At 32.7% G+C, this 115343-nt stretch carries 125 protein-coding genes, 2 tRNA genes and 3 pseudogenes (1 of these 130 running past the window's edge); 29 read left to right on the forward strand and 101 right to left on the reverse strand.

Annotation, left to right across the window (positions count from 1 at the left end; translation table 11 throughout):
- Positions 1-3088: GW dipeptide domain-containing protein (locus D9V42_RS04140; RefSeq protein WP_244204774.1), on the forward strand; the 3088-nt coding region annotated here is incomplete at its 5' end.
- A gap of 91 nt (positions 3089-3179) precedes the next feature.
- Here the strand turns inward: D9V42_RS04140 and D9V42_RS04145 are convergent.
- The gene (locus tag D9V42_RS04145) at positions 3180-3602 is read right to left on the reverse strand and encodes a MarR family transcriptional regulator (protein ID WP_107531539.1); all 423 of its coding nucleotides are present in this window, start codon (positions 3600-3602) and stop codon (positions 3180-3182) included.
- A 207-nt stretch (positions 3603-3809) separates the two neighbouring features.
- Between D9V42_RS04145 and D9V42_RS04150 the strand changes: the two genes are divergently transcribed.
- Both D9V42_RS04150 and D9V42_RS04155 read left to right on the forward strand, forming a co-directional pair.
- Entirely contained in the window at positions 3810-4814 is a 1005-nt protein-coding gene (locus D9V42_RS04150; RefSeq protein ID WP_107556135.1) for an acyltransferase family protein, read from the forward strand.
- A gap of 122 nt (positions 4815-4936) precedes the next feature.
- Complete coding sequence (locus D9V42_RS04155) at positions 4937-6100, forward strand: aminotransferase class I/II-fold pyridoxal phosphate-dependent enzyme (protein ID WP_107556136.1); 1164 nt, start codon at positions 4937-4939, stop codon at positions 6098-6100.
- A 168-nt stretch (positions 6101-6268) separates the two neighbouring features.
- On the opposite strand, the gene D9V42_RS04160 is transcribed toward D9V42_RS04155, so the two are convergent.
- The 5 genes from D9V42_RS04160 to D9V42_RS04180 form a co-directional block, all read right to left on the reverse strand.
- Positions 6269-6727: a MarR family winged helix-turn-helix transcriptional regulator gene (locus D9V42_RS04160; RefSeq protein WP_122063299.1), complete on the reverse strand. Its 459-nt coding sequence runs from the start codon at positions 6725-6727 to the stop codon at positions 6269-6271.
- 341 nt (positions 6728-7068) lie between these two features.
- Positions 7069-7887, reverse strand: a complete 819-nt coding sequence (gene menB / locus D9V42_RS04165) for a 1,4-dihydroxy-2-naphthoyl-CoA synthase (RefSeq protein ID WP_029379114.1) — start codon at positions 7885-7887, stop codon at positions 7069-7071.
- Positions 7880-8686, reverse strand: coding sequence for a 2-succinyl-6-hydroxy-2,4-cyclohexadiene-1-carboxylate synthase (gene menH / locus D9V42_RS04170; RefSeq protein ID WP_122063301.1), 807 nt, complete (start codon positions 8684-8686; stop codon positions 7880-7882). Before menH ends, menB begins: the two co-directional genes overlap by 8 nt.
- Positions 8673-10355 (reverse strand): 2-succinyl-5-enolpyruvyl-6-hydroxy-3-cyclohexene-1-carboxylic-acid synthase, encoded by a 1683-nt coding sequence (menD, locus tag D9V42_RS04175; protein WP_122063303.1) that lies wholly within the window; start codon positions 10353-10355, stop codon positions 8673-8675. Before menD ends, menH begins: the two co-directional genes overlap by 14 nt.
- On the reverse strand, positions 10348-11700 hold the full coding sequence (locus tag D9V42_RS04180) for an isochorismate synthase (RefSeq protein WP_122063305.1): 1353 nt from the start codon (positions 11698-11700) through the stop codon (positions 10348-10350). Before D9V42_RS04180 ends, menD begins: the two co-directional genes overlap by 8 nt.
- Positions 11701-11886: 186 nt before the next feature.
- Here D9V42_RS04180 and D9V42_RS04185 point away from each other — a divergent pair, with 186 nt between their 5' ends.
- Positions 11887-12825, forward strand: coding sequence for a 1,4-dihydroxy-2-naphthoate polyprenyltransferase (locus tag D9V42_RS04185; protein WP_107556141.1), 939 nt, complete (start codon positions 11887-11889; stop codon positions 12823-12825).
- A gap of 76 nt (positions 12826-12901) precedes the next feature.
- Here D9V42_RS04185 and D9V42_RS04190 read toward each other — a convergent pair whose 3' ends face one another.
- A complete protein-coding gene (locus D9V42_RS04190; protein ID WP_122063583.1) occupies positions 12902-13471 on the reverse strand; it encodes a GNAT family N-acetyltransferase in 570 nt (189 codons plus the stop codon).
- 181 nt (positions 13472-13652) lie between these two features.
- Between D9V42_RS04190 and D9V42_RS04195 the strand changes: the two genes are divergently transcribed.
- Positions 13653-13865 (forward strand): TM2 domain-containing protein, encoded by a 213-nt coding sequence (locus D9V42_RS04195; protein WP_107531531.1) that lies wholly within the window; start codon positions 13653-13655, stop codon positions 13863-13865.
- Between the two features lie 834 nt (positions 13866-14699).
- Here D9V42_RS04195 and isaB read toward each other — a convergent pair.
- The 5 genes from isaB to D9V42_RS04225 all read right to left on the reverse strand — a co-directional run bounded on the left by isaB (position 14700) and on the right by D9V42_RS04225 (position 20926).
- Positions 14700-15191: an immunodominant staphylococcal antigen IsaB family protein gene (gene isaB / locus D9V42_RS04200; protein ID WP_122063306.1), complete on the reverse strand. Its 492-nt coding sequence runs from the start codon at positions 15189-15191 to the stop codon at positions 14700-14702.
- A 1152-nt stretch (positions 15192-16343) separates the two neighbouring features.
- Positions 16344-17267, reverse strand: coding sequence for a terpene synthase family protein (locus tag D9V42_RS04205; RefSeq protein WP_158593175.1), 924 nt, complete (start codon positions 17265-17267; stop codon positions 16344-16346).
- 206 nt (positions 17268-17473) lie between these two features.
- Complete coding sequence (locus D9V42_RS04210; RefSeq protein ID WP_122063309.1) at positions 17474-17884, reverse strand: YolD-like family protein; 411 nt, start codon at positions 17882-17884, stop codon at positions 17474-17476.
- Positions 17885-18363: 479 nt separating this feature from the next.
- Positions 18364-18861 carry a helix-turn-helix domain-containing protein gene (locus D9V42_RS04220; RefSeq protein WP_122063312.1) on the reverse strand — a complete coding sequence of 166 codons (498 nt, stop codon included), beginning with the start codon at positions 18859-18861 and terminating at the stop codon, positions 18364-18366.
- Between the two features lie 1363 nt (positions 18862-20224).
- Positions 20225-20926, reverse strand: coding sequence for a hypothetical protein (locus D9V42_RS04225; RefSeq protein ID WP_107558888.1), 702 nt, complete (start codon positions 20924-20926; stop codon positions 20225-20227).
- A gap of 107 nt (positions 20927-21033) precedes the next feature.
- On the opposite strand from D9V42_RS04225, the gene D9V42_RS04230 reads away from it, so the two are divergent.
- The gene (locus D9V42_RS04230) at positions 21034-21405 is read left to right on the forward strand and encodes a DUF3139 domain-containing protein (RefSeq protein ID WP_122063314.1); all 372 of its coding nucleotides are present in this window, start codon (positions 21034-21036) and stop codon (positions 21403-21405) included.
- A gap of 285 nt (positions 21406-21690) precedes the next feature.
- Here D9V42_RS04230 and D9V42_RS04235 read toward each other — a convergent pair.
- The 27 genes and pseudogenes from D9V42_RS04235 to D9V42_RS04355 all read right to left on the reverse strand — a co-directional run.
- A pseudogene (locus D9V42_RS04235) lies at positions 21691-22434 on the reverse strand (CHAP domain-containing protein); the annotation flags it as partial.
- Between the two features lie 72 nt (positions 22435-22506).
- Positions 22507-22821 (reverse strand): annotated as a pseudogene (locus tag D9V42_RS15410) (N-acetylmuramoyl-L-alanine amidase); the annotation flags it as partial.
- Positions 22822-22911: 90 nt separating this feature from the next.
- Positions 22912-23385, reverse strand: a pseudogene (locus D9V42_RS15415) (peptidoglycan recognition protein family protein); the annotation flags it as partial.
- A gap of 64 nt (positions 23386-23449) precedes the next feature.
- Complete coding sequence (locus D9V42_RS04245) at positions 23450-23905, reverse strand: phage holin family protein (RefSeq protein ID WP_122063320.1); 456 nt, start codon at positions 23903-23905, stop codon at positions 23450-23452.
- Positions 23906-23943: 38 nt separating this feature from the next.
- On the reverse strand, positions 23944-24087 hold the full coding sequence (locus D9V42_RS04250) for an XkdX family protein (RefSeq protein ID WP_122063322.1): 144 nt from the start codon (positions 24085-24087) through the stop codon (positions 23944-23946).
- Positions 24071-24427, reverse strand: a complete 357-nt coding sequence (locus D9V42_RS04255; protein WP_107549540.1) for a hypothetical protein — start codon at positions 24425-24427, stop codon at positions 24071-24073. Before D9V42_RS04255 ends, D9V42_RS04250 begins: the two co-directional genes overlap by 17 nt.
- A gap of 13 nt (positions 24428-24440) precedes the next feature.
- Positions 24441-25949 carry a BppU family phage baseplate upper protein gene (locus D9V42_RS04260; RefSeq protein ID WP_158593176.1) on the reverse strand — a complete coding sequence of 503 codons (1509 nt, stop codon included), beginning with the start codon at positions 25947-25949 and terminating at the stop codon, positions 24441-24443.
- Positions 25950-25960: 11 nt separating this feature from the next.
- Positions 25961-28573, reverse strand: coding sequence for a peptidase G2 autoproteolytic cleavage domain-containing protein (locus D9V42_RS04265; RefSeq protein WP_122063326.1), 2613 nt, complete (start codon positions 28571-28573; stop codon positions 25961-25963).
- Positions 28574-28589: 16 nt separating this feature from the next.
- Positions 28590-29117, reverse strand: a complete 528-nt coding sequence (locus tag D9V42_RS04270) for a hypothetical protein (RefSeq protein ID WP_122063328.1) — start codon at positions 29115-29117, stop codon at positions 28590-28592.
- Positions 29110-30699, reverse strand: coding sequence for a prophage endopeptidase tail family protein (locus tag D9V42_RS04275; RefSeq protein ID WP_122063330.1), 1590 nt, complete (start codon positions 30697-30699; stop codon positions 29110-29112). The genes D9V42_RS04270 and D9V42_RS04275 overlap by 8 nt, the downstream gene beginning before the upstream one ends.
- 9 nt (positions 30700-30708) lie before the next feature.
- Positions 30709-31572, reverse strand: coding sequence for a phage tail domain-containing protein (locus tag D9V42_RS04280; protein ID WP_122063332.1), 864 nt, complete (start codon positions 31570-31572; stop codon positions 30709-30711).
- A 2-nt stretch (positions 31573-31574) separates the two neighbouring features.
- A complete protein-coding gene (locus D9V42_RS04285; RefSeq protein WP_122063334.1) occupies positions 31575-37448 on the reverse strand; it encodes a phage tail tape measure protein in 5874 nt (1957 codons plus the stop codon).
- Between the two features lie 14 nt (positions 37449-37462).
- A complete protein-coding gene (locus D9V42_RS15245; RefSeq protein ID WP_039067732.1) occupies positions 37463-37615 on the reverse strand; it encodes a hypothetical protein in 153 nt (50 codons plus the stop codon).
- A 50-nt stretch (positions 37616-37665) separates the two neighbouring features.
- Positions 37666-37995: a phage tail assembly chaperone G gene (gpG, locus tag D9V42_RS04290; RefSeq protein ID WP_122063336.1), complete on the reverse strand. Its 330-nt coding sequence runs from the start codon at positions 37993-37995 to the stop codon at positions 37666-37668.
- Positions 37996-38058: 63 nt separating this feature from the next.
- A complete protein-coding gene (locus D9V42_RS04295; RefSeq protein WP_122063338.1) occupies positions 38059-38526 on the reverse strand; it encodes an Ig-like domain-containing protein in 468 nt (155 codons plus the stop codon).
- 94 nt (positions 38527-38620) lie between these two features.
- The gene (locus tag D9V42_RS04300) at positions 38621-39208 is read right to left on the reverse strand and encodes a major tail protein (RefSeq protein WP_122063340.1); all 588 of its coding nucleotides are present in this window, start codon (positions 39206-39208) and stop codon (positions 38621-38623) included.
- 39 nt (positions 39209-39247) lie between these two features.
- Positions 39248-39643 (reverse strand): hypothetical protein, encoded by a 396-nt coding sequence (locus tag D9V42_RS04305; protein WP_122063342.1) that lies wholly within the window; start codon positions 39641-39643, stop codon positions 39248-39250.
- Positions 39640-40047: a hypothetical protein gene (locus D9V42_RS04310; RefSeq protein WP_122063344.1), complete on the reverse strand. Its 408-nt coding sequence runs from the start codon at positions 40045-40047 to the stop codon at positions 39640-39642. The genes D9V42_RS04305 and D9V42_RS04310 overlap by 4 nt, the downstream gene beginning before the upstream one ends.
- Entirely contained in the window at positions 40047-40400 is a 354-nt protein-coding gene (locus tag D9V42_RS04315) for a hypothetical protein (protein ID WP_233665569.1), read from the reverse strand. Before D9V42_RS04315 ends, D9V42_RS04310 begins: the two co-directional genes overlap by 1 nt.
- A complete protein-coding gene (locus D9V42_RS04320; protein WP_122063348.1) occupies positions 40384-40680 on the reverse strand; it encodes a head-tail connector protein in 297 nt (98 codons plus the stop codon). The genes D9V42_RS04315 and D9V42_RS04320 overlap by 17 nt, the downstream gene beginning before the upstream one ends.
- A 72-nt stretch (positions 40681-40752) precedes the next feature.
- Positions 40753-41877: a phage major capsid protein gene (locus D9V42_RS04325; RefSeq protein WP_122063350.1), complete on the reverse strand. Its 1125-nt coding sequence runs from the start codon at positions 41875-41877 to the stop codon at positions 40753-40755.
- Positions 41878-41902: 25 nt separating this feature from the next.
- A complete protein-coding gene (locus D9V42_RS04330; RefSeq protein WP_122063585.1) occupies positions 41903-42640 on the reverse strand; it encodes a head maturation protease, ClpP-related in 738 nt (245 codons plus the stop codon).
- Positions 42640-43827, reverse strand: coding sequence for a phage portal protein (locus tag D9V42_RS04335; RefSeq protein WP_122063352.1), 1188 nt, complete (start codon positions 43825-43827; stop codon positions 42640-42642). The genes D9V42_RS04330 and D9V42_RS04335 overlap by 1 nt, the downstream gene beginning before the upstream one ends.
- Before the next feature lie 14 nt (positions 43828-43841).
- Positions 43842-45482, reverse strand: coding sequence for a terminase large subunit domain-containing protein (locus tag D9V42_RS04340; protein ID WP_122063354.1), 1641 nt, complete (start codon positions 45480-45482; stop codon positions 43842-43844).
- A complete protein-coding gene (locus D9V42_RS04345; protein ID WP_039067668.1) occupies positions 45479-45781 on the reverse strand; it encodes a P27 family phage terminase small subunit in 303 nt (100 codons plus the stop codon). The genes D9V42_RS04340 and D9V42_RS04345 overlap by 4 nt, the downstream gene beginning before the upstream one ends.
- Before the next feature lie 151 nt (positions 45782-45932).
- Complete coding sequence (locus D9V42_RS04350) at positions 45933-46271, reverse strand: HNH endonuclease (protein WP_107549523.1); 339 nt, start codon at positions 46269-46271, stop codon at positions 45933-45935.
- Positions 46272-46604: 333 nt separating this feature from the next.
- Positions 46605-46955 carry a hypothetical protein gene (locus D9V42_RS04355; protein ID WP_267921060.1) on the reverse strand — a complete coding sequence of 117 codons (351 nt, stop codon included), beginning with the start codon at positions 46953-46955 and terminating at the stop codon, positions 46605-46607.
- Positions 46956-47100: 145 nt separating this feature from the next.
- On the opposite strand from D9V42_RS04355, the gene D9V42_RS04360 reads away from it, so the two are divergent.
- On the forward strand, positions 47101-47325 hold the full coding sequence (locus tag D9V42_RS04360) for a hypothetical protein (RefSeq protein ID WP_122063358.1): 225 nt from the start codon (positions 47101-47103) through the stop codon (positions 47323-47325).
- A gap of 31 nt (positions 47326-47356) precedes the next feature.
- On the opposite strand, the gene D9V42_RS04365 is transcribed toward D9V42_RS04360, so the two are convergent.
- From D9V42_RS04365 to D9V42_RS04375, 3 genes are read right to left on the reverse strand one after another with little or no spacing between them, the layout of a single operon-like run.
- Complete coding sequence (locus D9V42_RS04365; RefSeq protein ID WP_122063360.1) at positions 47357-47524, reverse strand: DUF1514 family protein; 168 nt, start codon at positions 47522-47524, stop codon at positions 47357-47359.
- Positions 47524-47667, reverse strand: a complete 144-nt coding sequence (gene rinB, locus D9V42_RS04370) for a transcriptional activator RinB (protein WP_404830461.1) — start codon at positions 47665-47667, stop codon at positions 47524-47526. Before rinB ends, D9V42_RS04365 begins: the two co-directional genes overlap by 1 nt.
- 9 nt (positions 47668-47676) lie before the next feature.
- Positions 47677-47874, reverse strand: coding sequence for a DUF1381 domain-containing protein (locus tag D9V42_RS04375; RefSeq protein WP_122063364.1), 198 nt, complete (start codon positions 47872-47874; stop codon positions 47677-47679).
- Between the two features lie 103 nt (positions 47875-47977).
- Between D9V42_RS04375 and D9V42_RS04380 the strand changes: the two genes are divergently transcribed.
- Positions 47978-48313 carry a magnetosome magnetite crystal formation protein family gene (locus tag D9V42_RS04380; protein WP_119603811.1) on the forward strand — a complete coding sequence of 112 codons (336 nt, stop codon included), beginning with the start codon at positions 47978-47980 and terminating at the stop codon, positions 48311-48313.
- Between the two features lie 66 nt (positions 48314-48379).
- Here the strand turns inward: D9V42_RS04380 and D9V42_RS04385 are convergent, their stop codons facing one another.
- Positions 48380-48679 carry a MazG-like family protein gene (locus D9V42_RS04385; protein WP_122063366.1) on the reverse strand — a complete coding sequence of 100 codons (300 nt, stop codon included), beginning with the start codon at positions 48677-48679 and terminating at the stop codon, positions 48380-48382.
- Between the two features lie 58 nt (positions 48680-48737).
- Here D9V42_RS04385 and D9V42_RS04390 point away from each other — a divergent pair, with 58 nt between their 5' ends.
- Positions 48738-49100, forward strand: a complete 363-nt coding sequence (locus tag D9V42_RS04390; RefSeq protein WP_122063369.1) for a hypothetical protein — start codon at positions 48738-48740, stop codon at positions 49098-49100.
- Here the strand turns inward: D9V42_RS04390 and D9V42_RS04395 are convergent.
- From D9V42_RS04395 to D9V42_RS15420, 23 genes are all read right to left on the reverse strand, one after another.
- Positions 49092-49307 carry a Thoeris anti-defense Tad2 family protein gene (locus D9V42_RS04395; protein WP_122063371.1) on the reverse strand — a complete coding sequence of 72 codons (216 nt, stop codon included), beginning with the start codon at positions 49305-49307 and terminating at the stop codon, positions 49092-49094. The two genes, D9V42_RS04390 and D9V42_RS04395, sit on opposite strands and share 9 nt — an antisense overlap.
- Positions 49308-49553: a hypothetical protein gene (locus tag D9V42_RS04400; protein WP_122063373.1), complete on the reverse strand. Its 246-nt coding sequence runs from the start codon at positions 49551-49553 to the stop codon at positions 49308-49310.
- Positions 49543-49947: a hypothetical protein gene (locus tag D9V42_RS04405; protein ID WP_122063375.1), complete on the reverse strand. Its 405-nt coding sequence runs from the start codon at positions 49945-49947 to the stop codon at positions 49543-49545. Before D9V42_RS04405 ends, D9V42_RS04400 begins: the two co-directional genes overlap by 11 nt.
- 6 nt (positions 49948-49953) lie before the next feature.
- On the reverse strand, positions 49954-50328 hold the full coding sequence (locus tag D9V42_RS04410; protein ID WP_122063587.1) for a YopX family protein: 375 nt from the start codon (positions 50326-50328) through the stop codon (positions 49954-49956).
- A gap of 3 nt (positions 50329-50331) precedes the next feature.
- Positions 50332-50538 carry a hypothetical protein gene (locus D9V42_RS04415; RefSeq protein ID WP_122063377.1) on the reverse strand — a complete coding sequence of 69 codons (207 nt, stop codon included), beginning with the start codon at positions 50536-50538 and terminating at the stop codon, positions 50332-50334.
- Positions 50535-51128: an HNH endonuclease signature motif containing protein gene (locus tag D9V42_RS04420; protein WP_122063379.1), complete on the reverse strand. Its 594-nt coding sequence runs from the start codon at positions 51126-51128 to the stop codon at positions 50535-50537. The genes D9V42_RS04415 and D9V42_RS04420 overlap by 4 nt, the downstream gene beginning before the upstream one ends.
- A 1-nt stretch (position 51129) precedes the next feature.
- A complete protein-coding gene (locus tag D9V42_RS04425) occupies positions 51130-51366 on the reverse strand; it encodes a hypothetical protein (RefSeq protein WP_029376933.1) in 237 nt (78 codons plus the stop codon).
- The gene (locus D9V42_RS04430; RefSeq protein WP_029376932.1) at positions 51347-51553 is read right to left on the reverse strand and encodes a hypothetical protein; all 207 of its coding nucleotides are present in this window, start codon (positions 51551-51553) and stop codon (positions 51347-51349) included. Before D9V42_RS04430 ends, D9V42_RS04425 begins: the two co-directional genes overlap by 20 nt.
- Positions 51554-51907, reverse strand: coding sequence for an SA1788 family PVL leukocidin-associated protein (locus tag D9V42_RS04435; RefSeq protein WP_122063381.1), 354 nt, complete (start codon positions 51905-51907; stop codon positions 51554-51556).
- A 13-nt stretch (positions 51908-51920) separates the two neighbouring features.
- The gene (locus D9V42_RS04440; protein WP_122063383.1) at positions 51921-52130 is read right to left on the reverse strand and encodes a hypothetical protein; all 210 of its coding nucleotides are present in this window, start codon (positions 52128-52130) and stop codon (positions 51921-51923) included.
- A complete protein-coding gene (locus tag D9V42_RS04445; protein ID WP_122063385.1) occupies positions 52123-52533 on the reverse strand; it encodes a RusA family crossover junction endodeoxyribonuclease in 411 nt (136 codons plus the stop codon). Before D9V42_RS04445 ends, D9V42_RS04440 begins: the two co-directional genes overlap by 8 nt.
- A gap of 10 nt (positions 52534-52543) precedes the next feature.
- A complete protein-coding gene (locus tag D9V42_RS04450; RefSeq protein WP_142760500.1) occupies positions 52544-52750 on the reverse strand; it encodes a hypothetical protein in 207 nt (68 codons plus the stop codon).
- A 6-nt stretch (positions 52751-52756) separates the two neighbouring features.
- Positions 52757-52918 (reverse strand): hypothetical protein, encoded by a 162-nt coding sequence (locus D9V42_RS15250; RefSeq protein ID WP_047172545.1) that lies wholly within the window; start codon positions 52916-52918, stop codon positions 52757-52759.
- Entirely contained in the window at positions 52912-53685 is a 774-nt protein-coding gene (locus D9V42_RS04455) for an ATP-binding protein (RefSeq protein WP_107540769.1), read from the reverse strand. The genes D9V42_RS15250 and D9V42_RS04455 overlap by 7 nt, the downstream gene beginning before the upstream one ends.
- 10 nt (positions 53686-53695) lie before the next feature.
- Complete coding sequence (locus D9V42_RS04460) at positions 53696-54415, reverse strand: helix-turn-helix domain-containing protein (RefSeq protein WP_233665196.1); 720 nt, start codon at positions 54413-54415, stop codon at positions 53696-53698.
- Positions 54412-55080 carry a putative HNHc nuclease gene (locus D9V42_RS04465; protein ID WP_122063387.1) on the reverse strand — a complete coding sequence of 223 codons (669 nt, stop codon included), beginning with the start codon at positions 55078-55080 and terminating at the stop codon, positions 54412-54414. Before D9V42_RS04465 ends, D9V42_RS04460 begins: the two co-directional genes overlap by 4 nt.
- A gap of 13 nt (positions 55081-55093) precedes the next feature.
- On the reverse strand, positions 55094-55516 hold the full coding sequence (locus tag D9V42_RS04470; RefSeq protein WP_122063389.1) for a single-stranded DNA-binding protein: 423 nt from the start codon (positions 55514-55516) through the stop codon (positions 55094-55096).
- Positions 55513-56175 carry an ERF family protein gene (locus D9V42_RS04475; RefSeq protein WP_122063391.1) on the reverse strand — a complete coding sequence of 221 codons (663 nt, stop codon included), beginning with the start codon at positions 56173-56175 and terminating at the stop codon, positions 55513-55515. Before D9V42_RS04475 ends, D9V42_RS04470 begins: the two co-directional genes overlap by 4 nt.
- Positions 56168-56422: a DUF2483 family protein gene (locus D9V42_RS04480; protein WP_122063393.1), complete on the reverse strand. Its 255-nt coding sequence runs from the start codon at positions 56420-56422 to the stop codon at positions 56168-56170. The genes D9V42_RS04475 and D9V42_RS04480 overlap by 8 nt, the downstream gene beginning before the upstream one ends.
- A gap of 64 nt (positions 56423-56486) precedes the next feature.
- Positions 56487-56666, reverse strand: coding sequence for a hypothetical protein (locus D9V42_RS04485; protein ID WP_122063395.1), 180 nt, complete (start codon positions 56664-56666; stop codon positions 56487-56489).
- 11 nt (positions 56667-56677) lie between these two features.
- Positions 56678-56962 carry a DUF771 domain-containing protein gene (locus D9V42_RS04490; RefSeq protein WP_122063396.1) on the reverse strand — a complete coding sequence of 95 codons (285 nt, stop codon included), beginning with the start codon at positions 56960-56962 and terminating at the stop codon, positions 56678-56680.
- A gap of 11 nt (positions 56963-56973) precedes the next feature.
- Positions 56974-57714 carry a phage antirepressor KilAC domain-containing protein gene (locus tag D9V42_RS04495; protein WP_122063397.1) on the reverse strand — a complete coding sequence of 247 codons (741 nt, stop codon included), beginning with the start codon at positions 57712-57714 and terminating at the stop codon, positions 56974-56976.
- Positions 57715-57884: 170 nt separating this feature from the next.
- Complete coding sequence (locus D9V42_RS15420; protein WP_232164227.1) at positions 57885-58100, reverse strand: helix-turn-helix domain-containing protein; 216 nt, start codon at positions 58098-58100, stop codon at positions 57885-57887.
- A gap of 215 nt (positions 58101-58315) precedes the next feature.
- Between D9V42_RS15420 and D9V42_RS04505 the strand changes: the two genes are divergently transcribed.
- The 6 genes from D9V42_RS04505 to D9V42_RS04525 all read left to right on the forward strand — a co-directional run bounded on the left by D9V42_RS04505 (position 58316) and on the right by D9V42_RS04525 (position 61672).
- On the forward strand, positions 58316-58645 hold the full coding sequence (locus D9V42_RS04505; RefSeq protein ID WP_029376916.1) for a helix-turn-helix domain-containing protein: 330 nt from the start codon (positions 58316-58318) through the stop codon (positions 58643-58645).
- 11 nt (positions 58646-58656) lie between these two features.
- Positions 58657-59121 (forward strand): ImmA/IrrE family metallo-endopeptidase, encoded by a 465-nt coding sequence (locus D9V42_RS04510; protein WP_122063399.1) that lies wholly within the window; start codon positions 58657-58659, stop codon positions 59119-59121.
- 85 nt (positions 59122-59206) lie between these two features.
- A complete protein-coding gene (locus tag D9V42_RS04515; RefSeq protein WP_122063401.1) occupies positions 59207-59758 on the forward strand; it encodes an Ltp family lipoprotein in 552 nt (183 codons plus the stop codon).
- A gap of 64 nt (positions 59759-59822) precedes the next feature.
- A complete protein-coding gene (locus D9V42_RS04520; RefSeq protein WP_122063403.1) occupies positions 59823-60365 on the forward strand; it encodes a hypothetical protein in 543 nt (180 codons plus the stop codon).
- A gap of 57 nt (positions 60366-60422) precedes the next feature.
- Positions 60423-60581 carry a hypothetical protein gene (locus D9V42_RS15100; protein ID WP_158593177.1) on the forward strand — a complete coding sequence of 53 codons (159 nt, stop codon included), beginning with the start codon at positions 60423-60425 and terminating at the stop codon, positions 60579-60581.
- A gap of 59 nt (positions 60582-60640) precedes the next feature.
- Positions 60641-61672: a tyrosine-type recombinase/integrase gene (locus tag D9V42_RS04525; RefSeq protein ID WP_233665194.1), complete on the forward strand. Its 1032-nt coding sequence runs from the start codon at positions 60641-60643 to the stop codon at positions 61670-61672.
- Positions 61673-61844: 172 nt separating this feature from the next.
- On the opposite strand, the gene D9V42_RS04530 is transcribed toward D9V42_RS04525, so the two are convergent.
- From D9V42_RS04530 to D9V42_RS04540, 3 genes are all read right to left on the reverse strand, one after another.
- A tRNA-Ser gene (locus tag D9V42_RS04530) sits at positions 61845-61933 on the reverse strand.
- 2 nt (positions 61934-61935) lie between these two features.
- A tRNA-Asn gene (locus D9V42_RS04535) sits at positions 61936-62010 on the reverse strand.
- 153 nt (positions 62011-62163) lie between these two features.
- A complete protein-coding gene (locus tag D9V42_RS04540) occupies positions 62164-62727 on the reverse strand; it encodes a competence protein ComK (RefSeq protein WP_107556364.1) in 564 nt (187 codons plus the stop codon).
- A gap of 253 nt (positions 62728-62980) precedes the next feature.
- Between D9V42_RS04540 and D9V42_RS04545 the strand changes: the two genes are divergently transcribed.
- On the forward strand, positions 62981-63199 hold the full coding sequence (locus D9V42_RS04545) for an IDEAL domain-containing protein (protein WP_017722274.1): 219 nt from the start codon (positions 62981-62983) through the stop codon (positions 63197-63199).
- Between the two features lie 99 nt (positions 63200-63298).
- On the opposite strand, the gene lplA is transcribed toward D9V42_RS04545, so the two are convergent.
- Positions 63299-64285 carry a lipoate--protein ligase gene (gene lplA, locus D9V42_RS04550; protein WP_122063407.1) on the reverse strand — a complete coding sequence of 329 codons (987 nt, stop codon included), beginning with the start codon at positions 64283-64285 and terminating at the stop codon, positions 63299-63301.
- Positions 64286-64484: 199 nt separating this feature from the next.
- On the opposite strand from lplA, the gene D9V42_RS04555 reads away from it, so the two are divergent.
- Positions 64485-64670: a YkvS family protein gene (locus tag D9V42_RS04555; RefSeq protein WP_002483735.1), complete on the forward strand. Its 186-nt coding sequence runs from the start codon at positions 64485-64487 to the stop codon at positions 64668-64670.
- Positions 64671-64675: 5 nt separating this feature from the next.
- The gene (locus tag D9V42_RS04560) at positions 64676-65278 is read left to right on the forward strand and encodes a CPBP family glutamic-type intramembrane protease (RefSeq protein ID WP_122063409.1); all 603 of its coding nucleotides are present in this window, start codon (positions 64676-64678) and stop codon (positions 65276-65278) included.
- Positions 65279-65325: 47 nt separating this feature from the next.
- Here D9V42_RS04560 and D9V42_RS04565 read toward each other — a convergent pair whose 3' ends face one another.
- From D9V42_RS04565 to D9V42_RS04595, 7 genes are all read right to left on the reverse strand, one after another.
- Positions 65326-66834, reverse strand: coding sequence for a bifunctional metallophosphatase/5'-nucleotidase (locus D9V42_RS04565; protein ID WP_107556349.1), 1509 nt, complete (start codon positions 66832-66834; stop codon positions 65326-65328).
- 412 nt (positions 66835-67246) lie between these two features.
- Positions 67247-68605 carry a TrkH family potassium uptake protein gene (locus D9V42_RS04570; RefSeq protein ID WP_042362970.1) on the reverse strand — a complete coding sequence of 453 codons (1359 nt, stop codon included), beginning with the start codon at positions 68603-68605 and terminating at the stop codon, positions 67247-67249.
- Between the two features lie 18 nt (positions 68606-68623).
- Positions 68624-70408, reverse strand: a complete 1785-nt coding sequence (locus D9V42_RS04575; protein WP_122063593.1) for a S1C family serine protease — start codon at positions 70406-70408, stop codon at positions 68624-68626.
- A 251-nt stretch (positions 70409-70659) separates the two neighbouring features.
- Complete coding sequence (locus D9V42_RS04580; RefSeq protein WP_122063411.1) at positions 70660-71457, reverse strand: TerC family protein; 798 nt, start codon at positions 71455-71457, stop codon at positions 70660-70662.
- Positions 71458-71819: 362 nt separating this feature from the next.
- Positions 71820-73382 (reverse strand): peptide chain release factor 3, encoded by a 1563-nt coding sequence (locus D9V42_RS04585; protein ID WP_122063413.1) that lies wholly within the window; start codon positions 73380-73382, stop codon positions 71820-71822.
- Between the two features lie 12 nt (positions 73383-73394).
- The gene (locus D9V42_RS04590) at positions 73395-73634 is read right to left on the reverse strand and encodes a YueH family protein (protein WP_107556227.1); all 240 of its coding nucleotides are present in this window, start codon (positions 73632-73634) and stop codon (positions 73395-73397) included.
- Positions 73624-75108, reverse strand: a complete 1485-nt coding sequence (locus tag D9V42_RS04595; RefSeq protein WP_122063596.1) for a UDP-N-acetylmuramoyl-L-alanyl-D-glutamate--L-lysine ligase — start codon at positions 75106-75108, stop codon at positions 73624-73626. Before D9V42_RS04595 ends, D9V42_RS04590 begins: the two co-directional genes overlap by 11 nt.
- A 440-nt stretch (positions 75109-75548) precedes the next feature.
- Between D9V42_RS04595 and D9V42_RS04600 the strand changes: the two genes are divergently transcribed.
- Together D9V42_RS04600 and ltaA are read left to right on the forward strand one after the other, a co-directional pair.
- Entirely contained in the window at positions 75549-76724 is a 1176-nt protein-coding gene (locus D9V42_RS04600; protein WP_107555917.1) for a diglucosyl diacylglycerol synthase, read from the forward strand.
- Positions 76702-77889 carry a lipoteichoic acid biosynthesis MFS flippase LtaA gene (gene ltaA / locus D9V42_RS04605; RefSeq protein ID WP_107555918.1) on the forward strand — a complete coding sequence of 396 codons (1188 nt, stop codon included), beginning with the start codon at positions 76702-76704 and terminating at the stop codon, positions 77887-77889. The genes D9V42_RS04600 and ltaA overlap by 23 nt, the downstream gene beginning before the upstream one ends.
- Positions 77890-78288: 399 nt before the next feature.
- Here the strand turns inward: ltaA and D9V42_RS04610 are convergent, their stop codons facing one another.
- The 3 genes from D9V42_RS04610 to D9V42_RS04620 all read right to left on the reverse strand — a co-directional run bounded on the left by D9V42_RS04610 (position 78289) and on the right by D9V42_RS04620 (position 81297).
- Positions 78289-78798 carry a YjcG family protein gene (locus D9V42_RS04610; protein ID WP_017722290.1) on the reverse strand — a complete coding sequence of 170 codons (510 nt, stop codon included), beginning with the start codon at positions 78796-78798 and terminating at the stop codon, positions 78289-78291.
- Positions 78799-78883: 85 nt separating this feature from the next.
- Complete coding sequence (locus D9V42_RS04615) at positions 78884-79630, reverse strand: esterase family protein (RefSeq protein WP_107555919.1); 747 nt, start codon at positions 79628-79630, stop codon at positions 78884-78886.
- Positions 79631-79725: 95 nt separating this feature from the next.
- Entirely contained in the window at positions 79726-81297 is a 1572-nt protein-coding gene (locus tag D9V42_RS04620) for an alanine/glycine:cation symporter family protein (RefSeq protein ID WP_122063415.1), read from the reverse strand.
- A gap of 335 nt (positions 81298-81632) precedes the next feature.
- Between D9V42_RS04620 and cozEa the strand changes: the two genes are divergently transcribed.
- Positions 81633-82718 (forward strand): lipoteichoic acid biosynthesis protein CozEa, encoded by a 1086-nt coding sequence (gene cozEa, locus D9V42_RS04625; protein WP_107555921.1) that lies wholly within the window; start codon positions 81633-81635, stop codon positions 82716-82718.
- Positions 82719-83068: 350 nt separating this feature from the next.
- Here the strand turns inward: cozEa and fabI are convergent, their stop codons facing one another.
- The 7 genes from fabI to D9V42_RS04660 form a co-directional block, all read right to left on the reverse strand.
- Positions 83069-83839 carry an enoyl-ACP reductase FabI gene (gene fabI, locus D9V42_RS04630; protein WP_107555926.1) on the reverse strand — a complete coding sequence of 257 codons (771 nt, stop codon included), beginning with the start codon at positions 83837-83839 and terminating at the stop codon, positions 83069-83071.
- A 396-nt stretch (positions 83840-84235) separates the two neighbouring features.
- Positions 84236-86080, reverse strand: coding sequence for a monovalent cation:proton antiporter family protein (locus D9V42_RS04635; RefSeq protein WP_107555922.1), 1845 nt, complete (start codon positions 86078-86080; stop codon positions 84236-84238).
- Between the two features lie 9 nt (positions 86081-86089).
- Positions 86090-87475 (reverse strand): magnesium transporter, encoded by a 1386-nt coding sequence (gene mgtE / locus D9V42_RS04640; RefSeq protein WP_107531292.1) that lies wholly within the window; start codon positions 87473-87475, stop codon positions 86090-86092.
- Between the two features lie 27 nt (positions 87476-87502).
- Positions 87503-88357: an RluA family pseudouridine synthase gene (locus D9V42_RS04645; RefSeq protein WP_122063416.1), complete on the reverse strand. Its 855-nt coding sequence runs from the start codon at positions 88355-88357 to the stop codon at positions 87503-87505.
- Positions 88357-89166, reverse strand: a complete 810-nt coding sequence (locus D9V42_RS04650; protein ID WP_017722298.1) for an NAD kinase — start codon at positions 89164-89166, stop codon at positions 88357-88359. Before D9V42_RS04650 ends, D9V42_RS04645 begins: the two co-directional genes overlap by 1 nt.
- An 11-nt stretch (positions 89167-89177) precedes the next feature.
- Positions 89178-89813: a GTP diphosphokinase gene (gene yjbM / locus D9V42_RS04655; RefSeq protein ID WP_017722299.1), complete on the reverse strand. Its 636-nt coding sequence runs from the start codon at positions 89811-89813 to the stop codon at positions 89178-89180.
- A gap of 16 nt (positions 89814-89829) precedes the next feature.
- Complete coding sequence (locus D9V42_RS04660; protein WP_107555924.1) at positions 89830-90177, reverse strand: UPF0738 family protein; 348 nt, start codon at positions 90175-90177, stop codon at positions 89830-89832.
- 188 nt (positions 90178-90365) lie between these two features.
- Here D9V42_RS04660 and D9V42_RS04665 point away from each other — a divergent pair, with 188 nt between their 5' ends.
- The 3 genes from D9V42_RS04665 to yjbH all read left to right on the forward strand — a co-directional run bounded on the left by D9V42_RS04665 (position 90366) and on the right by yjbH (position 92215).
- Positions 90366-90950, forward strand: a complete 585-nt coding sequence (locus D9V42_RS04665) for a CYTH domain-containing protein (protein ID WP_122063418.1) — start codon at positions 90366-90368, stop codon at positions 90948-90950.
- An 87-nt stretch (positions 90951-91037) separates the two neighbouring features.
- Complete coding sequence (locus D9V42_RS04670) at positions 91038-91409, forward strand: truncated hemoglobin YjbI (protein ID WP_017722302.1); 372 nt, start codon at positions 91038-91040, stop codon at positions 91407-91409.
- A gap of 17 nt (positions 91410-91426) precedes the next feature.
- Entirely contained in the window at positions 91427-92215 is a 789-nt protein-coding gene (yjbH, locus tag D9V42_RS04675) for a protease adaptor protein YjbH (RefSeq protein WP_017722303.1), read from the forward strand.
- Between the two features lie 404 nt (positions 92216-92619).
- On the opposite strand, the gene pepF is transcribed toward yjbH, so the two are convergent.
- The 4 genes from pepF to spxA all read right to left on the reverse strand — a co-directional run bounded on the left by pepF (position 92620) and on the right by spxA (position 97427).
- A complete protein-coding gene (pepF, locus tag D9V42_RS04680) occupies positions 92620-94428 on the reverse strand; it encodes an oligoendopeptidase F (RefSeq protein ID WP_122063420.1) in 1809 nt (602 codons plus the stop codon).
- Between the two features lie 53 nt (positions 94429-94481).
- On the reverse strand, positions 94482-95480 hold the full coding sequence (locus tag D9V42_RS04685) for a competence protein CoiA (RefSeq protein WP_122063422.1): 999 nt from the start codon (positions 95478-95480) through the stop codon (positions 94482-94484).
- 496 nt (positions 95481-95976) lie between these two features.
- A complete protein-coding gene (mecA, locus tag D9V42_RS04690; protein WP_017722306.1) occupies positions 95977-96693 on the reverse strand; it encodes an adaptor protein MecA in 717 nt (238 codons plus the stop codon).
- A gap of 338 nt (positions 96694-97031) precedes the next feature.
- Complete coding sequence (spxA, locus tag D9V42_RS04695; protein ID WP_002483765.1) at positions 97032-97427, reverse strand: transcriptional regulator SpxA; 396 nt, start codon at positions 97425-97427, stop codon at positions 97032-97034.
- Positions 97428-97731: 304 nt separating this feature from the next.
- On the opposite strand from spxA, the gene trpS reads away from it, so the two are divergent.
- Positions 97732-98721: a tryptophan--tRNA ligase gene (gene trpS, locus D9V42_RS04700; protein ID WP_122063424.1), complete on the forward strand. Its 990-nt coding sequence runs from the start codon at positions 97732-97734 to the stop codon at positions 98719-98721.
- A gap of 70 nt (positions 98722-98791) precedes the next feature.
- Here trpS and D9V42_RS04705 read toward each other — a convergent pair whose 3' ends face one another.
- From D9V42_RS04705 to opp3b, 5 genes are read right to left on the reverse strand one after another with little or no spacing between them, the layout of a single operon-like run.
- On the reverse strand, positions 98792-100447 hold the full coding sequence (locus tag D9V42_RS04705; protein ID WP_122063426.1) for a peptide ABC transporter substrate-binding protein: 1656 nt from the start codon (positions 100445-100447) through the stop codon (positions 98792-98794).
- A gap of 20 nt (positions 100448-100467) precedes the next feature.
- Positions 100468-101412 carry an ABC transporter ATP-binding protein gene (locus D9V42_RS04710; protein WP_122063428.1) on the reverse strand — a complete coding sequence of 315 codons (945 nt, stop codon included), beginning with the start codon at positions 101410-101412 and terminating at the stop codon, positions 100468-100470.
- A complete protein-coding gene (locus D9V42_RS04715; protein WP_122063430.1) occupies positions 101402-102484 on the reverse strand; it encodes an ABC transporter ATP-binding protein in 1083 nt (360 codons plus the stop codon). The genes D9V42_RS04710 and D9V42_RS04715 overlap by 11 nt, the downstream gene beginning before the upstream one ends.
- 18 nt (positions 102485-102502) lie before the next feature.
- Entirely contained in the window at positions 102503-103570 is a 1068-nt protein-coding gene (gene opp3C, locus D9V42_RS04720; protein WP_107555440.1) for an oligopeptide ABC transporter permease, read from the reverse strand.
- The gene (opp3b, locus tag D9V42_RS04725; RefSeq protein WP_017722312.1) at positions 103570-104496 is read right to left on the reverse strand and encodes an oligopeptide ABC transporter permease; all 927 of its coding nucleotides are present in this window, start codon (positions 104494-104496) and stop codon (positions 103570-103572) included. The genes opp3C and opp3b overlap by 1 nt, the downstream gene beginning before the upstream one ends.
- Positions 104497-104740: 244 nt before the next feature.
- Here opp3b and D9V42_RS04730 point away from each other — a divergent pair, with 244 nt between their 5' ends.
- On the forward strand, positions 104741-105115 hold the full coding sequence (locus D9V42_RS04730) for a DUF3899 domain-containing protein (RefSeq protein WP_122063432.1): 375 nt from the start codon (positions 104741-104743) through the stop codon (positions 105113-105115).
- 214 nt (positions 105116-105329) lie between these two features.
- On the opposite strand, the gene D9V42_RS04735 is transcribed toward D9V42_RS04730, so the two are convergent.
- The 3 genes from D9V42_RS04735 to D9V42_RS04745 form a co-directional block, all read right to left on the reverse strand.
- Entirely contained in the window at positions 105330-106562 is a 1233-nt protein-coding gene (locus D9V42_RS04735) for an MFS transporter (protein WP_122063434.1), read from the reverse strand.
- 372 nt (positions 106563-106934) lie between these two features.
- The gene (gene fabF, locus D9V42_RS04740; protein ID WP_122063436.1) at positions 106935-108179 is read right to left on the reverse strand and encodes a beta-ketoacyl-ACP synthase II; all 1245 of its coding nucleotides are present in this window, start codon (positions 108177-108179) and stop codon (positions 106935-106937) included.
- Between the two features lie 11 nt (positions 108180-108190).
- Complete coding sequence (locus D9V42_RS04745; protein ID WP_107555436.1) at positions 108191-109132, reverse strand: beta-ketoacyl-ACP synthase III; 942 nt, start codon at positions 109130-109132, stop codon at positions 108191-108193.
- 194 nt (positions 109133-109326) lie between these two features.
- Here D9V42_RS04745 and D9V42_RS04750 point away from each other — a divergent pair, with 194 nt between their 5' ends.
- Positions 109327-109521, forward strand: a complete 195-nt coding sequence (locus tag D9V42_RS04750; protein WP_107555435.1) for a YjzD family protein — start codon at positions 109327-109329, stop codon at positions 109519-109521.
- 216 nt (positions 109522-109737) lie between these two features.
- Here D9V42_RS04750 and clpB read toward each other — a convergent pair whose 3' ends face one another.
- Complete coding sequence (gene clpB, locus D9V42_RS04755; RefSeq protein ID WP_122063438.1) at positions 109738-112347, reverse strand: ATP-dependent chaperone ClpB; 2610 nt, start codon at positions 112345-112347, stop codon at positions 109738-109740.
- A gap of 322 nt (positions 112348-112669) precedes the next feature.
- Between clpB and D9V42_RS04760 the strand changes: the two genes are divergently transcribed.
- Positions 112670-113089 (forward strand): nuclear transport factor 2 family protein, encoded by a 420-nt coding sequence (locus D9V42_RS04760; protein ID WP_107555433.1) that lies wholly within the window; start codon positions 112670-112672, stop codon positions 113087-113089.
- Between the two features lie 521 nt (positions 113090-113610).
- The gene (locus D9V42_RS15690) at positions 113611-113781 is read left to right on the forward strand and encodes an SDR family NAD(P)-dependent oxidoreductase (RefSeq protein ID WP_425275807.1); all 171 of its coding nucleotides are present in this window, start codon (positions 113611-113613) and stop codon (positions 113779-113781) included.
- Positions 113782-114178: 397 nt separating this feature from the next.
- On the opposite strand, the gene D9V42_RS04770 is transcribed toward D9V42_RS15690, so the two are convergent.
- Positions 114179-115343 carry the 3' portion of an acyltransferase family protein gene (locus tag D9V42_RS04770; RefSeq protein ID WP_107555432.1) on the reverse strand. It continues 662 nt past the right edge of the window, so 1165 of the gene's 1827 nt are visible here — the last part of the coding sequence; its start codon lies off the right edge, out of view — the gene reads right to left on this strand; the stop codon is at positions 114179-114181.

Raw genomic sequence — 115343 nt, forward strand, 5'->3', positions numbered from 1 at the left:
TAGCGTGAATTCGGATGCTTCTTCTACTGAACAAGATACTGACGCTGTTCAAGATGATAGCGTAGACACTACTAAAGCACCCAATGCTACTTTATATAGTACACAAGCGACACCTAAACTTAGAGTAGCTAGAAGTGCCAATTCAACAGTCGCAACACGTTCTGCACTTACAAATGAAGCGACAACGCGTTCAACATTGCCAAAATATTCGCCAAAAGTCAGTTCATCAATTAACAATTATATTCGTAAAAACAACTTTAAAGCACCTAACTACGAACAAGATATAGCATCTTATTTACCAAAATATGATTATCGCTACGGTAAACCTGAAGGTATTGTTATGCATGATACTGCAAATGATAATTCAACAATTACTGGCGAAATCAATTATATGAAGAACAATTATGAGAATGCTTTCGTACATGCTTACGTAGATGGAAATCGTATTATTGAAACAGCAAATACTGATTACTTAGCTTGGGGTGGCGGTGCTGTGGCCAACCAACGTTTCATACACGTTGAATTAGTTCATACTCATGACTATGATTCATTTGCTCGTTCAATAAATAACTATGCTGATTATGCAGCAACAAACTTACAGTATTATGGTTTAGTCCCTGATAGTGCTGAATATGATGGAGCTGGTACTGTTTGGACTCATAAAGCAGTAAGTAATTACTTAGGCGGTACTGACCATACTGATCCTCATGGTTATTTAGCTGCACATAATTATAGTTATGATGAATTATATGACCTTATTTATGAAAAATATTTAATTAAAACAGGCCAAGCTGCTGCTTGGGGTACATCCTCTTCAGGTAGTACGAGTGGAAATAGCTCAAATAATACAGGATCAAGTAATACTGGTGTAACTACTCCACCTAAAACAGGTAGCGTAAAAGTAACAGCTAACAATGGCGTTGGAAGAATTAATACTACTAACGATGGTTTATATACTACTGTATACGACCAAAATGGTAAGAAAACGGACCGCACGAACCAAACACTTAAAGTTACAAAATCTGCTACTTTAGGTAATGAAAATTTCTATTTGGTTTCTGATTTTAATAAAGGTACATTAATTGGTTGGGTACACCAAGGCGACGTTAATTATAATACTGCTAAAGCAGCAACTAACATTAATAAAACTTATCAAATCAAACCTGGAGAAACGATATATACTGTTCCTTGGGGTACAAGTTCTCAAAAAGCAGGTACTGTTTCAGGAAAATCTACACAAACGTTCAAAGCAACAAAACAACAACAAATTGGACAGTCTAACTATATTTATGGAACTGTAAATAATTTATCTGGTTGGGTCAGCCTAAGTAAGTTATCTTCAACAAGTAATACAGCTACATCCCCTACTACAAATTCAGGGAAATTAACTGTAAATACACTTACAAATCAACAAGGTACTGTTTCCAAAAACAATCACGGTGTATATACGACCGTATATGATAAACAAGGTGTGCAAAAGCCATATGTTAATGGCCAAACATATAAACTAAGCAAAAAAGCAACACTAGGTAAAAATGCATTTTACTTAATTACTGATAACAAAACCAATACTAATATAGGTTGGATGCAAACTGGTGACATTACAGTTAAAGAAGTAGCGAAAAAAGCAACTACTAACCAAACACAAAATGTAAGTGAAATTGGTCAGTTAAATACCAAAAATTCTGGTATTAAAGCGACTGTTTACGAACAGCAAGGTAAAGACGCAACAAAACTAGCTGGAAAAACTTATAATGTTACAAAACAGCGCACTGAAGGCAACAATACTTATGTATTAATACAAAATGTAAATCAAAATACGCCAATTGGCTGGATTAATACAAAAGATATTAATACTCGTAATTTAAGCCAAACAAATGCTAAAAATGGCCAGTATACTGTTAAAGCGACTAATAATGGTCTTTACGCAGTACCATGGGGTACAAAATCACAACAACTAGATACACTCAATAATCTTAAAAATAATCAATTCAATGCATCTAAATCTGTCTACGTCGATAAAGACGAATACGTTTATGGTATTGTAAACAACAAAACTGGTTGGATAGCTGCTAATGATTTAAATAAGGTACAACCATCTAATCGTACGGATGTTTCAAATCCGCAAAGCGTTACTAAATCAGCGGTAACTCCGTATAAATATGATTATGTGATCTTCAATAAAAATGGTAACTATTATTTAGATCCAACATCTACTACGCCATCAGGTTCACTTAAAGATTTTTATGAAAGTATTTTTACAGTTTATGAAACTCAAGTGATTAATGGTACTACTTGGTATCATGGCAAACTGTCTAATGGTAAAGTCGTTTGGATTAAAGAAGCTGATTTACGTAAAGAATTAGTAAAATACTATGATTCAGGCATTACTTTAGATCAAGCTGTTGCTATCCAAAAAGGATTAACTGCTAAACCACAAATCCAACACACACCTGGAAAATGGGAAGATGCTACAGCAAACGAAATCAAAAATGCTATGGATTCAAGTAAGCTAATAAAAGATGAAACTCAAAAATATCAATTTTTACGTTTAGATAAAACTCAAAATATTGGTGCAACTGATTTAGATAAATTACTTGTTGGTAAAGGTATTTTAGAAGGTCAAGGCGCAGCGTTTAGCGAAGCAGCTCAGACTTACGATATCAATGAAGTGTATTTAATATCTCATGCATTACTTGAAACTGGCAATGGTACATCTAAACTTGCAAATGGTGGCGATGTTGTAGACAATAAAGTTGTTACTGATGGTCCAAACAAATATTATAATATGTTTGGCATCGGCGCAGTTGATAGTGACGCTGTAAAACAAGGGTTTATAACAGCAAAAAATAATGGCTGGAACACAGTTAAAAAAGCTATCGTTGGCGGCGCTAAATTTATATCTGAATCATATATTGATAAAGGTCAAAATACACTTTATAAAATGCGTTGGAACCCTGAAAACCCAGGTGTTCACCAATATGCAACAGACGTAGCATGGGCCTCTCATAATGCTACTCGCATTAAAGGTTTCTATGATTCTATGGATAAACTTGGTAAATATTTCGACGTAGATACGTATAAATAATATTAATTTAAAACATTAAACCAATTAAAAGAAGCGTACTAATGACAATGCTTATCGCAAGTTATTGTCATTATGTACGCTTCTTTTTTAACTAATGCATATATACTTGATGTACATTTAGCTTATATAATAATTGGTTTAAATTTTCTATGTCTTTAGATGTAAGGTTTTGGCAACGTGCTTCAATCAAAGCTACCCTAACCTCATTAATTTGTTGTACCAATTCTTTCGCCTTTTCTGTAACCATCAAATCTTTACATCTCATGTCTTTATTGGATTGCTTGCTCGTTATATACCCCATCTGGCATAACTTTTTTATCCAACGTGAAACAATTGATTGTTCTTTATTAATTTTCATAGTCAAATCATACTGAGATAACACTTCATAATTATATAATATTCTTAACATTTCTAATTGCTCAGAAGTCAAATCAGTTCTCTGACCAAATCTTCTACTTACCAGATTTAAATCATTACCTGTAAGTGTAATTAACTGTTCTAGTTGTTTGTACATGTTGCTCATCTCCACTATTATTAATTTAGCTTTGTTAAAATCATAAGTTTTTTACACTATTTTATTTCTTAATATTATAATCGTATCCTTCATGATATACAATAATAAAAGACAAATTGTACTATTTTGTTGCATTTCTCATAGGTTTTATAATAGATTAGAACTAGTGTATATAAAATTTATCGTACTACTTAAAGGAGAAAACGAATGTCACAGTTGAAAGAAAGAGATTACTTTTTCGATAATGCAAGAGCTGCGCTGATTTTTCTTGTAGTCTTTGGCCATCTATTACAGCCATATACAGAAACCAGTCCTCATTTATCTTCATTGTATTTAACAATATATAGCTTTCATATGCCAGGCTTTTTATTTATTTCAGGCTATTTTGCCAAAAAAGCTGGTGAAGTTGGTTATTTAGAAAAAGTATCAAAAAAACTATTAGTTCCATATGTTATATTCTTTGGCTTTTTCTCTTTTTACTATTACTTAACTGGCAAAGAAGATAGTGTTCAGTTTGATCCTTTCGATCCAGTATTTGCATTATGGTTTTTACTCACATTATTCTTTTTCCACGTAATATTAGTAATAGTTAAGGATTATAAACCATATTATGTATTACCTATAGCAGTGATTATTTCACTATTCGCTGGGTATTCTGAGAATATAGATAATTACTTAAGCTTTTCTAGGACGATTATGTTCTTCCCAATATTCTATTTAGGCTATTTATTTACTAATAAACATACACAGCTTTTAAGAAATAAAAAGTTTCTACCAATAGCTATTATCACGTTACTAGCCTTTTATGTTATATACACATATCATCCGATTAACTCTAATTGGTTGTTAGGCGATTCGCCCTATATGTCACTTGAAGGAAAGCTAGATTTCTATAGCCCAATCAAAAGATTGTTATTATATTTTATCGTTTTAATTACGATGTTTGCTTTCTTTAATTTAATACCTGAAAAAGAAAAATTTTATACTTATATAGGTCGTAGAACAATGCATGTGTATTTACTACATGGTTTATTTATTGGTATTATCCGTGGCTTTGGAATATATCCATTTAAAGATCATATTAGTATCTTAACTTATCTTTATTTAGTTATTGTTACGTCTATAATCGTGTATATACTATCAACACGATTTGTATCTAAATGGACAAATCCAATTATAAATTTACAATCTCCTTTTAAATTCAAAGGATAAATAAGTATTAAACCGAATTGTATTGATTTTAAATATGTTATGATAAATATTGAAGTACTTCCAATCAATCTATACATATTTAAATACAATTCGGTATTTTTAATTTTGAGGTGAAAAATATAATGCAACTGTCATTAAATAACAATTCAAAACATTTATCAGCACCTAGCATCCGCCAATTTTCAAATCGCATTAAAGGGATTGAAGATTGCATTAACTTAACGATAGGTCAGCCAGACTTTCCTATGCCTAAAGAAGTAAAAGATGCGTACATAAATGCGATTAAAGAAGATCAAACGAGTTATTCACATAACAAAGGATTAATTGAAACAAGGAATGCTGTGAGCCAATATTTTGAACAACGCTATGGCTTTACATATAGTTCAGAAGAAATCATTATCACTAATGGTGCTAGCGAAGCCTTAGATACTGCTTTAAGAAGTATCATAGATGAAGGAGATGAAATATTAGTACCTGGACCAGTATATGCTGGCTACATACCACTTATCAAGACACTTGGCGGTATTCCAGTTTATATTGATACGACAATATCTGAATACAAAGTAACACCTGAAGCACTGGAAAAACATATAACCCAAAATACCAAAGCAATACTATTAAATTACCCTACTAATCCAACCGGTGTGATATTGTCTTATAATGAAGTACAAGCTATTGCTAATAAATTAAAAGATAAAGAGATTTTTATTATTAGTGATGAAATTTATGCTGAAAATACTTTTACTGGCAAGCATACTTCTTTTGCCGAATTTGAAGTAATTCGCGATCAATTATTACTTGTTGGAGGGTTAAGCAAATCACATTCTGCAACTGGCATACGTATAGGATTTTTGATTGGGCCAGAATATTTAATTGAAAAATTAACTTTTATGCATGCTTATAATTGTATCTGTGCCAACGTTCCTGCTCAAATTGCATGTATTGCAGCTTTAAATGAGGGTTTAGAAGCACCGCAATACATGAATGAAGCATATATTGAACGACGTGACTTTTTAATAAACAAATTAGAATCAATGGGATTCGAACTAGATGCTAAACCTGAGGGTGCATTTTATATTTTTCCTAGTATTAAGCATTTTACAGACGATGACTTTGACTTTTGTGTAGATGTTTTAGAAAATGCACATGTTGCCATTGTTCCTGGTTCCGCGTTTACTGATATTGGTAAAGGACACGTACGTATTTCTTATGCATATGAACTTGATGCATTAAAAGAAGCTATGAGAAGACTAGAACAATATCTTACTTTAAATTATAAATCATAATAAAAATCACCAACTAAATGTGAGTTTGAAATATGCCCCTTTGACGTTTCTATTAATAAATATACGCATGTGGTATAGCGTAACTTCAACATTGATGTTGGTGTTTTAATTTTTAATCGATATAACGATTAGCTTACTTTATTGTGCTTATTAAATATAATTTTTATTTTAAGATTTCTTATTCTCACTTTTAGCATAAATATTTTTCTCGGCAAACGTTTTCAATATCTGATAATATGCTAATGAATCTTCCTTTTCCATGTCAAATTGCTGAATCACTTCTTCTGAAATTTTCGAAAATTCTTCTTTTAATTTTATCCCCTTTGTGGTTAACATAACTTTCACTCTTCTTTCATCATCTTCTGTTCTAAGACGACGAATCAATTCTTTTTTCTCTAGCCTTTTAATGATTGGACTGATTGTCCCTGAATCTAAGTATAATTCATCACATAATGTTTTTATGTATATTGGCGTTTCATTTTCAATATACAACAAAACAATATAATTAGGGAAACTTATATCATATCGTTTTAAATACTTATTAAACCTGTTTGCAACTTCTTTACTTGTAATATAAAACAAATAACACATTTCTTTTCTCATTTGATCATATATATCAGTTGTCATGTTTTCTTCTCATCCCTGCTCAATTATAATATTAATCCACGTTTTAATTTTAGTCAAATACAATAATTAAGTGTAAAAAAGTTTTCACATTAAAAGTTTCTCACTATATATTAGCACGAAATTAAATTTATATTACTTGAATTATAATTATTTGTATGTCTCAACATATTACGTTGATAATCTAAATAGTAAATAATTTTTTAACCCAAATCACAATATATAATACTATTTATCATTTTATGTATTCATCCTAATAGCCATAAAAAAACTAGGTGAGACATAGCTCCACCTAGTTAATCGATAATGCTTATTTATTTTTAGTATTGCTTTTCATTCAAATTCTATGGGAATTTAGGGAATTGATCAAAATCTGGATCACGTTTTTCTTTAAATGCATCTCTGCCTTCTTTTGCTTCATCTGTTGTATAGTAAAGTAAAGTAGCGTCACCAGCCATTTGTTGTAATCCAGCTAAACCATCAGTATCTGCATTCATAGCTGCTTTCAAGAATCTTAAAGCCGTTGGTGAATGTTGTTTCATTTCTTGGCACCATTGAACTGTTTCATCTTCGACTTGGTCTAATGGAACGACTGTATTTACTAAGCCCATGTCTAAAGCTTGTTGAGCGTCATATTGGCGACATAAGTACCAAATTTCACGAGCTTTTTTGTGTCCTACGATACGAGCTAAATAACCTGAACCGTACCCAGCATCAAATGATCCAACTTTAGGTCCAGTTTGACCAAAGATTGCATTATCTGCTGCGATTGTTAAGTCACAAACGACACTAAGCACGTGCCCACCGCCGATTGAATAACCTCTCACCATTGCAACGACAGGTTTCGGAATCACACGAATAAGTCTTTGTAAGTCTAATACATTTAAACGAGGAATTTGATCGTCACCTACGTAACCACCGTGGCCACGTACTTTTTGATCTCCTCCTGAACAAAATGCTTTATCCCCTTCACCAGTTAGGATAATAACAGAAACGCGTTGGTCATCACGTGCTCTTGTGAATGCATCTATCATTTCTTGTACTGTATTTGGTGTAAATGCGTTACGAACCTCAGGACGATTAATCGTCACTTTTGCAATACCATCATATATTTCATATTTAATTTCTTTATATTCTTTAATTGTTTCCCACTGTCTAGTCATTTTGCTCCTCCTTATGAATAAAACCTAATACTATTCTATCAAATTCTGCAAATTCTTCCACATGTACTGTATGACCACTTTGTTCTATTTCATTTAACTCCGTGTTGTGAATCATCGTTTCCATTTGTTTAGCAATCTTACAGAATTTACCATCTAAAGCGCCTACGATTATGCAAGTCGGCACTTTAATTTGCTTTAGCTTTGGCCATAAATTAGGCATTTGTCCAGTACCGTAATCACGCAATGCCTTCGCTAAACGCAATGAATTTTGACGTAATCGCATATCACGTATTTCTTTTTTAATGGATTTATCTAATTCATGCTGTGTATAGAAAAGCGGTAACTTTTCCCAATCATTAACAAAAATTTCTAAACCTGCAATTTCTAGCACTTTCGCTCTAGCTTGATCAACCAGTTGCCTTTCATTACGGTCTTCCAACACTTCAATTCCTGGAGATGTGCTTTCTAAAATCAATCCTGCTAAGGTAATTTTTCCTTCAATGCCATAGTATAACGCTATTCTACCACCCATTGAATAACCGTGTAAAAACAATTGATAACTTTGGAATGACTTTAATAACTCATCTAACTGGTTGGTAATAAATGGAAAATCCCAAGTTTGATTTGTATCTGAGTCATCTTGTCCATGTCCAGGTAAATCTACAGTTAAAATATTCATTTTTTCTTGTAAGACACACACATGTTTACTAAATGCTTGTTGATCGCTTATGAATCCATGTAACATAACCAATAATTCATCTGTATCACATTTCGCTTGATAAAATTTATAGTTTAACATTAACAATATCACTCAACTTTTTATAGAGTTTTAGATGCTGTTGCTTATTTTCTTCACGTTGCGTGATTATTTCATATATATGAGCGCCAAATTTAGATAAATCAGCATATTTAAACGCTTCGATTGATTCATATCTATCAAATGCAAAATCATATAGCAAAGCTGTATGTTCAAAATTAAGTCCTGTTGGTGTACCAAACAGACGCTCAAAATAATCTTCTGCCGATTCCTTTTGAGGTAAATATGAAAAAATCCCGCCACCATCATTATTGAGTAGAATAATATTTAAATTAATATCATTTAATTTAGACATTAATAAACCATTCATGTCATGATAAAACGCTAAATCGCCTATTAATAGGGTCACTTTCTTATGAACTGCCATACCTAAAGCTGTAGATATTACACCGTCAATACCGTTCGTACCACGGTTTGCAAATACTTCTGCATCACAATCGATAAACAGATTATCAACATCACGGATTGGCATACTATTACTCACAAACAGGGCATCTGAAGTTGTTAATTTATCTAAAACATTCGCGACATATGCAGCTTCATCTGTTGCCGTTCTTACATAATCTTTAATCTCAACAATCGCATGTTTCTCTAATGTCTGCCACTTCTCTAACCAACGCTTACGCTCAACAATTGGTGTCTCTGACAATTGTCTAAAGAAATCATTGGCTGACATCTCATAGGATACATGTGGTGTAATTGGAAATGCATCTGGTCTATCATTATTTTGAATTAAAATTTGAAATGCTTCTGTCTCTTTTAACCATTGATTTAATTTTTTCGAAACAACTGGTTTACCAACCCTAATAATAAAATCAATATCTAACTGTAAGCCTGCCCTAAACAGTAAGTCATAGCTCGTCACAACATTAGGATGATGTTCACGTCTTAGTTGACTCAATGGATCAGCTAGTATTGGCATATCATGTATCGTTGAAAAAGTTAGTACTTGATCAATATCTTGATGTTGCATATCTCCAACAATAATCAAACCTTTACTCTTTTTAATAATCGAGCTGATTTCATTCAAACTAGTTGTTTTTTGATAATGCGGTAATATTTTCATATCTGATGTTAACCATTCAACCTTTTCAATGTTTGGAGTTAATGGCTCTCTAAATGGTAAGTTTAAATGGATTGGGCCACGATGCGGTCCATATAAAAATTGACTTGCTTTTTGAAGCTGGAATTTAACAGTATTCATCATGAAATCTTCCGCTTCATTTGTATCAACTATTGGAAAATCAAATTGATATTGCACATAATTTTGAAACATATTCGTTTGGTTGATTGCTTGAGGCGCACCAATATTTCTAAGTTCATGCGGGCGATCACTTGTAAGTACTACTAAAGGTAAATGGCTCAAACTACTCTCTGAAACAGCAGGCGTATAGTTTGCAGCAGCACTACCTGAAGTACACAAAATGGCAACTGGCCGCTCGCTTCCTTTCATTAAACCCATAGCAAAAAACGCAGCACTTCTTTCATCTGGATGAATCCAAGATTTTAATTTAGGGTGTGCCTCAACTGCAATTGCTAACGGTGTTGAACGTGATCCCGGGCTTATTACTACTTCTCTTATGCCATAAGCATATAATTCTGAAACAAAAGTAAATACTTGTTTCGTTAACGCATCTGTATGATTATTCATATTCCTCGACTCCTAAAGCTTTCATCATAGGGTTAAATTTAACTGCAGTTTCTTCTACTTCACTATCTGCATCAGAATCACTTACAATACCACAGCCTGCAAATAATGTGGCTTGATTTTTCTTAATCAACATCGAACGAATAGCCACGATAAACTCACAGTTGTCATACATATCAATATAGCCTACAGGTGCGCCATAAAGTCCGCGTGTGCCAAATTCATTTTGTTCAATATATTCTAATGCTTCAAATTTAGGATAACCACCTAGTGCTGGTGTCGGGTGCAGATTATCTAATAAGCCTATATAAGATTCATATTTTAATTGACCTTTAATTTTTGTATACAAATGATATAGATGGTCATTAGTTAATATCTGAGGTTCTTGATTATAAGCTACGTCTTCTACATAAGGTGATATATCATTCAATATACTTTCAACAACGAATCGATGCTCATTTAAGTTCTTTTCATCATTTAAAAAAGCTTGAATATTTTCATTGTCTACTTCAGCTTCATGTGTTCGCTTTATCGTACCTGCCACGGCTTTTGTAGATAGTATTTCATTATTTATTTCCATTAATTGTTCTGGTGTTTGCGAAAAGAAAATACTATCTTGTGATTCTAAAATAAATAAATAACTATTATGTTCTCCTTGAGAAGCTTTATTCAAAATATAAGGTATTTTAATCTGTTTATCAAAGATTATTAAACGTTTTCTCGCTAACACAATTTTTTTATTTTCATCTAATATGTCAATCGTGTCTTTGACTAAATCACGCCATTCATCTTTATATATGTCTTCGATGCGCTTAATATCCCCAATCTCAAAGTCAGGATACACATTAGTTTGCGTTAATTTATCTATAATCGATAAAAACGTACTCATTTCAAATTGATCTGATTTCACTGTATAAGTTATATAGGTACATCCTTGCTCCATTGTTACTAATACTTCAGGCAAGATAAAATGATTAATACCAAATTCACGCCATTCATCACCAGATTTATGTGTTGAGAATTGGAAGCCTCCACATATTTTCAAATGATGTTTGTCAGAATTTGGATGAATTAATTCAATGTCATTTTTATATTTTTCCCATTCACGGAAAATAGATTGTTTATTTTCAAAATCATTTTTAAATCTTGTAATAGCATGATAGCCAAAGAATGAAGTTTCGTTGTCATTTTTCTTAAAATAAAAACGGTCTCCCGCACAATCTTCCGTTATATGAAATAATAATGTAGGATCTAATTCATAATTCAATTTTGCTTCTACAGAGACCCAAGTATGATTACTTTCGTATACCGCTTCGACAATTTCACTTTCCTTGACGTCAAAAGTCATCTATTTCACTTCTTTCATTTATCAGTTTGTACTCATTATGATATTGTACCACTTTTCACAATGTGTGTATGGTTTCTAGCTTATTTCATTTATACATTTTTACGTTATTTGACCTTTCTAAGTTCTTCCATTAAAATATATTTGATAAAAAATATTATAAATTAAAAGAATACGAGGTAAATCATTATGGCATCTCAATATCAACAATATTCTACTGTCAAAAAATACTGGCAGTTAATGCGACCACATACTTTAACTGCTGCAGTGGTGCCTGTACTTGTCGGTACTGCTACTTCAAAAATCTTTATCCTTGGTAGTGAAAACAAACTAAATCTTAGTCTTTTTCTAGCAATGTTAATCGCATGTTTGTTAATTCAAGCAGCAACAAATATGTTTAATGAATATTATGATTTTAAGAAAGGACTCGACGATCACACTTCTGTAGGTATTGGTGGCGCAATCGTTAGAAATGGTATGAGTCCTAAGTTAGTCTTGAACTTAGCCATTGTATTTTATATCATAGCTGCAATATTAGGTATATTTATTGCCATCCAAAGTTCATTTTGGTTATTACCTATTGGTCTTATATGTATGGCTGTTGGATATTTATATACTGGCGGTCCATTCCCAATTTCGTGGACGCCTTTTGGTGAATTATTTTCAGGCGTATTCATGGGTATGATCATCATTTTAATTTCTTTTTTCATTCAAACTGGAAATTTACAAAGTTTAGCTGTTTGGGTAAGCATTCCAATCGTTATTACTATCGGGTTAATTAATATGGCGAACAATATCCGTGACCGCGTTAAAGATAAAGAAAGTGGCCGTAAAACGCTACCTATCTTACTTGGTAAAAATAATTCTATTCGTTTCTTAGCATTAATGTATATTGTCGCTTATGTATTAGTTATATATATCACTTTCTTCCAACCTGGTGGTTCAATCTTTTTCTTACTAGCATTGTTATCATTCCCTATGCCTATTAAAGCAGTACGTAGGTTCAAGAAAAATGACACACCACAAACAATGATGCCTGCCATGGCAGCAACTGGTAAAACTAATACGTTCTTCGGTTTATTATATGCGCTAGGTATTTATATCAGTGCAATATTAGGTGGAATTTAATAAAGTACGTTTTATGTTAACATCACCTATCACTACAAAGCTTATTATCGGCCTTCATTAAATGAAGGTCGATTTTTTATTCATTACCATCACCAATTGGTAAAATCATGTGATAATGCATATGTCCATATAAGTCAAATTCACTCGCAATTTGAAAGCCTAGTTTTTGATAAACGTAAAGCGCCCCATCATTATGAACATCACAATTTAAACTCCACTTTTCATCACTGTGTGTCCCTATAACATGCTGTACTAACTGTGTTGCTACACCCCGGCCACGATATTGAGGAAAGGTCGCAACAGTTTCAATATACCATTCATCATCATTTGCTTCTTTCATAGGCATAGGTGTGCCGTATGAGCGGATATCATCATCCAGATCTAAATCTAACCAAGCCTGTTCAAGTGCAATTTCTTTATCACCAGGATATGCGATTAAGCAACCAGCTACCTCACCTTCTATTTCATAGACCCACGTATTACTATAATGACCTCTATAAGGTACATCAATCATACTTTGCTCCATAATTTTAAGCAGTCGTGACTTATCTATATCTTCAACCATTTGTATATCAAGTTCACTCCAAATGATATAACATAGTTCAGCAATTTTCGGTGTATCACTTGGCTTTGCTTTTCTAATCATCATTAATGCTCCCCTTATCCATAATTTCTTTAATTCTATTATATATGAATCAACTGAAAAATTCGAAGTAATCACGATACTAAACACCAATTTTTATGGAATCAATAGTTTTTTATTGTTGTAAAACTCGATTTAAGAGATAATTATACTAATCACTTTAATACGAAAGGATATAAGAGACATGAAAGTAAACAAAGTAATCTATGTTGTACTCGCATTCATATTAGGCTGGTGCGGAATTCATAAGTTTTACTCTAACCAACTTTTACAAGGTATTATCCATCTCATTTTCTTCTGGACGGGCATCCCATATATTATTGCAATAATAAGTGGGGTAATTACTATTTTCTTTCATAAGGCAGACGAAGATGGTTTAATTACTTTTGAAAAATAATGCGCATTGTCGAAAATAATTTATAAATTTCCAAAAACATCTATATTTCATTAAGAAAAGGGTAAAGAAAGTATAATCCAAATTAAAATTTGAATTGTAACTTAGGAGGTTTAAAATGAAAAACATAATTCAACGCGTATTTAGAGCATTAGCTGTAGGCTATATTGTCAGAGCAATTAGAAATCTAATTAGTAAAAAATAAAAATTATACCACTATAAAATGAACCATTAAATAAAAAAACATGATATAGCCTTTATCAAAAGACATTATAGTGCATTATACTAACTTAATTGAGATCATATTAATCAAGATCCAATCTAGATAATCAAATCATAATAGTCGAACAAAAGATATTATTAGGCTAACTTAAGGGAGTGAGACGTTCAATGATGTCTCACTCCCTTATTTAACGTGCTCATAAAAAGTCTTTCATCAACTAATTCTAAAACCTCTGTAATAAATCATTACCTCTTGCACAAAAAAACGCTTCTAAAGTTAATGACAGAACATAGACAAAGCTAAAGTGATTCTAGCCGATTCCTACGGGAAGCACATTAAACCTAAGAACACAAGCTAAGGCAGTGCCCGTGGAAAGTGTGCACAAAAAAACTGCCAACAAAGTCAATGACTTGGTCGACAGTCTAAAACTCCTCTAAAGGGAGCTTACTTTTATGTTTGAAGTCACTACCTTTAGAGGAGCTTAATATTTATATAAATGTTTTAAGACATACACTAAAATATATTTTCATTAGTTAAAACAAATACCTATTTGTACATCTTTTTACTTAATGTAGAAGCTTATTCTATTAAGTAAAGTACTAAATGGGTAGTTTTTAGCTATTAATTTGCGCTCTATACACATGCCCTTTATCTACAAAAAATTGAATAGTTTTATTCCCTATTTTATATTTATAAACTTTCCCTACAGCTGTTTCAACAGGTTTTTCCGCTGGTTGACCATAAACGTTCATTAGTTTTTGTGGTGTCACAGTACGTCCATCTAAATTAAATGCAACTTGATCCGCTTTATGATTACTCACCTTATAAAATATTTGATCCTTTACAACAACTTCATTTGTTGATGCTGACTTGTTGCTAGTAAGTTTATAACCATTAATTTTTACATTATCGTATTTCAATGCAGTTTTAAAATTCTTATCTAATACAAAATTACTACTTGCTGAAGTATAACCATTGTAGTTATACCATGGCGTTTGTGCCGCCTCAGCTTGTTTCTCCATGCCTTCTCCATTAATAACATTAGCTCCTAAAACAGTCCCAAAAACAATGCTACTTGCTAAAACAATTTTTGATAATTTCTTCATTTCAATGTTACCTCCTCAATTTTTATTTTAAGACTCTAACTTACGATCAATATATTACATTAACATTACAAATATTACAACTATTTTTATAAAATTTACCACAATATTCCATTATATTGAATATAAAATTATTATAAAAAAGTTTACAATACCCTTTATTTTAATTCGTTAAAATTTTAGTCCGTTTAAATTCATAATTCTGTAACTTTTAAATTCATAAAAGCGTAGTACAATATATATTAACAAATCATAAAGGAGGGATTATCATGATTACAGATATCGTAAATGCTATTATCGCTATCATTGATGCTATCTCTAAGTAATGATTTTATTTAATTCAATTCGTTTTAAAAAGGCTAAATCAGAATAATTTCTGATTTAGCCTTTTTAAATTCATATAATAAGAACTACAATAAAAACTTTTTAGATAACCACCTCATGTTATCATACTATCTAATACAACTTTCAAAATCATAAAAAGAAACAAACCAAAGGCTACATTTCTAGCTTATGGTTTGTTTCTTTTTGTAATATTACAGTAATAATACCGTAATATAATATCTCACTTAACGGATATATGTAGATGTCTGAAGTCCACTTGCTACAGATTATCACATTAATTATACAAACCAAATTAGGGAATTTCCTTATTTTCAAATAAAAAGCACCCTACTAATAGCAAAATTTAATGACCATGTAATACTATCACACTAACTATCAATCTTAATTATAATTAAGTTCAGCAGTTAAATCACACGCACCACTCAATATATTAATAGGCTTGATAATATCTTTGAAATAAAAAACCATCCCGTAGGATGGCTGTGAAAAGATACTTTGAGGTGGTTAAGGGGGACCACCATATATACCATATCACTAATACGATAACACTCATATTAGTATATTCCCTTAACTTTTAACAAATAATGCAGTCACTTCATCAAAAAAAAAACTCCCATTAAACCAACGCTTCATTTACGCTAATTTAACAGGAGTTCTTTTCTTACGGAAACGGAGGGATTCTCTAACCCCCCATAAAACAGCATGATTAAAGTGTTTGTTGACCAACCAATGACCAAACTTTTATATTCACCCACCTATTCATTAAGGTGGGCTTTTGCATATTTCTTATTATTTTACAAACCTTTTTATTTAATTTTTAAATCTTTTTGTAGTTAAACTCCATTCATAATTTGCTCGTACCGCATTTTCAACTCTAGAAACATATTTTATTATCTTGCTATTAAAAGGTTCGTTATCTGCGTATAATTTATTTTTAAGTTCACTATATTTTTTTATTTCTTCAACAGTTAACTCTTTTACATTTAATAATGCTTCTTCTATAGTACAATCATTCTCTTTTTGCACGCTTATTATTAAATTATGTATCTCGCCGTTATCTATCTCTTTTTTTAATGACAAAATATCATTTGTCCAATTAGCGATTTTATTTGCTGAGGTCATTAACTCATTAAAGTTCTTATCACGCACGTTAGTAGAAACGAACGTCGCGTCCCCTCTTTCAACTAAATCAAAACAAATATAAACGCTACCACTATGTTGACGTTTTTCAATATAAGTTTCTATATCGGGCACATAATTTTCAATTTCATTTTCAAGTTCCCAAACAATCGATTCAAAACATTTGTCTATGCTGTGAATTATTCTAGTTTGCCATTCTATTGGCGCCCCTTTTCGTGCGCGTTCCCACCAATTTCGCCAACCATTTATAAATGGATCTTCTTTATAATTATCTATATTTTTAAGCGCATTAATTATTTTACGAGAATATTCTTCAAATTCTTTTGGATTTTTTATTTTATCACTATAATCATCAAGCATACATGTCAGTAAAAGGAAGTCCGAGGTTATTCTTACATCTTGAAAGGTATCGTATGGCTGAACGCGAGATGCTAAATATCCTATATTCTGTTTTTCATATTTTTTTGAATTGTTTTTACTTAAAATATTGAATTCTTTAGCCCACTCTATAGTTGATTTTTGAATTTCTTTGGCATAAGGACTAATATCTCCACTAAATTTATTTTCAAGTTCTGGTATTGCATTAATTTTCAATATTCATCACTCCAATTTTTAAAATAATCAATAAATATATACCCTATTAAATTTATTTTAAAACTTAAAATCAATTTAAATTTTATAAACAGTATATAAGAAGTCAAAAATATATTTTATATAAATGAAGTTATCGTAAAATAACGTTAAACTCTTTCGAGGATTCTTTGTACTAATTTCATAATTACTTATTATTTTAAATAGTGTTATTTTATCTCTACAATATCTTTCAAATTAACCTTACTTAACCCACTTTCTTCATATAAATGCAATGTTTGTGTGTGAACATCTACTTTGTGAATATAACCCTCTTTAGTTTTAATATATCCATCGACAAAATAACGTAATACAATTGTAGGGTCATGATACATTTTGAATATCAACTTATCGTTTAAATCATTCAATTGGTGGTCACTTAATGATGGTCTATCAATCTTATTCTGATCTTGTATGTATTGTTCTAGTTGCTCGTATTGTTCGGGCAATGTCTTAAAAGCTTGCCATTTAACCATGCCACGTCCTTGTGGTATACGTGAGTTAAGATATTCTCTTGGTATTTTTCGATAATCTGTTTCATATTTATATTCATCTGGTGCGTTTGGATTTACTACTTTCATATAATCACCTCATGAATATAATAGAACTCTTGTTCGTATATGTAAATAAAAAAATAGCCCTTTTGAGGCTAATGCATTTTAATCTGTCTGTTTACCAGCATCAGTTCCAAATTTTAAATACAAACTGATCGCTATTATTGGTAGTAAGTAAAACCCTTTGAATATCATATAGCTAAATACTAAAATAAGAACTAGTGATAAAAAAGTAAGAACTAAAGTACTTACCAAAGCTATAAATTGATTTCCATCCTCTGACCTCGAGATATTATTTGAATATACGAATTCACCTACATAATTACTTAAAATTATAAATAAGTTTTTAAAAATATAAAAACTACAAACTAAAACTATAATAGTTGCAATAAAGCCCAATTTTCTCTTTCCCCTTTACTTTATATATGTATATAAAAGTATATCTTATTTTTTATATTTATCAACGCTTTTAAAAAATAGTCAACTATTCAAGATATCTTTAAACATTAAATCATTTTAATTTCTTTCGACACTACAACGCCTATCAATTCCACTTCATTTGATTTATATAAATTTTGTTCTCCTTTTTCTTCTGTCAAAAGAATATTTCCATCAAATAGCTGTCCTTTTCTAATCACTGCGTTTTCTGTATCAGGAATTTTAAATAGTCCCGTATTACCACTTTTAAATTCTATATCTTTGTTAATAAGATAAGTAGTTTTCCCTAATTCTAAATAAATCATGTTTTTAGGTATAGAAGATTCGTTTTCATCAATATCTCCAGCGGATAAATAGTCCAATGGGATATTGAAATATTTACTAAGTTTTATCATAGAGCTGAAAGCAGGATCAACTCTATTATTTTCCCACTTTGAAATTGTTCCTTTACCAAAAGATTTCGAACCATCTTCATTAGGGAACATATTGTTTAATACGTCTGCCAATTGTTCCATTGTTAATTTATTAGTTTTTCTTAACTCTTTTATTCTTTGTCCTATCTCCATTTTAATATCTCTCCCAATTAGTTATAACCTAAGTATATACTTAAATTCCATAAATGCAACTGTTGTTTTTAATTTGTTGCAAATATGCAACGATTATTGTAAAAAATTAGGGAAAGCACATAAGTGCCTACCCTTATATTATGATCACGTGGTATTTTCATTATAACATAAAAAGACAGCCGAATTAACGACTGCCCAAATACTAAAGGAAGTTTCTATATTCCAAGAAACAATGTAATTGTATTATATAAATGTAAAAAACAACCACCCAATGAAATGTGTAGTAATTAGATAGGTAATAATAGTTATTTCTTATTTTCACATGTATATTTAGTTCAACGCAAAAGTAAATACAACACTTGAAAATGAAAAATGCCCCTCTTAATATAATAAGGGGAACATTTCTTTTATAGTAAAAACGCACGTTTGATAAACTTATCAAACTTGTTGGTTAAAACAGTAGATACTTATTCGCTTTCTAAAGCGAATTTAAAAATAGCTAACTAAAGGATTAGTAGATAGTAGAAATAGGTAAGTGCCTATCTCTTATTCAACAGTAACACTTGCACTTACTTTTTACAACGAATTGTAATGAAGGATTTAAAACATCGTTCATTTGCATGACGATTTTTGTATTCACATTATAACATAAAAAATGAGCACCCTTTGAAAGGAAGGATGCCCAATGTATAGTAAAAAATAGTACGTTTGATAAACTTATCAAACATATAGATTAATCAAAATAGAATTCCACTTCCCAAAGCGGATTGAAAAAATAGAGATTCAGGGTCTCTTGTAAACAGAAGAAGTAGATTGGGTTTCTACCTCTTATTCAAGAGTAACACTAATCTCATTTAAAGCAAGCTAATGTATTTGTTAATTTAAAAACCACCCCCAGAGGGTGGCTAAAAAATAATTGAAAATTTAATTGGAAAGATAATAAGAAATTATCTATTTAGAATGTAACATAATAAGGCTATTTCAAAAAGTGATTATTTGTAAATAAGAACTTTTAACATAAAAAAACAGACACATAAGTGCCTGTCCGAGATATAATATAAAGATTTAAATTGAAAAGTATATTTGTAAGGCTATGTTTATATTATCAGAATATTCTATACTTTTCAAGAATAAATAAAAACGCCCCTGCAAAGAGGCGTTTTAATGGAATTATTATAACTACAATACAGTGGAGGGATATCCAACTTGCTATACTCTTAACTGTCTAATTAAAGATGTAATATCGACAGCTATTAATTGATAACAGTTCTCAATTAAAATTTCAATAAAAAAATAAAAGAGCAGACACGGGAAATGGTGTCTACTATATGCCTATAAGTGTTGTAACTGATATTATAATATACTAAAATGTTTTAACCTTTTTCAATTTATAAGCATTAGAAGAAATATTAGGCAATGCGTACGGTGAGATTATATGAGAACCAGGATCATAAATAGATTTTTTACTCGCTCCATATTTATAAGCTTGATAGATTATTTTAGAACAATATGTTGGATTTTTCTTAGATAATTTTGTGTTTATTCCATATTTGTATTTTTTTCCCTTATAGTTTTTGATAGCCCAATTTCCAGCTTTTGTTCCTGCCCCTGCTTTTTTAGACCGATAAACTTTCACCCATTTTTTGCCTTTCCCGTAATCTTTTTTGAAAGAGGCGAAAGACTTAGTGCTAGGATGTGCACCGGAACCAGATATATGTAAAACTGTCTTACTGCTAATAGCAATAGCAGCATGACCTGTTAAACCTTTAGAACTCGTACCATTTGTTATTAATACATCTCCTTTTTTTAATTTAAATGATGACTTAGCATAAGATGTTATTTCTTTTTCACTTTCAATGTTCTCTTTTTCAGTTTTGTCCTCTTTTAAATATTCATTCCATTCTTCTTCAGAAACAGAATCATCGATAATATTCTCGCTCTTTAATTGGTTATAATTTTGTTCGTTTTCTTGTTCTTCTTCTGCTTTAGCTATATCTACGAATGTACTAGAAAGCGTCGAAATAAAAAACAATAATACGACAAATGAATATAAAAACTTCTTCAAAATATGTACCACCTTTAATTTTTTAGAAATATATTATTATAGGGTTAATATATCACTTTATATATACTATAATAAAATACGAGTAAATAAAAGGAGCTATATAAATTATGAAAAAGAAATATGTAATTACAATATTAATTATTTTAATATTAATTTTATTGATTTTTGGTTTTTACAAAGGATTTAAGCACTATCAAAAAAAGGTAACTTTTGAAGTAATCAATCTTCAATTAGAAAAAAAGAACTTTGATGAGGATATAGTAAAGAAAAAAGAACAATATGATTCTAAAAGAGGAGTATATTACTATTCCATAGTATATAAAAAGGAAAACAATATTACCTACATAACAGAATTAGATGAAGATCCTACCGTAATGAATATAATAAGTTTCAAAAATAAAAGCCATGAAATCTATTCGTATCCTGTTGATAAACACGGTAATGAAATACAAAGAAATACTAAATATCAAATAGATTAGCACTCAATAATCCACCTTTTTATCATATAGGTGGATTTAATTGTTATATAATTACTTTGTGATTACGTAAAAAGAGCAGACACGGGACAACGTGTCTACTTCTTTTAGTAAGGTATACTTGGTTGGTTAGCAATAATACATTGCTAAAATTACTTATATCATAAAAAAGACACCTCGTAAAGAGGCGTCAAAAGAGTGTGAGTTAAATTTTGGGATTTAACTACACTTGTAATATATCATCATTTAAATATTAATCAAATTATTTGATTGTTCTTATATTTTATTCTATTTCCAATCAATACTACCCCAATACTTTTCGTTTTTGATTTTTTCTTTCTTGTCTTTAATCTTACAAACTGCTAAATAGAAATACCCAGCGCTTGGATTCGTTGGATATTTGAATTTAATCCACCAGTATCCATCTTTCTTAGTCACACTTACAAAGTCTACCCATTCATTCGCATAAATCCATGAGCCACTATCGACAATTTCACCTTTTAATCCAGCGCTACGTCTTACTTTAATCGTTGTGTTAGCTGTAAAACGTCCTGACCAATTCCATGTAATCTTTTCTGCTGCTTTAAAGTTAGGACGCACAAAATACATATTAGGGTCATATGGATGTGTACGTTGAGTTACTGTTTCCCAACCTGTTCCCCCTTGTTCTGGACCACTGGTCCAACCGCCACCTAACCAATTTTGTTCGACAATCGTTAGTTGATTTAAGTCTGCTGATACTACAAATCCTACATGACCAGCACTATCTCCATACGTGTAAGGGAAAATAACCATGTCACCAGGTAAAGCTAAGAAATCTAATGTGTTTTTATAAACTTTCGCTCTATCCTTTAGTAACGCTTGATTATCTGTATGAATATCTTTAGCGTAATTGCCCTGTAAAGATGTGCCAGGGAATAATTGAGCCCACCCTGCGTTAGCATAATCATAACATTGAAAACCATACCAACCATCAAAGTCGTATTGTTTACCAATTGAATTACTTAGCCATTTTACAAATTCATTTTTTGTCATTACTGCATTTATCATAATATTACCTCCAATTAATAATAAAAAGCCGACACAATGTGCCGACTTAGTCTTTTATTTCCAAGTGATTGTTCCCCAATACTTTTCATTTTTAATTTTCTCTTGTGGATTAGTAATGCGACATACCGCACAATAGAAATCATCTTTACTTGAACCAGGTTGGACATATTTAAAGCGAATCCACCAATAGCCATCGGCTTTGATAATTTGGTCAAAATTAACCCAATCGTCTTTACTGTATAACCATGAATTTTTATCTACTAAAGTACCACTGGTACTTGGTGATTTTCTTACTTTAATTCCTTTATCATTCGTAGGTTGTGGGTAATAAGTACCTGCCCAATCCCACTTCGTTTTCTCTGTTGGTTTTTCATCTTTTTTATAATATTTAGCTACGATGTTATCTAAGTTTGACGTTGCACGACCATATCCTGAAGCTTGTAATGCATTACCAGGGTCTGATTTATCATATTGAATATCTTGATGCCCTGGCATTTTTGTTTTGTAGTCAATAGACCAGTATTCAGCCAAATAAGCTAGTACGCGAGCACCATTATCTAATGATTTTTGTGAACGTGTTTTATTTGTGAAATAACAAATCTCAACGCCTGCTGCACCATCATTTGCATCTACGCCATACCAAGCGTTATCTATTGTAGTGCTAGGTAATACGTGATAGGCAACTTCTGTAACTGGAATACAAATAATTGCTTCTTTGTCATCCACAAAGATGTGTGCTGACGCAATACCCTGTTGAATATTATGTGTATTTTCATAATAATCCACATTATTTTGTGCTGTTGAATTTGGGTTACCTGTATCATGGGCAACTAAAAATTCTGGTTTTCCTTTTCTTAATTTCTTGCCTGGTCTTCTTGTACCAATTGTTAGTAATTGATATCTAACTGGTACGCCTTTCCATGTCTCTGCCATACTAAATTCCTCCTAATATAATTTATGGCCATGACTGCTCTGTCATGACCACATGAAAAAGCCGTTACTTAGGTAACGACTTGCCTTTTTCTTGAGAATCATTTGTGAATTCATTTTTTAAATTATCTTTAGTATCTTGTTTTGTTTCTTTAATAACATTTAATTTCTCTGCAATTTCTTTTGGTATCAATACGCCCATTTCTGAACAGTTCTCAATAATACTTAAACCTTCATTAGCGATATAGAAAAATATTGTCAATACCACTAAGCCTCCATTTAAGGCAAGTATTTGATCAATGATGTTTGACAAAATAACAATAATAAAAATAAATATCTTCCTTGAGAAACCAAACAAAGACTTTCTGCTCCATAAATTTTTATTTTTTATTGCTTTACTAATACCTGTCGCAATATCAAGCCCCATCAATATCATTAAAAAATAGAGCAATTTTAAATCTCCTGCATAAATAAATGTATGGAACGCTTCTGTCTCTGTAAATCTCACTGTAACTTCCTCCATTTTCTTCACCCACTTTCTATAAAATTAAAACCACAAGCCTAGTCCTGTGGTTGTTTTGGATAATCCTCGCCAGTAATTTCTTTGTATTGTTCTTTAGTTATCCAATTGCATTTAACACTCTCAAAAATCTTTTGTTTATCAAATAGTTTTAAATCATACAAACGTTTAAGAGTTGTGAACATCAGACATACCTCCCTGTACTTTTAATAACTCTGCTGTTAAATTTGCAATATCTTGTTCTAAACCTTTAATTTTAGAATTGTGTTCTAAATCATTAGCTAAAAGCTGCGCATTTAAAAAATCATTTGAACTAGGGGTATCTGGTTCACTTTCTGGCAAACTACTTTCCCATTCTTCTTTGGTAGATCCAACCCATTCATTACCATTAAAATAGAAAGGGCTATAAATCCCTTCTGGAGGGGGTGTTTCAGTCCATTCGTCTTTTGGATAGTCGTATTCACCTTCACTGTTTTGAAATGCTAAATAGGGTGTTCCACCATATAAAAATACTTGTTTGAACATTTAAATTAACCTCCTATTCTACCCAACTAATTGTGCCGTAAATATATTTGTCATTACTAACTGACCATTCAGGTTCATTAGCTATATAAACTCTAACTTCCCCATTGTTATCAATGATAATGCTTGTACCATTATGAGCTAAAGGAGCTCTAACAAATCCAACTTGTGGGCTTTTTGCAAAGTTAGCAGGCAATTGAGCAATAACTTGACTGTGAGAAATACTGTCAGCATTTATTCTTAAAAACTTCTGTGTCACAGAGCCATTTGTAATAGTTCTATATGAACAACCATAACCATTACGAGCTTTACCATAGTCATAAGCTGTATTAGTTCTACCACCATTAATAATAGTGAATGGAATCCAACCAGTATCAGTAGGTACTCCTGTTTCCATCCAATTAGACCAAGTTTTGTTAAAATATTTTATAAACCTTCTAGGAGAGTTATATGGTCTATATTCAATCATTTTTGATGATGCATTATCTCTATGAAAAACTGTAATAAATCCGTTATAACTAACTCCTTCAGGTGAATTTGTTGATACGGTTATATAGTACTGACCAGGCATTAAAGAATCTAAGAATTCAGTATTAGCCCAATCTTTACCAGTCATGTAGAAAGTCCTTCCATCATCATTAACAAATTTATATTTTTGCCAATTTAACTTCCCTAACTCTTCATCTAATATTTGAGGTGATAAAAATCCATTATCTTCAACTGTTTGATTGAATTCGTTAACTTTGGCGTCTACATGTTCAGTAGCTTCTGTAGAAATCGTGTTAATATTATTCACTGCACTTGAAGCTGTATCTTGAACGCTCGTTTTAGCATTGTTAGATACCGTTGTTATATCTTCTGTAGCCTCATCTTTAACTTTAGTTAAATCACTCTTAGCTTGAGCAATGTAAGCTTGAATATCTGATTTACCACTAGCAACGATAGCGTTAAGTGTTTCAATGCCTTGTTGTAATACTGATTTCATTTCTGCCACGTAATCCGCACCGTTTGCTATAGCTTCTTCAATGTCTCTAACTTGTTTTTCAATTTTCATTTTTAATTGACTAAACATGCGAATGTATTCAATCTTAGTGAATGAAGAAATTTTATTAATGAGTGCGTCCGCGACTTCAAATGTGAACTCTCTAAACACCGCAACCTCATTATATTCAGTTTTACCATCAACATTGTTAACTCCAATATAAACTTGACCCTTAACACTCGTTGATGTACTAGCGTGTAAGAATTCGCTATCTAACGTAATTGTTACAATGCCTTTATTAGAATCTTCTATTTCTAACTCAATCACATCTGACACACTACCATTACTCGATTCAAAGTAAGCATAAGCTGTTAAATTATTTTCATGAATCAATAACGGTCCTTTTGAGTTACTTAACTGAAATCTTAAGATTGCTGTATTTTCATCTAAATTATAAAAACCAACCCCTAAATCAGAGATTGGTTTTAAATACGGTTCAGATTTTAATTTAAATAGTGCTTTTTTATCTATTCCGTTACTCACATAATCACTCCTTATTTTACTAATACAACTGCAACTCCATAACCTTTTTCAGATTCATATGGCATAGTTATTTCTAAAACTCTATAGAAACCATTGTTGTTATCTTTAGTTCCAATGCCTTTATTAGGTTTGATATAGTCGTTAACAGACACCGTGGAATCAACTCGTGTGAATATTTGACCCATTAATCCAACTACATTCCATTCTGGACGTTTAGAACGATCTTCGTACCCTTCGTTTTCAATAAAATCTGGATTAGGTATTGGTACTTCTACTTCTTCCGAATAAGTATTACCTTCATCGTCTTGCCATTCTTTAGTAGCCCATTCCGTTTGTGTAACACCAAATTCATCTTTTAAAAATTTATCTTTATGATGAAACATTTGGTCACCTAAAATGACACCAGCTGTGCCAGAAATAATGCCTATAGGGTTATCATTTGAATTAGCTTTGCGAATGTATCTACCGTCTAAAGTAACAATATAACCATTAGGGATTTCTTGACCTGATTGGGATTCAAAATATTCGGCATAGTCACCAAAGTTTTGTCCAGATGATACAGTACCTTTTGTATTAATGTTGCCACTAATACTACGCATTTCAATACTTGTGTTTTCTCTGTGTGGTCCATTTGTTCCATAACCCATTACAAAGTAATAATTACCTTCTGTTTTTACTCCTCGAGAATTGAGTATTGTCTGAGTATGATTACCATTAGATGTTTCAGATTCCAACGAGTTAAGCACAGCGCTTCTTGAACCATAAGCTTTAGATCCTGCACCAACTCCAGCTAGCCAACTTCTATCACTGTACGCATATGAATTACCTGTAGAAGCAATCACCGCTGAGCGTTCCGCAATTGCACCTGAACCAGTTGAACCACCACTGAAACCGCCTTTAACTACAGTAGGAACTATTTTGTATGCTTTTTCTGTAATATATGCGGCGTTTTTATAATTTTCTGCATTTACACCGATAATCTCTGCAGTGTTGTTATACAATTCAATACCATTGCCTGTCCCTTGACCTTGCAAGTTGGCGTTCACAATACGGAAATCATAAATCTTCCCACCACCAGCGATACCAATATTTTGAGAAGAGTTCCAAATATTGACATTACTTAAAGTAATTTTCTTACCTCTGTTACCTCCGCCAAATATTTTTATATCTGCCTGTGAGTTCTTAAATCCAGTAACATTAATACCATTTAACATGATGTTTTCACTCATGAATTGTACTGCAATAGCTGGTTGACCCGATGTGAATTTACCATCACCAACTGCACTAAAGTTGTTAACTTGTACATTTCTATACGCTGAGATAATTAAAGCTCGTGGCGTAGTGTTTGGATAAACTTTATTGTCGTACGGTTCTACAGCTGTACAGTTACTTAACAGTAAACTATGCGCTGTTTTAGATTTAGGGTCTCCCGCTCTGTGATGTCCGATATGCCTTAAATTATAAGCACGTGAATCGTGAATACTCATATGATTACTAATTAGTACATTATTAGGTGCTGATGTAGGGGCGTGCGCTTTAACCTCTATACCACCATAGTTCATTTCAGTCATATTATTATCTAAAATGACATGTTGTGAACCGTCATCAATTTCAATACCGTTATTATTACCTCCACCAGTTGCATGATGACAATAATTGTTGGTAATAACTAAATATCTTGAATGGTGGGTTGTAATACCATCATCACCAAAACCACTTGCTTCACAGTTATCAATGTGAATATATCTACTTTCTAAATCCTCATTTACTCTTACGCCATCACCTTCATAGAAATAACTATCACTAGCATAAGTAACATCAAAGCCATGCAGTAATGCATCCACTGATTTTACGTTACTTGCAAAACCATGTTTAACCCCTGCGAATCTTACGTTAGAGGATAACGAACCGCCAGCAGCTTTAAACGCTTTATCTTGTCTCCACTTATTACCGTTAACTGTAAAGTCTTTGATTCCGATATTATGAGCATTACCTGTCATATCTTCGTTAGTAATTACAATATTTTCGGCGGGTGTTTCATCTGCAAATTTAATTGTCGTAATGTCTTTACCTTCACCTGACAATACTGTATTGTTTGGTAATTTAATGCCAGTAACTTTATATGTCCCAGCAGTCATATGAACATGGACATTACCACCTCTTAAAGCATCTTTGAATGCTTGAGTTGAGTCTTGTTCTCCTGTTGGATCCGCACCGTAATCATTGACGTTTACAATACGTTCAATTTTCTTGTTAAGATAATTAAAGTTTTCTTCCATCTTGTTTTTAATGATTTCAAAGTCATACTTCAAACGCTTAGACAGTAAAGGTTGATTAGTGCCATCTAAAGCTGTTCTACTGTCTTTAATTTCTTCAATGCCATCACCATTATGACCAACAACTAAGCCCTCAATACGTCCATCTTGATAAGTTAATTCATCATGAACATTTGAGAGCTTATAATCAATCTGTTTAGCATTGTGAGCATGTTTTTCATCTGATTTATGATGCTCGAAATTCTTTTCAAACGTGTAAAAACTATCTAGTATGTTTTTGAAATTATAAATCGTTTTATATCTCCACTGTTGACCTATTTCAATAGGAAAATCTAAAAGTAATTTCATATGTTTAGCTCCTTTTTTATTCTAACCAAGTAAATTCCTGATATACCCAATTTGCTTTAGCTTGGTCGTCTGGATGTACAAATGCCATAACTTTACCATCCTTTAAACACTCAATAGTTATCGGGTTTCTATAACCATTTTGTCTAGCTGGAAATGATTGATTATCAGTCACAAAACCAGTCGGTAATTGTGCTATTTGCATCGATGAACCAGTAATATTCCCTACGTTCAATCTTATTGAACGAACAACAAAACTTTTACCAATTAACGAGTTCCCAGCCCTTACCTCTCTTATGCCGCTTTTAAATCCTGTTGCAACGGCGGTGTTTTTATTATCGGGTGGAATTGATATGTCTACCCACCCTGTGTCGCCCACCATGTCTGAAACCTTTGTATTGATAGTATCAATTAATGCATTCATTTCCTTAATTTTTTCATTTATATCTGCTATTGAAATATCACCTTGAAGTGCATCTATATGGGCAACTGGGTAATAAATTTCACCTTCATTATCTTTCAAATATCTATGATTAATTTCAGCCATCTGTTAACGTCACCCCCACAATATCCGAATAGTTTTCAGGCATAGTAAAAGACGACCCACCAAGTGAACCGCCTTTGACTAAACTATTTACTTTTTTAATGTTTCTACTTATACCCTGTTGTATTTTTATAATATCGGTTGGTGAGTTACTAAAATCGACTTCTACTGGTTCGTACACTAATGGATGTGAAGCAGTGAGTTTAACAACTTTTAAATCTAAGTTATAACCTAGTGGTTGATGTATAAACCTTATTGTGTTGTTTTCTTTGATATCATCATGACCGATATAATGTTTTTCTTCAACAGAACCTAAGTAGTTAGTTGATACTTCAACAGTTGGTTGATCGTTGAGTTCACCTTTTATTTTCTTAAGTAGTTCATCTTTGTCTAACGCATTATCATCAAACACTGTTGGCGCTTCTGCAAAACCAAAAGCGTCTGAATTAGGTGATTTATATTCAGCGTAAGCATGATATATATCAGTACCTTTCAATACTGCAGTAATGTTTAACACTGTAGATTTCTCTGTACCAACATACATACAAGGTTTTGATTTTTTATAATCAATGCCTGGTTTAGCACCTCTGAATACTGCTTTGAATGTGTGTTTACCTTTCGACAAATTCCTTGCGATAACTATTTTCTCACTCGTAGCTGTTTTACTATAGCATTCATATCGTCCAACCAATTCATCGTCTAAATAAACATCGAGCAAACCACCTTTAGCCATTTTCTTCAATGTCCATTCGAGAATTTCATTGCCCCACTTACAATTAATTTCTTTTGAATAACTAGCGCCAACTACTTCTGTTCTCCAAGTGCCATCTTTGATGAAAGTGCCTGAATAACTTATATCCTTAGGTTTAACAGGACTATAGTTCTTCGTTTCAGCTTTTGTTTTCTTTTTACCATAACCTTGAATATAAGTTTTAACATCCGTAGTAGTAACTGTTGCTTGTACTTCGCTTGAATTATATTTGTAGATCAATGGTATATCTGCCATTTGATAAAATGTTTCTTCATCATAGATGTAAATTTTCTTATTGTCGGCAAAATAAATATAATTAAATAATTCTGCGCCTTCCGTTAGAAATTCCATACCATTTTTATTACCTAATTCATCAATCGCAACACGATTAGTGAATTCACCTCTTATTTCATAAGTAAATCCAAGTTTGTTACCTTTAAAACCGAATTCAAGGTATTGTTCAAGTGTCATCGTGGGTTTGTTGTCCTCATCTGTAGTTTCATCACCATTCATTTCCTCATTTTCTAAATCTTTTTGAATATAATGATTTTGAAACTCCATAAAAATATGTTTAGCAGTCACATCGTTAGATACAACTGCGCCATCATATTTAATAGACGTTGATTTGATAACATATTCTTGACCTTTCCAAACTACTAGCATTTCATTAAGTAAAGCATCGAATAAATCGGAATTCATATAGGTTTTATAAATAGTGAAATCAATTGAGCGTTCATTATTCTTTTCATAATTAAGTTTCCAAGAACCGAAATCATAATCTACTAGTATTTCTCCAAATGTACCCTTTTTATTTTTTAAAACCATGTCTCTCAATTCATTCACCTACCTATATATGAAAGGGAACACCCAATGTGTTTGAACATTACTGATATTCTCACCTGTTATTTCAATTTCGTTAAAGCCTTTATCTAGTGTGAGCCACTGCCAATTAGTATCAATCCCGACACGTTTGTTATTAATAAAAGGATGTACACCATTTATAACCAATTGTTGATTTTTCTTGATAGCCTTTTTGTATTCAAATACATCTGTTTCAGTGCCATCATTCAATTTTTTACTGGTTGTTTTATTCTTGATTTTAAAACCTTTAGGCGCATCTATATTAATTAACAATTTGAACTTATGTCTTAGCAATGGATTGATTACATCAGAGGAACCATTGTAAATATCGAAACTTGTCGTATCATGCTTGTACTTAATATCTTCATAAGCTAACACGCCACCTTCCAACTGCCAATCTCCACTAGATAAACTAAACTGATCAGTTTCTTTAAGTGATTCTGAATAACCTTTTTTAACAGTAAAAGTCATATCGAATCGTGTTGCTGAAAAATCCGCATAATCTGGATTCATATCAGGGTTGTTAACTAAAAATTTTTTACCTGGATTATCTGAAGTTACTACATAATAAGGTTTTCTTCGATAAAACAAATTTCTAAGCATCTGTTCCATTAGGTTAATATCTTTTTCATCCATACAATCAAGACCAAATTTAACAACCAAAGAAAAAGGCGAGAATGAAGCTACACTTGGTAGCTCACCATCTACGCCCTTAATCGTTATACTGTCCTCAACTGATGTTGGATATGACGATTTTGCTTCTAAAAATATAAAGTTACTAATGTAGTCGTTCACATTTGTCGTTCCATTATCATCTATAATTTTTAACCATCTATCTCCCGCCATTTCTAACCTCCTTGACTATAACTAGCCATGCGCATATTCTCTCCTAAAATTTGCGAAATAACATTTGCTGCATCTTTAGGATACCCTTGTTTTTGGTTACCTAATAAACTAATAATCGTTTGTGTAAGTTTATTATTTTGGTCATTCACTCTAACAAGTTGTTTTAATAATTTTTCAACAGTTGAATTATCATTATTAACTGTAACATTAGTGTTGCTAGTATCCATGCCAACATATTTCATTGCTTGTTCAATAAGTTGAACTGCTCTATTACGTTTCGTTAAAGGTATGACCATTTCTGCTTTGTTGCCTTCACCGATTTCAGCTATTTGGTGTTTAGTAATCATACCACCATTAGCGTAAGACCCACCTACACCAATTTGTCTTAGCATTCTTCCACCATATGTTGCTTTAGCATATCGCATACCAGCAATTAAGTTATCAAGTCCATTGAATATATTGCCATGACCACTTAACTTAAATGCATTAAATGTACCAGGTTTAACTTGTACTAATCCTTTAGGGTTACCTTCTGAACTGCCAGGTCCTACTGCTTTTGGATTACCAGTTGATTCTGTATTGATTTGTCTTAACCAAGCGTTAGCATAGGCTGCTGTTTGTGGTAAACCTGCTAAGCCCAATGCTTTCATTACTTCTGGCCTCCAAGCTTGAACTGCTTTTGGTCCTGAATTAGCACCGCCTTTACCTTCTAGTGAATGTAACCATTTTTCAGGATTAACTGCAGTGTCATTACCTGGATGGCCACCACGCATTAATTGGAAGTGTAGATGCGCGCCGCGTACAAAATTACCTGTAGCGCCTGATTTACCAATTAATTGTCCCGCTTTAATTCTTTGACCCTGTCTAGCAATCTGTTTAGACAAATGCATATACCAATTCCATTCGTTTGCAGCTGTCTTGATTTGTACAGAGTTGCCACCGCCAAAGTCAGTCCACACTTTATCAGCAATACCACCTTTTACAGCATAAACATTTGTGCCAGTTGGCATACCGAAGTCCATACCGTAGTGTTTACCACCATTAAAAGTTAAGCCGCCGGTATAGTTACCAAACTTTTGCCATATATCATGCTTGAATAACCACGATGCATCACCTTCTCCACCAAATTTCTCAAACATAGATTTAACTTTATCTGCTAAAGAAGTTTTTAGTTTTGAATAAGCACCTTTAGCCATACCAACAGTGGCATTTGCACCTTTTCCGAAATCTATACCCATGCTTTCCATAACTTTGTTAACTAATTTTTTAGGATTTGAAACATAATCCCAAACATCGCCAATTTTATCTCCTAGCCATGCTGCACCTTTTTTGGCCATTTCTGATGTTTTTTCTAAGCCATCTTCGGTTTTCTTCTTGATTCCGTGTGCAGTTTTAGAAGCACCTTCTTTAAATCCTCCTGCGACATCACTGAATTTATCAGCTATCATATTACCAAGTGGGTCATCTTTTTTCTTTTTCTTAGTCCCGCCATGGAATCTTGGAAGTAACCCCATGTCTTGATAACGTTTAGTGTCAGTAGCACTATGAACTTTATCGCCAGGGTCTAATGAAACAACTACATTTCTGCCTTGTGGAGCATGTAAAGAGCCATCAGCTTTTTCAATAACTTCTTGTACTCCACCACCTGGTGCGTTACCTGAACCTTTATCATTAACTACTGCAAGTGTTGATTGTTTTAAACCGCCTTCACTGTCAGTAGCAACGGATGCGCCATTATAAGTACCAGTTGATAGTGGTGTGATGGGTTTGATTAAAGTCTTATCAGTTATTGCTTTGGAAATTTTGTTAATACCGCCAATCATTCCATTCAGTCCATCAATCGCTTTGTTCGCAACTGATTTACCTAAGTCTGAGGCAGCTTTTCCAAAATCTTTCTTGATATTCTTAATCCAATCTAGCGTTTTCCCTAACCAGCCTTTCCAACTTCCATGTGTTTTCTTAGATTTGTCTTCGCCTTCGCCAGAGATTTTACCAAAAATATCTTTAGCTTTACCCCACATGTCAGATAGTCTATCACCAGTCGAGTCCTTCATTTTGCCAAACCATTTTTTAGCACTGTTGAAACTACTTTTAGATTTACTTGAAATCTTATCTCCTATTTTATTCCACCATTTACTTGTGCCACCGTGTGAATCTTTGGAATTGTTAATTGTGTTAGATTTTGTTTTACTCCACCATTTTTTTACGCTTCCAAAAACATCTTTTGATTTACCAGAAACCTTAGAACCTATTTTATTCCACCATTTGCTAGTACCCTTATGGCTATCTTTGGAATTATTTACTGTATTAGCCTTGGTTTTACCCCACCATTTTTTAGCACTATCATACGCATCTCTTGATTTATCTCCCACTTTTTTACCAATTTTATTCCAAAATTTATTGGCACTTTGATGTGTTTCTTTAAACCATTTTCCAACGTTCTTAGCGATTTTTTTGGCTCCGCCAATAGAAGAATCTTTCATAATTTCCCATTGAGATTTCACATGTCCTGTCTGAGAATCAATGTTTTTCTTAACACCTTTATTTTGTTTCTGTGCTTGATCTACAACATCTTTATGTTGTTTCTTAGCTTTGCCTTTTGATTCATCATATTGCTTTTTAGCATCTTTGATAACCTTATCAGCTTGTGATTTAGATAAAGTATCAGTTTCATCACGTTGTTTAACCGCTTCTGCTACTGTATCTTTGTATTTCTTTTTAGCATCTTTAATTGTAGTGTCACGTTCTTTAGCACTTTCTTTAATGACATTAGAAGCAGCTTGCATTGATAGCTTACCTTTGTTCTGTTTCATTCTTTCAAGGATAGCTTTTTGTTCAACTTCTCCTTTAGATAAAGATTTAACCACTGTCTTATCTAAGTTTCTTTGTAGCTCGGCTACTTTAGCATTCTCTTTTTTATTTAAAGAACGTTTTTCTTTATGCGCTACTCTATAAATACCTAAAATTTGATTATTAATTCTTTGAGCTTCTTTTGATTCTTTTTTGTTACTACTTTTAGTGGTTTCAAGTATTTTGGCTTCTTCTGATTTAGTTAAACCGTTTGTTCTATTGAAAATCTTTTGTAAGCCTTTAACTTCACTATCATGACGTTTATCAAGCTGTTTAGTTACTTCTTCATTGATATTTCCATAAAGTGAAGTAATTTGATGTAACTGTTTATCTCCAATTTTTGAATGACTAATACGAATTTCTTCAAGTTTTGTTTTTGCTTTTTCAGATAAATTATTATAAGAACCTAAAGCCTTTTTAGTACCCTTAGATACTTTTCCAGCAAAAACATCTGTCGTATCTGATGCTTTAGAAACAGCTTTATGCAAGCCATCAAACCCTACTTTAATTCCTTTGAAAAGTGCGCCGTCTTGCAAACCTCTAGCCATATCATTTTTTAGCCATTCCCATTGCCCTGATATTTCTTTAGTCATTTTACCTACCCAAGAAAAATCAATACTCTTACCTACTTGATTTACAATTTTACCCATATCAGAAAAGCCTTGCTTAAACCAATCAATCTTTTGATACGCTACTCCGAAAATGGTAGTTATTATTGTTAGTGGAATAGTTAATTTACCTAATATACCACCGGTTAACTTAACAGCTTTCCCTAGTTTACCGTAACGCCCAGTAGTCGTAGATAAAACATTACCTAACTTACCAAACATGCCTTGTTGACCTTTAGTAGCTTTTCCTGTGGTAACTAAAGAGCCTGCCGCTGCTTTATTAGCTCCAGCATTAACAGTTGCTTCAGCTGTATTAATCGCCATTTGTCTATTTAAACTAGCATAGCCTTTTGCTGCACTGCCAACGGCTCTTAATAACAAACCTACTCCTAGTACAACAGGACCCGTTGCAGCAGCAACTAAACCTAAAGCAATAGATATGCCTTTTATAGGTTTTGGCATTTTGGTGAATGACTCTGCCCACTGTCCGAATTTTTTAGTAATACCAACAACAACTGGCGCAATAACATTACCAATATCTTTACCTAATGCGAATAATTGATTCTTAAATATTTGTAATTGTGAGCCCATCGTTTTATAACGAGTTTTCGCTTCATTAGTTAGTGCATTATTTTCCTTCCAACCTTTAGAACCAGTTCTTAATGCTTTATCTAGTACAGTGTGGTTATTAGACAGTCTACGAATTGTATCAGCTTCACGAATCCCTTTAATGCCTACACTATCTAAAGCTTTCAATACGCCTTCAGTGTTGCTTAAGCCTTTAACAAATGCAGACAAAGCTTTAGTAGGGTTTGCTTCCCAAGTTTCTGCAAATTCTTTACCTGTCATTCCTGCCGTTTTACCGAAATTGTCTAAAGTTTCTCCACCTTCAGCAGTTGCTTTAGTCATTTTATTGAAAATTTGGGTCATAGCAGTACCACCAGCTTCTGCTTCAATACCAACAGAACTCATTGCAGCACTTATACTCATAATTTGATCTGCACTAAAACCAGCTTGTGAACCCGCACCTGCTAATCTTTGACCCATTTCTACAATTTCTTTTTCGGTAGTTGCAGTTGTATTACCTAAAGCTACAACACTTGCGCCTAATCTATCAACTTTATCTATTGGCATTCCTGCAGCATTGGCAAATCTTGCAAATTCTGTAGCTGCTTCCTCTGAAGTTAGATTAGTCGCAACAGACATATCAAGCATCGTTTTAGTAAAATCTGTAATCTCTGATTTTTTAACACCTAATTGTCCTGCCGCTTCAGCTACTCCAGCAATTTCAGTTGCAGCAAAAGGCATTTGTTTAGACATTCCAGTAATTTCATCGCTCATTTTGTTTAATTCTGCACCCGATAAGTTGGTGGTTTTTGCTACTCCTGCTAAGGCTTGTTCGTAATCAACTGCTGCTTTAACAGATGCCCCAAAACCAGCAACAATAGGTGTCGTAACTCCAATTGACATTGAACGCCCAACTGAAGTCATGCCATGTCCTATTTTGCCAAACTTCTCAGACATAGTATCTAAATGATTTGCAGTTTTAGTAAACTGACTATTTGCAATTAATTGCTCCTTATTAAACGACTTCATTTCTTTTGAAGTTCTATCGATAGACTTTTGCAAATTGTTCATTGAAGTTCGTTCATCGTTTACTTTTTTCTGCGCATTAGTTAAATTTTGACCATGATTTTTAATAGTAGAATTAAGGTTGTTGTATTCTTTTTCTGTTTGTTTTAACTCTGTATTAGTCTTATCGTAAGTATCTTTCACTTTTTTATTCGTTGAAACTAAAGAGTCATTTTGCTTTCTTAATTTTTTTACTTGAGCATCTTCATCTTTATACTTTTGTACTAATTCTTTATGTTTTTGGGATTGTTTCTGTGTAGCATCAGCAGCTCTTTTTAGTTGTGCAGTAGTAGCTTGATTTGAATTTTTTAAATCTTTTTCAGCTTGTCTTAATTGTTTTAATTTTTGATAGGCTTTTTCTTTTTGCTCTGTCGTTCGTTTATACTGAGATTGAGATTTTTTTAATTCTGCATTAGAGGATTTAACCGCGTCATTTGATTTATCAAGTGCGGCTTTTTCTTTTTTAGTCGCGTCTGCTAAAGACTTATAAGCTTTTTCTACGCCACTTACAGTTTGCTTAGCTTTTGTATAATTAGCATTTAAATCTTTAAGCTCTTGTTCTGCTTGATTGAACATTTGCTTTTGGATTTTCATTTTATTGTTAAGTCCATCTATTCTCGTTTGATACTTTTTCATAGACTGCTCTGACTTTTCAAACGCAGATAAATTAGACTTCAATTCGCTATTAGCTAGACCTAACTGTCTTTTTAATCCTTTAAATCCTTCTTCTACTTGTGAGTTATCTATGGTGTTACGTATCGTTACACCCTTAATATTTTCGCTCATTCTTTTCCTCCTTTCTAGCTTCCAAATAATTGTTTAAGCGCTGAACCAGTTATTACTTCGTTCTGTTTCTGTTCTTCTTTTTCTTCACCTTTTTCAATTATCATTCGGCATAAAGTTTCATATGGCTGTCGTTTGACTTCATCAATTGTCCATCCATATTCACGCATACAAAATTGCATGATAGAATCTACATTTTTTCTAAACTCATCAAAAGAGATTACTTTCCCGATTCTTCTTCATCGTCATCTGGGAATTCTTCTGGTGAAATTTTAGAAAAGATGTCCTTACAAACATCATCTAACTCAGCGGATTTAACACCTTTTAGAATTTGTTCCTCAGAAATATTAAATAACGATGCCAAAAATTCAGTTCTGATTCTTATAGCTTTTACTTGTGTCATCGTTTCTGCTTGAATTTCATTTTTGAAATCATCTTGCATTTGTGCGAAATCTAATTTATCTTGGACTGTTAGCTCACTTTCTCTTGTGTGAACTTCTACCTTGTTTGTTTCTGGGTTAATTAATCTAATTTCTATTTTTTTCGTCATTTTTGTAATCTCCTTTGATAATTTCATAAATAAAAAAGAGGGCGTTTAGCCCTCTATAACTTCTTATACTTCTGGTTCTGCTACTGCATTAACCGTAATAACAGACTTATCTGTTTTACTTCCATCCTGTGTTTTAACAGTGATTGTAGCCTCGCCTTCTGTTACACCCTCTACATTGCCATCAGTTGTTACCGTAGCGATATTTTCATCAGAAGAACTATAGTCAACATCTTTATTAGTTGCTGTTGATGGTGCTACTGAGCTAGAAAGTTTAGTTGTACTTCCAACTTCAACACTTACTGTTTTAGGCGTAATAGTTACACCTGTTACAGAAATAGGTTTTGTTTTAAAAGCAGGTACTTCTATTTTTTCTGATTCTCCATGTTCATTTTGTCGAGCAACTTGATATGTTCCCGATGGGTATTCAGTATTTGCTTCTAAACTATCTATAGTTACAGTAGCTTCCCCCTGTTCATATGGTGCACTGCTGACCAATGAACCGCCTTGATATACATTTAATGTATCAGCCATATTTTCACCTTCTTATTTAAAATTTGAAAGCCCCTATTCTGCTGAAATAGATGCAGATTTACTGTTTGCAGCTATTTCAACGTTTTGGGGAGCCTTAGGGTGTTTCTTGTTCTTCAGTAGATCCAGGGAAAACTAACGCAAGGAAAGCTTCTGCTCCTTCTTCTCCCTCATGGTAACCAACTGCTCTTGATTTACCACCAATTGTACGGTTCATCCAATCACCTGTAAGTTTAGTTGCTTCTGGCGCTTCAGCTTTTTCTGCAGCTGTTTTAAATTCAACTTGATCTAAACTGAAAGTACCTTTTACTAATGCACAATAGATTGGATTACCATTAGCGTCTTCTGATTCTCCGACTGCTGCAACGTATGGTGCACGAGTATCGTCTCCAACCCATGATGTACCATTTTCATCTTTTTCACGTCCTAATACTGAATCTAAATCTTCAGTTGGAATGTTAAATAAATCTGTGTCTGACTTAACTTCATTAGTACCTTGTTTTTTCATCCAAACACGTTTATTAGAAGCCCACATATCTACCATTTCTGGTGCTAAACCAGTGATATTCATGTTGACCGTACCACCTTTGTCGTCTTCCCAAGTCATTCTTTTGATAATTTTTTCTGCTTTGTCATCAAAAATACCTACATGTAATTTTTTAAATCCTACTGTTGCTGAACCCATTTAAATTCCTCCTATTTTAGGGCATAAAAAAGAACGTATCTATTCGACACGTTCACCCTTGTAATATTTATTTTTTGGTATGCCTTCATACCTTCTTGATTTGATATACCTTTTTGTTTCTTTAAAATATGCATCTAATAAGCTTGAAGATTGGTAAAATCCATAATCTTTAAGCAAGAAACGAATTCGCTTTGTTATATCGATAGTTAATTGATCTTTATAGGTTTCTACATCGACTTGTACTGTGAAAGTTTCAGATAGAAATTTGTTTGAAGCAAATGAACTTGGGCTATCTACAACTGGCGAAAGAATAATGAAAGGTTTTGTTGTATCTGCATTTTCACTTGCTTCATAAAAATATATCCTATTTGAAATATGGGTATTAATCATTTCATCTTTTATAATTATTTCTCTAATGTAGGTGAGTATATTCATAGGCCTTTCCTCAATTCATCAACTACAATTTTCCTGTATCTTGCTTGGCTTGCTTGTAATGTTTTCTCAATGACACCAAATCCTCTAGGTATTACTTTTTTACCATTACGATCATAGCCATGTTCATTTAAATGTATAAGCCTATACCTATCTTTAGGACCTACCCATTCAATAACCACAGTTCTTTGTCTATCTCTAGCATCTGTGAAGGGTTTTGTTCGCGTCATTTCATCAATTGAAGCACCTGTATCTTTAAACGCTTTAAAATGTGACTTCATTTCATTTAGCATATAATCAGAAGCTTCAGTTAAAGCTTTATCGCTTTTTATTCTCATTGCTTTTACACCAAATCGTTTTTCTAATTGGTTTTCTAACTCTTTTAACCCTTTAATTTCCACACCCATTATTTTTCACCCAATACTAATGTGATGAATCCACGTTCTGGTGTATCAAGTCTTACTTCATGTACATTGAATAAAGGGTTTTCTAGCCTAAAATCTTCTACAAAAACGATATGTCTATTATTAGGTGTAAAAGACTGATAAGCATCTCTTATAACCATACTCAAACCTTGCATAGATTCGTTGACACCTAGAATTTCTCTATCTTTCATTGAGGGGTTATAAGTTTCGGCATAGCATCGATGAACTTCAACTTCTTCTACATCATCTGGATAGGGTCCTTCGTTTTTATATCGGTAAAATATAACGGGTGTACGTAAGTCTCCTGATTGTACTTTCTTACTTTTGTATCTCATCGGCGCCAAAATCCTCACCACCATATATTTTATTAGCAAGTCCAAAATCAAGAAGTAATGTAGAAAAGTTTTTATGAAAAAATTGCAGTTGTTCGTTATAAACATATCTGGAACGTTCCATCACTAACTCTTGCCCTATTGGATTTTGCTCTAAATCGAAGTCGCCACAGATAGATTGAATCGCTATATAAGATTTTTGTAAAATCTGTTTTAATGATTCATCTTCAGAACTGTGAAATATGTGCATACGCTGCTTGAACTCTTTTAATAATCCGTCCATTTTCCACACCCCTAATCCGCTGTAATTGAAGCTGATTTTGCATTAGCTATCACTTCAACGTTTTGGGGTTTACTAGGGAGAATCTTCTTCCGAATTAATATTTAAATCATATACTGCTGCTACTTTATCATCTTTAGCTTTACCATAAGCAAATTGCTTAGCAGTGTATAAATCCATATCTTCAATAGCTAAAGTTTGGTCGAATTTTTGTAAATTAATACCACCAGCTAAATAACCATCGTAACGGCCTTTAACGTATGTTAAAACTTTTCCAGCAGTTTGTGCTACAGATTCTATTACATTCAAGTTGAATGGTAATGCTGTAACATATACGCCGTTAGCATTTAAATGCGTATACTGTGCTTGAATATCAAAAGCATCAGAAGGGTTAACTATCATAGTTACATTACCTTTAACTGCAACTGATTTACCTTTTTCATCTGTTGAGTGGTTTTTAAAAACTTTTGTTAACTCAAGTACAGTAGTTCGTGGGTCTTTAAATGTTAAAGTTCCTAATGATTCTTTTTCTGGATACACACCGCCTGTTACTGATACACCTTCTTGAACTTGACGACTCAAACCAATTGGTTGTTCTTTACCAGTACCGTTTAAAAATGCCGCTTCAAGTGCTACAGCAAATGCCTCTTCAATTTGTAGACGAACAAAACGCTCTACCCATGCTGGACCAAAGTCTTTTAAATCTTTTGGTAATACCACAAAGGCTGTCAATTTGTTTTGGATTGCAGTTTCTTCACTGAACGCTGCATCTAATTGACCTTTGATTTCTCCAAAGATTTTACCCCATACGGCTACGCCACTTGTTTCAGATTTTAAGAATTTAAGACGTAATCCTGCATTCTTAATACCTAAATCAGCTAATAATGGATGTTCTGTAGTTAAGTTTTCAAAGATACGATCAATCGTTTCTTCTGGTAGTAACTTTTCTTCTTTATATCCAACTTCTGTGTTAATTTCATTAAAGAATTGGCGTTGTTCAGCAGTTAATTTACTTTCTGCTGTAGGTAAACTAGAAACTCTTTCTGCTTCTGCTTGCGCTTGTGCTTTTGATTCCTCAAATAGTTCATTAATCATTTTGCCATATAATTCGGCTTGTGCTTTTTCGTCTTCGCCATTTTGTATCGCATTTAAGAATTCCTGACGTGCTGTTTTAAAATCATCTGATAATTGTATAGTCATTTAGATGACCCTCCTTATTTTTGTATTAAAAAAAGAACCTAGTCTTATTGTTTTCTACTGATTTACTTTTAGTAGAATTATCAATAAACGGTTCTTTTTTATCTTCTAATTTTTCAATTACTTTATTTGCAATTTGCTCAACATCAATATTTACTTCTGGTGTTTTACTCATTAATGTTGCAATACGATTCACTGCATCGTTAGATAGCATTTGTCCTGAATTAGCTACCAACTTCGGTGCACTTTCATCAAACATCTTGCTATCTGCAAACCCTAAATCAACTGCATCTTGTGCGTTCAACCAAGTTTCTTCATTCATTAAATCAAGTATTTCTTGTTCTGCTTTACCTGTTTTCTCGATATAGGCATTAGCAATACCTCGGTTTACTGAACTTAACATGTCGCTTGCAGATGCCATTGCTCGATTATCTCCAGCTACTAAAGTGCTAGCGTTGTGAATCATCATTTGTGCTGTTGGGCTCATTTCGATTTTTGAACCTGCCATAGCAATTACTGACGCAGCGCTTGCAGCAACACCAACAACTTTTACATTCACATTACTTGGATGCTCTTTTAATGCAGTGTATATTTCACTACCACTAAATACATCGCCACCACCTGAGTTGATGATAACTTCTACATCTTCATCAGTAGAAGATAGCGCATCAAACACATCTTTAGGTGATGTAGCATCCATTTCTAACATGTCATAAATCCATTTGTCATTGTTGGGCACGATTGCGCCTTTTACGTTTATTTTCATCATTTATCACCCCCTTCTAGTGATTCTTCGCTATCTTTACTCTTTTCGTCATTACCCTTATTATCCATAACATCTTGATAGTTTTTAGTGATTTTATACTCGTCCATTTTAGGATCATCGCTAGGTTCTTCACCAAGTAAAATAAGAACTTGATTAGGTGTGAAGGTACTTGACGCTACTAGCTTATCGATTGAATCTGCAATCTCTAATGGGTCTTTTTTATCGATACCAATAACTTTAAGATTCTTGCCAGCAATTACTTCTTTTTGAGTTAAAAGCTTTGCTTTCAATTCGTCTTCAATCTTTTTGTTTAGTGGTTTTGTACAAAATTTGCTATAAGATTCTAATGCATTTTTTAAATCGGCTAATTCACCATGTATTAGAGAGGGTGGTATACCAATAGCTTTAGCTACTGAATCTATCATAGCTTTTTGCAACTTGTTTAATTCATCGAAAGAAGCATTATTCCCTTTTGTATTTGCTGAAACATCCTGAAAATCAAAACCTTTAGTCAATGGTGTGATTGCAACGCCATTCTTGCTAAATGAATCTACAACTTTATTTACATATTTTTGCATTTTTTCTATTTCTTTTTCACTGTTTACATTTTGTGAATCTACATTGATAATCCCACGTATTTGATAATTTCTCATTTGTGCGTTTATCATTCTGCCAAATATTTCACCATAATCACTAAATAATCCTTCAGTGAATTTATTTAATTTTTCATTGTTATAAGTTAAATAAATTACGTCATCCATTTTGAATGAACGTTCAAATTCATATTCTCCGACTGTGACACCATCAAATATGTCAGGGTATAAAGCAAATTTTTTCCTTGTGAAATTATCTGCTATTACTAAGTCTTTAGTATCAGTAACAATAATCAAAACTTCGTTATCATATATCAACTTATAAATGACTGATTGCCAAAAATCAGTAGAAGATAAATCAGTATTTGGCCTTGTGTTTAATTTATACCAAACACTATCTTTTATAGCTTTGTCATTTTCATCTGTAAAACGAAATTCAGATTGTGATATTGTTCGTGCTAAAAATTCTATACATGTACTTAATGCCATTTGTTTTAAATAGGCTTTTTGGGAAGTATCTTGGAATAACTCCAAATCATACATCCAACTTGCCTCTTCATGTCTATTAAAAATTCTGTCAAAAAAACTAACCATTGCTTTCCTCCTTTCTAGAAATTAATTGCATTTAAGAAATCTAAACTGCCACTAATATCTGCTTCTAGCAAATCATCTGCGCGATAGAGTGCGTGGACTAAAGCCTGGAAGCCATCTGTTTTACGGCGTATTTCATCTTTCTTAATGTATTCTTTATTACCGTCTGGTTTAATTTTGACAGCAACATTATTTGTGTACCAACGCATCATAGGGTTGTCGTCAAATATTAAATTATGATTAGCAAACATTGTTTCAATACGAGGAGCTAATAAAGACTGTATAGCTCTTGGATTTTTAATCACTTCGATTTCAATTCCATATTCTTCAAATAAAGGTCTTAATAAATCCATTCTGAAATTATCGGCAATAACTTTCTCTAACCCATAATTTTCTCTCATACGATCAAACCACATTACGATATGAAGTGGATTAATGGAAGGCTCATCAACAATTGTCAGTAGCCCTTGTTTTTCCCATTCATTTATAGGTGCTTTTAATTTAACAGTATCTAAGAAACCTTTTCTTACGAATGAATGAGATTTCCATATATAATTTTCACCATCTCTGAATAGTAAGCCCACCGCTGCAAAATCTTTAATGCTTGCATAGTCTAAACCACCTAAACATTGTCGATTTTCTAAAATTGGGAATGGTCTATTTGTAGCTAAGATATCTTCCCATGGTGCAACAACTTTTTCTAAGTCAACTTCAGGTAAATTCATACGTTTAGTCATAAATTCAGTTCTTTTGGTTGGGCTGAAGTTCATTTCTCTGTATTGGTTTTTCACTTTTCTGAATAACCCTCGAGCATATTCACTCATGGGCTCACTAAACATCGGATTGGCTTTCTCCCACATTGTTGGGTCATCTACCTCTAATGGGTCATCAAGCTTACAAATGAATGGGAAAATCCTATCATCAGGCGTGTCACCATTTAATAGTGACATTGAACGTTCTTTCATTTTGTCTAAGAAGCCCTCACGAACATATCCATCTGTACCTATAAAGAATTCTCTTGGCCATTTCACCTTACCTAAACCTGAACTGAATACATCAACTGTTTCACTGTCTTCATATCTGTGTACTTCATCATAAATTACACACCCTTCACGCCCACCATCTTTAGTACCAGCGTTAGAAGTTCTAAATCTAAATCGTGATTTGGTTTCTTGATCAGTAATTACAAGTTTTGTAAGATAAAACATATCTTCTAAGTCATTACGCTCAATCATGTTATAAGCTTCTTCAAAAGATGTTTTTGCTTGGTCCTCTGAATTGGCTACTACTGAAATATCGTAATTGGGCACTCCATGTAAATAAGATATAAAGTAATTCGATAAGGCTGTTATAAGACCATTCTTACCTCCACCTCGTCCGAGGGTAATAAAAAACTGCTCGTAATAAAGGAAATCACCTTCATTCTCGAACAGAAACACAAATGGGACTATAAATTTTTGAAATGATTGTAATGGGAAGTACCAACGTTCTGTAAACTTGATAAAGTTTTCAATTTGCTCTTCATCAAAGTATAGGTCATCACGAGTTAACACTTCTTTTTCTAAATAAGCGATAAGAAGTATACGTTCTTTATTTAACAGGATCTTGCCTGCCTTCCATAAACGTATATATTCATCTACATGTTTGTTACTAATCATAATAAATCACGACGGGGGGCGATGTCCTCATCATGTTCTTTATTAAATCCGAATGATTTTTCTATAGCTAAAAGCGATGTGTTAACTTTATTCTTCTCTGCTATTAATGGATTTGGTTTAATAAATGACTGTGATGCATTTTTAGTTTCAACCATTAAACCTTTATCTTTAATGTCATCGTCTAACCTGTAGAATATATCTAATAAATTTAAATATCTTTCTACTTTTTCAGTTTGTACTGGATTGTCTTGTTCAATTTTACTTAATAAATATGACTTGATTTTCTTTTCGTTTTTCATAAGGTACCCCCCCTAACGTATTTTGTTTTTAAATAAATCTGCGGAATAGACTCCCCTACACCGGTTCCCCGACCAAAATAATTTTCAAAACTTTTTGACCCGGGGGTATTTTAATATTAAATAATTTTTATACAAATCAATAAATATTTTATTACCACATTTCATCATCAGCCCATTTATTTTTCTTTGGCTCTCGCCAATTTGTATAATGTCTGTCATGAATTTTATTGTGACAATCAACACAAAGTGTTTCTAAGTTATCATCTTCAAGTGCAAGTTCTGGATTGAATTCAAGCTCATTAATATGATGTACTACAAGTTTTATCTTCTTACGACCATTCTTATTAGGCTCGTATATATCGAGTGATACTTTACCTTGCCTCTTACACTCTTGACATTCGTAATGGTCACGTTCCTTGATATGCTCGCGCTTGTCTCTCCAGTCTCGACTGTTGTAGAACGAACGACGTTGCTCCTTCGATAGTGTCATCTACTATTCTCCTTATGAGTTAAGCTCATTAGTCTAGATACATATAGATCACCAATGGTTATGACGTATGAGTTATATGTACTAACTCATATGAGTACATCATCATGCCTGTTAGTTTAATAGATAGTTATAATGAATCATGTGATGATACTCATATCAATTGGCATACAAAGAAAGACACACCACTAAGTGATGTGCCTACTCATAATATAGTATTGTTGTTTATAATAAGTCACTGGTCAATAGTGCCTATCCCATATGGATATTATATAACATAGTGTATGCATATATATAATAGTGTGTCATGTGTGGCATATGTGACATTTGTCCCTACTATGTCTGTACATTCATATAGATATTAACAATGATATCTAGCTTTCTATATATCTCTTTACGGTCTACCTTCATCAACATAGCAATAGTGTTTATCTTCTCACCCTGTTTAAGTAGTTGTAGTATATGGTAGTTCTTATCATTAGTTATAAGGTGCTCATGGTCATCAATGAATGCCACCTTCTCAATAAGCTCTTGTGTCTTACGTCTATCCTTATCGTTCTTGATTACTCTAACTAATACCTTATCTCCAGTACCTCCTTGAGCTTTAGGCATGGCTGATTCTATACCATACTGTCCTATGGAAGTACTATCATACTCATACACTTGATGGTCGATAAGTCTACGCATCCAATGGTAATCCGTTATTAATTGTTTAACTTCAGTTGGTGTGTAAATGGTAATCCCTCCAGGTTATTTATAATTGTGCTATCTATTAATTATAGGTTGTTGTATACTTAATATAATTTTATTAGAATGGTGGTGAGAAACGAATATGGAAAAAAATGAAGCGTTAAGAGAATTAGTTGCTAACAAAAATATAAATACACCGTTTGAAGTAACTACAAATGAACATACTTATGGTGTAATTAATTTTAAAGAACATGACGAACAAAATGTAGAATTAGTATTAGTTGATTATTCAAGTAAAGTTATAAATTATGAAAGTATAGTTTATATCAACTCAGAATCACAACACCCACCATTTCCAAAATTTTAATTAACCAAAAGGGCGAATTATCGCCCTAGTATTAATCCTTAAATCTCTTCCACTGTTGCATAGCCGTATCTACATCTTCATCACTGGCCATATAAACGATTGTGTATTTCAACGCTGCTATTTGGTCATTCTTAATACTGTTTGATATAAGTAATAGTATTGTGATGACACCCAGTATTATTGATGTGATTATCCACATTACTTCTCCTCCTCATAATCTTTCGGCTGATCTATATCATCATTCGCCTGTTTTCTAATTAGTATTTGATTTGTAACGTATTTGCTTAATTCATATAGTGCTATCGTAAAAAGTATTTTCAATGTTGGTAGCAATTCACTCACTGTCCTTTCTTATATGTGCATTGAATCTGTATCCCATCTTGTAACCATACGTAATTCAAGTTCTTCTTTACTCTTAATTATCTTCTCAGCCTCTTCCTTACTCTCTGCATCAACCACAGTAAACGTTTCATTCTCTCGTGCTTGTGTAACGTGAGTGAAAGGGTGACCAGTTGAATCTATTAGTGTGCGTATTAGGTATTGAATGATATCACCGTCCTTATAACAAATTTGTTATATTATTTAATTAATATTTACGAAAATACATTTATTTGATATTGTTCTTATTAATAACTAACAAGGAGACATTTATATGAGCAATCAATCAACACAATCAGAAAAAATACTAGCTGCATTATCATATTTCAGTGTGTTTTTTGCGCCAATCCTATTCCCTATTATTGTATGGATATTAGCCAACAAACCTGTTTCTACTCACGCTAAAAAGTCTTTAGCTTATCACATCTTGCCTTATATCCTAATTTTTGTAGGTGCAGGTTTAATTGGTTTAAGCGAATCTAATTCTAACAACGCATTAGGAATTACTTTAATTGTTATTGCTGTAATTGCCTTTATAGGCGCAGTTTATTACGTAATATATAATTTATACTGTGGTATCAAAGTTTTATTGAAAGATAATTTATATTAAACAGTCCCTTTTCAGGGGCTTTTTTATTTCCTCAACACTTCCTTAACCCTCTGTACTATGTCTTTCTTACAAGTCTGCTTCTTTGATGAACGTTCCATTGATTGTCTTTCCTTTTCTTCCTTTGATTTCGTCATACGCGTACTGTAAACACTCCTCTAATGTCATTCCATGTTGTTGTGCCAATATAATTAAAGTAACGACTGTATCGCCTATACCGTCTTTTAAGTCGTCTAGTTTGTTGCGTGATAAAGCTGCACCAACTTCACCAGCTTCTTCATAGAATTTCAATGCTTGTCTATCTGAATTACCTTTGTCTAAGTTTTTATCTATACTCCATTGTTCTACCTGTTTTACTAATTCATTCATATTAATTAGCTCCTATTCTGGTATAATTTATTTATCTATGTGTAAAGGGGTGAAAAATATGAGTATCAAAGAAAGATTCGATGATTTACCTAAAGACCAACAATATATACTCGCAAAAATGTATCAATTGTATTTCGATTGTGTTAAAGATGGAAGTAGCAAAAGGTCTTGTAATTTTTTTGAAAATATAAAAACGATTTATCCTTATTTCAACCACATGCATGTTGAAGATTTAGTGAATGATTGTATTAAATTAAGAAATAAAGGCTTTTTACATGGTAATTTAGGTGACAATACAATTTTTCATTTAGGTGTTACCGATGACACAGTTTCCTTTTTTGAAAATAAACTTAAAAATGACAGTAAGGAAGTTTATAAATTTGTGAAAGAAGTCGCATCATGGATACCTGGTCTAGGTTAAAAGTTCCCAATCATTTGCTAACAAATCGTCTGCGCTCGGTTGCCACCTTGCGTAGGCTTTTTGCCCTTTTTGAAATACATCTCTTACTACCATGCATTGATAAGTAGATAAGTTGGTCGGTAAGATACCCGTTTCTTCTGGCTCGCTCCCTCTTCTAATAGCAGTGCCGTTTTCCATCGCTAACTTAGTTGCCTCTTGAATATTCATCTACTCGTCCTCCAAATCGCTTAGTAAGTTGCTAAATTCGTTTGTGTTGTCTAAAGAAGTCATAGTTAATAAAACATTTATTAATTCGACACGTTGCCCACTTATTTTTCCAATAATATAACTGTTATATACGTTATCTTCTAACCCTTTTTCAGCTCGTTTTAAGCGTTCACTCTCTATATCAAGTTGTTTCATCAATTCTTCCTTCAACTCTTGCCATGCGTCTTTATACTCTCTATCTTTCATTGTCTGCACGCTCCAATCTATCAATGTAGTTAACCAAATCTATATAGCGACTTACCCCTGGATTGTTTTCTGCTTTCAAACGTATGTGGTTGGTTAGGGTAGTGTATTTAGATGCATCTTGAACGTACTCTTTACACTGTTCACGCAATCCTTGAGATGTTAATTTCTCATTCTTCCACTCGTCAAAGTAAGTGTTAGATTGTAAACGTAATGCTTTGTTTTCGTGCTTCAAATCTCTATTCTCCCGTTCCAACCTACTAACCTTTGCTTTATACCATGATAATTCATCTACCAATTTGTCGCGTTCTGCTTTGTATTCGTCACGTTGATGTTCAACATTTTTCAGATGTGCTTTAGGAACCATTGGTATTTCTGGGTTCTTTTTAGTTATCACTCGCCATCACTCCTTATACTCAAATTTATTGCCTATGATTTCTACTTGATGATTATGGAACGCTAATACCGAACCACCTCTCATACTGTCTATACGCCATTCTCCCGTTCTAGCTTGCACAATTTCAAAATTAGTATTTTCAAAAAATGGATTAGGAATTGAGTCATGTTTAACCACATCCCCCTCGTATATCTCAACACCGTTCTTATCTTTAAGCCCTGTAGATTGGAGAAGTTCCCATTTCACTCCTAAATCATCTTCAAAGTAGTGTTTGTCATCTTCTGTTTCTAAATACCATAATTCATTATCTCCCCATAAACCTAAACACTTTATCTCTAACCAAATTTTTTCTTCTTTATCCCACGCTCTAAACTTCGGCATCATCTACTGCACCAGCCCTTTCAATTCATTTAATACTTTCCTGTTATGTGCTTTATCCTCTGGCAACACTGCTACGATAAAGCTATTAGTATTCGTAGATTTCAAGAACCCCTTAAGTCGATAATACTTTAATAACTGTGCCATTTCTTTGGTGTTCATCCCACCAGTTTTATATTTGTAACGTATGTTGATTGTGTTTGATAGGATCATTGCTTACGCTCAGCAATCTTATTTTGTATCTTAACTATATTAATACTCGTCCGAGTTAATTCTGCGTCACTGTATATCAAGTTCTGATGGTTCAATCTTGCTAACTCACTTCTTTTTATTAGTGCTATGTTAGACAAATCGTTATTAGTCTTATCTCCATCTAAGAATATTAAATTATGTTTAGGTGGCACTTTACCGTACTTTTCTTCCCAAATAAATTTATGTTTCAATTTCCATCTATGGTTGTATCCGCCTTCATTAGAAACTTTTATCACTACATATCCATAACTATTGATACGTTCGGTACCTATAGGCAAAGTAGTTTTAGGTTTATCACCTTTTTTGAATTGTGTCTTTTCGCATTTCTTGTTATAAATCGGTATGCCTTTGTTCCATGTAACATGACCTTTGGTAAATCGCGCTGACACACCGCATTTTAATTTCAAGCGTTTTGTTGTAGCTCTTATCTGTGTGTATGTCATATCGGAGTCAAAATGTTCATTAAATAATTTTGTTAAATCGTGAATCGGAGTCCCTTGTATGTTATCTCTAAGAAATTGCTTTTCTTCCTCTGTCCAAATATGTGTCATGTCATGCACCACCGTTCAATAGTTTAGGCATTTCACCATTTGCATCTAATTGGTCATCTGCAAATTTCTGTGCTTGTAGTACAAGGTTGCCATTATCTATAATCCCTTTTGCAATATTTGATACTGCTTTTGAACGTTCTATTTCTTCTTTTAAGTCATCTCCTTTAATCTCTTCATCATTTAATCTTTCAAGTTGTGCGAATAAATGATTGTTTAAATCACCTAATGTATTTTGCATTGCCTATCTCTCCTATCGCTATATCGTAAGTATCGTCAATTTCTTTTGTGAATTCTCCCATTTCAATAACTGCTATTGGGTTTCCGTCATTAAATATTAATTCTTTTACTATTCCATATTCAGAAAGCTGTCCACCAGGTTTAATAAACCAAACTGTGTAACCAATATCTAATTGATCTATTCGCATCTATTCAGCCACCTCTGCACACTTAAATTTATAACTATTCCATAAATACTTGGCATATTTACTTTCGCTATGTTGTTGTTCTACATTAAATAAATGAGGTTTTTGTTTTCTTAAACGTTCTTCTTTGTATCTCGCTTTCGCTTCGGAAGTATCTTCTTCCTTAATCAATGTTTGTTGTAATGTTCTATATTCATCTATATTCATTCTTTTAGGAACATGACACGCCTCGTTTAAAGACCAATTTCTAATTATGCGATTTCTAATACCTTCAGCTGATAATCCATTACGTTCCATAGATTTAAAGTTTTCGCCCATAATGTCATATTCAACACCGTTAGCAGTTATTGTTATCATTTTTCTCGTCCTCCTAATAATCTTTAACTTGTACGTCTGATACGTCCTTGAATTTAATATCTTCAAACCCTAGTCTTTCTGGGTTATTTACATACTTGTCATATGCTTTATCTGCTTCACGTTCCTTAATACTTTCAAAATCATAGTTAGCTTTCACAGGCACAGTTACCTCTTGTTCCACTTCTACTTTGATTTTTAGTGTAATTGTTGTTTCATCATTCACTTAGATCACTCCAGTACTCTAATTCCATAATCACTTTCGGAGTTTCTGCGTACTTCTTAAAACTTTTGATTTCTACTATTTGATTATCGTCTTGCCAAACATGACCATTTGCAGCGTCTAATACTGTTTTAATTAGATTATCTATATCTGGTTTGGTTCTCTTGTATTGACCTACCATAGCTACATGTTTCTTCTTACTCCATGACTTAAGCAATGGGAAGTGAAACTCGATTGTTAATCTAATAGGTTTGTCTATCATCATATAAGGCATCTGCTTTCTTAACATCTTCTTATGGTTTGTATATTTAGCAGGCATATACGTTTGAACATATTTACCTACATTTCTAAACCTTGGTCTAGGTGATGCCATTGGTGCATCTACTGCTAGCTCTATACGTTTCATTTATTCACTCCTACAGATAATCAAATATGCTTGTTTGTTCTTTGTCATTCAGGTTATATATACGCTTGATTTCATCTAATCTTTCGTCAGTTACGATATCTTCATCAATTCCTAACGACTTTTTCAATCCAGCTACACTATTTCTGTTTCTATCTAGTGGAATAACTGTCGCTACAACTTTTGAATTTTTATCCTTTAACGTGTATCTCTGACTCAATCCCATTTAACCCACCTCGCAAATAGCTTGACGTGTACGTCTTTCATTTAACTTTTGGATAAATAGTTCATATAATACTTTCTCGTCTCCATGAGCATAGTTAATTAGTTTCTGTGCGTATATATCTGAACATCCAAGATTTTGTTTAATAAATTGTTTAGTTACCATGCGTCTCTCTCCCTGTAATCATCACCAAGCACTCTTACTTGGCGTGAATTATGTTTCATACGTGAATTGATACGTTGCCAATTCATGTTTTGATTTAACTCTTTATCACTAAAGTTCGTAGTGAAAATGTTGTTTTTACCTACTCTGTTATCAACTATGCTAAATAGTTTATTTAATGTATGTTCTGTGTTCTCAACACCTATGTCGTCTAATACAAGCAAGTCTATGCTGCTAAGTAATTTGACTAACTCGTCTGTAGTTTCAACTGCATTTTTATTGTAAGTAGCTTTGATACGATCCATTAACATTGGTATGTGCATAAATGCTACTGAATAACCTTGTGCTTTAACTGCTTTAGCAATTGCATACGCTAGGTGTGATTTGCCTGTTCCATATGAACCTTGCATGATTAATGACTTAGGTTTATCTATAGAAAATGTTTTAACGTACTCTATAGCAGTTTGTTTAGCATCTGTTTGTGATTGGTTCTGTGGTTGATAATTGTTCACTGTGACTTCTTGTAATGAGTAATTAACATTAGATTGATTAAATATATTATTGATTGCTTTCTGCTTACGTTTTTTCTCTGCTTCTTTGCCTGCTGCAATCATGCTACACTCACAACCATCACGATATTCATAACCACTACTAAATGTGTGTAGATCATATCTGTTACCGCACTTTTCACAATAAAGTCCTTTCTCTACGTCATTAGCTTCATATTGTTTAAGCGTTTCTGTTATTCTAGGGCTTAACATGCGTTTCATTTAATCACTCCTAATCCCAATAACTAGGGTCATACTTCATACGTTCTAGTTGGTCTTGTCCAGTAGGTTTTATTTCTTCTGTAAAGTCATTCATATAGCTTTCTTGACTTAAAAATGTTTTAGGGTACTTTTGATACTTCTTATTAGTAATAGTCTTTAAGTACTCTCTAGTCCCGTCCATGATAGTTTCATAACTATGTTCTTTGAGAGCTGTTTTAAATAAGCTAAATGCTTTTTTCTTATCTAGTTTTTTATCATAAAGCTTCCACCAATTTTCAAAATATTCATGCGTAACGTCAGTTGCGCTATTATTAATTGTCTGATTGTTATTTGTATTATTGTTATTTGTAGTACTGTTAATTGTAGTACCTACATTTTGTCCCGTTACGTTTCTTCCCGTTACGTTTTGTACCGGTACGAAACTACCCGATACAGGATTATGTTCGATTGTATAAATATTTTTGCTAAATCCGTTGTTAGTTCTCTTTCTTTCAATTGTTAAGTAACCATTGTCTTCTAATTGTTTGCGATATTTTTTGAATCTTTTATCGCTGATATTAAGTTCATGACATATCAAACTCACACTAGGAAAAGCTATTTCATCTGCACCTGCATAAGCTGATAAGTAACCGTACAACGCCTTAGCTTCTATACTTATATTTGTATCTTTCATTACTCGTTTGAATACTAAGCCATAACCAGTAATGGAACTCTTGATACTATCGCTCATTGTTTCTCACCTCTTAACATGCTGTTTAACTTATCGTCCACATCTACCCAAGCATTTTCTAAATGGTGTAGTTTATTAAAACTACTAATTCCCATGTCGTGTTGGGTTTGATGATGCTTTCTACATAGTGCTAACACTTTGTTTCCGTAATGATTTATCTTATTTCTGTTTCGTCCTCTACCTACTGCTTGATAATGTGCTAAATCGCTATTTGGAGCGCCACATATGACGCAAGTTCTATTAATGGTAGATTTATATAGGAAATACTTATCGTTGCTCATAAGGTCGCTAGTAGCCTTGTTCATAGGTACGTTATTAGTGAATACAAAATCAAGTATTAACTCGATTAATTCACCTGCTTGTCGTCTACTGCAATTGCTTAATGATATAGGCTCGTATCCTTTGAGAAACTCTAATTGTTTTTGGAACATATACCTTAAATAATCCATTGGTTGTCCGTAATAATTGAATATATCTCGTACCATCGCAAAAACCTTTCTGCGTTGTTTATCTGTTATCTTGTATGGATCACTAATGATTACATCACACTCTACTTCTAGTCCGTTATCCAACAGTAAGAAGTCTTTATTCTCTAAAGTTACACCCTTGATGACAGCAGTTATTGTGCCGTCATCTTGTTGGATGTAGTTTTTTATAATTGGCATTTAATCAGTCCAATCAGAACGGTAAAGAATCATTATCTATGTCTACACCATTAGCAAACGGGTTATCCTTAGCTGGTGCTTGTTGTGGTTTAGCTTGTCCGCTTTGTTGTTGAGATTGTCCATTCGATTGACCTTTAGTATCTAAAAACTCAATACGGTTAGCTGTAATACGTACCACTGAACGGTTATTACCTTCTTTATCAGTGAATCTATCTTGTTTAAGCGTTCCATCTATTCCAATTTTTGAACCCTTACCACAATATTGATTTAGTAATTCGGCTGTTTTACCAAATGCTACAATGTCAAAAAAAGATGCGTCATCCTTTTTATACGGGTTTTCCACTGCCATTGAGAAGTTTGTAACTTGTGTTTGACCTGCTTGTTTAAGTTCTAAATCTTTAGTTATTCTTCCTGTAATTGCTACAATATTCATTATTCATTCTCCTTTAATTTTGACTGCTTGCTCCATTTATCTAATGTAGTAATCATCATCGCTATTTGATTGTTTGATAGTTGATTAATATCTGTAATTTTTAATTGTTCTTTGACCTGGTCTATAGAAACCTCTTTACCTAATGACTTCATCAATTCACTAAACATAGTTATTTCGTTTTCCAATGTTTCAATATTCTTTGGATCTACTTTTGAATATCTATCTTGTTTTTCTTTCGCGTCTGCATCATCTTCATCAGTTGGTATATTGAAAAATTTCATCAAAAAGTAACGTTCCGCATAAGTCAAAGCCGTACCATGAGCTTGTGAAATATCACTTTGTTGTCCAAACGCGTGGTAACTTATATCCAATTGTTCTTCTGGTTTATCAGCATTTATCCATTTGTAATTCAAGTCCATCTCTATTACAAAATCCACGATTTCATTACCTTTTTTGTTTTTATATGTGTGAGTCGTCCATTTCTCGTTAGTAGTGCTAGGTACTAATAATAAGTTATGCTCAATCATTTTAGTTCTAATACGATGCAATATTTGTGAGCCTGACACGTATGAAAAGTTGTATCCTTTTGTATCTTTAGTAAAACCGTCTATATTAGCTTTTACATCAGCTATTTTCTGATATAAGTTTAATTTCTCACTCATTTACTTCAACCCTTTCACTTCTGTGTATTCTTATATGAGTTGATTCACATATAATTTTGTCGTGTTTATTCCAATCAATTTGTAATATTTCAAAGTCTTCATCAAAGAATCTTCGCGCTGTTTCCATATCGTCAGAATATTCAACTTTAGGTGCGCGTTCTGTTGGTCTATTGTCTACATAGTGATCTACATTCTTATGGACGATATAGTAATATTGTTTTTTATACATAGTCTTTTCTTTTTGCATTTGACTAATCCTCCTAAGATTGTGTATATTTAAAATACATTTAATTAATAAATCTCTTTGACTGTTAAGCGTTGGCGCGCTTAGCGGTCTTTTTTATTGCCTTGAAAAACTCTGGCCAGAACCAACAGTACGTTATGAAGAATGTTGCGAAGTATATTACTGTTAGATAAATGAAATCAGTTGTAAATATGAATGAAAGTGACATTACAAAGATTGATGTTAAAACTGATAAAATACCGTTCATGTTATCCCTCCTTAATTAAATATGTCTTCAAAGTTATCTTTTAAAAAACATTGCATGGGTTCTCTGTTAAATGCCCACTTGCCACCATCTGGATAATAAACAAATTGTTTTAGCTGTTTAATGTACTTAGGGTTATACAGTATGTTTTCAACCAACCAGTTACGCTTAAATCCTGTTTCGTTTATCAAATCTTGCATAGACCACCAAACTGGCTTTTCTTTTTCTTGTAATTGCTGGTATTCTTCACGAGTGATAACTACATATTGTTCTGGAATAGTTACTGTAAGTTGCGTCATATCATATCCTCCTATTCTGATAAAAATTTATTAATGAAGTATTGTTGACCTTTTCCGGTTATTTTAGTTGTTCTAGTGATTTGGCTTGAACCGTCTGGGTTATTAATAGTACGTTTCTTAATATCCATAATTTCTAAGTCTGCACTGCGTTGTGTTGGTAAATTGTAGTTCTCACCTTTTTGTTTTATGAGATAACCATTCTCTCTCATCCATTCGAACAATCTGTTTTGTCCTATATTCACTCCATTTTGCTTAAGGAGTTTTGCTAACTCGCCTATTAAAATTGAACTTTGACTACCGATGACAGAATCTGCAAATAATACTTTGGGTTTATTTTCTTCAACTTGCGCTTCTAACTTTTCTACTTTATTAGTTTGAATTTGTAATGCTCGCTCAACTATCATTTCTGGACTATTCCAAGCATCTTCAATTCTTATGAAATGTTGTCTAACAGCTCGACCAATCTCGTTACGTTGGATCATTGCAATTTCTTTTGCAGTATTTATTGTTAGTGCGTGGTCAATATAAGTAGTGACATTCCCTTGAGCTGTTACTCTTTTTTGAGTAATAGCTACAAAGTCAACATTTTCTTGATATCCGTAACTTTGCATCCTTTCAAACCAATCGTTATACCTTGTTTTAATTTCTAGTGCTTCATGTAATTCACGACCACTGATTGCAATTTCGCCATTTTCTTTCTCTTGAATATTGAACATTTGTGATATGTTCGGCTTGTTTTGTAATTCTTGCATTTGTTTTCCTCCTTTTCTTTCAGCACCCACATACAACATTCAGTCTTGGCAATGACCTTGTATGTATTATAGTGTAGCTCATATCATCGCCTACTCTCGCTCATAAATGCTCTATGTGAGTGCTGAAGTTCGTTGACTAAACGTTTCCATCGTTTCATTTCGGGAACGTTTTAATCAAAAAAATAACCTACTTCTTCTTTGCTATATCCTAGTATTTTAGCGATAGCTATTAATTCATCAGCACCAATAGATACTGCCCCGCTTTCCCTCTTAGAATATTGAGATCTAGATTTCCAACCTAGCTCCTTAGTCATATATTCCTGACTAAATTCGTTGTCGATTCTAGTTTGTTTCAATCTTTCTAAATTCAGTTTCAAATGTGTCACCTCGTTTCCGTTTCCTATCGGGAACAATTAATATTATTGCAAACATGTTCCCGAATGTCAACACATTAAGTATATTTATTTTACGTTTTTAATTAAATTGCGATTAATTTCCTATTTAAAGGGATTTTTATCTTTTTCTATTGTGCTTATTGGGAACGTGTGTTATATTTGTATTGTTCCAATACGGAAACAAAATAAAAGGACGGTACTTAACTATGAGAAACAACGATGAAATCATTACTGTGATAACCAATTTAATGGACAAACAAAATCTATCAACTAGTGAATTAGCGCGCAGAACTAATATGGCTAAATCTACAGTTTCAAGATATTTAAATAAATCCAGAGAATTTCCGTTAAACAGAGCGGATGATTTTGCCAATGTTCTTAAAGTTACACCTGAATATTTGTTAGGTTTAGAGGAGAAACAAACGAAAAATTCTTTTGAAACCATTGCTGCTCATTTAGATGGTGATTTAACAGAAGAAGAATGGCAAGAGATATTGGATTATGCAGAATTCGTTAAAAGCAAGCGTAAAAAATAAGGAGTGTTTCCATGAGAAATTATGAAAATTTGTTAGCTGAGTATGATGACGAAATCATCATTGAGGAAACTAATTTAAAGAAAGGTCTTGCTGGTTTATATTTAGGTGAAGTCATCCTTATTGAAAAACACATGAATTCTGTAAATAAACTCGAAACTTTGTATGAAGAAATCGGACATCACTTAGTTACATATGGAGATATTCGAGATCAATCCAAAATGTTAAATCGAAAATTCGAATTAAAAGCAAGACGTTTAGGCTCTGAACTAGCTATTTCCCTTGATGGGATTATTGATGCTTTCTTCCATGGAGTACATAACTTGTTTGAGATGTCAGAATATTTTAACGTTTCGGAGGATTATGTATTAAATACATTGAAGCATTACAAAATGAAATATGGTTTAGATGTATATTACAAGGGTTATGTAATTAAATTCGAACCTTTACAAGTGTTCGAACATTACAACTGGGAATAACCAATCTGCATCAACACGTGTAAACGTGTATGCAAATTTAGGTTGTTTAATATAAATTAACTTTATTATAAGGGAGAGGTTTAAGATGGCAAAGGATGCTAAAGATTTAACAAATGAAGAATTGTTAGCAAGACAACAACAACAATTCGAAGAGTACAAAGAACAAGAAAAGAAAGGTAAGAAAAAGAAATGGTTTTGGGGTTGTGGAGGATGTCTAGTATTTATAATTATTATGGGTATTATTTTCGCTTCTTGTTCTGCATCAGTAGTAAATGAAGTTGATAAAGAAATAAATAATGATTCTGCAGAAGTAGAAAAAGATGACAATGCTTCTAAGGGACAAAAAGCAGCGTTAAATTCTGCTAAAACTTATGCAGATACAATGCACATGTCTAAAGATGGTATTTATGATCAATTAACTTCTGATGCTGGAGACCAATTCTCTGACGAAGACGCACAATATGCTGTAGACCATTTAAAAGCTGATTATAAAGAAAATGCATTAAAGTCTGCTGAATCTTATCAAGAGGACCAAAATATGTCCAAAGATGGCATATACGACCAATTGACTTCAAGTTACGGTGATAAATTCACAGAAGAAGAAGCTCAATATGCAGTCGATAACTTAGAAAAATAATTTATATAGCCCCATGTAGGGGCTTATATATTTTATATGAAAATATTAAGGGAGTAATGCAAAAATGAAAAAAATATTATTTTTAATATTAGTTAGTTTTTTAGTTTTGACAGCATGTGGCAATAAAGAAGAAACCAAATCAGAGGATAAGAAGGAAACTAAAGCGTCTGATAAAGAAAGTGAAAAAGACAATAAGAAGTCTAATGATCATAAAGAATCAAATGAAGATAAAGATAAATCAGATGATAAATCTAATGAAGAAGTAGCTTCACAAGATAAAACTACAGAACAACCTGTACAGTCACAAGAACAAGTAAATAATCAAGAACAGCAGACTACACAACAGCCCATTCAATCACAAGAGCAAACTAATGCAGTCAATGAACAAGACGGTTTCACTAGTGGACCAACAGAAGAAAACCCCGCAAATCTCAATCCTAACGAAGAACAAAACACTAATATGAACGGCGACCATGTAGTTTCTCCAGGCTGGACACAAGAAGAACAAAGTGCAGCATACGAAGAATACAAAAAAGGAAAACAAGCACAAGCAGCAGCTGGACCAAGTGCAGTACCTGGCGCAGGTTTAATGGATTTAGATGAATAACTTTAAGTGTATTTGATTATGTACAAAATTTTCATCTATTTTAAAGGAGGGATATATATGAGAGTTATAAGTTGTAGGATTAAAAGAAGCAATATAATTTATGAAGTTGAATCAGATAGCGGAAATATCTTTTATAAATCTCTACCCAAAAAAGTAACTGCAAATGAAGCAAATAAACGCTTAAGAAAAGTTTCGGATAAAGTCGATAAAAAATAATGAAGTTATAGGGCCTTTCTACGCCCTATATATTTTTATCTTTTTTAGGAGGAATGAATATGCCAGTAAATAAAGATGGTAAAAATTGGAAGTACGACTTTAGAATAAATGGTAAAAGATATAGGAAAGCAGGATTTCCAAAGAAAATAGATGCAACGATTGCTATGAATGAAGCTTTTGAAAAAGCAAATAAAGGTTTCATACTTGATAACAACATCGCTTTTATTGATTACTTTAACAAGTGGATTACAACGCACAAAGAACCTTATTTGACACCTAGAGCATTACAAACATATCATAACGCTAAAAATATTTTTGAAAAGTATCTAGGTAATATACCTATAAAAGAGTTAAATAGAACAAATTACCAAGAGTTGATCAACGATTATGCAAAGAACCATGCTACTGAGTCAGTAAGAAAATTGAATAATTGCTTACGTGCAGCCATTCAAGATGCAGTATATGAAGGAATGTTGTATAAAGACCCGACACATCGTGTAATCGTAAAGGGAGCCATTAAAGAAAAACCAGAAGAATTTAAATTTATGAGTTTGAAAAATTATTATAATCTTAAAGATTATGCGAAAAGTAAAAATAAACTATCTTATTTGTTCATTTATTTAGCAATTGTCACAGGTGCAAGATTTAGCGAAATAAAAAAAATGCAATATAAAGATTTCAATGTAAATAATGAAACTGTTCATATACGTGGCACAAAAAATGAAACATCAGATCGTGTAATTAAAATTACAAAAGAAGATATTAAACATGTAAGACAAGTTTTAAACGACTTCCCTATTAATTTAGACGGAGATATATTCAGAACTGGTGCAAACTTAATTACTCATAATGCTGTAAGTAAAGTTTTACAAAGGTTTTGTTTGAATAATCAATTAGGCAATTATACTCTACACTCAATTAGACATACACATTGTTCAATGTTATTGCATGAAGGCATTTCTATTCATTATATTTCTAAAAGATTAGGTCATGCAGATATTGCCACTACACTATCTACGTACAGTCATCTATTGGAAGAGAGTCAAAAACAAGAAGAGGAAAAAACGCTGGAAGTCTTGCGCCACATGTAATACAGAGTTGAATGGTCAACGCTTTGGTCAATGGTAGCAGAATAATATTGTTTTGTGGTCATCTTGACCATGAAATGACCAAAATAATAAAAGCGTTTAAAACAAAAAAATACCGAAACCCTATTATATCAAGAGTTTCGGCACTTAAGAACAACTTATAAAATCTAATTTACGGAAACGGAGGGATTCGAACCCTCGCGCCGCTTTCACGACCTACACCCTTAGCAGGGGCGCCTCTTCAGCCAACTTGAGTACGTTTCCAATGGCTCCACAGGTAGGACTCGAACCTACGACCGATCGGTTAACAGCCGATAGCTCTACCACTGAGCTACTGTGGAATAATTAATGCCTTTAATCAAGCACAAATACTATTATATCAACTATCTTTAATTTTTCAAGAGGTATGTAAAAAAAATATGCGGAATATTTACACTAAATTAATATAATATTCCACATATGCCTTTTTTACATTTTTTATTCACTAATTTTCACTATTTCGCTTCAAATAACGAATATTTTGCCAATGCTTCATATATATTTAATTGTGGTTTCGTATAATCAATAGGCGAATCAGGATCAAATGTAGCAACTCTAGCCGCCCTATCCATCATGTAATAATAATATATGCCATTTAAATATTGGTGATGCATACTATGAGCAGAAATATTAGCTACAATACTTTGATTATCTACAAAAGTAACCTTACATTTCTTTTCTTTTAACGGTCTAATATGATGTACGTAATGGATATTGATCCAAGTATTATCTGCTTTACGATCAGAGTGTGTGGGAAAGAAATACGTGGGAAATAGTGGAGTGAATAGAATAGGTGGTTTACTACTTATACCGGTAATACGCATAGTATCTTCCTTTTTAAATACATAACTGCTACCATAAAATCTACAAGAACGGTCGATGATTTTAGACACACGTTCTTTAATAATTTGACTGTCGGCTTTATACCTAAGCAAGTAACTACCTTCATATTGTCCAGTAGCTAAATTACATGGTTGTAAAACCATATCACCTTTTTTAATAATGTACGGTTGAATCATTATTGTTACCTCCTTTATAACTTTTGGTGATACTCAAATAATATATCATCAACATCTTAAAATCAATAAATATTATAAATATTTTTATAGATTTTCTACAATCAATTTTTAGTATACTGCTTTTTTCAATTTTTCATTTTCAGTAAACTTGCAATTAGCACTAATTTTTTCGGAAAAGTCAGAATATTCATTGATTTAAAAATTAAAACCTTGTATACTATATGTAAATAAAGATAGAGAGGTTGTGACGTTTATGAAACACAATACACATGTAAAATACAATACATTAGAATCGTTTGTATCAACAATTAACGACTTAGGTATTGAATTAATCATCGATGAATCTTTACGTAATGTCCGCAAGCAACAGTTGGAACAACTTATCGATAATGCGCTTAAAAATAAAAACGAGAATGATTTCAAACGTTATACGGAAGAATATAGAAACTTGGAGGAATTCCTCGTTGGTTAATTTAAAAGCTTGTTATTTAAAATAAGGTCTATTCCCTACTTACAAATTAAGTTAGCGAATAGACCTTTTATATTTTAAAAATAGTCTATGTTTAAATTTTTATGACATAAGTCTAATCAGTTCATGTCTATCGATATCTCCAAAATAATGATAAATATCATAATTTGAAAGCGCCTCTTCAATACTATCAAATTCATGCATTGTACCTTCTAATGCATTTTCTAATTCCGTAATATCCCCTTCACCGAAGAAATCACCGAAAATTTTTGCATGTTCTATGCGTCCTTTCTTTACATCTAATTTAATCTGCACAAAACCTTTTTCAAATTTTTCTTCTCTTTCAAAATTATATTTAGGATTTCTACCATAATTCCATTCCCAAGTACGATATTTTTCATTGCTTAACTTTTCTATTTTTTCCCAATCTTCATCCGTAAGTTTATATTCTTCTACTTGAGTTTCTCCAAAAATACTTTTTAGAATTATTTCTTTAAATTCATCTATATCTATAGGCTCATCTAAGAATTCAGAAATATTCGCAACTCTACTTCTTACAGATTTAATACCTTTAGATTTAATTTTTGCTGGGTTCACTCTTAAAGCATTCTGAACTTCATCAAGTTCACTATTCAACATTAAAGTACCATGGCTAAACATGCGGTCTTTTACTTTTACCATAGCATTTCCTGATATTTTAGCTTCACCAACTTGAATGTCATTTCTTCCGCTTAAGTTTGCATCAAACCCAAGCGATTTCAATGCTTCAACAATTGGTTCAGTAAATTTTTGGAAATTATGGAAACTATTACCATCATCATCCGTAACAAAACTAAAGTTTAAATTCCCTGTATCATGATAGACTGCACCCCCGCCAGATATACGTCTTACCACATCAATACCTTGTTCATCAATATATGGTTGGTTCACTTCTTCAATAGTATTTTGGTTTTTCCCAATGATGATGGATGGTCTATTTATATAAAATAAAAAATAACTATCATCTTTTGGCATGTTTTTTAATACATACTCCTCCATTGCTAAATTAAGCGTTGGATCCGTAATATTATTGTTACTAATAAACTTCATTTACTACACTCCTTTTCCATATTATATACCCTTACCTTATTTATGCTATATTTTCACAAAAATTGCCAATCATTCACTTTGAGAATAAAGTAAAATTTATAAATTGTCTTATATCAAGCAATTTAATGGTTATTTGTTTATTTGTACGAGGATTTTTTGTATAATACTATCTAGTTAGCATTTCTAGGGAGGACTAAAAATGACTGTTGCAGAAGTTGGAAATATCGTAGAATTTTATGACGGCTTAAAAGGTCGAGTAGAAAAAATTAATGACAACTCAGTAATTGTTGATTTAACAATTATGGAGAACTTCGAAGAACTAGACTTGCCTGAAAAGACTGTCATTAATCATAAACGGTATACAATCGTTGAACAAGAAGGATAGTTAAAATGAATAGACTTTCTAAGGCATTAATATGGTTTATCGTCAGCTTTCTTGCATTTCATGTGATCTTATATGTTATGTGGGGTGAAAAACAAGAATATTGGTATCTATATACCGGTATCATGCTAATCGCAGGTGTTAGTTATGTTTTTTACCAAAGAGATATAGAGTCTAAACGACTACTGACGTCTTTAGGTATAGGTATTATTACAGGTATTGTGTTAATCATTATTCAGCTTATTATCGCAGCTATAGCTACCGATATTAAATATGCTGAATTAATCAAAGAACTAACACGTACTGGTGTGTATTATAAATGGCAAATGTTAGTTACATTAGTTTTTGTAATACCTTGTCACGAATTATATATGCGTACCGTATTACAAAAAGAATTACTTAAATTAAATTTACCTAGTTGGTTAGGTATTATAATTACAGCATTTTGTTCAGCTTCTTTATTTTACTACCTAGATAATTTATGGATTGTGTTCTTTGTATTTGTTGTACAAATCGTACTTTCATTAAGTTATTTTTATACACGTCGAATTGCCACAACAGTTATTGCACAAATTGTTGCTGTGGTAATCTTATTAATATTTAACGCATAAACCTTAAAAAGCTGGGAGACTCATTATAAAATGAATCTCCCAGCTTTTTATATTATGACCTCAAATGTTTGTTTTTGCTGAATTTGATAGTCTTGATTTTTTAAATTACGCGAAATTAATTCGACCATTGTGATTTCACCAGTTTCATGAATCACTGCATCTTCTAAATATTGTCTATAATTCCTATAACAGTAATCTGTCATACTTACACGATACATATGATCTAGTCTAATATTTTTAAGTGTAACGCGGTTAAACGGCTCCGCATTCATATCTATAATGTAGTCTACACCTTGCCAGAACGTACAAAGTGTTTCATCTACAATAGTTAAACTAAGCTCGCCTTGACTAAACTCAATATGGCCATAACAATATTCTAAAATATCTTTAATTTGTTGACCCTTTATCGTTAAATCAATTGGTATATCAGGATGAGGATGTGCATTATATAGTTCCTCATTCGTTATTGTCCCTGACAAACCTTCTTCTCCACTTATAGGTAAGTGTATACATGAAATATCGTAATCAAATGCTAATCGTATACTATCATGTAAGAGCTGTGTAAACTTATGCGGTTTAGTGATAACATCCGCCAATCCCTCAACATTTGCATCAATATCTGTGGTAGTTAAAATTTCCTTACTCCAATGTTCGACCGTTTTCCTGTCATAAAAAGTCAAATCTAATAAATCCTTATCTTCATGATATTCGTTCAAATCAATAATCTGAGATTGAATATCTTCTAATTCATATGAAGTAGTACGTTTTTTAAAATCAATTTTCACATGAATTAACTGTTCGGCATTTTGTCCTGCTTGAACATAAACAGTTTTATCATTTTGACCTATAAACGTTTGATGTTGATGCCCGGTAATTAATAAATCTATAACTCCTAATGTCTGCATTAATTTTTCCGCTTCATTCACATTTTGTTCATGTTCATTAGCTGACTTATTCAACTGATTGAGACCACCGTGATAAATTACTATAAGAAATTCTGGTTTCTCTGTTTCATGAATAAAACGAATCCAACGTTTAGAAGACAATAAAGTTTTTTCTATTTGAACATCTTTTTCCATTTCAAAATGTTCTCTTTCCATTAAGCCATCAGAAGTTAAACCTACTATTGCAATCTTCACACCTTCAATTTCTTTAATGGTATACGGTGTAGAAAAATAAGGCTCACGTGTTCGTTTATATTCAATATTTGCGGATAACCATGGAAATCTAGATAGTGATACGGCTCTTGAAAAGAATGACAAACCAAATTTAAACTCATTGGGACTAATACCACTTGCATCATATTGCATTGCATTCATCAGTTTTATCATTGGATGACGTTTATATGGTGCAACTACAGCATAATAGAATGCTGCTAAAGAGCCTGCTAAACTACCACCACTATCTAATAGAATAACATGGTCGCTTTCTTCTCTTATCGCTTTAACATAAGTACCAGCTCTATAAATATTTGAGCTGTAATCCCCGTTAAGAAAATAACTATGCATATCTGAAGTTGTGATAACGTCTATTGCAATCTTTTCACTTTTTTTCATATGCCACTCTCCTCATTAATCACAGTTTAACATGTTTTGAAAATACCATGATACTAAAATACCATTTTTATAACTTCAAAATTTTATGTTCACCTGAGCTTTGCTCATGTGTAAGCGTCACTAATTCAATAAATTGGGAGGGCTACTTCGTTCACCTGAGCTTTGCTCATGTGTAAGCGTCACTAACTCAATAAATTGGGAGGGCTACTTCGTTCACCTGAGCTTTACTCATGTGTATGCGTCACTAACTCAATAAATTGAGAGGGCTACTTCGTTCACCTGAGCTTTGCTCATGTGTATGCGTCACTAACTCAATAAATTGAGAGTGACGCTAAAAAGGTCCGAAGCATATATCTATGCCTCGGACTCCCATACTAATAATTATTATATAACTCTACTTATTTCATTATCATTAACCAATCTGCACACGCTCTTTTGGATAATGATATTTATCTGGTTCACGACGCCCACCAATCATAATGATGAAACTAATTAATCCAACACGACCGATAAACATCAATATCATAAGTGCTGTTTTCGACATATCATTAACATCACCTGTTACGCCTAAAGATAAGCCACAAGTTCCGAATGCTGACATTACTTCAAAAAATGCTTGTAAAAATGTTATTTTTCCATTCTCCACAACAAGTATAAAAATCATACTTGCAAAGGTTAATATTCCTGCCATCGTAAATACTGCAAATGAACGTTGAACATCAGTCGTATGAATTTCACGATTAAATGCTTTAATTGATAATTTTTCTGTATTATTACTAAAGTTAAATAGGAATAGTATTAAAATAGCAAATGTTGTTGTTCTGATTCCCCCACCTACTGAACTTGGAGATGAACCAATAAACATTAAAATACTCATAATAACATTCGTACCTTCACCAAAATGGCTAACATCAATGGTCTGTAATCCAGCACTTCTAGTAGTTGCAGATTGGAATAATGCATAAAATAATGACTTATGCCAACTCATATTTTGGAATGCATGATTATATTCCAACAATAAAATCATAATCACACCGAACACAAATAAAACTAAATATGTAACCGTTGTAATTTTCGCAAATAATGAAAACCTAAAATTAGGAATCCTATTTTTAATATAAGCCTTCACTTCAATCAAAACCGGAAAACCAATTGAACCTAAAATAATCAAAAACATTACAATCGTTTGTACAAAATAATCATTTGCATATGGTATTAATGATTGACCAGTTATGTCTAAGCCACCATTTGTCGTAGCAGATACCGCAACGAAGAATCCTTGCATAATGGCATATTGTAAGTCCGGTGTATCTCTATAGAAATAGAAAGCCAAAAGTGCTGCACCAACCACTTCAATAATTAAAATCGTACGTACAATATCTAAAATAAGTTTAACTGTACCACTCATTGTGTCTTTGTTATTATCTAACATAATCAATTGGCGTTCGCGCATACCTATGTGCTTCCCTAATACTACCCATAACATGGTTCCTATTGCCATTACGCCAATGCCACCAATATTAAGGATAATCATAATAATGATTTGACCAAATGTTGTATAAGTTTCAACTATATTAACTGGAGAAAGACCTGTAACACTTACACCAGAAACAGCAACAAATAGTGAATCTATCGGATCTACCTTTATCCCTGGTTTATGAACAAAAGGCAAATTCAGCAATAAAAACGCTACAATAATTGCTATAATATAATACATCACAATACCTTGTTGAGGGCTTGATTTTTTAAATAATTGATTGAAAATGGACAACGTTTATTCACCCCAACGCTACTTCAATTTAATGTTAATATCTCGTACTTTTCCATCTCTATATACTTTTGCAGTTAGTGTTTTCAAATCATCTTTATGACTAAATATGATTTGTCTATATCTAAGATTATCTTCTACTTCTTTACCATCTAATTCTACTATTACATCATTTTTTTGCAACCCAGATTTTTCTCCAATAGAATCAGCTTTGACATTTCCTATCAATACACCATTTTTCACATCATCAGGTAAGCTGATAGATTGTCTTGTCGTATCATCAATATCAGCAATATTAGCTAGCTCTACACCAGTATTAGGATATATCACTTCGCCTTTAGCTTCAAGTTGTTTTGCAATTGATTCTGCGTCATTGACTGGGATAGCAAAGGCAATACCTTCCACATTATCCATGTCAATTTTCAATGATGCTATACCAACTAACTTACCATTTTTATCAATTACCCCACCACCAGAATTACCTGGATTTACAGGTGCATCCATCTGGAACGCACTCATTAGTACATCGAACTTATCGTCTTTATCAATATCTACTGGCACATGTCGATTTAATCCTGACACAATACCTTCCGAGACACTGCCTTTAAAATCAACACCTAAAGGATTACCTACCACAATAATAGGTTCGCCTAGTACTAATGTACTTGAATCTCCCATTTTAATGGCTTTCACGTCGCTATCAGATTTCACTTTTGCTTTGATGACTGCGATATCCGAAAATTTATCTGCTCCAATCACTTTACCTATTGAATAGTCATTATTACCGTATGTAATCTTTTGTTCTTTTTTATCACCAACAACATGTGCGTTCGTCATGATAAAAATAGAGTCGCCTACTTTTTTGTAGACGACACCTGAACCTAATTCGTTTTCTTTACCTGCTTCCTGTGTCTCTTTCTCTGCAGATGATGAATCATTACTTGTATCATTTTCTACTGTTACAACTGAATGAATTGCACTATTTGCACTTTTCATTGTAGCAGTATAAGTTTTGTCTTTATCACTATTGTTTTGAAACACATGATCTTTTGTATTCCCATTATTATCTACATTACTAAATATTGCTTGAATTAAAATCAACAATAATATAACTGCAACAACGATTAATATTTGTGCCCATTGTTCTATAAAAAAGTACTTAAACCTATCCGTAAATGACTGCGGTTGATTATCATTGTGTTGGGAAGCCATTTTTCTTTGATGTTTTGATTCGTTGCTTACACCGATATGCTGTTGTGATTTACTTTCATTTTCGTCCTCTATATAGTTATTAACACGCGATTGTTGCGCTTCTTCAGAATAAAAATGGTCGTCTTGTGCATTTTTCAACTCATCTTTTCTTTCTGAATAATCGTGTGTAGCTTCTTTATTATGCTCCACTTTAGCATTTGATTGCTTTGCAGTTGATTTAGTGTCATTCAAAGTTGTTTCAGGCGTTTTTGCTGATTTATCTTTAGCATTTGTTTCTTTTTGTTGCCCTTCTTTATATGGTTCATCAATTTGATTTTGACCACTTGTAATGCCACTGCTATTGCTACGTTCTTTCATAACTTGTTGTTGCTGTTGAATTTCTTCCTGAGTTAGTTTCTCGATGCGTGCTTTTCTCAAATTCTCTTTCACACGTTCTTCATTATTTTTGGCTAATTCTTCTGCTTTTTCTGCACGTTGTTTTCTTGCTTTACGCTCAAATTGTACACGTTGTTCCCGTTCTTCATTATGAAAATACTCGCGTCTTTTACGGCCGTATTTTTCTTTTGGGATTACATGTTTTTTATTATCTTTCACCATAACTCCCCCTAAAACTGCATGTTTCTTTAACTTCTATTATGACATATCACATAAAATATTTCTGCTTTATTTTTATTTTATTACTATATATAAGTGATTATAAGCACTTTAAGCATATATTTCTATCATTAAGATGTTTTTACTTTTATATTAATATATATAAAAACTCCTTCCAAAACTTCCACTTTTATAGTGTCCACTTTAGAAGGAGTATATTAAAAAGTTAATTCTCTCATTTTTGATCAATTTTACTTTTCTTGTTGTTTATTTTTACGAACAGAACCTAACCATCCGATAATAACTAATAAGATCATAATCGACCAGAAGATTGACTGCCATAAAGCGCCATGTGGGAAATGCTCATCTAAAACGCCAATATCAGGATGAGCAAGCACCATAACAACTAATTTGACACCTACCCAACCAACAATCGCAAACGCTGCACCCTCTAAACCTGGATATTTATTCAATAGGTTTACAAACCATGTTGCAGCAAAACGCATAATAACAACACCTAGCATACCGCCTAGGAACATAACAATAAATTGACCTAAATCCATGCCACCAAAATGTATACCTACTGTCGGTAAGGTGACAGCTATAGCTAGTGCCGCAAGCATTGAGTCAATTGCAAAAGCGATATCGGCAAATTCTACTTTTAACACTGTACCCCAAAATGATTTAGCACTTGCATGTATCTCTTCTCCAGATTCATCAAAGTGATGATCATCACTGCCATCGTTCTTATCATGGTCATTTTCCTTAAAGAAGGATATCAAATTTCGGATAGACATATATAGCAAGTATAAGGCACCTAGTGCTTGTATCCACCAGAAATGTGCAATCACACTAATTAAGAATAAGGATAAGAAACGGAATACAAAAGCACCAAGCAAACCATAAAACAGTGCTTTTTTACGTTGTTCGGGTGGTAAATGTTTAACCATTACTGCCATTACAACTGCATTATCTGCAGCTAATAAACCTTCTAAAAATACGAGTACTACTAACACCCATAGGTAAGGTAAAATCAAACTCGGATCCATATAGGACATCTCCTTTAGTTTTTTTACATAAAAATAGAGACCTAAGCTAAGTCAATGCATACGAAAACCATTCACCGTATTTTAAAAAACATAAAGTAAATTAAATACAATTCATAGATATATACACTGTTAGCAAAGGTCTCACTCGACAGTTTTATTCTGCCCATCTTACCGGAAGTATTATACTTCGTAATGACGATAAAAATGACTAAGTTAAAAAGAATATATCAATATACATTCAGCTACATCTAGACAATACTTGCATGCTTCATATATCAATTTAACTTTAGTTAAGTTACTCCCCTCTGACTACATAGTCATAGGTATTCTATTAATATGGTTATTATACACAAAAACAAAATTTATAACAATCCATATAATTTAATTTCTGGGAATTTCTCTTCAAACCATCTTGTAGCAAACTCATTTTCAAATAAAAATACATAGTTATCATATACATCTTTCACTAGAATAGAACGTGTAGAACTCATCTTATCTTTGATGTCTTCTTCGTTTTCTATCCAACGAGCAATTTTTTGACCAACTGGCTCCATAACAACATCCACATTATATTCATTTTTCAAACGATGTTCGAATACTTCGAACTGTAACTGTCCGACAGCACCGATGATGATTTGATTCGTGTGTAATGCTTTATAATATTGAATTGCGCCTTCTTGAACTAATTGTTCAATACCTTTATGGAAATGCTTTTGCTTCATCACATTTTTGGCTGATACTTTCATAAATAATTCAGGTGTAAATTGCGGTAAGTCTTGGAAACTAAATTTTTGATTGCCACCAACTAGCGTATCACCAATTTGATAATTCCCTGTATCATATAGACCAATAATATCACCAGCCACCGCGTGATTTACAGTTTCTTTATCGTCCGCCATAAATGACGTTGAACGAGTGATTTTTTGTTTTTTATTTGTTCGTTGCAAGTTAACATCCATACCACGTTCAAATGCGCCACTAACAACACGCATAAAAGCGATTCTATCTCTATGTTTCGGATCCATATTCGCTTGGATTTTAAATATAAAACCTGAAAAATCTAAATCAAACGGGCTTACTTCTATATCTTCTTTTGTTTGACGTGCATTTGGCATAGGCGCGTGGTCTACGTATGCGTTCAAGAAATTTTGAACACCGAAGTTTGCCAATGCCGAACCAAAGAATACAGGCGTTAAATTACCGTTTAATAGCGCTTCATTATCAAAGTTTTCACCCGCTTCTTCAACTAACATAAGCTCATCAATAGCTTGGGCAAAGGCACTATCGTTTTTCATCTCGTGGTCTTCTTTGAGTTCGTAATCATCATCTAAGTGTAAGATGTTTTCTTCATCTCTAAACGGTTCAATTGTATGCGATGCTCTATCAATGATTCCGAAAAAGTTTTGCCCCATTCCGATTGGCCAATTCATAGGATATGTTTCTATATCTAATGTAGATTCAATTTCATCTAATAATTCGAATGGTTCTTTCCCTACTCTATCCAATTTATTGATAAACGTAAAAATAGGGATGCCTCTCATTTTACAAACCTTAAACAGTTTTAACGTTTGTGGTTCAATCCCTTTTGCACAGTCAATAACCATAACCGCACTATCTACTGCCATTAAAGTTCTGTATGTGTCTTCAGAAAAATCTTCGTGACCCGGTGTATCTAAAATGTTTATCTTGTAATGATCATAATCAAATTGCATTACCGAACTAGTAACAGATATACCACGTTCCTGTTCAACTTTCATCCAGTCACTTGTAGCAAACTTCCCACTTTTTTTACCTTTAACTGTACCTGCTTCTCTAATTGCACCACCAAATAATAATAATTTTTCTGTTAATGTTGTTTTACCAGCATCTGGGTGAGAAATAATCGCAAAGGTTTTTCTTGATTCTACTTCTTCCTTTATATTCATTTATAATCTCCTTTAATTCTCAAATATCCATTTAACGATGTCATCAGCAAAACGTGATGCTGTTGACTCATCAAGTAATGTAAATAAGTGTATCACAAGTTCCTCTTTCATATCATCTTCATTTAAAGTTGATTCTACTTCTAATGACCAATTTATTTCAGGAATGGCTATAAGAAATAATTGGTTTACTGCATTTTCATATATATACACATTAGCCTGAACGTCATTAAAATTGATTTTTTTAACCCTCATGAGGACCTCCACCAAATTTTTTATAAGCCGCTTCTAATCCAATAAGGTCATCACGATGCGGTACTTTGATGTGGCCAGGCATAATTTGATATGGTTCTCGACCTTTAGAAGCTAATACCACAGTATCCCCTGGCTCAGCAATATCTATAGCGTGTCTTATGCCATCAGCACGATCGTAAAATTCAATATAGTTATCATGCGTTGCCCCTTTAGCTAATTCTTGTGTTAATTTCTTAGGATCATCATCTGCAGGGTTATCAGGCGTAAAGATAACGTAATCTGCTCGGCATGCTACACGTCCCATTTCAGGTGTTTTAGTTAAATCACGTTCACCTGCCATACCACATAAGAAAATTAATTTTTGTTTGGCGAATGGCTTAACCGCATCAATTAATTTATCCATTCCATCTGCTGTATGTGCATAATCTATAATTAGATCGATTGGTAGTGAAGGATCTAATACTTCTAATCTTCCTTCAACAGGTTCTAAATTTTCAACAGCTTTTATAATTTCACCTAACTCAATACCTTTACTCCACACAGCAATCATAGCAGCCATAATGTTAGATACATTAAACAAACCAACATATGGTGAATGCACCTGGAATTTTCCTTCAGGCGTATTAAAAACGAACTGCACACCTTGTAATGATTCTTCAATTTGTTCCGCTGTAAACTGGGCATCATTATTGACACCATAAGTGAACACTTCATATGGTGTTACTGAGCTAAGATATTCTGAAAAAGCATCATCATTATTCAACACAACGTATTTATCTTGTGATAAATCTTCACCTAATTGGCTAAATAATAGTGATTTAGCATGTCCATAGGACTCCATTGTGCCGTGAAAATCTAAGTGGTCTTGTGTTAAATTTGAAAAAATGGCTACATCAAAATCCACACCACGAAGGCGACCTAAAGATAGACCATGACTAGATACTTCTAAGGTCATAGATTCAGCGCCTGCTTCAACTGCTTCATTTATTTTCTTTGTTAACAACACCGTTTCAGGGGTTGTGTTTGCCCCTTTTGATTTAACTTCATTTATTTGAAAGCCATTTGTTCCTAAGTAAGCACTGCCTTTATTTAATTTTCTATAAATATGATGTATCATCGTAGCGATTGAAGTTTTACCATTTGTGCCTGTTACACCATATGTTACGAGTTGCTTACTTGGATAATCGAATAACATATTAACTAACAAACTTGCTACACGTAATGTATCTGGGACAACGACTTGCGTTACATCTCCTACAATTTGTTGTTTGTGGTTAACGATGATAACCTCACATCCTTGATTCACCACATCTTGGCAAAATCTATGACTGTCTACTGTATAACCTTTTGATGCTACAAATACACTACCTCGCTGTGCAGTACGAGAGTCTGTTGTTATATCTGTTATATTTCTATCTAACGTGCCGAAAACTTGTTTCACTCTAATTTTTTCAAACAACACATTTGCTTCCAACATATATCGCTCCTTTATTTCCAATACTTCTATTATACACATTTCCCACTGTTTTTATAGAATCTAATGGTTTGATATTTATAATTTCTTCCTATTGTATTTAGTTCATTAATCATTTATTATGCTCAAGCACTATTTACCTAGGTATTATAATCTTTATAGTTAAGAATATTAACCCTATGTTGTGTAAATATTAATTCTTTCTATATATTTTGTTATTTACAGAATATAAGCTTATTGTCTTGTCAAAAGTGGTATTATATAGATATATAACAACTTTATTTTATTAAATTTTAATTTCCCAATGTAGTATGAATCATTTCACAAGTGTTTGTAAAATGATATAATTAAAATTAATTGTGTGTTTTTTCTTTCACACCTCAAGTAAATACGTTAAAATTACCTTGAGCTAAATATAAACTATTGGAGGGTGGCTCTTAATGGTTACTCAAAATAAAAAAATACTGATAATTACTGGATCTTTTGGTAACGGTCATTTACAAGTTACGCAAAGCGTAGTAAACCAATTTAACGAAATGAATCTAGACAATTTAACAGTTATTGAACATGATTTATTTTTAGAAGCTCACCCGATTCTGACTTCTATTTGTAAAAAATGGTACATTAATAGTTTTAAATATTTTAGAAATATGTATAAAGCTTTTTACTATAGTCAACCAGACCAATTAGATAAATGTTTCTATAAATACTATGGACTTAATAAATTAATGAATTTACTTTTAAAAGAAAAGCCAGATCTTATTCTACTAACTTTTCCAACACCGGTTATGTCTGTACTAACTGAACAATTTGATATGAACATTCCTATTGCAACAGTTATGACAGACTATCGCATGCAAAAAAATTGGATTACGCCACATTCACATAAATATTACCTTGCTACAGAGGAATTAAAAGACGAGTTTGCAAGTATTGGCATTCCTCGAGATCAATTGAAAGTAACAGGTATTCCTATTTCAGATAAATTCGAAGCGGATATCAATCAAGAAGATTGGTTACGTCAAAATAAGTTAGATCCTAACAAACCTACTATATTAATGTCGGCCGGTGCATTTGGAGTTTCAAAAGGATTCGGCCAAATGATTCAAGAAATTCTAAACAGAAGTCCTCATGCACAAGTAGTTATGATTTGTGGTAAAAATAAAGATTTAAAACGTTCGTTATCTAATCAATTCAAAGCTAACAATAACGTACTTATTTTAGGTTACACCACACATATGAATGAATGGATGGCTTCAAGTCACTTGATGATTACAAAACCAGGTGGTATCACGATCTCAGAAGCATTGACGCGTCAAATACCAATGATTTTCTTAGATCCCGCACCCGGACAAGAGCTTGAGAATGCAGTTTATTTTGAAGAAAAAGGCTTTGGTAGCATAGCACTTACACCTGAAGCAGCAATAGAGCAAGTTGCTACATTAACAAATGAGCCAGCTAAATTAGCTGCAATGTCACAAGCAATGGATTCTTCTAGAATCCCATATTCAACATACAAATTATGTAAAGACTTATTAGACTTACTTAATCATTCATCTCGATATGAGGAAGTTTACGGAAAGGTTCCTTTATATGCAAAGCTCTTCGTTAAATAATTATGGTACAAATAAAAATTTTATAATCATGCTAATCATCTTATTCTTAATGGAATTTGCTCGAGGAATGTATATTTTAAGTTATTTATCATTACTTCCAACAGCAACCTCAATCGCGGTAGGTATAACATCTATCGCTATTTCTATACATTTCATTTCAGATGCAGCTACAAACTTTGTTATTGGTTTCTTACTTAAACGCTTAGGTGCAAAATTAGTACTAACTTTAGGGTTTTTACTTGCTTTTGCTAGTTTATTTTTAGTTATTTGGTTCCCTACTGCACCCATCGTATTAATCATCAGTGCGGTCTTACTAGGTATTGCTGTAAGCCCTATATGGGTAATCATGTTAGCAAGTGTTGATGAAAAGAATCGCGGTAAACAAATGGGTTACGTGTACTTCTCTTGGTTACTAGGACTACTAGTAGGTATGGTAGGCATGAATATTATATTTAAATTTCATCCGACGCAATTTGCGTTTTTAATGTCACTAGTTGTATTAATTGCTTGGATATTATATTATTTCGTAAAAATTAGACTCACAAATTATAATACTCGCCCTGTTAAACAACAATTAGGTCAAATAGTAAATGTCACAAAACGACATTTAATTCTTTTTCCAGGTATTTTACTACAAGGTGCTTCGATTACCGCTCTTGTACCTATACTACCTACATATGCAACAAAAGTGGTCGGTGTTTCAACAGTTGAATATACGATGGCAATCGTATTTGGTGGCATTGGTTGTGCGTTTTCAATGTTATTCTTATCTAAGATAATTGATAATCATGGCACATTATTTATGTACAGTGTAATATTTGGTGGTTTTGTACTATACACACTCATGATATTTGCTTTATCGCTAATTACAGAAATTACATTGGTTTGGATATTAGCAGTATTTATTGGTCTCATGTATGGTATTTTACTACCGGCTTGGAACACATTCATGGCAAGTCATATACATTTGGATGAACAAGAAGAGACTTGGGGTGTGTTCAATAGTGTGCAAGGCTTCGGATCTATGGTCGGTCCCCTTGTCGGTGGTTTAATCACTGAGTTTTCAAATTCAGTAAATAACACATTTTACTTTTCAGCTTTTGTGTTTTTATTCCTAGCTGTCTTTTACGGCATCTATTTTATCAAACGTAAAAAGCACGTTTAAAACGTTCATAAACTTTAATACTTACAGAAAAGCTTTCTCGGCCATACTTAAGTTATTATTGTGAAACATTATTAACCAAACTCAAATATAAATGTACGCATGAGTCATCATAACTCAAAAATTTCAGTACATCAGACATAAAATTTACCTAGTTATAAAAACGTCAATTTCTATTAAACACATATAGAAATTGACGTTTTTAATTTCATGAAATTTTCCACCTTGCCCATACCTAGGATGGTATATGCTGCTAACATCATACTACTTAAAATATAAAAGAGAGCTAACCTCAATCGATTAGCTCTCTCTTATTTGGGAGGTACGTGTTTGCGCTCCCAACTCTATAACATCTTATGTCTAATCATGTTGCGTTCAGACAATAATCAAAATGGAACACGTTTATGCTAAATTAAAGTTCTCTAAAACTTTCCATTTATCTTCTTTTTCATCGTAATAAACTAAAGAAAGTTGCTCAATAGTTTCTTTGTAGTCAATTCCCGCTAGCTTCAATTGTCCATAAATATCTTCAAATTCTTGACTCGTCAATCCTTGGGCAATAGTAAAATGTGGTACAAACGAATGATCTGCAACCCCATAAAAATCGCCTTTGTTAAATTGATTAAATAAGTTTTCTAAAGTTTCTGTTTTTTCAACTTTAAAATAAATAACATTGGTTATTGGCGCAAAATTAGATGCTTTTGTTGCATGAACATCAACCGTTGGAATGCCTTCGATTCTTGATTTGATTGTCTCTTTTACAGACTCTAAATCACCATCGTTTATTTTAAATTGCCCCTTTATCGTAATATGCGGCATAATAGATGCATAATGAGCATCATAACGCTTACGATATGCATTCACTTCATCTTGAAATGCTTTTGACGGAATTAATGCCAATCCTAAAATCATTTAAATTCCTCCTTTGTTTAACATAATTACATTATAGCAAATTTCTGAAAAATTCGTTACTCTAAAGTCAATTTATTTCAGAATATTAAAATGAAATATTATCAGATAAAAAATATTTTAACATTTCATCAAGTAAATATTGCCATGACTTCCATCTATGGCCACCTTCAAATTCTAAATAGTGATACGTAAAATCATTTGCTTTAATAATTGAATTTAATTCACGATTTGGCGTTAAAAAATCTGCAGTTTTGCCTGTGGTCGGTAACTTGAAATCCGCTTCTTCTAATCCTACCGCATGCCAAATTGATAACTGCTCTTTAAATTGGCAACGCTCAATTAATGTCTGGATAGCCTCATCATGTTGCGGACTTAATAATCCCACCTGGCTAAATACACGCGGATATGATAACGCAGTAATTAAAGCAGCACTACCAGCTAAACTATCTCCTAATAGAACACGTGCATTGCCTACTTTGAACGTTGGGAATGTCTTATCTATAAACGGTAATATTTCATTAGCCATAGCTTTCACAGTCAATGGTGTACGAGCGCCTTGTGGATGAAATTCTGCTCTTCTTTTATCAACATCTTCATAGTGAAAACCTACAAAAATGGCGCGCTCAATTTCATTGTTTTCTCTTAACTTTTCATAAGTTCGATGGATTCTGCCAAAAGCAAAAAAGTCTGCCCCATCAAAGCAAAAAACAACTTTATATTTAAATAATTCTGTAAAATCCTTAGGTAAATAGATAGATAATGTCACATCTCTATCTAAAATCTCGCTAGGAAAATTAATCTTATTGATATTTCCTGGTTGAAAGTCATACATAAATCATGCGCCCCCTAGTAGTCTTATAGACATTGTACCAAGAGACGCATGATTTTAAAATATTTCAACTTACTTTTTACAAAATGAATGACATGTTAATCATCCATTTTTTCTTCTTTCAGTCGCTGTGGGTAATCTTTCAGCCAGAAAATAGCATTCGGTACTTTACTAGGATCTGGTCTGTAAATGGCGCGTTTACCTGACCCAAGTTTTTTCTTTTGCTTTTCATAATCTTTCAGAGCATTGATTGCTGGCTTATGTAGTATCCAAATGGCAATAATATTTAACCACGCCATCATACCTACACCCAAATCACCCATCATCCATGCCAAATCTGCAGTTTTAACTGCACCATATACTGTCGCTAAAATTAGAACAATTCTTATAATATTAATATATATAAATGTAGTTTTCTTCGAACTTCTTCTAGTTAAGTACGTAATATTGGTTTCCGCAATATAATAGTATGCCAGTATTGTTGTAAAAGCAAAGAAGAATAATGCAATTGCAATAAAGTATGAACCAAATCCTGAGAATGTCGGATCAAAGTGATAACCGCTACCATGGAAGGCTTTATCAATACCAGCTTGTGCATACATTGCTGTACCTGAATAATCTTTATCACCATTGGACATTTCTACAAATATACCATTGTCTTTAATCATACTCGCTTTACCGTCTGACATTGAACCACCATCAGTAACATTATATGTACCCGAAAGCAAAATAATTAACGCGGTTGCTGTACAAACAAATAATGTATCAATATAAACTGAAAATGATTGCACTAACCCTTGTTTAGCTGGATGAGATACTTCTGCTGCCGACGCAGCATGTGGACCTGTACCTTGTCCTGCTTCATTTGAATATAGTCCTCTTTTAACACCAATTTCAATCATAGCCCCTACAATACCACCAAAAGCTGCTTCAAAACCAAATGCTGATTTAAATATTAAAGCAAATAGAGCAGGAACTTGTTCGATATTTATAAATATAATTATAACTGCCATTAATATGTACGCAATTGCCATAAATGGAACTACTGCAGTTGCTGCATTTGCAATCCACTTTATACCTCCAAATATGATTAAACCAATTAAGATCGCCAAGAATATTGCTACTATCCAAGGTTCTAAACTGAATGCATTTTTCATTGAGCTTGAAATAGCATTAGACTGCACACCTGGTAATAATAGCCCCACTGATATAACAGTAACGATTGCAAATATTAAACCGTATATCTTTCCTAATTTCCCCTTAATACCGTATTCAATATAGAATGCTGGACCGCCTCGATATTGCCCTTTCTCTTCACGCTTATAAATTTGTCCAAGTGTAGATTCAATAAAGGCACTACCTGCGCCTAAAAATGCCGATGCCCACATCCAAAATATAGCACCAGGACCCCCAATAAATATAGCCGTCGAAACACCTACAATATTACCAGTACCTACTCTACCTGCTAAAGATAAAGCAATTGCTTGGAAACTAGATATACCAGTCGGCGATTTTTCCCCTTGAAACATCAAGCGTATCATTTCTTTAAAATGCCTAATTTGGAAAAAGCGCATCATAAATGAAAATAACACTCCTGTAAGCAATAAACCATAAACCAAAGGTTTACTCCAAACAATATCATACAACCACGTAAGTAACCCCTCTAACATAACGTATCCCCCTTGTTGTACCATCATGTGAAATGATATATTTTTCATTATTATACACATATATAATATTCCGCGCAACGTATTCATTAAGTTATCTTTTTCACAATTTATATATTATATTTCAAAATTTATATTAAATATTTCGGATTACTTTATTCTAATACACAAATAGTTTTACACTATTTAACATAAATTATTCTTATTCATAGGTGTAACTTTCTATTTTTTTATAGTTGCACAACAGAAATTATTGAATTCTATTTTCATCTTTTGTTCTTTGTATATTTGAGATATACTAAATAGTACTTAAAAAAGAATTTAGGAGGAACTGTCCTATGCTAAATAAGGTTTGGTTTAGAACAGGTATTGCATTATTAATCCTGTTTTTACTAATCAAATTAGTCATGGAAGTCCATAGTGTATTTGTACCTTTTGTTATTATTATTCAATCGGTATTATTACCATTGTTATTAAGTGGCTTCTTGTTCTATATTTGCTTACCTTTTCAAAAAATACTAGAAAAAAACAAAGTTCCACGTTGGGCTAGTATTACAATTATCTTTATCGCTTTATTTATCATTATCGGTATCATTATTAGGTTTATCGCACCACCTATTGCAGAGCAAATTGAAAACTTAATCAATCAAATCCCAGCACTACAACATGAAATTCAATATATTATCAATTTTGCTTTAGATCAAATGGAGAGATTACCTGCTGATGTAACAGATAGAATAAATAAAATGGTTCAATCTATGAGTGATAGTACTGCAGATATATTATCTAATTCATTTAGTTATTTAACTTCATTTATCTCAACACTATTTTTACTTATCATGGTGCCATTTTTCTTAATCTATATGTTAAAAGACCATGAACGTTTTATACCTTTTATTGCTAAACTATTTAAAGGCGATAGAAAAGTTTTTATTGTTGATTTATTAAAAGATTTAAATCATACAGTGCAGTCTTATATTCAAGGTCAAGTAACAGTTAGTATTATTTTAGGTATCATCTTATATATCGGTTATTCAATTATTGGTTTGAATTACACATTATTATTAGTTATGTTTGCCTGTGTAGCTAATATGATTCCATTCCTTGGGCCATGGATGGCATTTGCTCCAGCAGCCATTATCGGAATTATTCAAAGTCCAACTACATTTATATGGGTGTGTATTATCACATTAGTCGCTCAGCAATTAGAAGGTAACGTTATTACACCAAATGTTATGGGCAAATCTTTAAATATTCACCCATTAACAATCATTGTTGTCATCTTAGCTGCTGGTAATCTCGGTGGTTTTGGCCTAATACTTGTAGCTGTGCCACTTTACGCAGTAATTAAAACGATTGTGCGTAATGTTTTCCAATACAGACAGCAAATTATCGAAAAAGCTAATAGCGATGTTAAAGAATAGCTTAGAATAATAGCTTAGATACTACATCAGTCTTTAAATTGAGACACCTTTATTAAAGTACCTAGTCGATTTGTCTAGGTGCTTTAATTTTATATATTGAGGTTGTAATCAATACATGTCCCAATCTCAATTTATCAATACAAAAAACCTCTGATACCAAGTATCAGAGGTTTGAGACTGTCGACAAAGTCCCGAACTTTGTTGGCAGTTTTTTGCATGTTTTCTGCGAATGCTACCTTAACTTATAGTTTGCGGCTAGTGTTATTTCCGCAAACATCGCCCCAAATCACTGCCAATATTATAATATATAAATTAAACAGTAGTTATATTGATTTTGAGGTTTTACGATATTATTTAACGATATGATAACCGCTATCTACATGAATATTTTCTCCGGTAACACCACTTGAAAAATCACTTAATAGATAAGCTGCAGTTTTACCAACTTCTTCTTGATCGACATTACGTTTTAACGGTGCACGTTCTGAGATTTCATTTAAAATTGAATTAAATCCACCTACACCTTTTGCACTCAATGTACGGATAGGTCCAGCTGAAATAGCGTTAACACGGATATTTTCTTGTCCTAAATCTAATGCTAAATAACGCACATTTGCCTCTAAACTTGCTTTCGCAACACCCATTACATTGTAATTTTGAACTGCGAATTCGCCACCTAAATAAGTTGTAGCTACAATACTACCGCCTTCAGGCATAAGTTTTTTGGCTTCACGTGATACAAGTGTTAATGAATAAGAACTAATATCTTGTGCTAATAAGAAACCATCACGTGATGTATCAATAAAGCGACCACGTAAATCTTCCATATTTGCAAATGCAATTGAATGGTAAACGCCATCTATATTGCCAACTTCTTCTCCAATTTTAGCAAAACCATTTACTACATCTTCATCACTTTGAACATCAATTTGATACATATGATGCGTTTCTTGATTTAATTGTTCAACTAATTTTTCTAATTCTTTTTTACTACGGTCTTTACGGTATGTAAATACTAATTTTGCACCAAGTTGGTCCAATACTTTAGCTACGCCAAAACCAATACTACGTTTGTTTGCAATACCCATAATGACGAAAGTTTTGTTTTCTAAATTTAACATGAAAATAGCTCCTTTATTTAAATTTTCATTTTTAACTGGTTCGAATTCAGATGACACAGATATTCACTTTTTTACTCGATACCAATATCAACATTCTTTATTTTAACATTGGTTATAATGAATAAACAATTTATTTTAATATCAATTGAACTTTTTATGCGTTTACATAGCTAAAGTTAAATCAGCATCCTATAAGGATGCTGATAAAAAGATTAGAATATACATTGATCTCCAATTTTACAAGGAGTATCACAAAATATTACTTCTTAATTCTGTTTTAATATAGCAAAAGCTGAGACATTTCTATATGATATGCCTCAGCCTTCGCTTTAAATATTAAATATATGATTAGTTAGACGATATGAGATTAGAGGATCATTTACTGTCACACGCACTTTAATAATAAAACTCTAATTCACGTTTCAATTCATCAACATATTCTTTAGAACCTGTAACAATAACGCGGTCTCGATATCGTAGTTGAGTATCTCCATGTGGGACAATAGATTCATTATTTCTAATAATACGAACAAAGATAATATCCCCACCGAATGGGAAATTACGTAGTTGAATCTGGTCGTATTGATGATTTAACATCGCAATTTCATATAATGATGTTTCGACATTACTTAATAAGTTAAGCATATTAGGTGTTTCTATTAAACCTTTTAATAAAATCTTATTACTCATATAGCTACTAAACACTTCAATACCTTCTCTTTGCAGAGATTCGTCATTAGAACTAGATTCTAACCTACAAATAACTCGTTTTACACCATGAGCTTTTGCCATTAATGCTACTTTGCGATTAATATCGTCATCGTTTGTCGAACATACAACAATATTACGCTTAAATAAGCCAAGCCGCTCAAGTAATCCTTCTTCATAATCTGCAATTTCAACCATTGAAATTGCATCAGATAATTTACGTTTATCACTTAAATCATTTCGATAATAAAGTGAAACTTGATACAGTTGTGAAGATAAATTTTGAGCAATAGGGATGGTTAATTGGTTCTTCCCTATCAAACTTACTTCAATTTGTCTTGTTGCTTCGTCTGGCATTGGGAACATTTTCTTAAAGATAATGGGTACAAATACACAAGTGATAACAGCACTTAATATCAAAATACCAGATATCTCTGGTGAAATTGTGCCAAGTTGTTCTGCAATTTTAGCAGAAGCAATAACTAATGATAATGTAGATGTTAGTAAAAATGCAGAAGAAATTGTAGTTTTCATATCAAACCATCTACGTATATAAAATACTGGTATCAATTTAGATATTAGAAAAGCGAGTATTAAAAACGGGATAATCATCAATAATGCTGGTTCCTTAATCAACTCTGGTATATTCAAATCTACACCAACCATGATAAAGAAGATTGGAATAAAGAATCCATATCCAAATGAATCTAACTTTTCAACCATATCTTCATCTGGATTAAGAAGAGAAACTACAACCCCCGCTAAAAATGCGCCTAAAATATTTTCTGCTCCAACACCTTCAGCTAAAGCCACTAACAATAGGATAAGTGCAAACACTGCACGTATACCGATTTGAGTCGTACCATCCATTAATTTTTGTAAGAATTGTGCTTTTTTGAAGAAACCACCTAAAAAGTAAAAGACAATTGTAAATACCACTAAACTACCGATTAACCACAATGATGTATTGCCTGAAGCATGTAGCGTACCATATGCTGTTAATAAGATCATTGTCACTAAGTCTGCTAGTACAGCGACTAACAAGATAAATTGTCCGATTGTCGTACGCATGATATTCATTTCTTTTAATGTTGGTACAACGACACCTAATGAAATCGTAGATATGATAATAACCATTAATAAGACATCATCAATTAGGCCGAACCATTTAAACATGTATGCAAAGACAATAGATATAATCATAATAAACATAAATACAACTATGGCAAGCTGTAAATGACCTGGCTCTTGCTTTTTAACTTTTTCTTCTTTTTTAGTTGAACTTTTATCTTTTTTAAAAGCTTTAAAATCAATTTCTAAGCCACTTAAAAACATTAAGAATATAAAACCTAAAGTTGATAATATATTAAGTATTGAATCACGTTCGACTATATTCAAAAAAGAATGGCCTATAATAATACCCATTAATATTTCAGCTACTACTATAGGTAAAAATGTAATCCTTAATCTATTGACTATAATTGGTGTAAGAAATGCCGTTAAAACTACGACAACAAGTGATACAAATTCCATATAACCTCCTTATGTTAAATAAGACATAAATGATGTTGCTAAACCAAAATAAATCAACATACTGACAATATCATTAATTGTAGTGATAAACGGACCACTTGCAACTGCAGGGTCAATTTTTAATTTGTTCATCACTAACGGAATCATTGAACCTACTAATGTACCTACTGTCATCGCGATTGTTAAACTACTGCCTACAATGGTTGCTAAGATTGGTTGGCCGTATAAGACCATAATAATGATGAATAACAAGATTGCACAGACCAACCCACTTAAAAACCCACTACCAGTTTCTCTTAATGCGACTTTAAATTTACTTTGTTCATCAATTTCACCTGTTGAAATATTACGAACCGAAACGGCAAGTGATTGTGTGCCCGAATTTCCGGACATCCCACTAATAATTGGAATAAATGCAGCTAATAACGCAACTTTTGATAATGTATCTTCAAATGACCCTAAAATGGTCGCAGTAATCATTCCTAAGAATGTAAGTATAATCAACCATGGCAATCTTTTTCTTGCAGTTTTAATTACAGAATCATTTGTAGCATCGACGTCTGAGACACCGGCTAAACGAGAGTAGTCTTCACTTGCTTCTTCGTCCATAACGTCTAAAATATCATCGATAGTGATAATACCAAGTAAATGGTCTTGGTAGTCGACAACTGGCATCGCAATGAAATCATAATCTCTCATTTTTTGTGCAACATCTTCTTGGTCATCGGCTGCATTTGCGCTAATGACACGTTCACTCATGATATCTTCGATGTAAGCATCATTTTCGGCTACAATTAAATCTCTAAGCGAGAGCACGCCGGCTAATTGTTTATCATCATTCACTGCAAAAATAACATAAATGGTTTCTGCATTAGGCGCCTGTTCTTTAACATGAATAAGCGCTTCTTTTACAGGCATTGTTGCTTTCAATGAGATATATTCAGTAGTCATGATACCACCGGCAGTATCTTCATCGTAATGTAATAATGCTTTGATTTCTTTAGCATCTTCACGCTTCATTAGTGTGAGGAGACTAACTGTTTTTTGTTTAGACAACTGATTCATAATATCTACGGCATTATCGTAAGACATGTCTTCTAAAATCTTACTAGCATAATTAGCATCCATCGTATCAAACAATGCTTCGTATTCATCTTCATCGATTTCTAATTGTTCAAAGAAATCGGCAACTTCTTCTGGTGATAGTACTTCAAAGATACGTTGTCGTATATCTTCATCACTATCTTCAAAGTATTCACTTTGTTCATATGTATGCATAGATAAAAATTCATCTCTAAATTCGTCAATATGATTATTAATCAACAAATCATCTAGCAATACTTTATCATATACTTGCTCATCCTCTAATGTAATTGATTCTTTTTCATTAGCCATTAGCCCCACCTCCATAGTTTTTTTAAATTATATCATATTAAATATAGTTTCAATCGCGTCATATCTATCGTTTATTATAATTTTTTGCTTTTTAATTGGGTGAATAAATGATATTTGAATACAACGTAATAATTGATGATGATAAGTTTCATCTTTACCGCCATATAAGTCATCACCTACTAAAGGATGACCAATATGTTGAAAATGCACGCGTATTTGATGTGTTCTTCCTGTAAGCAAACTCACTTCACATAAAGTATGATGACTCGTATGTTTGAGTGCTTTATATTTAGTCTGTGAGGTCTTTCCTAAACTACTGACTTGACGCTGGATAATACTATCTGGATGTCTTGCGATAGGAGCATCAATTAAATCTTCACCGTCTAATAGCCCCTGACAAATACATAAATATTTTTTATCGATTTTAATTTGGCTCATTAAATGATGAATAAATCCATGCTTTGCTAACACAACAACCCCCGAAGTATTACGATCTAAACGCGTAACAATATGTGGGGTCAACGATAACTTTCTATCATTAAAATAACCCAACACTTGCTCCACTAAACTAAAATGTAAATGATCTCTAGAAGGTGCACAATTTTGTTGGGCAGATTTCGACACAATAATTAAATATGAATCTTCATATAAGATATTTAACGCGTCGTTATATGGTATTAAGTTAGAGCTTGGCGTTTCATCACTTAAAAAAACTTCTAAATTATCATTTATAGCTAATTGCTTTCTGACTGTAACTGATTGTCCATTAACTAATAAAGCGCCATTATGCTTAATGGCGCTTATCGTCCGTTTAGAAAATGCTTGTTGTTGTAAAAATGTGCGCACCATTTCTGGCCGCTGTATTGTATAAGTAAATTTCATTACTCATCATCTCCACTTGAAATGAAGGAGTCATGTACTCTTTTCCAAAACGGAAACGGTCTAAATCTAGCGAATCTAATCTTTTCATTGGCTACGCGATATTGTATCGCATTAACATTTTTATGTTTTATACTAACATGGTCAATCGTTGTTAAAATAGTATCATGATTAACTGGTGTTATTAAACACGTATGGTGTTTGGGTAATACTAAAGGAGAACCCACAGTTCTAAATACCCGATTGTTTATTGATGCAATTTCAGCAATTTGCATGGCTTCTAATGAGGGATGTATCAATGCGCCACCTAATGCCTTATTGTATGCTGTAGAACCTGATGGTGTAGAAATACACAAACCATCGCCTCTGAAGCGTTCAAATTGGTTACCTCTAATATTCACATCAACAACTAAAGTAGAGCCATTTTCAGTTTTCATAGTAGCTTCATTTAATGCTAAATGTCGCGTCTCGTATCCATTATCATTATAACGCACAATAATTTCTAACAAAGGATATTCAATGACTTGGAATTCAGAGTTATTAATCTCAATGATGAGTTTTTCAACTTCATGTGGCACCCAATCAGCATAAAAACCTAAATGCCCTGTATGAACCCCAACAAACGCACAGCGAGATAGCATATGACTATACTGATGAAACGCTTGTAACAGAGTGCCATCTCCCCCAACAGAAATGACGATTTCTGGATTATCTGGGTCTTCAACCATCTGAAAATCTTTCATATGGTTAATCATTTTATGTTTTAAAGCATTCGATTTTGAATCACCTTTAGATAAAATCGTATAACGCATCGTAACATCCCCTAGTCATTATTATGCTTTTTCGCACGCTTTTTAGAATAATATTTCTGAGCTTCTTGAATTTCTTCTTTAATTTCTGACATCTCTTCATCTAGCAAAAATGCCGCTTCTGCAGCTCTTTCCAATCGATGTTGAATCTCCGGTGGATAATCTCCATCATATTTATATCTCAAAGTATGTTCTATCGTTGCCCAAAAGTTCATTGCTAACGTTCTAATTTGAATCTCTGCCAATATTTTCTTTTCTCCATTTAATGTTTCAATAGGATATTCAATAATGACATGAAATGAACGATAACCACTTTGTTTGGTATTACTAATGTAATCCCGTTCTTCCACAACTTTAAAATCTTGACGCTGTCTTAATAAATTAACCACAATATCAATATCATCAACAAATTGACACATTAAACGCAAACCTGCAATGTCATACATTTCTTCATGTAAGCGATCAAAAGAAATTTGACGTTTATTCGCCTTATCAATAATACTTGTCATGGGTTTGACTCGCCCTGTTACAAATTCTATAGGAGATGCATTATCTTCTACTTCATATTGTTTTCTAAGCCCTTTTAATTTAATTTTCAATTCGTCTACTGCTTGTTTATATGGAGATAAAAACTGATCCCATTGATTCATTGTGCCTCACTCCGCTTCAATCTAATTCGAAAACATCCTCTACAACGGAAACAAACTCCTTACCATAATTTGAATTACCTTGTATGTTGTCCAGTATGTAATTAAACTCATTTTCGAATTGTTTTAATTCTAAGTCGTCATTAACGATAATTTTTTTGCCTTTGTTTTCATGCAGCATAGACCACGTTTCTTGAACAAATATCAAGTAAGAATAGTTTTGTCCGTCGTCTAAAATGTATGCAAAGCTGTAATTATCACTATCAACAAGCATTTGTCCTGCTTCTTGTAAACCTTCTGTGGATTGTTCTGTATAGCAATTAATGCTATCTTCTGTAATTTTAATTTCATTCACATAAATACGCATGCTTGTTCCTCCTTATTCTTCATTATTTTAACATAATTTCATACTACATAACACGTTACAACATAATGTTATACCAACATCAATCCATCAATTTCAACTATTTATGTAATCATAAATGCAGTTCAATTTAAATTAAATAAAAAGTGTTTTAAAATAAATGAATATACGCACCAGAAGGAGAGATTATAGTGGCAACTAATAACGAGATTGAATTCAAACAATTGTTAACAGAAAATCAATACAATGTTATTCATAAAACCTATTTCAATGAAATTGAACCTTTTAAACAAACAAATTTCTATATCGATACGCCAGACTTTGATCTAAAAGATCATAAGTCAGCTTTGAGAATTCGTGTGAAAGATGACTACTTGGAAATGACATTGAAAATACCAGCTGAAGTCGGCCTAACTGAATACAATTTTGAAACACATATCGTTCCTGAATTAAACAAGCCTATTCCAGAACAATCGTTGCCTTCTGAAATTTTAGAACAGCTTACAAAGATGGATATCGATTTAATTGAATTAATTATTCTTGGTTCACTTAAAACTGAACGCTTAGAAAAAGAAATAAACGGAAACTTACTTGTACTTGATAAAAGTACTTACTTAGATTTTGAAGATTTTGAATTAGAATACGAAGTAGAAGATTATGATGAAGGTTTAATTCAATTTAAATCAATCCTTGAAAAATTTGATATGAAACATGAAATTCCAGCTAATAAAGTACAAAGATTTTTTAATCGTAAATCAAATTTATATCATAATTAATCACATGCAATTGTAAGAAGTCGAATTACTTCCAAATGTAAAAATTCATGTTATATTAGTATTATATTAACAGGATACGGTGATATTATGACGCAAACACCATATGAAATCATTGGCCAAAAAGCCTTATATGAGATGATTGATTACTTTTATTATTTAGTAGAACAAGATAGTAGAATTAATCACTTGTTTCCTGGAGATTTTGCAGAAACAAGCAGAAAACAAAAACAATTTTTAACACAATTCTTAGGTGGTCCGAATCTTTATACACAAGAACATGGTCATCCAATGTTGAAAAGACGTCATTTAGATTTTATTATAACAAATCATGAACGCGATGCTTGGCTAGAAAATATGTATAAAGCTATACAGCATGCTGATTTTCCCGAAGGTGTCGGTGATTATTTATACGAGAGATTACGTTTAACAGCGAATCACATGGTTAATTCCGAAAATTAATTGTAGGTGGAATAGACATGACTGAAGAATTAAGATTAATACAACCCAATAGTCGTGAAGATGTAAATCTTTCACCTGTTAGTAAGATAGAAATTTATTCCTTTTTTGATCCATTCAGCAAGGAATGTTTTAAATTATCTGCAATCCTTTCTAAATTACGCATTGAGTATAAACAATATATAAGTATTAGACATATATTGAATCCTTCATTACGCGTTTTGACAAAATGCCAAGCGCAAAGTACATCTGATTTAGATAATATCGCACTCGCATATAAAGCCGCTGAACTTCAGGGACGCATACGTGCAGAGCGTTTTATACATCTTGTACAAAATGAGATTATACCCAAGCGAGATATTATTACAGAATCGATGGTTAATAATTGTATCAGTAACGCAGGATTAGACTACGAAGTTTTTAAAGAAGATTTGCAAAGTAACTGTTTAAAAGATAGTTTACAAGTAGATTTGCATATCGCACGAGAAATGGAAATTGAAGAAGCTCCTTCCCTCGTGTTCTTTAGCGAGGATGTGCACGAAGAAGGATTAAAAGTTGAAGGATTATATCCTTACCATATTTATACTTATATTATTAACGAACTCATTGGTTCAACAATTGAAAAAGAATTACCACCAAGTCTTGAAGAATATATTCAACAACAACAATTAGTCACTAAAGAAGAGTTATTAACAATATATGAGTGGCCAGAAAAACTAATGAATAAAGAGCTAAAAAAGTTAGCAATCCAACAAAAAATTGAAAAACTTAAGTCGCCTGACGGCAAATTTTGGAAAGCTAAAAATTAATGCGCCTATGATTTAACTTTATAACTAAATAGCCTTTATTAAATAGATAGTGACATAAAATGTACTACCTTAAATTAAAACGATGATTTTTACTGCAATTCAGTAAAAATCATCGTTTTTTGTTTTTCTTATATTTTCCACTTAAAGTTAATTGAATAGTTATTCAATTATACTCATTTTTAGAAGAATCATTAAAAAAGGGTATAAAAAAACGCCGTGTCTGATTACACGGCGCTAAACAAAGGGGATGGGAGAAATTTTTCACTTCAAACAAAGGGGTATGTTTGTTATGTGATTAATTTCATGTTTATAATATAACACGGTAAAATACACCTTTCAACCTTTTAAATTAAATAAATTTAGTTTGTCACAAACTTGTCATATTGTAAACGAATACATTCATGCTAAGCTTTCATTAACTTTTCAAAAGCATCTAATTTTTGTTCGAATACTTGGCAAGCTTGTTCAATTGGTTCAGGTGTTGTCATATCTACCCCAGCATTTTTCAAGATTTCAATTGGGTAATTTGAACTACCTTTTTTCAAGAATTCATTAATGTATCTATATACTGCCGGTTGTCCTTCAGTTAATATCTGATGACTTAAACTTTGTGCAGCGCTATATCCTGTTGCATATTGATACACATAATAGTTCATATAAAAATGAGGAATTCTTGACCATTCTTTACTGATATCTTCATCTGTTTCAACTGAGTCACCAAAATAAACACGGTTTAATTCAGCATATTCTTCGTTCATACGATTTGCTGTTAATGGCTCTCCCGCTTCTTCTATCTGATGAATTTTGTGTTCAAATTCAGCAAACATCGTTTGTCTAAATAATGTGGCACGGAAACGCTCAAGTTCTTGGTTTAATAACAACAATCTTCGTTCATCATCTAAATGTTTATCCATATAATCACTTAGTAATGCTTCATTACATGTAGATGCAACTTCTGCGACAAATATTGTATAATCACTTGAATTTGAAGGTTGATTTTTACGACTGAAATAACTATGCGCTGAATGACCAAATTCATGTACCAACGTGTATAAATCAGACACGGTATTTGACCAATTTAATAAAATAAATGGATTTGTTAGATGTGCACCGGAAGAATAACCGCCTGAACGTTTACCTTTATTTTCATATACGTCTACCCAACGATTATTTAATCCTTCATTCACTACTTCCATGTATTCTTCACCCATTGGTTGTAAAGCTTTAACCATCCAATCTTTTGCTTCCTCGTATGGCATTTCAAACTTCACATCTTTAACTAAAGGTGTATATAAATCGTACATTTTCATATCTTCAAGACCTAACAATGCTTTACGTAATTCTGTATAACGGTGCAATAATGGTAAATATTTATGGACTGTTTTTACTAAATTGTCATAGACTGCTTCTGGGATATGATTATTACTTAAAGCTGCTGCTCTTGCAGATTCATAGTTATGTGTACGTGCATTAAACACATTCTTTTTAACTTCTCCTGCTAATGTAGCACTTAAAGTATTATTATAGGCACCATAAGCTTTATATAAATTTTCAAATGCAGATTTTCTTAATATACGATCATCAGATTCTAAACACTTTATGAATGTGCCTTGTGTAAGTGAATGACGATTACCATCCTTATCGATGGCATCTTCAAACTCTAAATCAGCATTGCTGAACATACCATATACATTATCAGCTGTTGACAAAGCATCTTGTGCCTCTGTAAGTAGCTTTTCTTTATCTGCACTCAACACATGCGGACGTTTTTCATTGATTAATTTCAAATCAAATTCATATTGTTTTAAATTATCATTTTCATCAATAAATGATTGAATCTTGTCTTCATCAATTTGCAATATTTCAGGTACTAAGAAACTCCACCCTGAACTAAACTTAATTATTAATTGATGCGCACGCGCTTCATAACCTGTGTATTTATCATTCGCTGTGTCTTGATCTTGTTTTAAATGTGCGTATACATAAACTTTTTCTAATTTAGAACCTAATTCATCCTCTAAAGCTAATGCTTGATATAAAGTCTCAGCACTATCAGCTAAATGACCTTTAAATTGTTGTTCTTTTCCTAAATTTTGTTCTGCTTCTTTAAAAGCTTCTTCAAAAGCTTCATCCGCTTCGAATATGGTAGTTAAATCCCATGTATATTCAGGATATTTACGTTCTTGTTCTTCTCTTGTTAATTGTTGAGTCATAATTTTAGTAAACCTCCTATTAAATTCAATACTATAATTTTCTCATGTAAGACTCAATTTTGCACGTTATTATACCCAATATTTCGGTATATTTTTTGAAACTTATGGATAATTGCTTGAACTATTACTTGGCTATTAACATCATAATTATAAAAATGATTATACTTAATAGTATTTAAGAATACACTTTCATTAATATTATTTTTAACTAACATATTCAGCAATTGCAGTTGCCAATAAATAGGATGAGATTGTATAAATAGTTGTTCAGGATACACCATGCCTAAATTTTCACATACCCATGATTCCTTTAGTTGTAAATTATAAATAACACTCAAACTAGGCTCATGAACAGTTCCTTGACGTCTGCAATACTTGATATATTGTTCAATTGAAGACTTCGTTAATTTAAAATGACTTGGTAATATGGCAGGGTCACTTTTATTAAAATAATATGTAAATTGTTTATATGAAAGTTGTTCCCTAATAGCTATGTAACGGTTTCCCCCAATAAATTGTATTATTTTATATCTATATAATAGAAACGTGTCACTATGCCATGAAAAGAGTTGTCTTCTTTTTAAATTAATATAAGTGCGTTCAGACTTATTTAAAATTAAAATTTTTGTTCTTTCATTATATTTCAACTTACCGATAATCCAAATAACGTCAAAACCAGTATGAGCTAACCCATCGCTTCGTTTTTTTATATTATCTATAGTTATATTTGAAAATTGTATTTCAATCGCAATTGTATTATTAATGATTAAATCTGGATATTGGTAGCACTGTGATATATAAGGTTCAATTACAACATGATAATCTAATTTATCTAATTGCTGTGCCAATTCATATTTAAACATATAATGTTCATAGGTCTCGCCTTTGTTACAAAAGTTTGAATTTCTGTGAACATGAGCAAAATGCGATATTTTCATTGGACCTTTTTTTAGAACAACTTTATTATGACAATGCGGACATTTATAATCACAGTTTCTATTAGCGTTGCGCGCAGTCATCAATATTTCGTTACCGTCTTTAGCGTAAAACATGTTTTAATCACCTCATTTAATATACACGGTAATTTCACATAAATTACTTTAGTAAATTACACTTTCCACTTACCTGATATAAAAAACAACAGAGTCTAACACTTTGTTAACAATTTTTTGTGCACGCTTTTCTCGAGCATTGCCTTAGCCTGTAGTCTTCGGCTAATGCGCTTCCCAAAAGAGTCGGCCAAATCACTGCCTATATTACACTAAAATTTTTTAGTATTTATAAATTAAACAGTAATTTTTATTATGTCGCATAATTCCATTGATCATAGCGTCAACTTTGGTTTGAAAGACACTGTTATTAAAAAAATAACTATGCCAATATAAATAACCCTTAGGCGAACTATCACCTAAGGGTTGTCTATGGTCTGAGCAGACAAAGTATAAACTTTGTCGACTTTAAATTTTTCTTAAAAACATAACCCTTACTATATATTGTAAATCAATTTTAGTAAGGGTTATATTAGTCATTTTATTTTATTCACATTAATTATTCTGCAGTGTTTGGAAAATAACGACGCACTTGTGACGCTACATTGTGGCTCATGATTATTTTTGCATAGTCATTTAAATATACTTCAGATTTATCAGTAGGATATGCGAACTCAAGTAATTGACTATAACTATCATTAATTGTTTCTTGATCTACATTTTCGTCAAAATGCACAGCATAATAATAAATATTGTTAAGACTATATAATAAATCTTCGAATGCATCTGTCACTTGATCGTTGTGATGTGCATAATCGATTACTTCTTCTAAATCACTAAATTTAACAATAACAGTACGTGTATTTTGCTGTTTATGGTCGTTTCGTTCTTGGCTATGGTTATTTTCTTTCTGTTGTTGACGTTGCTCAAATAAATCTTCTAAACTATCATCTTGATCAAACGTCTGTGATAATAAATCGTTCACTTGATAATCAAGTTGTTCATTATCTTCATCTGACATATTGATCAGATCTTCATTTTTAGATTTAGATATCGTTACCTCAACACCTTTTTCAAAAGCATGTACTTGTATCCATAACGGGCCTTCAACAACAAAATCTTCTTCTTCATTGATTTCTTCCATCATATTCCAAAAGAATTCTTCTCCACGTTTGCGATTAGTCCACAAATCTTCACGTTTAAAACCTCTTGCTTCAATATCACTATATGTTATAAATAATTTAACGGTAGTATCGTCAACGCGCTCTATTCTCATATCATCTCACTCCTTACAGTCGATGAATAGTAATCATATTGTATTAGAACATAGCAATAATTACAATTGATTTGTTTGATTAAATTTCACTAAATTCCAATTAGTATCTTATATTAACATATACCCTTATATTAGCCAAAAAAACAGCACGAACTATTCAAGCGTGCTGCACCAAAATTAACTTAACTCTATATTAAATCGATTTTTCCACTTAGACAACCTTTGCGTTTGACCTAAGCCCATGAGTATTTGTTATGTTAAATATAACAAAACCATAAAGCAATTTTTAATTCATTACTTTATGGTTTATGATTTATTTATTTCACTTATAATTTGTCTTAGTCAACCATGCGTTGCGCTTCTTGCAATTGGAACGTACGAACTTTTCTAGGTAAGAAACGTCTGATTTCATCTTCGTTATAACCAACTTGTAGACGTTTTTCGTCTAAAATAATTGGACGACGTAATAAACCAGGGTTATCTTGAATAATTGAATATAAATCTTGAAGTGGTAGCGCATCAATATCTACATTTAATTTTTGGTAAGTTTTAGAACGTGTAGATATAATTTCATCAGTACCGTCTTCAGTCATTTTTAAAATTTGTTTGATTTCGTCAATTGTTAAGTGTTCTGAAAAAATGTTACGCTCCGTATACGGAATGTCATGTTCTTGTAACCATGCTTTCGCTTTACGGCAAGATGTGCAACTTGGTGAAGTAAATAATGTTACCATACATCTCACTCTCCTATTTTTCATGAATGTAAATTCATTTGATTTCAATATTTATATGATTAGGAAACTTTATAGTTTTCTTCGCCTTCCTTAACCTTACAATGAAAGTATACCCTTTCAACATTAAAATTAAATGAGAATTCTCTAATTTTTTTCAAAAAATTTAAAATAAAAGTATTTCTCAATAAATTCAACTAGAAATATTGATGTACATGTAGTTTAACATAACTTACAAATGATTGAAATACTGTTATAATAAACGTATTGTGTATTAAATTAAATTTCAGAAAGTAGGCATCATAAAATGGAAACATTATTTTCAGGTATCCAGCCTAGTGGGATTCCAACAATTGGTAATTACATTGGCGCATTGAAACAATTTGGTGAAGTGCAAGATGATTACGATTGTTTCTTTTGTATCGTTGACCAACATGCAATCACGGTACCCCAAGATCGATTAAAATTACGTAAACAAATTAGACAACTTGCTGCAATCTATTTAGCTTCTGGTATAGACCCAGAGAAATCAACACTATTTATTCAATCTGAAGTTCCTGCGCATGTTCAAGCAAGTTGGATGCTCACTACGATTTCTTCAATTGGTGAATTAGAACGTATGACGCAATTTAAAGATAAAGCAGGTAAACAAACTGAAGGTGTACCAGCAGGATTGTTAACTTACCCACCATTGATGGCTGCTGATATCGTTATTTATAATACTAATATCGTACCAGTTGGTGATGATCAAAAACAACATATGGAGTTAACACGTAATCTTGTAGACAGATTTAACTCCCGTTATAATGATGTTTTAATTAAGCCAGAAATCCGTATGCCAAAAGTTGGAGGCCGCGTGATGAGCCTTCAAGAGCCAACTAAAAAAATGAGCAAAAGTGACGATAACCAAAAAAACTTCATCTCACTACTTGATCAGCCAAATGTTGCCGCTAAAAAAATCAAAAGTGCTGTAACCGATTCTGACGGTATCATTAAATTTGATCGTGATAATAAACCAGGAATCTCTAATTTATTATCAATTTACTCAAGCTTGACTAATGAATCTATTGACTCACTTCAAGAAAAATATAAAGACTCAAACTATGGTGTGTTTAAAGCAGATTTAGCAGAAGTTGTGAAATCATTCTTAACTCATTTCCAAGAAAAATATGATTATTATTTCAATTCTGATGAGCTTGATACAATTTTAGATAACGGTAGAGATAAAGCACAAAAAGTGTCATTGAAAACATTGAAAAAAATGGAAAAAGCAATGGGCTTAGGTCGTAAAAGATAAGTTACTAAGCTTAAAATTTTCAGAACATTAAAAAGGAGAATCCAGTACTTCGGATTCTCCTTTTTAATGCTTATTTTTCTTTCTTTTTACCCGTTTTAGGATCGATACGCTTATCAATTTTCACATGTTTTAGTGTCGTGTCTCCACCAATTTGATGGTAGACTAAACCTTTAACTTGAGGGTTAGTTAAATGCGCTTCCCCTTTTTGGTAAACTGGCGCAACTGGTGCTTCTGCTAATAATAATTCCTCCGCTTCCTTCATTGCTGCATTTCGTTCTTCAGGTTTCTTCAATAATTTGCCATTAGCATCTTTAACTAATTTATCGAATTCTTTATTACCCCATCCTGTATTATTAGAAGGATTACCTGTCGTCATAATATTCAAGAACGTTAATGGATCTGGATAATCTGGTCCCCAACCAGATAATGATGCTTCAAATGTTTCAGAATGTTCCTGATTCACTCTTTGTTTAAACGGTAATTGTTTAATATTCATTGTAACTCCTGGTAAATTACTTTCAACTTGTGCTTTGATATACTCTGCTGAAATTTTTGCATCAGGGGTATCTTCCGTATTCATTGTAAATGTTAACTCTTTGATACCTAAATCTTTTTTAGCTTTTTCTAAATGTTGTTTTGCTGCTTTAGGATTATATGTTAATGGCGAATTGATTGATTCAGTAAAATCCTTACCATCTGGTGATTTAGCAGTTAGTTTAGATGTAAAGCCATCTGTAGCTTCAGAACCATTATTTTTAACTGCATTTACATAGCCTTCTTTATTAATAGCTTGAGAAATTGCTAGCCTTAAGTCTTTGTTTTTAAATTCTGGTACATTGTCTCGATTTAACTTAATATAAAATGTACTTGCTAATAAACGTTTCTTTAAGCCTGGATTATCTGCATATTTATCAACTTGGTCGGCAGTTATCAGTGTATCGTCTACAGAACCTGTGTCATAAAGTGACGCGCCTGCTTGCTGATCTTTCAACACTTTATAATTTACTCGGTCTAAATTGACTGCTTTTTTGTCCCAATAATCATCATTTTTCACAAGCTGTATTTTATCTTCAACTTTCCAGTTTTTTACTTTAAATGGCCCATTATATACCGTTTTATCAGCTGTAGTACCATATTGTTGTCCAGCTTTCTTCACAGCTTTTTCATTTTGAGGCATAAATGTTGCAAAGGCCAACATCTCATTCATATATGGTATTGGTTTGGTTAATTCCACTTTTAATGTGTGATCGTCAACAGCTTTAACACCTAGCTCATCTACGTCTTTTTTGCCCATATTGATTGCTTCAGCATTCTTTAAATCATACATAATATAAGCATATTCAGAGGCTGTATCTGGATTAACGACACGTTTCCATGCAAATTCAAAATCGTGCGCTGTAACAGGGTCACCATTAGACCATTTTGCATCTTTACGCAAATCAATCGTCAAAGTTTTACCACCATTACTTTCTTTTGGCATAGCTTTGGCCACGCCTGGTTTCGCTTTATCATTTTTATCTAAGGTATATAACCCTTCATATACCTGATTATATATATCAAATGAAACTGTATCAGTGGCTAAGGCCGTATCTAATGAAGAAATATCTTGTGTTATCACTTTTCTAAATACATCCCCTTTATCAGAATAAATTCCTTCAGCATTGCCACACCCTGCTAATACAACCGATAGTGCTACTAAAATAATTAAAAACTTGAATTTTTTCATCATTTTCCCCCCTTCCCCTATTAAACAGAAGCCTCTTGTGTTTGAGATTTTAATGCTTCAGCTTCTTCATCTGTAGTAAATACATAATGATTTGCTCTAATTTCATGTAATACGCGTTGATTATTCTTAGTGTCATCCTCTTTAAAATGCGTTCTTTTTCTAACTCTTTCACTTTCAGGGTCAGGCTGTGGTACAGCAGAAAGTAATGACTTCGTATAGGGATGCATTGGGTGATTGTAAATTTCATCTGCACTGCCTATTTCTACAATTTTACCAAAATGCATAACCGCAATTCTGTCTGAAATGTATTTAACCATTGATAGGTCATGAGCAATAAATAAAAATGTTATGCCACGTTCTCTCTGTAATTTTAATAACAGATTTACGACTTGTGCTTGTATAGAGACGTCTAACGCCGAAATAGGTTCATCAGCAATAATAAACTCAGGCTCAACTGCTAATGCTCTTGCAATACCAATACGTTGACGTTGACCACCTGAGAATTCATGAGGATAACGATTAGCATGCTCTTTACTTAAACCAACAGTTTCTAACAAATCGTAGACACGTCTTTTTCGGTCTTTTACCCCTGTTGAAAGTTTGTGTATATCAATCCCTTCAGCTACAATATCCATTACCTTCAGCCTTGAGTTTAATGAAGCATAAGGATCTTGGAAAATCATCTGAATTTTTTTATTGAATTTCAAAGAATCTTTACGATTTTTAATTTTTTGAATATCCACGCCTTCATATAAAATCTCGCCATCCGTTATTTCATTTAATTTAATAATCGCTTTGCCTGTGGTTGACTTGCCACATCCTGATTCACCAACAAGTCCAAATGTTTCGCCTTTATAAACATCAAAAGAAATGTTTTCAATAGCTCTAACTTCATTACGTTTACCTTCGTTAAAATATTGTTTTAAATTTTTTACTTGCAATAATAACTCACTACTATTCTCCATTGAAAGACACCCTTTCTACCTGTTGTGGTTTATCAAAGTTATTTGTCATTTTACGCAAACGTTTTTTGACCATTTCGGGTGGTTCTACGTGAGGCGCACGATCGTCTAGCAACCATGATTTCACAAAATGTGTTGGCGATACTTGATACCATGGTGGTGGTGTCTTGAAATCAATATCTAAAGCAAATTGACTACGATCCGCAAACGCATCCCCTTTTGGAGGATGTAACAAATCTGGCGGTGTACCAGGAATCGCTAGCAGCTCTGTATCAGTACCAGTTGTTAAGTCTGGCATAGAAGAAAGTAATCCCCAAGTATATGGATGTTTAGGATCATAGAAAATTTCATCTACATCACCTGTTTCTACCATTTGACCACCATACATTACAGCAACTCTATCCGCTATATTTGCTACAACGCCTAAGTCATGTGTAATAAATATAATAGAGGTACTGATTTTATGTTGAAGCTCCTTCATCAGCTCTAATATTTGTGCTTGCATTGTCACATCAAGTGCCGTTGTAGGCTCATCAGCGATAAGTACTTTCGGTTCACATGCGAGTGCCGTTGCTATAACGATTCTTTGTCTTTGTCCACCTGAAAATTGATGAGGATACGCATTAAATCGTTTTTCAGCATTTGGTAAACCAACTAGGTTCAGAATTTCAACTGCTCTTTTTTTTGCGTCTGCTTTATTATAATTTTTGTGTTTAATGAGTGGTTCCATAACCTGTTTTCCGATTTTCATTGTTGGGTTTAATGAAGTCATCGGGTCTTGGAAAATCATAGAAATGTCTTTACCACGCAATTTAATTAATTCTTGCTCTGATTTTTTCGCTAAATCTTCACCTAAGAAGTTAATTTGTCCTTTTTTAATTCTTCCGGCGTCACCTTGAAATAATTTCGTAATAGCTTTTGTTGTCACTGATTTACCTGAACCAGATTCACCGACAATTGCTAAAGTCTCCCCTTTATCGATAACAAAATCAACGCCTCTTACCGCTTGCACTTCCCCTGCGTCGATATCAAAGGAAACATGCAAATCACTAACTTCTAATATTCTTTCTGACATATCTGTTGCCTCCTTTTATTATCTACGCATTTTCGGATCAAATGCATCACGTAATCCATCACTAAATAGATAGAAGAATAAGATTAGTAAACTTAATACTAACGCTGGTATAAATAGTTCATGTGGATGAATGAGCAACATAGCTCTTCCTTCATTTACCAAAGAACCCAATGATGTTCTTGGCGCAGGCACCCCAATACCAATAAAGCTTAAGAATGCTTCAAAAAATATTGCGTTAGGTACTGTAAACATTGAAGTTACTACAATAACACCTAACGTGTTAGGTAAAATATGTTTGAAAATCAGTTTGAATTTTGATGCACCCAATGTTTTTGAGGCCAAAACAAACTCTTGGTTTTTCAACTTTAAAAATTCTCCACGAACTACACGACTCATGCCAATCCATCCTGTGATAGCCATTGCTAAAATAATCGTCCATATAGAGGGTTCAAAGATCAGTACAAATAAAATCACAACAATAAGTGTCGGAATAGAAGCAACAATTTCTATGATACGTTGCATGACATTATCTAATCGACCGCCAAAAAATCCTGATATTGCTCCGTATATGACCCCTATAAATATATCTAGTAAGGCAGCGACAACACCAATAAATAATGATACTTGTGCACCTTGCCATGTTCTTGACCATAAATCTCTACCTAATTGGTCTGTTCCGAACCAGAAGTTTTCTTTAACCCCAGCTTCTTTATAAGCATCAACGCCTTGTGCACCCTCACCATCAAATGGTAAGAATGAAATTTGGTCTAACACTGGTATCTTAGCCGGAAGGTTACGACGCTCAACATCTTGTTCAGCATAGTCATGTGAACTTAACAGTGGCCCTATCAACGCTAATAGTACAATAATAATTAAACCAACCATTCCTACTACTGCGAGCTTATTACGTTTCAATTGTGTCCATGCATCTTGCCAAAAGTTTTTGCTCTCTCTTTGCATTTCAGGTTCTTTTTCAATATCATTGTTACTTCTAATAAAATCAGATGCTGGAATAGCTTCAGAGGTAGTAGTCATCACTGCATTTGAATGATCATCTTTTAAGTTTTCATCTCTTTTATCAGCCATTATTTTTTACCCCCTTGTACACGAATACGTGGATCAATAACACCATATAATATGTCTACAAGGAAAATGGAAACAATAAATAGTGTACTGAATAAAATCGTCGTTGCCATGATAACTGGGAAGTCATTTGTTGTTATTGATCTAACGAATTGATCCCCCAAACCAGGCACGCCAAAGATATTTTCAATTGTTAGTGTACCTGTCAGGATACTCGCTAACATCGGCACAATAATTGTTATAACTGGAATTAATGCATTCCTTAATGCATGACCAAATAATACTCTCATTGTTGAATTACCTTTGGCTCGTGCTAACAAGATATAATCTGAACTTAATACTTCAATCATTTCCGCTCTTATGTATCTAGCCACGGTTGCTAGTACTGCTGCAGATAAAGCTAGTGAAGGTAGCACTGCTGTTGATAGCCCTTCCCAACCCGCAACAGGAAACCATTGTAATCTTACCGAAAAGACATATTGCAATAATACTGCTAATACAAATGATGGTACTGAAACCGCAATAACTGAAATTACCGTTGCAGAATAATCCACCCAGGTGTTTTGCCGTACTGCCGCTATGACCCCCAAAATCAAACCTAGTATTACGCCGATAACCATCGCTGTCATCCCCATCTCAAACGACGGTAATAACCTCGGTTTTATTAAATCCCAAACAGGTTGATTGTCATATTGGAATGAGTTACCAAAGTCCCCCGTAACTACATTCTTTAAATAACTCGCATACTGTACAGGTACCGGATCATTCAGACCATATTTTTCATTTAAAATTTGTTTCTGCTCTTCATTTAATTTTTCATCATTAAATGGCGAACCTGGCATTAACTTCATTAAGAAAAACGTGATCGTTATGATTATGAATAATGACAAAATCATATACCCTAAACGCTTCATAATATACTTAAGCATATTTTATCCCCCTTTAATTTCAGAATAAACATTCCCTTCAAAATATTCAGAAATATTTAATAACATTATACTTTTAGTTCATATTTTAATCAACATTGTTTTACTTTACATTATTAAAGTAATCATTTTTTAAATAAATTTATAAATCTTATAAGTACTGTTGCAAAAGAAATTCCATCAATTATTATTCATTTCCAAGTAATTTTAAGTTACAATAAATTTATTAATTAAAGGAGACAAAATAATGAAAAATTTAACTTCTATATTTGGTTGGGCGCTTTTAACACCCATCCTTTCTTTGCTATTTTGGTTTTTCGTTTCACATACCTTAATATATTTCATTAATATTTTCTTCTATATTTCGATTTCATTAACCATATTCTTTTTTATTATTATTATCGTACAAGAAGGTATTTTTGATCCTACAAGTTATGGTTTTAGAAGACTAAAATATCAACTTTCAAGTAAAAAGCACAAATATACCATGGAAAATGATGAATTTTTTAAACCTAAGCAAGTCAAAAAAGATGACTATTTTGTCTCTCCATGGGTGAAAATTGCATTTAGTTTTAATTTATTTTATTTAATACTCTCAATCGTCATATCATTTTCAATTTAAAGCCCACCCTAATTGGTTAATTTAATTAAAATAGTGATACGTTATATATTTTTTGTAATGCTACCAAACATTCAAACAAAAAATGAGTCCGAGACATAACTAGTTGTCTCGGACTCATGCATTATATGAACAGAAAATGATTATATCTTCACTAAAAACAGATTAATTCTACTAAATCATTATAGCCAACAATGATTGCTTGCTCTCTTTTTTATTATTTCGTTTCAATATTCGGGTTACAAAACAAAGCATAATATAACAATACAAACCCTATTAAAACAACGATTGCAACGTATACCGACATCATCCATGGTAAAACAAAAGCCCCTATAATTAATCCAGAACGTGCTAATAAGTTACCACCATAAAACGAAACCATACCAAATGTATTATATGTACTTCGTTTATCATCTGGTATCATTAAAAATCTTTGTGCGTTTTGTATAGGTGAATATATCAATTCCCCTAATGTAGCAATCATTGAGAATAAGCATAAAATCCAAAATGAACTCGCAGATGTCAGCACACTATAACCAACGGTGTATAATATAATACCTAAAATAAATGCAATGCTTTTGGATGTTGATTCCACAACTCTATTTACTGTAAAAGTTAATGTAGCTACAACAAGTGTATTGATTATCATAATAACAGTAAACATTCTTACTCCATCTATGTAAAAACCAAAAAAGCTTAAAGGTTCAAAATCAGACTTCAATCTAACCACAATATAAGAATTTAAACTTAACTCTGCCATAATTACTAACATAAAGCCTAAATTTAGCATCATAAAGTACTTATCTTTAATAACAGTATGGTAACTATTAATAAAATGTTTGAATTTTGATGTTAATTCTTCTTTTTTATTATAAATTTGCTCTACATCATAGTATTTCTCAAAAAGGTACCAGCTTATGAGCATTGCTAAGAAAAATATCATAAATAATAATCGTTTATGACCTAAATAGAGTAAAGCACCTAGCACCATACCAATTGCTGTACTAATATTAAACATCCAATAATTTAGTTGATACACGTATTCGCGAACTTCTTCATAAATTGCATCCATAATCGCTGCCTCAAAAATAGGTTCACTTGCAGCAAACATAATTTCAAAAATAAAAACTGTCACACAAAAAACAACTAATCCTATGCCGTCCATAGTAACGGTTATACTTAAAATAATGAGACAAATTGCATAAAGAAAATGAATGTAATTTACCACTTTCTTCCTATTATAATTATCTCCTATATATCCACCTATGAAGGACACAATGAAACTTACAATAAGATTTGTAATTAAGAAAATACCCGCAAACACTGCGTTCACTTTACTAGTTAAATATAATGCCAAAAAAGGTAAAATCGCTTGACTTGCAATAATTAATATAAAATCTGCTATAAGTCGTGTTTTTAATGTGGTGGATAGAGTTAAAAACCTTTTCATCTTATGTCCCTCCTTTATTCATTTTATCAATGTTTACTATTATACATTAAATGTATATTGTGAACAGATGATTATTAAATAAATTATACTTTTAATTGCTAATATTGCCACTAAAAATATGTTTTAACTATTTAAATACTTCATAAGATTTTATTAACTTAAATAAATAGAATTCACACTAATAAGAGTGTTTTTAAGTATTGGTCTACCTATTTTGAATAAAAAATCAAATTGAGGTTAAAGTATTTTAATAAATTTTCAAAGTATAGCTCTTTAAATTTATCCGAACGCAAAATAAACCAAACACTAAAAATATAGCGTTTGGTTTATTTTAATATATATAATATAACAGTATGAAAATACTATACAATTTTAGTCACTAAATTTCTTCAATACAATGACTGCATTATGTCCACCGAAACCTAAACTGTTACTCATTGCATAAGTAATATCTAAATCTTCTGCTTGGTTAGGCACGATATCTAAATCACATTCTGGATCTGGTGTGTTCGCATTAATTGTTGGTGCAATACGGCTATCTCTAATTGAAAGCGCAGAAAAGATTGCCTCAATACCACCTGTTGCACCAAGTAAATGACCTGTCATTGATTTAGTAGAGCTTACTTTTAATGTGGAAGCAGCTTCACCAAAAGTATTTTTTATAGCTTGGATTTCAGTTAAGTCACCTACTGGCGTACTTGTTCCATGCGCATTAAGATATTGAACATCTTTAGCTTCAATACCAGCATCATCCATAGCAGCTTGCATAGCACGAGAACCGCCTTCGCCTTGTGGTGCTGGAGCAGTAATATGATATGCATCACCCGTTGAGCCATAGCCTACAACTTCTGCGTAAATTTGAGCACCGCGTGCTTGCGCTGATTCTAAAGACTCTAATACTACAATACCAGCGCCTTCACCCATGATGAATCCATCACGACCTTCTTGGAAAGGACGACATGCTGTTTCTTTATCATCGTTTGTAGATAATGCGCGACTAGCGCTAAATCCTGCAATTGCCATATGTGTGATTGGCGCTTCCGCCCCACCTGTAACCATTGCATCTGCATCGCCACGTTGAATAATCTTAAACGCTTCTCCGATTGAGTTTGTACCAGTTGCACAAGCTGTTACTGTTGAACCATTTGGACCTTTGGCCCCAATATCAATTGACACTTGCCCAGTTGCCATATCAGGTATAAGCATTGGTACAAAAAACGGACTCACTTTTCTTGGGCCACGGTTAATTAATTGGCTATGAGAAATTTCAAATGTTTCCATACCGCCAATTCCTGAACCAATCCATACTCCAATTCTGTTAGCAGTGTTCTCGTTAATTTCAAGTTTAGCATCTTGAACCGCTTCTCTAGCAGCTACTACCGCATATTGAGTAAAACGATCCATTCTACGTGCTTCTTTTTTCGGAATATGGTCTTCTATATTAAAATCTTTCAGTTCTCCAGCTAAATGAACACTGTAATCTGTTGTGTCTAGTCTTGTAATATTCTCAATACCATTAACACCTTTCAACGCGTTATCCCACGATGATTTAGCATCGTTGCCTAGAGGTGATAATGCGCCAATTCCTGTTATTACAACACGCTGTTCTTTGCTCATAATTTATCCTCCTATTTTCCCCATCTTAGTGTGACAGCGCCCCATGTTAAGCCGCCACCAAAACCAACTAATACAAGGACATCGTCATCTTTAATTTTGCCTTTTTCTAATTCTTGGCCGATACTTAATGGAATAGATGCTGCTGACGTGTTTCCGAATCTATCTACAGAAACACTCATTTTTTCTTTTGGTATACCCAAACGTTCTCTAGCAGATTCCATGATTCTAATGTTTGCTTGATGTGGTACAAACATATCAACGTCATCCGGAGTTAAATTTGCTTTAGCCACTGCGTTTGTTGACGCTTCACCCATGATTCTTACAGCAAATTTAAATACTTCACGACCGTTCATAAATATTTTGCCATTTTCTGGGTTTAAAAATAAATGTTTTGCTCCTGAGCCGTCTGAACCTAGTTCATAGCTTAAAATTCCACGTCCTTCTGATACCTCACTAATAACTACTGCCCCAGCACCGTCTCCAAATAAAATAGCTGTTGAACGATCTGTAAAGTCAGTAATTTTAGACAATTTATCTACGCCGACAACTAATATATTTTTATAATCACCAGATTGTACAAATTGTTTTGCATTAATCATTGCATACATAAAACCACTACATGCTGCAAGTTGATCCATGGAAGCAACTTTCCCAACGCCTAATTTTTCTTGTAAAATATTAGCGACTGTTGGGAAAGGAAAATCACCTGTCGATGTCGCTACAATAATCATGTCAATTTCTGAAGCTTCAATCCCTGCATCTTCGATTGCTTTTAAGCTCGCTTGATAAGCCATGTCAGAAGTTTCTTCGTTTTCATCTGCCCATCTACGCTCTTTAATACCAGTCATTTGTGAAATCCACTCATCTGAAGTTTCTAAAAATGATTCAAAATAGGTATTTTCAACAACTTTTTCAGGTGCGTATGCACCAAAACCTTTAATACCCACATCCATGGTTGTACACCTTCTTAATCTTAATTTTAATTTTCCTTTGAATTAAACTTTTAATACCAGGTATTAATTTAACATAATACACATTTCAAATACAAGAACAACACATCGAAATTTTAAATATTACTTCTCTCTATACAAACTACACTTAATTATTTATAATGAAGATATATATATTATATTGGAGGCATTACATAATGAAATACCTCGCAGTTTTATTTTGGTCTATTATCTTATTACAAATGATTAATTTCGTACTTAATAGTTTGAATGGTGGCGGTGCACTTAACTATGTAACACCGATTTTTGGAGCAATTGCTTTTACAATTATTATCGTTTTATTAGATATGGTGATTAAACCTAAAAAGCATGATACCAAAGAACAACACTAAATACGGTGTAAGATAGCAATCGGATCATTCCATTGTCTCACCCCGTCAAAGATAACTATATCATTAAACAAGTCCAAGGCATATAAATGTCTTGGACTTGTTTTTTTATAATAAAAGGGACGAGTCAGAAAACAAATGATTACTTTGCTTTCTATAACGCGTCCCCAACTAAATTAGTTTAATTAGTGAAATTGCTTTCTATATTAATAGTATTTATTAAACTATTTCAGGTTTATTTTCAGAAAATGTTAAACCATCATCAGTCAATGCAATATCGATCGTTGTACCTTCAGGTAAGTTTTCTCTTATCATTTTGCGTGCTAATGGTGTTTCAATTTGTCTTTGAATGAAACGTTTCAATGGTCTTGCACCGAACTGTGGTTCATAAGCTTCTTCCCCTAACCAAGCTTTCGCTTCATCTGATACATTGATTGAAATACGTTGTCCCATTAATCTAATATTTAACTCTGTTAATAATTTATCAACAATTAAACTCATATCATTAATAGATAACGGTTTGAATAAAACAATGTCATCCATACGGTTAATAATTTCAGGTTTAAAATATTGGTTTAAACTGTTCATCACAGCTTTTTCTGTTGTTTCAGTTATCACACCTGAATCTTTAACATTTTCTAATAAAATTTGCGAACCTATGTTGCTAGTCATAATGATAATTGTATTTTTAAAGTCTACTTCACGTCCTTTAGAATCCGTCAAGCGACCTTCTTCGAGTATTTGTAACAATACGTTAAATACATCACTGTGTGCTTTTTCAATTTCATCTAATAGAATTACAGAATATGGATTACGGCGAACTGATTCAGTTAATTGTCCACCTTCGTCATGGCCTACATAACCTGGAGGTGCACCAATCAAACGAGAGACAGAATGTTTTTCCATATACTCACTCATATCAATGCGAATCATATGTTTCTCAGAATCAAATAACGTTGATGCTAATGATTTAGCTAATTCTGTTTTACCGACACCTGTAGGACCTAAGAATAAGAAACTACCAATAGGTCTGTTAGGATCTTTGATACCTGCGCGCGCTCTAACAACCGCATCAGAAACTAAATCTACTGCTTTATCTTGTCCTACAACACGTTCATGTAGTATCTCTGAAAGGTTCAACAGTTTCTCTCTTTCAGTTTCTACAAGTTTTGAAACTGGAATACCTGTCCACGAACTAACAATAACTCCAATTTCTTCATCAGAAACTATTTCACGAATAATACGTTCATTATCTCCATTTTGTTCATTTTGGAATGCATCTTCTAACTCGCGTAATTCTTTTTCTAATTCTGGAATTGTACCATGTTGTAGTTCAGCTGCTCTTTCTAAGTTGTAATTATTTTCAGCATCTTCTAATGCTTTTCTGTTTTCATCTAATTCCGTACGTTTTTCTTGTAATTTAGCAATTTTTTCTTTCTCTTCCTCTACACGAGATTGAATTGCATTTTGTTTTTCTTTTTCATTAGATAATTCTTGTTGTAACTCTTGCAAACGCTGTTTACTTGCATTATCTGATTCATTTTTTAATGCGCTTTCTTCGATTTCTAATTGCATTACACGACGATTAACTTGGTCTAATTCCGTTGGATTAGAACCCATTTCTGTTCTAATTGTCGCACATGCTTGGTCTACTAAGTCGATTGCTTTATCTGGTAAAAAGCGATCTGTGATATAACGATCTGAAAGCTCTGCAGCAGCTACTAATGCTTTATCTTGTATACGTACACCATGATAAACTTCATAACGTTCTTTCAAACCACGTAAAATTGAAATTGTGTCTTCTACATCTGGTTCCGATACACTTACCTTTTGGAAACGACGTTCTAAAGCTGAATCTTTTTCAATATATTCTCTATATTCATTTAATGTTGTAGCTCCAATACAGTGCAATTCACCTCTAGCAAGCATTGGTTTCAACATATTTCCGGCATCCATTGCACCTTCTGTTTTACCAGCGCCAACAAGCATGTGAATTTCATCTATGAATAGTATGATTCTACCGTCTGAATCTTTCACTTCTTTCAAGACTGCTTTTAATCGCTCTTCAAATTCCCCGCGATATTTTGCACCTGCAACAAGTGCACTTAAGTCTAATTCAAAAATCGTCTTATCTAATAACGACTCAGGTACGTCTTTTCTAACAATTCTCTGCGCTAAGCCTTCAACAATAGCTGTTTTACCGACACCTGGTTCACCGATTAACACGGGATTGTTTTTTGTTTTTCTACTTAAAATTCTTACGGTATTTCTTATTTCTTCGTCACGACCAATCACTGGATCCATATTACCTTGACGTACTTCTTCTACTAAGTCTCTACCATATTTTTCTAAAGCTTCATAATTTGCTTCTGGATTTTGTGTTGTCACATGATTTCCCCCTCTTATTTTTTTAATAATTTCTACGATAACTTCTTTTTTATTATCTACATATTGTTTTGTCGTATCATCAATGTCCATTGCAGCTAATATGATATGTTCCATTGAAATGTATTCATCTTCATATGATTTCATATATGATTCTGCACTATTGAATAATTCATTTGCTTTTTGACTAATATATTGTCCGTATTGAACGTTATCTCCTTGTACGGTTGGATAGTTTTTCAATTTGTTCGTATATGCATGATTTAAATGTTCAGTATCAATGTGAGCTCTCTCTAGCACACTTTTAAATAAACTTTCGTTTTCTTCAAGCGCTGCTTTTAACACAGCTTCAATTTCTATATTTTGGTTTTCATTTGATTTTGCTAATTCAACAGCTTTTTGTAAAGCGCCTTGAACAGCATAGGTCATTTGATTAATATCCAAAATGATTCACCTCACCATTTAGTATTTGATCAAGCGTCCCAAAGTTTGACTTTGACTTTCTTTGACCTTAACTATATTATAATACTTCTTATTAAATTAATCAATAATAAAGGACTCTTTTTTATATTCTTTTCATAAGACTTAAAAGCTTACTACACCGTATACTTTGCCTGTTTAACATAGAATAAAACATACATCTATTATCAATAAATAATCAAATTCAACTAGCACTTTCACTTTGATTAACAAAGTAAATACAATGACAGCACTTAGGATTATGTTACGATTATTGTAAATAGACATTATAAGGGAGTGTGCTTACATGGAACAAGAAATTAAAAAACCAATACCGCCTTTCAATAAGCAGACAGCGTTGGAAAAAGTAAAGATAGCTCAAGATGCATGGAATACAAGAAATCCAGAAAAAGTTTGTCTTGCTTATACGGAAGACTCAAAATGGAGAAATCGTACTGAGTTTTTTGAAGGACGCGAAGCAATCAAATCTTTTTTATATAAAAAATGGAATAAAGAACTTGATTATAAATTAATGAAAGAATTATGGTGTTACACAGATAATCTTATTTCTGTTCGTTTTGAATACGAATGGCGAGATGCAGAATCAAATCAATGGATGCGTACACATGGCAATGAACATTGGGAATTTAATAAAAATGGCCTCATGACTAGAAGAGATATGAGCGCAAATGATTACCCGATTAACAAAGAAGATAGAAAATATTAGTATTAAATATAGATTAATGAATCTTATTATGATTAATACTATATTTATAGAGGAAAATAGAACCTCTTATATTGTTTACTAAAGAAGATTATCATATGAATCAAAATTCAATGTATAAGACTATATTAGTGATAGGTGCGACAAGTGGTATAGGTAAAATCATCACAAAGAAATTACTACAAATATGAATATTGTATCTGTAGCTAGAAACCAAAATAAATTAAATAGTTTAGCTTCCGAATTAAATAACGACGCTACATTACTCACGACACAAGCAAATTATATCTAATAAAAAAGAAATAGAGTTTGTAGTTAAACAAGCCGAAACGTATTTTGAAACAGTTGATGTTCTTGTTAATAACGCAGAAAAAATGGGTTCTAGTAGGATCTTAGATCGTTCAGTATATGATTGATATAAATATTAAAGGTTTGCTTTACGGTGTAAATTCGATAGCCAGAAATATGGTCAATAATCAAAAAGTCATATCGTCAATATTTCTTCCGATTCAGGATTTGAAGTTATTGAACATTTATCTGTTTATGGTGCTACAAAATTCTCTGCGCACGCTATTTCTATAGTTTTAGAAAAAGAACTAGCTCATATAGGTGTATGTGTAAGAAATATATCACCAGGTATGGTGGAAATAGAACTCAGATCGAGAAGCCCCTTCGAAGAAAACAGAAAAAATTAGATCCTAAAGATATTGCTAATGCTGTATCCTATGCTATTTCTTAATCAAAGCATGTTAATATTAACGAAGTCAATGTGCGTCCTCCTTAAAATAATTAATTTAAAAAGGTATGCTAAGAAAGCAATTGCTCTCTTAGCATACCTTTTTTAGTTTTAAACTTTAATTTGATTTGTAACATCGTTAACGTCTACATGCACGCTTTTTTCACAGTTTTGTTATCTTTAAACTTTAAAAGCATCATTAATAAGAATCTTATATGTTTTCCATTAGGCCTAACGCAGTTAAATCGTGAACCAGTATCCTTACCTTCAAACGTTAGCTATACTGCTACACTGACATTAGACGATACTGATAAATTGATTATTAAAGAACTTCAAACATTATTATGTTTTTTAATCTATTTAGATTTTTTGGCAATATGTTTTAATATTTCATCTGTCATTGCTTTAATACCTGCATTTTCTAAATGTATACCATCAGGTGCAAAATATTCTGAATGACCTTCAGAACGTTTATGCCAATCGATTAAAGTAACATTGTCATGTTTTTTGGCAGCATCCGCCATCAATTCATTAACGTGACTTTCATAACTCCTAGGTACTCGTGTATTTACTAAATACACTTGAGCTTCACCGAATTTTTTAATTAATTCATTTAATTGTTCTTCGGAAAAGTCTCCATTTGTTCCCAATTCTAAAATAACTTGATCTGATTTTTGATTATAATTTTGATATTTTTGATCCACTAATGGTATGGCTTCATATAAATTCCTACCAACTTGGCCATCAATATTAGCATGAGGTACTTGCATTTTAAAGGTTTCTCCAATATCAACCATTACAGAATCTCCAATTAGTAATGGTTTTAAATCTGCATATACTTCATTATCTTTATCTTTTTTAAAGTCAGAGTCACCTAAGAAGTTAACGTCATCCACCGGAATAGGTCTGACTAAATATTTATCTATGTTATCCGTATTGTATGACGTTGCTTTATCGTTTATATCATTTTTACCTAGTTTGTCAAAGCTCCCTGCAAAGACAAATATGGTAGATATTAAAAATAGAATTAACACGATTAATCTAATTACTGCCTGTTTATTTACACGTGAGATACTAAATACTTGCATCCCCCGTTTTCTAAACGGCGTCTCTATATAACGATAGGACATTTCTGACAAAATAATAGTTAAAATAATATCAACAACATAAACATAAACAGGTAATTGCCCATCTACATAATATGAATGTATAAAGCTAATTACAGGGAAATGCCATAAATATAAACTATAAGAACGTTTCCCTATGTATATAAATAACGGATTACCTAATATTTTAGCAAAATAGCCGGAAGGATGTACTGCACTCATAATTACAAATAACGTCAATCCTGAAATTAAATAAAAACCACCATTATATATCCAATTACTATCATCGTTCACTATAAAGAAAAGCATTAACAATAGTGCGATGCCAACAACGCCTATACTATCAATGATAGTTCTCAATATATGGTTTGGATTTTTCTTTAATTTAAACGGAGGCCAAACAAATGCGAAGATT

The sequence above is a fragment of the Staphylococcus pseudoxylosus genome (assembly GCF_003697915.1).
GTDB classification, from domain to species: Bacteria; Bacillota; Bacilli; order Staphylococcales; family Staphylococcaceae; genus Staphylococcus; species Staphylococcus pseudoxylosus.

Coding starts and splice junctions, on each gene's coding strand:
- D9V42_RS04145 (WP_107531539.1), bottom strand. CDS start 3,602: ATGTACAAACAACTAGAACAGTTAATTACACTTACAGGTAATGATTTA.
- D9V42_RS04150 (WP_107556135.1), top strand. CDS start 3,810: ATGTCACAGTTGAAAGAAAGAGATTACTTTTTCGATAATGCAAGAGCT.
- D9V42_RS04155 (WP_107556136.1), top strand. CDS start 4,937: ATGCAACTGTCATTAAATAACAATTCAAAACATTTATCAGCACCTAGC.
- D9V42_RS04160 (WP_122063299.1), bottom strand. CDS start 6,727: ATGACAACTGATATATATGATCAAATGAGAAAAGAAATGTGTTATTTG.
- menB (WP_029379114.1), bottom strand. CDS start 7,887: ATGACTAGACAGTGGGAAACAATTAAAGAATATAAAGAAATTAAATAT.
- menH (WP_122063301.1), bottom strand. CDS start 8,686: ATGTTAAACTATAAATTTTATCAAGCGAAATGTGATACAGATGAATTA.
- menD (WP_122063303.1), bottom strand. CDS start 10,355: ATGAATAATCATACAGATGCGTTAACGAAACAAGTATTTACTTTTGTT.
- D9V42_RS04180 (WP_122063305.1), bottom strand. CDS start 11,700: ATGACTTTTGACGTCAAGGAAAGTGAAATTGTCGAAGCGGTATACGAA.
- D9V42_RS04185 (WP_107556141.1), top strand. CDS start 11,887: ATGGCATCTCAATATCAACAATATTCTACTGTCAAAAAATACTGGCAG.
- D9V42_RS04190 (WP_122063583.1), bottom strand. CDS start 13,471: ATGATTAGAAAAGCAAAGCCAAGTGATACACCGAAAATTGCTGAACTA.
- D9V42_RS04195 (WP_107531531.1), top strand. CDS start 13,653: ATGAAAGTAAACAAAGTAATCTATGTTGTACTCGCATTCATATTAGGC.
- isaB (WP_122063306.1), bottom strand. CDS start 15,191: ATGAAGAAATTATCAAAAATTGTTTTAGCAAGTAGCATTGTTTTTGGG.
- D9V42_RS04210 (WP_122063309.1), bottom strand. CDS start 17,884: ATGAAAGTAGTAAATCCAAACGCACCAGATGAATATAAATATGAAACA.
- D9V42_RS04220 (WP_122063312.1), bottom strand. CDS start 18,861: ATGGAGATAGGACAAAGAATAAAAGAGTTAAGAAAAACTAATAAATTA.
- D9V42_RS04230 (WP_122063314.1), top strand. CDS start 21,034: ATGAAAAAGAAATATGTAATTACAATATTAATTATTTTAATATTAATT.
- D9V42_RS04245 (WP_122063320.1), bottom strand. CDS start 23,905: ATGGAGGAAGTTACAGTGAGATTTACAGAGACAGAAGCGTTCCATACA.
- D9V42_RS04250 (WP_122063322.1), bottom strand. CDS start 24,087: ATGTTCACAACTCTTAAACGTTTGTATGATTTAAAACTATTTGATAAA.
- D9V42_RS04255 (WP_107549540.1), bottom strand. CDS start 24,427: ATGTTCAAACAAGTATTTTTATATGGTGGAACACCCTATTTAGCATTT.
- D9V42_RS04265 (WP_122063326.1), bottom strand. CDS start 28,573: ATGAAATTACTTTTAGATTTTCCTATTGAAATAGGTCAACAGTGGAGA.
- D9V42_RS04270 (WP_122063328.1), bottom strand. CDS start 29,117: ATGGCTGAAATTAATCATAGATATTTGAAAGATAATGAAGGTGAAATT.
- D9V42_RS04280 (WP_122063332.1), bottom strand. CDS start 31,572: ATGGCGGGAGATAGATGGTTAAAAATTATAGATGATAATGGAACGACA.
- D9V42_RS04285 (WP_122063334.1), bottom strand. CDS start 37,448: ATGAGCGAAAATATTAAGGGTGTAACGATACGTAACACCATAGATAAC.
- D9V42_RS15245 (WP_039067732.1), bottom strand. CDS start 37,615: ATGCGTGAATATGGATGGACAATTGATGAAGTCAAACGACAGCCATAT.
- gpG (WP_122063336.1), bottom strand. CDS start 37,995: ATGACGAAAAAAATAGAAATTAGATTAATTAACCCAGAAACAAACAAG.
- D9V42_RS04295 (WP_122063338.1), bottom strand. CDS start 38,526: ATGGCTGATACATTAAATGTATATCAAGGCGGTTCATTGGTCAGCAGT.
- D9V42_RS04300 (WP_122063340.1), bottom strand. CDS start 39,208: ATGGGTTCAGCAACAGTAGGATTTAAAAAATTACATGTAGGTATTTTT.
- D9V42_RS04305 (WP_122063342.1), bottom strand. CDS start 39,643: ATGAATATACTCACCTACATTAGAGAAATAATTATAAAAGATGAAATG.
- D9V42_RS04310 (WP_122063344.1), bottom strand. CDS start 40,047: ATGGGTGTGGAAATTAAAGGGTTAAAAGAGTTAGAAAACCAATTAGAA.
- D9V42_RS04315 (WP_233665569.1), bottom strand. CDS start 40,400: ATGAGATACAAAAGTAAGAAAGTACAATCAGGAGACTTACGTACACCC.
- D9V42_RS04320 (WP_122063348.1), bottom strand. CDS start 40,680: ATGGACGGATTATTAAAAGAGTTCAAGCAGCGTATGCACATATTTCAC.
- D9V42_RS04325 (WP_122063350.1), bottom strand. CDS start 41,877: ATGACTATACAATTATCAGATGATTTTAAAACAGCACGTCAGGAATTC.
- D9V42_RS04330 (WP_122063585.1), bottom strand. CDS start 42,640: ATGAAAATAAACGTAAAAGGCGCAATCGTGCCCAACAATGACAAATGG.
- D9V42_RS04335 (WP_122063352.1), bottom strand. CDS start 43,827: ATGGTTAGTTTTTTTGACAGAATTTTTAATAGACATGAAGAGGCAAGT.
- D9V42_RS04340 (WP_122063354.1), bottom strand. CDS start 45,482: ATGATTAGTAACAAACATGTAGATGAATATATACGTTTATGGAAGGCA.
- D9V42_RS04345 (WP_039067668.1), bottom strand. CDS start 45,781: ATGAAAAACGAAAAGAAAATCAAGTCATATTTATTAAGTAAAATTGAA.
- D9V42_RS04350 (WP_107549523.1), bottom strand. CDS start 46,271: ATGACACTATCGAAGGAGCAACGTCGTTCGTTCTACAACAGTCGAGAC.
- D9V42_RS04355 (WP_267921060.1), bottom strand. CDS start 46,955: ATGCGTAGACTTATCGACCATCAAGTGTATGAGTATGATAGTACTTCC.
- D9V42_RS04360 (WP_122063358.1), top strand. CDS start 47,101: ATGGAAAAAAATGAAGCGTTAAGAGAATTAGTTGCTAACAAAAATATA.
- D9V42_RS04365 (WP_122063360.1), bottom strand. CDS start 47,524: ATGTGGATAATCACATCAATAATACTGGGTGTCATCACAATACTATTA.
- D9V42_RS04380 (WP_119603811.1), top strand. CDS start 47,978: ATGAGCAATCAATCAACACAATCAGAAAAAATACTAGCTGCATTATCA.
- D9V42_RS04385 (WP_122063366.1), bottom strand. CDS start 48,679: ATGAATGAATTAGTAAAACAGGTAGAACAATGGAGTATAGATAAAAAC.
- D9V42_RS04390 (WP_122063369.1), top strand. CDS start 48,738: ATGAGTATCAAAGAAAGATTCGATGATTTACCTAAAGACCAACAATAT.
- D9V42_RS04395 (WP_122063371.1), bottom strand. CDS start 49,307: ATGAATATTCAAGAGGCAACTAAGTTAGCGATGGAAAACGGCACTGCT.
- D9V42_RS04400 (WP_122063373.1), bottom strand. CDS start 49,553: ATGAAAGATAGAGAGTATAAAGACGCATGGCAAGAGTTGAAGGAAGAA.
- D9V42_RS04410 (WP_122063587.1), bottom strand. CDS start 50,328: ATGCCGAAGTTTAGAGCGTGGGATAAAGAAGAAAAAATTTGGTTAGAG.
- D9V42_RS04415 (WP_122063377.1), bottom strand. CDS start 50,538: ATGATCCTATCAAACACAATCAACATACGTTACAAATATAAAACTGGT.
- D9V42_RS04420 (WP_122063379.1), bottom strand. CDS start 51,128: ATGACACATATTTGGACAGAGGAAGAAAAGCAATTTCTTAGAGATAAC.
- D9V42_RS04425 (WP_029376933.1), bottom strand. CDS start 51,366: ATGCAAAATACATTAGGTGATTTAAACAATCATTTATTCGCACAACTT.
- D9V42_RS04430 (WP_029376932.1), bottom strand. CDS start 51,553: ATGCGAATAGATCAATTAGATATTGGTTACACAGTTTGGTTTATTAAA.
- D9V42_RS04435 (WP_122063381.1), bottom strand. CDS start 51,907: ATGATAACAATAACTGCTAACGGTGTTGAATATGACATTATGGGCGAA.
- D9V42_RS04445 (WP_122063385.1), bottom strand. CDS start 52,533: ATGAAACGTATAGAGCTAGCAGTAGATGCACCAATGGCATCACCTAGA.
- D9V42_RS15250 (WP_047172545.1), bottom strand. CDS start 52,918: ATGGTAACTAAACAATTTATTAAACAAAATCTTGGATGTTCAGATATA.
- D9V42_RS04455 (WP_107540769.1), bottom strand. CDS start 53,685: ATGAAACGCATGTTAAGCCCTAGAATAACAGAAACGCTTAAACAATAT.
- D9V42_RS04460 (WP_233665196.1), bottom strand. CDS start 54,415: ATGAGCGATAGTATCAAGAGTTCCATTACTGGTTATGGCTTAGTATTC.
- D9V42_RS04465 (WP_122063387.1), bottom strand. CDS start 55,080: ATGCCAATTATAAAAAACTACATCCAACAAGATGACGGCACAATAACT.
- D9V42_RS04475 (WP_122063391.1), bottom strand. CDS start 56,175: ATGAGTGAGAAATTAAACTTATATCAGAAAATAGCTGATGTAAAAGCT.
- D9V42_RS04480 (WP_122063393.1), bottom strand. CDS start 56,422: ATGCAAAAAGAAAAGACTATGTATAAAAAACAATATTACTATATCGTC.
- D9V42_RS04485 (WP_122063395.1), bottom strand. CDS start 56,666: ATGAACGGTATTTTATCAGTTTTAACATCAATCTTTGTAATGTCACTT.
- D9V42_RS04490 (WP_122063396.1), bottom strand. CDS start 56,962: ATGACGCAACTTACAGTAACTATTCCAGAACAATATGTAGTTATCACT.
- D9V42_RS04495 (WP_122063397.1), bottom strand. CDS start 57,714: ATGCAAGAATTACAAAACAAGCCGAACATATCACAAATGTTCAATATT.
- D9V42_RS04505 (WP_029376916.1), top strand. CDS start 58,316: ATGAGAAACAACGATGAAATCATTACTGTGATAACCAATTTAATGGAC.
- D9V42_RS04510 (WP_122063399.1), top strand. CDS start 58,657: ATGAGAAATTATGAAAATTTGTTAGCTGAGTATGATGACGAAATCATC.
- D9V42_RS04515 (WP_122063401.1), top strand. CDS start 59,207: ATGGCAAAGGATGCTAAAGATTTAACAAATGAAGAATTGTTAGCAAGA.
- D9V42_RS04520 (WP_122063403.1), top strand. CDS start 59,823: ATGAAAAAAATATTATTTTTAATATTAGTTAGTTTTTTAGTTTTGACA.
- D9V42_RS15100 (WP_158593177.1), top strand. CDS start 60,423: ATGAGAGTTATAAGTTGTAGGATTAAAAGAAGCAATATAATTTATGAA.
- D9V42_RS04525 (WP_233665194.1), top strand. CDS start 60,641: ATGCCAGTAAATAAAGATGGTAAAAATTGGAAGTACGACTTTAGAATA.
- D9V42_RS04540 (WP_107556364.1), bottom strand. CDS start 62,727: ATGATTCAACCGTACATTATTAAAAAAGGTGATATGGTTTTACAACCA.
- D9V42_RS04545 (WP_017722274.1), top strand. CDS start 62,981: ATGAAACACAATACACATGTAAAATACAATACATTAGAATCGTTTGTA.
- lplA (WP_122063407.1), bottom strand. CDS start 64,285: ATGAAGTTTATTAGTAACAATAATATTACGGATCCAACGCTTAATTTA.
- D9V42_RS04555 (WP_002483735.1), top strand. CDS start 64,485: ATGACTGTTGCAGAAGTTGGAAATATCGTAGAATTTTATGACGGCTTA.
- D9V42_RS04560 (WP_122063409.1), top strand. CDS start 64,676: ATGAATAGACTTTCTAAGGCATTAATATGGTTTATCGTCAGCTTTCTT.
- D9V42_RS04565 (WP_107556349.1), bottom strand. CDS start 66,834: ATGAAAAAAAGTGAAAAGATTGCAATAGACGTTATCACAACTTCAGAT.
- D9V42_RS04580 (WP_122063411.1), bottom strand. CDS start 71,457: ATGGATCCGAGTTTGATTTTACCTTACCTATGGGTGTTAGTAGTACTC.
- D9V42_RS04585 (WP_122063413.1), bottom strand. CDS start 73,382: ATGAATATAAAGGAAGAAGTAGAATCAAGAAAAACCTTTGCGATTATT.
- D9V42_RS04590 (WP_107556227.1), bottom strand. CDS start 73,634: ATGAGGGTTAAAAAAATCAATTTTAATGACGTTCAGGCTAATGTGTAT.
- D9V42_RS04600 (WP_107555917.1), top strand. CDS start 75,549: ATGGTTACTCAAAATAAAAAAATACTGATAATTACTGGATCTTTTGGT.
- ltaA (WP_107555918.1), top strand. CDS start 76,702: ATGCAAAGCTCTTCGTTAAATAATTATGGTACAAATAAAAATTTTATA.
- D9V42_RS04610 (WP_017722290.1), bottom strand. CDS start 78,798: ATGATTTTAGGATTGGCATTAATTCCGTCAAAAGCATTTCAAGATGAA.
- D9V42_RS04615 (WP_107555919.1), bottom strand. CDS start 79,630: ATGTATGACTTTCAACCAGGAAATATCAATAAGATTAATTTTCCTAGC.
- D9V42_RS04620 (WP_122063415.1), bottom strand. CDS start 81,297: ATGTTAGAGGGGTTACTTACGTGGTTGTATGATATTGTTTGGAGTAAA.
- cozEa (WP_107555921.1), top strand. CDS start 81,633: ATGCTAAATAAGGTTTGGTTTAGAACAGGTATTGCATTATTAATCCTG.
- fabI (WP_107555926.1), bottom strand. CDS start 83,839: ATGTTAAATTTAGAAAACAAAACTTTCGTCATTATGGGTATTGCAAAC.
- D9V42_RS04635 (WP_107555922.1), bottom strand. CDS start 86,080: ATGGAATTTGTATCACTTGTTGTCGTAGTTTTAACGGCATTTCTTACA.
- mgtE (WP_107531292.1), bottom strand. CDS start 87,475: ATGGCTAATGAAAAAGAATCAATTACATTAGAGGATGAGCAAGTATAT.
- D9V42_RS04645 (WP_122063416.1), bottom strand. CDS start 88,357: ATGAAATTTACTTATACAATACAGCGGCCAGAAATGGTGCGCACATTT.
- D9V42_RS04650 (WP_017722298.1), bottom strand. CDS start 89,166: ATGCGTTATACGATTTTATCTAAAGGTGATTCAAAATCGAATGCTTTA.
- yjbM (WP_017722299.1), bottom strand. CDS start 89,813: ATGAATCAATGGGATCAGTTTTTATCTCCATATAAACAAGCAGTAGAC.
- D9V42_RS04660 (WP_107555924.1), bottom strand. CDS start 90,177: ATGCGTATTTATGTGAATGAAATTAAAATTACAGAAGATAGCATTAAT.
- D9V42_RS04670 (WP_017722302.1), top strand. CDS start 91,038: ATGACGCAAACACCATATGAAATCATTGGCCAAAAAGCCTTATATGAG.
- yjbH (WP_017722303.1), top strand. CDS start 91,427: ATGACTGAAGAATTAAGATTAATACAACCCAATAGTCGTGAAGATGTA.
- pepF (WP_122063420.1), bottom strand. CDS start 94,428: ATGACTCAACAATTAACAAGAGAAGAACAAGAACGTAAATATCCTGAA.
- D9V42_RS04685 (WP_122063422.1), bottom strand. CDS start 95,480: ATGTTTTACGCTAAAGACGGTAACGAAATATTGATGACTGCGCGCAAC.
- mecA (WP_017722306.1), bottom strand. CDS start 96,693: ATGAGAATAGAGCGCGTTGACGATACTACCGTTAAATTATTTATAACA.
- spxA (WP_002483765.1), bottom strand. CDS start 97,427: ATGGTAACATTATTTACTTCACCAAGTTGCACATCTTGCCGTAAAGCG.
- trpS (WP_122063424.1), top strand. CDS start 97,732: ATGGAAACATTATTTTCAGGTATCCAGCCTAGTGGGATTCCAACAATT.
- D9V42_RS04705 (WP_122063426.1), bottom strand. CDS start 100,447: ATGAAAAAATTCAAGTTTTTAATTATTTTAGTAGCACTATCGGTTGTA.
- D9V42_RS04710 (WP_122063428.1), bottom strand. CDS start 101,412: ATGGAGAATAGTAGTGAGTTATTATTGCAAGTAAAAAATTTAAAACAA.
- D9V42_RS04715 (WP_122063430.1), bottom strand. CDS start 102,484: ATGTCAGAAAGAATATTAGAAGTTAGTGATTTGCATGTTTCCTTTGAT.
- opp3C (WP_107555440.1), bottom strand. CDS start 103,570: ATGGCTGATAAAAGAGATGAAAACTTAAAAGATGATCATTCAAATGCA.
- opp3b (WP_017722312.1), bottom strand. CDS start 104,496: ATGCTTAAGTATATTATGAAGCGTTTAGGGTATATGATTTTGTCATTA.
- D9V42_RS04730 (WP_122063432.1), top strand. CDS start 104,741: ATGAAAAATTTAACTTCTATATTTGGTTGGGCGCTTTTAACACCCATC.
- D9V42_RS04735 (WP_122063434.1), bottom strand. CDS start 106,562: ATGAAAAGGTTTTTAACTCTATCCACCACATTAAAAACACGACTTATA.
- fabF (WP_122063436.1), bottom strand. CDS start 108,179: ATGAGCAAAGAACAGCGTGTTGTAATAACAGGAATTGGCGCATTATCA.
- D9V42_RS04745 (WP_107555436.1), bottom strand. CDS start 109,132: ATGGATGTGGGTATTAAAGGTTTTGGTGCATACGCACCTGAAAAAGTT.
- D9V42_RS04750 (WP_107555435.1), top strand. CDS start 109,327: ATGAAATACCTCGCAGTTTTATTTTGGTCTATTATCTTATTACAAATG.
- D9V42_RS04760 (WP_107555433.1), top strand. CDS start 112,670: ATGGAACAAGAAATTAAAAAACCAATACCGCCTTTCAATAAGCAGACA.